At 71.4% G+C, this 81,067-nt stretch carries 79 protein-coding genes (1 of these 79 cut by a window edge); 31 read left to right on the top strand and 48 right to left on the bottom strand.

Translation table 11 applies throughout. The annotated features are described in order from the left end of the window. Positions 1–518 precede the first annotated feature (518 nt). Positions 519–1,547 carry a tryptophan--tRNA ligase gene (trpS, locus tag ABZ624_RS19635; protein ID WP_360090021.1) on the top strand — a complete coding sequence of 343 codons (1,029 nt, stop codon included), beginning with the start codon at positions 519–521 and terminating at the stop codon, positions 1,545–1,547. A gap of 75 nt (positions 1,548–1,622) precedes the next feature. On the opposite strand, the gene proC is transcribed toward trpS, so the two are convergent. From proC to ABZ624_RS19610, 5 genes are all read right to left on the bottom strand, one after another. Further along, positions 1,623–2,435 (bottom strand): pyrroline-5-carboxylate reductase, encoded by an 813-nt coding sequence (proC, locus tag ABZ624_RS19630; RefSeq protein WP_360090018.1) that lies wholly within the window; start codon positions 2,433–2,435, stop codon positions 1,623–1,625. A gap of 84 nt (positions 2,436–2,519) precedes the next feature. After that, on the bottom strand, positions 2,520–3,293 hold the full coding sequence (locus ABZ624_RS19625; protein WP_360090015.1) for an ABC transporter permease: 774 nt from the start codon (positions 3,291–3,293) through the stop codon (positions 2,520–2,522). Further along, the gene (locus tag ABZ624_RS19620; protein WP_360090012.1) at positions 3,290–4,072 is read right to left on the bottom strand and encodes an ABC transporter ATP-binding protein; all 783 of its coding nucleotides are present in this window, start codon (positions 4,070–4,072) and stop codon (positions 3,290–3,292) included. The genes ABZ624_RS19625 and ABZ624_RS19620 overlap by 4 nt, the downstream gene beginning before the upstream one ends. Positions 4,073–4,374: 302 nt before the next feature. Further along, positions 4,375–4,899, bottom strand: a complete 525-nt coding sequence (locus ABZ624_RS19615) for an EamA/RhaT family transporter (RefSeq protein WP_360090009.1) — start codon at positions 4,897–4,899, stop codon at positions 4,375–4,377. 184 nt (positions 4,900–5,083) lie between these two features. Then, positions 5,084–5,401, bottom strand: coding sequence for an SH3 domain-containing protein (locus ABZ624_RS19610; protein WP_360090006.1), 318 nt, complete (start codon positions 5,399–5,401; stop codon positions 5,084–5,086). A 131-nt stretch (positions 5,402–5,532) separates the two neighbouring features. Here ABZ624_RS19610 and ABZ624_RS19605 point away from each other — a divergent pair, with 131 nt between their 5' ends. Continuing rightward, positions 5,533–7,626, top strand: a complete 2,094-nt coding sequence (locus ABZ624_RS19605; RefSeq protein WP_360090003.1) for a serine/threonine-protein kinase — start codon at positions 5,533–5,535, stop codon at positions 7,624–7,626. Between the two features lie 52 nt (positions 7,627–7,678). Here ABZ624_RS19605 and ilvD read toward each other — a convergent pair whose 3' ends face one another. From ilvD to ABZ624_RS19585, 4 genes are all read right to left on the bottom strand, one after another. Next, positions 7,679–9,532, bottom strand: a complete 1,854-nt coding sequence (ilvD, locus tag ABZ624_RS19600; protein ID WP_360090001.1) for a dihydroxy-acid dehydratase — start codon at positions 9,530–9,532, stop codon at positions 7,679–7,681. 124 nt (positions 9,533–9,656) lie between these two features. Next, on the bottom strand, positions 9,657–10,280 hold the full coding sequence (locus ABZ624_RS19595) for a TetR family transcriptional regulator (RefSeq protein WP_360089998.1): 624 nt from the start codon (positions 10,278–10,280) through the stop codon (positions 9,657–9,659). A 14-nt stretch (positions 10,281–10,294) separates the two neighbouring features. After that, the gene (locus ABZ624_RS19590; RefSeq protein WP_360089996.1) at positions 10,295–11,107 is read right to left on the bottom strand and encodes a sugar phosphate isomerase/epimerase; all 813 of its coding nucleotides are present in this window, start codon (positions 11,105–11,107) and stop codon (positions 10,295–10,297) included. Between the two features lie 154 nt (positions 11,108–11,261). Further along, entirely contained in the window at positions 11,262–12,194 is a 933-nt protein-coding gene (locus ABZ624_RS19585; RefSeq protein ID WP_360089993.1) for a Ppx/GppA phosphatase family protein, read from the bottom strand. A gap of 161 nt (positions 12,195–12,355) precedes the next feature. Between ABZ624_RS19585 and ABZ624_RS19580 the strand changes: the two genes are divergently transcribed. Next, a complete protein-coding gene (locus ABZ624_RS19580; protein WP_360090063.1) occupies positions 12,356–13,150 on the top strand; it encodes a hypothetical protein in 795 nt (264 codons plus the stop codon). Positions 13,151–13,503: 353 nt separating this feature from the next. Here ABZ624_RS19580 and ABZ624_RS19575 read toward each other — a convergent pair whose 3' ends face one another. Further along, positions 13,504–15,204, bottom strand: a complete 1,701-nt coding sequence (locus tag ABZ624_RS19575; RefSeq protein ID WP_360089990.1) for a hypothetical protein — start codon at positions 15,202–15,204, stop codon at positions 13,504–13,506. Between the two features lie 219 nt (positions 15,205–15,423). Here ABZ624_RS19575 and radA point away from each other — a divergent pair, with 219 nt between their 5' ends. After that, a complete protein-coding gene (gene radA, locus ABZ624_RS19570) occupies positions 15,424–16,833 on the top strand; it encodes a DNA repair protein RadA (protein WP_360089988.1) in 1,410 nt (469 codons plus the stop codon). An 80-nt stretch (positions 16,834–16,913) separates the two neighbouring features. After that, positions 16,914–18,038, top strand: coding sequence for a DNA integrity scanning diadenylate cyclase DisA (gene disA, locus ABZ624_RS19565; RefSeq protein ID WP_360089985.1), 1,125 nt, complete (start codon positions 16,914–16,916; stop codon positions 18,036–18,038). Between the two features lie 46 nt (positions 18,039–18,084). On the opposite strand, the gene ABZ624_RS19560 is transcribed toward disA, so the two are convergent. Then, positions 18,085–18,900, bottom strand: coding sequence for a hypothetical protein (locus tag ABZ624_RS19560; protein WP_360089982.1), 816 nt, complete (start codon positions 18,898–18,900; stop codon positions 18,085–18,087). Positions 18,901–19,080: 180 nt separating this feature from the next. On the opposite strand from ABZ624_RS19560, the gene ABZ624_RS19555 reads away from it, so the two are divergent. The 6 genes from ABZ624_RS19555 to ABZ624_RS19530 all read left to right on the top strand — a co-directional run bounded on the left by ABZ624_RS19555 (position 19,081) and on the right by ABZ624_RS19530 (position 23,952). Continuing rightward, positions 19,081–19,956: an A/G-specific adenine glycosylase gene (locus ABZ624_RS19555; RefSeq protein WP_360089979.1), complete on the top strand. Its 876-nt coding sequence runs from the start codon at positions 19,081–19,083 to the stop codon at positions 19,954–19,956. A 274-nt stretch (positions 19,957–20,230) separates the two neighbouring features. After that, entirely contained in the window at positions 20,231–20,770 is a 540-nt protein-coding gene (locus ABZ624_RS19550) for a SigE family RNA polymerase sigma factor (RefSeq protein WP_031165128.1), read from the top strand. A 41-nt stretch (positions 20,771–20,811) separates the two neighbouring features. Beyond that, positions 20,812–21,414, top strand: a complete 603-nt coding sequence (locus ABZ624_RS19545) for a hypothetical protein (RefSeq protein WP_360089976.1) — start codon at positions 20,812–20,814, stop codon at positions 21,412–21,414. Positions 21,415–21,453: 39 nt separating this feature from the next. Next, positions 21,454–22,158: a two-component system response regulator CseB gene (cseB, locus tag ABZ624_RS19540; protein WP_360089973.1), complete on the top strand. Its 705-nt coding sequence runs from the start codon at positions 21,454–21,456 to the stop codon at positions 22,156–22,158. 11 nt (positions 22,159–22,169) lie between these two features. After that, positions 22,170–23,525, top strand: coding sequence for a two-component system sensor histidine kinase CseC (gene cseC / locus ABZ624_RS19535; protein ID WP_360089970.1), 1,356 nt, complete (start codon positions 22,170–22,172; stop codon positions 23,523–23,525). Positions 23,526–23,562: 37 nt separating this feature from the next. Continuing rightward, a complete protein-coding gene (locus ABZ624_RS19530) occupies positions 23,563–23,952 on the top strand; it encodes an SDR family oxidoreductase (protein ID WP_360089967.1) in 390 nt (129 codons plus the stop codon). 86 nt (positions 23,953–24,038) lie between these two features. On the opposite strand, the gene ABZ624_RS19525 is transcribed toward ABZ624_RS19530, so the two are convergent. Continuing rightward, on the bottom strand, positions 24,039–25,607 hold the full coding sequence (locus tag ABZ624_RS19525; protein ID WP_360089964.1) for an MDR family MFS transporter: 1,569 nt from the start codon (positions 25,605–25,607) through the stop codon (positions 24,039–24,041). A 125-nt stretch (positions 25,608–25,732) separates the two neighbouring features. On the opposite strand from ABZ624_RS19525, the gene ABZ624_RS19520 reads away from it, so the two are divergent. Then, entirely contained in the window at positions 25,733–26,332 is a 600-nt protein-coding gene (locus ABZ624_RS19520; RefSeq protein ID WP_360089961.1) for a TetR/AcrR family transcriptional regulator, read from the top strand. Position 26,333: 1 nt separating this feature from the next. On the opposite strand, the gene ABZ624_RS19515 is transcribed toward ABZ624_RS19520, so the two are convergent. Then, positions 26,334–26,885, bottom strand: a complete 552-nt coding sequence (locus ABZ624_RS19515) for a M23 family metallopeptidase (protein WP_360089958.1) — start codon at positions 26,883–26,885, stop codon at positions 26,334–26,336. A 394-nt stretch (positions 26,886–27,279) separates the two neighbouring features. Between ABZ624_RS19515 and ABZ624_RS19510 the strand changes: the two genes are divergently transcribed. Next, positions 27,280–27,894 carry an HAD family acid phosphatase gene (locus ABZ624_RS19510; RefSeq protein ID WP_360089955.1) on the top strand — a complete coding sequence of 205 codons (615 nt, stop codon included), beginning with the start codon at positions 27,280–27,282 and terminating at the stop codon, positions 27,892–27,894. 88 nt (positions 27,895–27,982) lie between these two features. Here ABZ624_RS19510 and ABZ624_RS19505 read toward each other — a convergent pair whose 3' ends face one another. Continuing rightward, positions 27,983–30,508, bottom strand: a complete 2,526-nt coding sequence (locus ABZ624_RS19505; protein ID WP_360089952.1) for an ATP-dependent Clp protease ATP-binding subunit — start codon at positions 30,506–30,508, stop codon at positions 27,983–27,985. A gap of 430 nt (positions 30,509–30,938) precedes the next feature. Here ABZ624_RS19505 and ABZ624_RS19500 point away from each other — a divergent pair, with 430 nt between their 5' ends. Beyond that, positions 30,939–31,691 carry an SCO3374 family protein gene (locus ABZ624_RS19500; RefSeq protein WP_360090060.1) on the top strand — a complete coding sequence of 251 codons (753 nt, stop codon included), beginning with the start codon at positions 30,939–30,941 and terminating at the stop codon, positions 31,689–31,691. On the opposite strand, the gene ABZ624_RS19495 is transcribed toward ABZ624_RS19500, so the two are convergent. The 10 genes from ABZ624_RS19495 to ABZ624_RS19450 form a co-directional block, all read right to left on the bottom strand. After that, positions 31,670–32,005 (bottom strand): Lsr2 family protein, encoded by a 336-nt coding sequence (locus ABZ624_RS19495; protein WP_360089949.1) that lies wholly within the window; start codon positions 32,003–32,005, stop codon positions 31,670–31,672. The two genes, ABZ624_RS19500 and ABZ624_RS19495, sit on opposite strands and share 22 nt — an antisense overlap. A gap of 213 nt (positions 32,006–32,218) precedes the next feature. After that, positions 32,219–32,752, bottom strand: coding sequence for an amino-acid N-acetyltransferase (locus tag ABZ624_RS19490; RefSeq protein ID WP_228624240.1), 534 nt, complete (start codon positions 32,750–32,752; stop codon positions 32,219–32,221). A 9-nt stretch (positions 32,753–32,761) separates the two neighbouring features. Next, positions 32,762–33,268 (bottom strand): BlaI/MecI/CopY family transcriptional regulator, encoded by a 507-nt coding sequence (locus ABZ624_RS19485; protein WP_360089946.1) that lies wholly within the window; start codon positions 33,266–33,268, stop codon positions 32,762–32,764. A 121-nt stretch (positions 33,269–33,389) separates the two neighbouring features. Next, positions 33,390–33,566, bottom strand: coding sequence for a hypothetical protein (locus ABZ624_RS19480; protein WP_360089943.1), 177 nt, complete (start codon positions 33,564–33,566; stop codon positions 33,390–33,392). 149 nt (positions 33,567–33,715) lie between these two features. Continuing rightward, a complete protein-coding gene (locus ABZ624_RS19475) occupies positions 33,716–34,387 on the bottom strand; it encodes a hypothetical protein (RefSeq protein WP_360090057.1) in 672 nt (223 codons plus the stop codon). A gap of 181 nt (positions 34,388–34,568) precedes the next feature. After that, positions 34,569–35,366 carry a type III pantothenate kinase gene (locus ABZ624_RS19470; RefSeq protein ID WP_030651508.1) on the bottom strand — a complete coding sequence of 266 codons (798 nt, stop codon included), beginning with the start codon at positions 35,364–35,366 and terminating at the stop codon, positions 34,569–34,571. A gap of 5 nt (positions 35,367–35,371) precedes the next feature. Continuing rightward, the gene (gene nadC / locus ABZ624_RS19465) at positions 35,372–36,349 is read right to left on the bottom strand and encodes a carboxylating nicotinate-nucleotide diphosphorylase (protein ID WP_360089940.1); all 978 of its coding nucleotides are present in this window, start codon (positions 36,347–36,349) and stop codon (positions 35,372–35,374) included. Between the two features lie 29 nt (positions 36,350–36,378). Further along, the gene (locus ABZ624_RS19460) at positions 36,379–38,088 is read right to left on the bottom strand and encodes an L-aspartate oxidase (protein WP_360089937.1); all 1,710 of its coding nucleotides are present in this window, start codon (positions 38,086–38,088) and stop codon (positions 36,379–36,381) included. Next, complete coding sequence (gene panC / locus ABZ624_RS19455; RefSeq protein ID WP_360089934.1) at positions 38,085–39,077, bottom strand: pantoate--beta-alanine ligase; 993 nt, start codon at positions 39,075–39,077, stop codon at positions 38,085–38,087. Before panC ends, ABZ624_RS19460 begins: the two co-directional genes overlap by 4 nt. Next, positions 39,074–40,021 (bottom strand): DUF2520 domain-containing protein, encoded by a 948-nt coding sequence (locus ABZ624_RS19450; protein WP_360089931.1) that lies wholly within the window; start codon positions 40,019–40,021, stop codon positions 39,074–39,076. The genes panC and ABZ624_RS19450 overlap by 4 nt, the downstream gene beginning before the upstream one ends. Positions 40,022–40,276: 255 nt before the next feature. On the opposite strand from ABZ624_RS19450, the gene ABZ624_RS19445 reads away from it, so the two are divergent. Then, positions 40,277–41,458, top strand: a complete 1,182-nt coding sequence (locus ABZ624_RS19445; RefSeq protein WP_360089928.1) for a beta-eliminating lyase-related protein — start codon at positions 40,277–40,279, stop codon at positions 41,456–41,458. A gap of 30 nt (positions 41,459–41,488) precedes the next feature. Here the strand turns inward: ABZ624_RS19445 and ABZ624_RS19440 are convergent, their stop codons facing one another. Continuing rightward, positions 41,489–41,695: a hypothetical protein gene (locus tag ABZ624_RS19440; RefSeq protein WP_360089925.1), complete on the bottom strand. Its 207-nt coding sequence runs from the start codon at positions 41,693–41,695 to the stop codon at positions 41,489–41,491. Between the two features lie 203 nt (positions 41,696–41,898). Here ABZ624_RS19440 and ABZ624_RS19435 point away from each other — a divergent pair, with 203 nt between their 5' ends. Beyond that, entirely contained in the window at positions 41,899–43,002 is a 1,104-nt protein-coding gene (locus ABZ624_RS19435; RefSeq protein WP_360089922.1) for a DUF5937 family protein, read from the top strand. 163 nt (positions 43,003–43,165) lie between these two features. Here the strand turns inward: ABZ624_RS19435 and ABZ624_RS19430 are convergent, their stop codons facing one another. Together ABZ624_RS19430 and ABZ624_RS19425 are read right to left on the bottom strand one after the other, a co-directional pair. Beyond that, entirely contained in the window at positions 43,166–43,837 is a 672-nt protein-coding gene (locus tag ABZ624_RS19430) for a response regulator transcription factor (RefSeq protein WP_351244045.1), read from the bottom strand. Positions 43,838–43,916: 79 nt separating this feature from the next. Further along, a complete protein-coding gene (locus ABZ624_RS19425; RefSeq protein WP_360089919.1) occupies positions 43,917–45,125 on the bottom strand; it encodes a sensor histidine kinase in 1,209 nt (402 codons plus the stop codon). Positions 45,126–45,306: 181 nt separating this feature from the next. Here ABZ624_RS19425 and ABZ624_RS19420 point away from each other — a divergent pair, with 181 nt between their 5' ends. Beyond that, positions 45,307–46,527, top strand: a complete 1,221-nt coding sequence (locus tag ABZ624_RS19420) for an SAM-dependent methyltransferase (protein WP_360090054.1) — start codon at positions 45,307–45,309, stop codon at positions 46,525–46,527. A gap of 28 nt (positions 46,528–46,555) precedes the next feature. Here the strand turns inward: ABZ624_RS19420 and ABZ624_RS19415 are convergent, their stop codons facing one another. Continuing rightward, positions 46,556–47,707 (bottom strand): NADH-quinone oxidoreductase subunit D, encoded by a 1,152-nt coding sequence (locus ABZ624_RS19415; RefSeq protein ID WP_360089916.1) that lies wholly within the window; start codon positions 47,705–47,707, stop codon positions 46,556–46,558. Positions 47,708–47,738: 31 nt separating this feature from the next. Here ABZ624_RS19415 and ABZ624_RS19410 point away from each other — a divergent pair, with 31 nt between their 5' ends. Together ABZ624_RS19410 and ABZ624_RS19405 are read left to right on the top strand one after the other, a co-directional pair. Beyond that, entirely contained in the window at positions 47,739–48,242 is a 504-nt protein-coding gene (locus ABZ624_RS19410) for a PH domain-containing protein (RefSeq protein WP_360089913.1), read from the top strand. A gap of 134 nt (positions 48,243–48,376) precedes the next feature. Next, positions 48,377–49,660: a PH domain-containing protein gene (locus ABZ624_RS19405; protein ID WP_360090051.1), complete on the top strand. Its 1,284-nt coding sequence runs from the start codon at positions 48,377–48,379 to the stop codon at positions 49,658–49,660. 56 nt (positions 49,661–49,716) lie between these two features. Here ABZ624_RS19405 and ABZ624_RS19400 read toward each other — a convergent pair whose 3' ends face one another. Both ABZ624_RS19400 and ABZ624_RS19395 read right to left on the bottom strand, forming a co-directional pair. Next, positions 49,717–51,138 carry a hypothetical protein gene (locus ABZ624_RS19400; protein ID WP_360089910.1) on the bottom strand — a complete coding sequence of 474 codons (1,422 nt, stop codon included), beginning with the start codon at positions 51,136–51,138 and terminating at the stop codon, positions 49,717–49,719. A 97-nt stretch (positions 51,139–51,235) separates the two neighbouring features. Beyond that, positions 51,236–52,360, bottom strand: a complete 1,125-nt coding sequence (locus ABZ624_RS19395; RefSeq protein WP_360089907.1) for an alpha/beta hydrolase-fold protein — start codon at positions 52,358–52,360, stop codon at positions 51,236–51,238. Positions 52,361–52,587: 227 nt separating this feature from the next. Here ABZ624_RS19395 and ABZ624_RS19390 point away from each other — a divergent pair, with 227 nt between their 5' ends. From ABZ624_RS19390 to ABZ624_RS19365, 6 genes are all read left to right on the top strand, one after another. Continuing rightward, the gene (locus ABZ624_RS19390) at positions 52,588–54,402 is read left to right on the top strand and encodes a phosphatidylglycerol lysyltransferase domain-containing protein (protein ID WP_360089904.1); all 1,815 of its coding nucleotides are present in this window, start codon (positions 52,588–52,590) and stop codon (positions 54,400–54,402) included. A gap of 143 nt (positions 54,403–54,545) precedes the next feature. Continuing rightward, on the top strand, positions 54,546–55,595 hold the full coding sequence (gene folP / locus ABZ624_RS19385) for a dihydropteroate synthase (RefSeq protein ID WP_360089901.1): 1,050 nt from the start codon (positions 54,546–54,548) through the stop codon (positions 55,593–55,595). Then, positions 55,592–56,128, top strand: a complete 537-nt coding sequence (locus ABZ624_RS19380) for a nuclear transport factor 2 family protein (RefSeq protein WP_360089898.1) — start codon at positions 55,592–55,594, stop codon at positions 56,126–56,128. The genes folP and ABZ624_RS19380 overlap by 4 nt, the downstream gene beginning before the upstream one ends. A 249-nt stretch (positions 56,129–56,377) precedes the next feature. Then, positions 56,378–56,737, top strand: coding sequence for a dihydroneopterin aldolase (folB, locus tag ABZ624_RS19375; protein ID WP_360089894.1), 360 nt, complete (start codon positions 56,378–56,380; stop codon positions 56,735–56,737). Then, on the top strand, positions 56,734–57,345 hold the full coding sequence (gene folK, locus ABZ624_RS19370; RefSeq protein WP_360089892.1) for a 2-amino-4-hydroxy-6-hydroxymethyldihydropteridine diphosphokinase: 612 nt from the start codon (positions 56,734–56,736) through the stop codon (positions 57,343–57,345). The genes folB and folK overlap by 4 nt, the downstream gene beginning before the upstream one ends. Positions 57,346–57,417: 72 nt before the next feature. Next, on the top strand, positions 57,418–57,906 hold the full coding sequence (locus tag ABZ624_RS19365) for a DUF3180 domain-containing protein (RefSeq protein ID WP_360089887.1): 489 nt from the start codon (positions 57,418–57,420) through the stop codon (positions 57,904–57,906). Positions 57,907–57,930: 24 nt separating this feature from the next. Here ABZ624_RS19365 and folE read toward each other — a convergent pair whose 3' ends face one another. The 6 genes from folE to dacB form a co-directional block, all read right to left on the bottom strand. Next, positions 57,931–58,536: a GTP cyclohydrolase I FolE gene (gene folE / locus ABZ624_RS19360; protein ID WP_360089884.1), complete on the bottom strand. Its 606-nt coding sequence runs from the start codon at positions 58,534–58,536 to the stop codon at positions 57,931–57,933. A 134-nt stretch (positions 58,537–58,670) separates the two neighbouring features. Then, complete coding sequence (gene ftsH, locus ABZ624_RS19355) at positions 58,671–60,710, bottom strand: ATP-dependent zinc metalloprotease FtsH (RefSeq protein WP_360089881.1); 2,040 nt, start codon at positions 60,708–60,710, stop codon at positions 58,671–58,673. Positions 60,711–60,925: 215 nt separating this feature from the next. Next, positions 60,926–61,486 carry a hypoxanthine phosphoribosyltransferase gene (gene hpt / locus ABZ624_RS19350; RefSeq protein ID WP_360090048.1) on the bottom strand — a complete coding sequence of 187 codons (561 nt, stop codon included), beginning with the start codon at positions 61,484–61,486 and terminating at the stop codon, positions 60,926–60,928. Between the two features lie 48 nt (positions 61,487–61,534). Beyond that, complete coding sequence (gene tilS / locus ABZ624_RS19345) at positions 61,535–62,593, bottom strand: tRNA lysidine(34) synthetase TilS (protein ID WP_360089878.1); 1,059 nt, start codon at positions 62,591–62,593, stop codon at positions 61,535–61,537. Positions 62,594–62,784: 191 nt separating this feature from the next. Beyond that, positions 62,785–63,918, bottom strand: a complete 1,134-nt coding sequence (locus tag ABZ624_RS19340; RefSeq protein ID WP_360089875.1) for a zinc-dependent metalloprotease — start codon at positions 63,916–63,918, stop codon at positions 62,785–62,787. 100 nt (positions 63,919–64,018) lie between these two features. Beyond that, entirely contained in the window at positions 64,019–65,596 is a 1,578-nt protein-coding gene (dacB, locus tag ABZ624_RS19335) for a D-alanyl-D-alanine carboxypeptidase/D-alanyl-D-alanine-endopeptidase (RefSeq protein ID WP_360089872.1), read from the bottom strand. Between the two features lie 124 nt (positions 65,597–65,720). Between dacB and ABZ624_RS19330 the strand changes: the two genes are divergently transcribed. Both ABZ624_RS19330 and ABZ624_RS19325 read left to right on the top strand, forming a co-directional pair. Next, entirely contained in the window at positions 65,721–66,212 is a 492-nt protein-coding gene (locus ABZ624_RS19330) for an inorganic diphosphatase (protein ID WP_046730908.1), read from the top strand. Between the two features lie 130 nt (positions 66,213–66,342). Then, positions 66,343–67,998 carry a threonine/serine exporter family protein gene (locus tag ABZ624_RS19325; RefSeq protein WP_360089869.1) on the top strand — a complete coding sequence of 552 codons (1,656 nt, stop codon included), beginning with the start codon at positions 66,343–66,345 and terminating at the stop codon, positions 67,996–67,998. A 3-nt stretch (positions 67,999–68,001) separates the two neighbouring features. Here the strand turns inward: ABZ624_RS19325 and ABZ624_RS19320 are convergent, their stop codons facing one another. After that, a complete protein-coding gene (locus ABZ624_RS19320; protein WP_360089866.1) occupies positions 68,002–68,946 on the bottom strand; it encodes a VTT domain-containing protein in 945 nt (314 codons plus the stop codon). A gap of 142 nt (positions 68,947–69,088) precedes the next feature. Here ABZ624_RS19320 and ABZ624_RS19315 point away from each other — a divergent pair, with 142 nt between their 5' ends. Beyond that, positions 69,089–69,454: a YbjQ family protein gene (locus tag ABZ624_RS19315; RefSeq protein WP_360089863.1), complete on the top strand. Its 366-nt coding sequence runs from the start codon at positions 69,089–69,091 to the stop codon at positions 69,452–69,454. A gap of 27 nt (positions 69,455–69,481) precedes the next feature. On the opposite strand, the gene ABZ624_RS19310 is transcribed toward ABZ624_RS19315, so the two are convergent. Continuing rightward, complete coding sequence (locus tag ABZ624_RS19310; protein WP_360089860.1) at positions 69,482–70,261, bottom strand: MerR family transcriptional regulator; 780 nt, start codon at positions 70,259–70,261, stop codon at positions 69,482–69,484. Between the two features lie 132 nt (positions 70,262–70,393). Here ABZ624_RS19310 and ABZ624_RS19305 point away from each other — a divergent pair, with 132 nt between their 5' ends. Both ABZ624_RS19305 and ABZ624_RS19300 read left to right on the top strand, forming a co-directional pair. Next, positions 70,394–71,683 (top strand): ion channel protein, encoded by a 1,290-nt coding sequence (locus ABZ624_RS19305; protein WP_360089857.1) that lies wholly within the window; start codon positions 70,394–70,396, stop codon positions 71,681–71,683. A 25-nt stretch (positions 71,684–71,708) separates the two neighbouring features. Next, positions 71,709–73,118, top strand: a complete 1,410-nt coding sequence (locus ABZ624_RS19300; RefSeq protein WP_360089854.1) for a glutamate decarboxylase — start codon at positions 71,709–71,711, stop codon at positions 73,116–73,118. A gap of 18 nt (positions 73,119–73,136) precedes the next feature. Here the strand turns inward: ABZ624_RS19300 and ABZ624_RS19295 are convergent, their stop codons facing one another. The 6 genes from ABZ624_RS19295 to ABZ624_RS19270 form a co-directional block, all read right to left on the bottom strand. Further along, entirely contained in the window at positions 73,137–73,865 is a 729-nt protein-coding gene (locus ABZ624_RS19295; RefSeq protein WP_360090045.1) for an ABC transporter permease, read from the bottom strand. An 83-nt stretch (positions 73,866–73,948) separates the two neighbouring features. Continuing rightward, a complete protein-coding gene (locus tag ABZ624_RS19290) occupies positions 73,949–74,899 on the bottom strand; it encodes an ATP-binding cassette domain-containing protein (RefSeq protein ID WP_360089851.1) in 951 nt (316 codons plus the stop codon). 89 nt (positions 74,900–74,988) lie between these two features. Then, positions 74,989–75,630, bottom strand: coding sequence for a PadR family transcriptional regulator (locus ABZ624_RS19285; protein ID WP_360089848.1), 642 nt, complete (start codon positions 75,628–75,630; stop codon positions 74,989–74,991). 24 nt (positions 75,631–75,654) lie between these two features. Beyond that, positions 75,655–76,209: a DinB family protein gene (locus ABZ624_RS19280; protein ID WP_360089845.1), complete on the bottom strand. Its 555-nt coding sequence runs from the start codon at positions 76,207–76,209 to the stop codon at positions 75,655–75,657. 108 nt (positions 76,210–76,317) lie between these two features. After that, a complete protein-coding gene (locus tag ABZ624_RS19275) occupies positions 76,318–77,778 on the bottom strand; it encodes an aldehyde dehydrogenase family protein (RefSeq protein ID WP_360089842.1) in 1,461 nt (486 codons plus the stop codon). A 69-nt stretch (positions 77,779–77,847) separates the two neighbouring features. Then, positions 77,848–78,672, bottom strand: coding sequence for a helix-turn-helix transcriptional regulator (locus ABZ624_RS19270; RefSeq protein WP_360090042.1), 825 nt, complete (start codon positions 78,670–78,672; stop codon positions 77,848–77,850). 344 nt (positions 78,673–79,016) lie between these two features. Between ABZ624_RS19270 and ABZ624_RS19265 the strand changes: the two genes are divergently transcribed. After that, complete coding sequence (locus tag ABZ624_RS19265; RefSeq protein ID WP_360089839.1) at positions 79,017–79,511, top strand: ATP-binding protein; 495 nt, start codon at positions 79,017–79,019, stop codon at positions 79,509–79,511. An 89-nt stretch (positions 79,512–79,600) separates the two neighbouring features. On the opposite strand, the gene ABZ624_RS19260 is transcribed toward ABZ624_RS19265, so the two are convergent. The 4 genes from ABZ624_RS19260 to ABZ624_RS19245 form a co-directional block, all read right to left on the bottom strand. Next, positions 79,601–79,870 carry a DUF397 domain-containing protein gene (locus ABZ624_RS19260; protein ID WP_351243994.1) on the bottom strand — a complete coding sequence of 90 codons (270 nt, stop codon included), beginning with the start codon at positions 79,868–79,870 and terminating at the stop codon, positions 79,601–79,603. Between the two features lie 145 nt (positions 79,871–80,015). Next, positions 80,016–80,489 carry an SRPBCC domain-containing protein gene (locus ABZ624_RS19255; RefSeq protein ID WP_360089836.1) on the bottom strand — a complete coding sequence of 158 codons (474 nt, stop codon included), beginning with the start codon at positions 80,487–80,489 and terminating at the stop codon, positions 80,016–80,018. Next, positions 80,486–80,833: a metalloregulator ArsR/SmtB family transcription factor gene (locus ABZ624_RS19250; protein ID WP_360089833.1), complete on the bottom strand. Its 348-nt coding sequence runs from the start codon at positions 80,831–80,833 to the stop codon at positions 80,486–80,488. Before ABZ624_RS19250 ends, ABZ624_RS19255 begins: the two co-directional genes overlap by 4 nt. A 7-nt stretch (positions 80,834–80,840) precedes the next feature. Beyond that, a protein-coding gene (locus ABZ624_RS19245; RefSeq protein WP_360089830.1) for a VOC family protein crosses the window boundary here: on the bottom strand, positions 80,841–81,067 show its 3' portion. Its footprint extends 148 nt past the window's final position; 227 of the gene's 375 nt are visible here — the last part of the coding sequence; its start codon lies off the right edge, out of view — the gene reads right to left on this strand; it ends in the stop codon at positions 80,841–80,843.

Here is an 81,067-nt window from a genome sequence, read left to right as displayed (position 1 = left end):
TTCCCTTTCCGGCGGTTCCGACTCTATCAGATCCTTTCGGCGTCTGACTCCCAGTCAGGGGGGTTTGTCTTCCCGGCCGCTGGGCCGTTCCGACGAGTGAGACTTTAGCGGATTCCGCGCTCCCGAGCTAATCGGGGGCTGCGTTCTTTCGAACGCGGATTCCTCATTTCGCAAATACGCACGCCAAAGCAGTCGGCGCCGAGGCGTCGAAGAGTGGCTGGTACTTGCGGAATGGCTGTCCGGGGACCGACCGGAGTCGGCGCTCACGTCGGACAACCCGGAGAACAGTACGTATGAGCGTGGGGCGTGTCAACTCCTGTCCTGGGAGCCCCCGGGAGGCGTACGCTGGCCGACATGACCACGCGTACGTGTACCCAGCTTTGGTGGGCCGCCTGACGGCGGCCGTACTCACGTATGCATCCAACGGCCGCCGCTTCGGCGGCCGTTCTTGTTTCCCCCACCAGGACTCCGGGGGCCGGCCGCGGGAGCGGCGGCTTCGACCAGGAGGTGGAGTGGAGATGACGCGGGTCTTCAGCGGGATTCAGCCGACCGGGCACCTGACGCTGGGCAACTACCTGGGAGCCATGCGGCGCTGGGTCGAGACGGACCAGCACCGGGCCGACTCGGTGTTCTGCGTCGTGGATCTGCACGCGCTGACCGTGGACCAGGATCCGGCGCGGTTGCTCAGGCTCAGTCGGCAGACGGCGACACTGATGCTGGCGGCCGGGCTCGATCCCGAGGTGTGCACGGTGTTCCTGCAGAGCCATGTCGACGAGCACACGAGGCTGTCGTACCTGCTGGAGTGCGTGGCGACCGACGGTGAGATGCGGCGGATGATCCAGTACAAGGAGAAGACCGCGCGCGTGCGAGAGCGCGGCGGGACTGTGCGGCTGTCGCTGCTGACGTATCCGGTGCTGATGGCGGCGGACATCCTGGGGTACGGCGCGGACGAGGTGCCCATCGGGGACGACCAGGTGCAGCATGTCGAGCTCGCGCGGGATCTGGCGGTGCGGTTCAACCAGCGGTACGGGCGCACGTTCGTGGTGCCGGAGGCGACGCGTCCGGGAGTCGCGGCGCGGGTGATGAATCTGCAGAAGCCCACGTCGAAGATGGGGAAGTCGGACGACTCGGGTCTTGGGGTCGTCTATCTGCTCGACGAGCCGGACGCGGTGCGGAAGAAGGTCATGCGGGCCGTCACCGACAGCGGGCGGGGCGTGGAGTACGACCGGGAGGGGCGGCCGGGACTCGCGAATCTGCTGGAGATTCTCGCTGCGTGCACGGGCGGGAACCCTGAGTCACTGGCAGGCGTTTACGACTCGTACGGCGCTTTGAAGAAGGACACCGCGGAGGCCGTGGTGGAGGTCCTCGGGCCCGTGCAGGCCAGGCACAGGGAGCTGTGTGCGGATCCTGCCCATGTGGAGGGGGTGCTGCGGGATGGTGCGGAGAAGGCGAGGGCGATGGCCCGGCCGACCGTCGATGCGGCTTACCGGGCGGTCGGGTTGTTGCCACCGGTGTCCGAGACGGCGTTGAGCACGGCCGGCCGTTAGGACGGTCAGGGCCTGCCTGTCCGGACTCGGGCGTGCGGGGGCAGCCGGCGGTGCGCCGTCGCCCCCGGCGCCGGGTCAGTCCTTCTTGCCGGAGGCGAGTTCGCGGCTGCGGTCGCGGGCGGCTTCGAGGGCGGCGATGAGGGCGGCCCGTACGCCGTGGTTCTCCAGTTCGCGGATGGCGTTGATCGTCGTGCCGGCCGGGGAGGTGACGTTCTCGCGGAGCTTGACGGGGTGTTCGCCGCTGTCGCGGAGCATCACGGCGGCGCCGATGGCGGACTGGACGATGAGGTCGTGGGCCTTGTCGCGGGGCAGGCCGAGCAGGATGCCGGCGTCGGTCATGGCCTCGACCAGATAGAAGAAGTACGCGGGGCCGGAGCCGGACAGGGCGGTGCAGGCGTCCTGCTGGCTCTCGGGGACGCGGAGGGTCTTGCCGACGCCGCCGAAGATCTCCTCGGCGTGGGCGAGGTGCTGTTCGGTGGCGTGGCTGCCGGCGGAGATGACCGACATGGCCTCGTCGACGAGAGCCGGAGTGTTGGTCATGACACGGACGACCGGGGTGCCTGCGGCCAGGCGCTCCTCGAAAAAGGAGGTGGGGATTCCGGCGGCGCCGCTGATGATGAGGCGGTCGGCGGGGACGTGCGGGGCCAGTTCGTCCAGGAGGGTGCCCATGTCCTGCGGCTTGACCGTGAGGATGAGGGTGTCGGCGGTCTTGGCGGCCTCGGTGTTGCTGACCGGGGTGACTCCGTAGCGGGCGCGGAGTTCTTCGGCGCGTTCGGGGCGGCGGGCGGTGACCAGGAGGTCGGCGGGGGCCCAGCCGGCCCGGATCATTCCGCTGAGCAGGGCTTCGCCGATCTTGCCGGTGCCGAGGACTGCGACTTTCTGGCTCATGGGGTTCAGTCTGGCACCGGTGAGGAGGGGTGCGGACCGGTTGTCCGGTGGGCGGACGAAGGCCGAGGAGCGGCTGTTTCGGGCTCACGCGGTCCGGCGTCGCAAGGTCGCCGCGCCCAGCCCCAGCACCAGCACCGCGCAGCCCGCCACGATCAGGACGTCCCTCACGAAGGTGCCCGTCATGTCGGTGTGGTGCAGGACCTGGTTCATGCCGTCGACGGCGTACGACATCGGCAGGACGTCGGAGAGGGCGGTGAGCGCGGGGTGCATGTCGGACCGGGGAGTGAACAGGCCGCAGAGGAGGAGCTGGGGAAAGATCACCGCGGGCATGAACTGGACCGCCTGGAACTCCGAGGCCGCGAAGGCCGAGACGAAGAGACCGAGGGCCGTGCCGAGCAGGGCGTCGAGGAGGGCGACGAGGAGGAGCAGCCAGGGTGAGCCGGTGACGTCGAGGCCGAGCAGCCACACGGCGAGTCCGGTGGCGAGGGCGGACTGGACGATGGCGAGGGCGCCGAAGGCGAGGGCGTAGCCGGCGATGAGGTCGGCCTTGCCGAGGGGCATGGCGAGGAGGCGTTCGAGGGTGCCGGAGGTGCGTTCGCGCAGGGTGGCGATGGAGGTGACCAGGAACATGGTGATCAGCGGGAAGATGCCGAGCAGGGAGGCGCCGATGTTGTCGAAGGTGCGGGGGCTGGCGTCGAAGACGTAGCGCAGCAGGATCAGCATCAGGCACGGGACGAGAAGCATCAGCGCGATGGTGCGCGGGTCGTGCCGGAGCTGGCGCAGGACCCGGGCGGCGGTGGCAGCGGTGCGTGAGGTGCTGAGCGCGCTGGTGGGAGCGGCGGGGGTGGTCGTACTCATCGGGTCGTCTCCTGGGTGCGGGGCGTCTGCCGGGTGCGGTGTGCGGTGGTGGCTTCGTCGACGAGGCGGAGGAATGCGGCCTCGACGGTGGCGGTGCCGGTGCGGGTTCGCAGGGCGTCGGGGGTGTCGTCGGCGAGGATCTCGCCCTCGCGCATGAGGAGGAGGCGGTGGCAGCGTTCGGCCTCGTCCATGACGTGGGAGGAGACGAGGAGGGTGGCGCCGCGGGTGGCGGCGATGTCGTGGAAGAGGGTCCACAGGTCGCGGCGCAGGACGGGGTCGAGGCCGACGGTGGGTTCGTCCAGGACGAGGAGTTCGGGGGTGCCGAGCAGGGCCACGGCCAGGGAGACCCGGCCTCGCTGTCCGCCGGAGAGGTTGCCGGCGAGGGCGTCGGCGTGGCTGGTGAGGTCGACGTCGGCGAGGACGCGATCGACTTCGTGGCGGCGTTCGGCGGCCGTGCGGCGGGGGTCGAGGATCGCGGCGAAGTACTCCAGGTTCTGGCGGACGGTCAGGTCGTCGTAGACGGAGGGTGCTTGGGTGACATAGCCGATGCGGCTGCGCAGGGTGGGGTGGCCGGCCGGGTGGCCGAGGACGTTCAGGGTGCCGGTGACCTTGGCCTGGGTGCCGACGATGGAGCGCATGAGGGTGGATTTGCCGCAACCGGAGGGGCCGAGGAGGCCGGTGATCTGGCCGCGGGGCACGGTGAAGCGGAGGTGGTGCAGGACGGTGCGTGGGCCGCGGACGACGGTGACGTCGTCGGCCTGGACGGCATAATTCATCATGCGATGAATAATTGGCCCGGCGCGCCCTGGCGTCAAGGGCGGCGGCCGGAAAAGCACGGGTGGTGGCAGGCGGAAGCGGCGGCCGGGGTGGCGGCTGGGATGCCGTACCCGCCCGACCGCCGCTGTCCTGTGCGTGCGGCAGCCCTGGGTCAGGGTTGGGTGGCGACGAGGAGGAGCACGTCGGAGTCTCCGCGCAGGGCGTGACGCGGCAGCCGGAGCTGGCCACGGAGATCATGAGCCGGTACTACTGACCGGGCCGGACCGGGCCGGACCGGACCGTCCGCGGTCGGCCGGCGGAGGCGTCAGCGGCGGCGCTTCTTCCTCGACGGGTTGCCGGTACGCCGGGAGGTGCGGCGCTCGTACTCCTCGCGGGCCTTGTCGTACTCCTCGCGGTGCAGCTTCTCGCCGGGCGCCTCGGTGAGGGAGCGGAAGAAGTAGGCGAGGAGGGAGCCGACGAAGCCGATGGCGAGCAGGCCGCGCAGGGACGCCTGGCGCTGCGGGTCGTGCCGCGTGCCAAAGCCCTCCCAGGTGTTGCGGAAGGCGAGCGCGCTGCAGATCGCGAACATGGCGATGATCAGCACGGTCACGAAGGAGCCGGTGTCGGCGATCCGGATGCCCTCGTAGGCGAAGCGGAGGACCAGGCAGGAGACGGCGGCCGTGGCGAGCGAGCCGACGGCGACGCCGGCGCGGCGGGCCCCGTAGCCGTTGCCGTGGTTCACCCAGGTGGTGCCGAAGAAGCGGAGGGGCTCGGGCCGCGGGCCGCCACTCGGGGCCGCGCCCTCCGTCGAGCCCGCCGGGGTGTCCGGGGTGCCGGTTTCGTCGCTCACGGAACGATTATGGCGCCGGACGGGGGCGGGCTCCCGGTGGGGTCAGCCGCAGCACGGGGCGGTGTTCGACGTCCCGTACGGGCCGCTCACCGTCTCCCCGGCGTCCGGCAGAAGACACGGACGCCCGGGGCGACGGAGTAGTAGCGGTGACCCGTAGTGGTGGCCGCCGGGGCCGGTGAGCCCGTCAGGCGCAGCGCGACGCGACGTAGCCGTCGCTGCCGGTCTGGACGTAGGCGTCGGACACGTACTCGCCGTTGTCGATGTTGTCCCAGATGTTCGTCGTCCCGTACGGGCCGCTCACCTTGGTCCCCGGTGTCTGGCAGAAGATCGGGACACGAGTCCCTTCGGGCAGGACACGCACGATGCCGTAGCTGGTGCCGGGGCCGTTGCGGACGTTCACGCGCACGCCCGGAGCGACCGCGTACGTACGGATGGTCGCCTCGGCCGTCATGGCCTCCGGCTCAGTGCCGGTCTCGGCCTCTTCGGCACGGTCAACAGACATGCGAAACCTTCCCCCTTGAATTCCTGTGTGTGACTCGCGCGCGCAGGCTAGCAAGCCGCCTCTGTCTCGCACGAGTCATCGACTAGGCTCCGTGCGTCGCGCGCGCGGTCGAACAGCACGGGGGTGGTCGCATGACGCCACACAGGAACACGGGAGCGGGCGCGGAAGCGGAACTTCCCGAGTACGCCGGTCACTACCGCCTGGAGTCACGCCTGGGGTCGGGTGGCATGGGAGTGGTCCACCTGGCTCGCAGTACCTCGGGGATGAAGCTCGCGGTGAAGGTCGTACATGCCGAGTTCGCCAGGAATCCCGAGTTCAGAGGCCGTTTCCGGCAGGAGGTGGCCGCCGCTCGCAAAGTGAGCGGGGCCTTCACCGCGCCTGTCGTCGACGCCGATCCGGATGCCGGACGGCCCTGGATGGCCACGCTGTTCATTCCCGGTCCGACCCTTTCCGACGAGGTGAAGCGGAACGGGTCGATGGCGCCGGACCAGCTGCGCCGGCTGATGGCGGGGCTCGCCGAGGCGCTGCGCGACATTCACCGGGTCGGGGTCGTGCACCGGGACCTGAAGCCGAGCAATGTCCTGCTCGCCGACGACGGACCGAAGGTCATCGACTTCGGTATTTCCCGGCCGAAGGACAGCGAACTGCGCACGGAGACCGGCAAGTTGATCGGCACGCCGCCCTTCATGGCGCCCGAGCAGTTCCGCCGGCCGCGGGAAGTGGGGCCCGCCGCCGACATCTTCGCGCTCGGGTCCGTGATGGTGCACGCGGCGACCGGGCGCGGGCCCTTCGACTCCGACAGTCCGTATGTCGTGGCGTACCAGGTCGTGCATGACGAGCCGGACCTCACCGGGGTACCGGAAAGCATCGCTTCGCTGGTGCGGCGGTGCCTCGCCAAGGAGCCGGAGGACCGGCCGACTCCCGATGAACTCATGCGGGAGCTGCGGTCGGTGGCGGCCTCGTACGACACGCAGGCGTTCATACCGGCGCAGCGGTCGGGCGGCGGACCGGCGCCGAAGCCCCGTGCCGCGCAGCCGGAGCCATCGGGCAGGAGGCGCCTCGGAAAGAAGGTGGCCACGGGCGCCGGGGCGCTCGGTCTCATCGTGGCCGCCGCGCTTGTCTCCGTGCACCTGGCGGGAGGCGATGACCCCGCTCCGGCCCGCCCGCAACCGTCCACCAAGGCTGCGGTGTTCAGCTCCTGGAAGGCCGAGCCGGTGCCCGGAGGGGCGGGGATGCCTCAGTGTTCGTACCGGAGCGGTACGTTGTGGTGCGCGCAGCCCGGCGCGGTTTTCGCTCTCTCCCCCGCCGACGGACGACCGCTGTGGCGCCACTCGATCGCCGCCGGGCCCATCAGCGGGCCGCCGGTTCTCTCGGGCCCTGTCGTGCAGCTCTGCACGAACGGCAGCTCGCTGCTGACGGGCTTCGACCTGCGCTCGGGCAACGAGGCGGGGAAGCGGCCGCTGCCCCACGGCACAACGGTCCGGTACGCCGGCGACACGACGTTGCTCATCCGCGCCGACGGAACGATCACCGGCGTGGACAGCCGTTCGGGCCACACGAAGTGGACCCGGCGGCTCCCTGGCTACGGCACACCCTCCGTTGCCTCGTTCGCCGGGGACCCGCTGGCATACGCGACGTCCACGTCCGAGGAAGGGACGCGCACACACGTCACCGCGGTGGATCCGGATACCGGGGCCGTGCGCTGGGAGGCCTCGCTGCACGGGGCGCTCAAGCCCGTCGGCAGCCGGGGCGGGTCCCTGGCCTTCCTGTCCTTCGACAAGGCCTCCGGGGCGACGAACGCCGTGCTCCGCTACGCGCCTGCCTCGAAGACGTCGCGCTGGGTGGCGCTGCCGGTCCCGCGCTTCAGCTCCCAGGCCACCGCGCACGGCGACATGGTCTACCTGCTGTCGGCGGGCGGCTCGCTGGAAGCCTTCGACCTGGCCGCCGGTAAGCGGCTGTGGCAGGTCGAGACGTCCGTCAGCCGCGGCTCGGCGCCGGTCGGCGACGGTGAGCACGTCTACTTCACCGCCGCCGACGGACGTCTGCTGGCATTCGGCGCGCACGATGGACGCCTCACGGGGCAGACCCGGCCGCGACTCGGCGACCGCCCGGACGAGGTGACCGCCGATATACCGGCACCTCTGCTCGCCGACGGCCACGTCTACGCCGCCGCCCCCGACGGAACCGTCTTCGCCATGACCACGCGCGATCCGTCCCGTTGGTGACGTACGAAGGGGCCGCCCCCGGTGGAGGCGGCCCCTGAGGTCGTACGGCTGCTCAGCCCAGCTTCGTCACGTCGCGCACCGCGCCCTTGTCGGCGCTGGTGGCCATCGCCGCGTAGGCGCGGAGGGCGGCGGAGACCTTGCGGTCGCGGTTCTTGGGGGCGTAGACGCCGTTCAGGGCCTGCTCGCGGCGGGACAGTTCCGCCTCGTCCACCAGCAGCTCGATCGTGCGGTTCGGGATGTCGATGCGGATGCGGTCGCCGTCCTGGACCAGGGCGATGGTGCCGCCGGAGGCCGCCTCCGGGGAGGCATGGCCGATGGAGAGGCCGGAGGTGCCGCCGGAGAAGCGGCCGTCGGTGATCAGCGCGCAGCTCTTGCCGAGGCCGCGGCCCTTCAGGTACGAGGTCGGGTAGAGCATCTCCTGCATGCCGGGGCCGCCCCTGGGGCCCTCGTAGCGGATGACGACGACGTCGCCGTCCTTGACCTCCTGGGTGAGGATCCGCTGGACGGCCTCCTCCTGGGACTCGCAGACCACGGCCGGGCCCTCGAAGGTCCAGATCGACTCGTCGACGCCGGCCGTCTTCACCACGCAGCCGTCGACGGCGAGATTGCCCTTCAGGACGGCGAGGCCGCCGTCCTTGGAGTAGGCGTGCTCGGCGCTGCGGATGCAGCCGCCCTCGGCGTCCTCGTCCAGGGCCTCCCAGCGCTCGGACTGGGAGAAGGCCTCGGCGGAGCGGACGCAGCCGGGAGCGGCGTGCCACAGTTCGACCGCCTCGGGGGACGGGGAGCCGCCGCGGACGTCCCAGGTCTTCAGCCAGTCGGCCAGGGACGGGCTGTGGACGGCGTGGACGTCCTCGTTGAGCAGGCCCGCGCGGTGCAGTTCGCCGAGCAGGGCGGGGATGCCGCCGGCGCGGTGCACGTCCTCCATGTAGTACGTGCGGTTCTTCGCCACGTTCGGGGCGACCTTCGCCAGGCACGGGACGCGGCGCGAGACGGCGTCGATCTGCTCCAGGCCGAAGGGGACGCCCGCCTCCTGGGCGGCGGCCAGCAGGTGCAGGATCGTGTTGGTGGAGCCGCCCATCGCGATGTCCAGGGCCATGGCGTTCTCGAAGGCCTGGAAGGTGGCGATGTTGAGCGGCAGGACCGACTCGTCGTCCTGCTCGTAGTAGCGCCGGGTGAGGTCCATGACCGTGCGGGCCGCGTCGACGTAGAGCTGCTTGCGCGCGGTGTGGGTGGCGAGGACCGAGCCGTTGCCGGGCAGGGACAGGCCGATCGCCTCGGTCAGGCAGTTCATCGAGTTGGCCGTGAACATGCCGGAACAGCTGCCGCAGGTCGGGCAGGCGTTCTCCTCGATACGGAGGATGTCCTCGTCGGAGATCTTGTCGTTGACGGCGTCGGAGATCGCATCGACCAGGTCGAGCGTGCGGACCGTGCCGTCGACCAGGGTGGCTCGGCCGGACTCCATGGGGCCGCCGGAGACGAACACCGTGGGGATGTTCAGGCGCAGGGCTGCCAGCAGCATGCCCGGGGTGATCTTGTCGCAGTTGGAGATGCAGACCAGGGCGTCGGCGCAGTGCGCCTCGACCATGTACTCCACCGAGTCCGCGATCAGGTCGCGGGAGGGGAGGCTGTACAGCATGCCGCCGTGGCCCATCGCGATGCCGTCGTCCACGGCGATCGTGTTGAACTCGCGCGGGATGCCGCCCGCCTCCTTGATCGCCTCGCTGACGATCCGGCCGACCGGCTGCAGATGGGTGTGGCCCGGCACGAACTCGGTGAAGGAGTTCGCGACCGCGATGACCGGCTTCCGGCCGATGTCCGCACCGGGTACACCGGAGGCGCGCATCAGGGCGCGGGCGCCCGCCATGTTGCGGCCGTGGGTGACTGTGCGGGACCTCAGCTCGGGCATCGTCGCTCGCTCCTTCGAAGAACTGCTGCCAGAGGGTTCTGACTGTCTCCGAGCGTACGCCGGTGCTCCAAACGCTGGACACGGTTGTCCGGAATGCGGGACACCTGTTTCACCTGCGCAGGCTTCAGGGAGCCGTCAGATGCCCCTGCACGACGGGGGCGACCCGGGCGATGAGCTGTTCCAGGTCCGCGGACGCCAGCGGCTCCAGCTTGATCACGTAGCGCATCATCGCCGTGCCCACCAGCTGCGCGGCCGCCAGCTCGGCCCGCAGCTCCGGGTCCGGCAGGTCCACCTGGGCGGCGATACGGCGCAGCAGCTGGGAGGCGACGAGGCGGCGGAACACGGCGGCGGCGGTCTCGTTGTTCACGGCGGACCGGAGGATCGCGAGGAGGGGCGTACGGGTCGTGGGGTTGTCCCAGACGCCGAAGACGAAGCGGGTCAGCCGCTCCCCCACCCCCTCCAGGGGACCGTCGGCCACCGCGTTCGGCGCGTTCAGCGCGGGCGCGAAAGCGACCTCGATGGCCGCCTCGAACACCTGCTCCTTGGTGCCGAAGTAGTGGTGGACGAGCGCCGAGTCGACCCCGGCCGCCTTGGCGATCCCGCGTACGGACGTCTTCTCGTAGCCGCGCTCGGAGAACTCCTCGCGGGCCGCGGCGAGGATGCGGTCGCGGGTGTCGGCGGACTCGGCGCGCGGCGGGCGGCCTCTCCTGCGGGCCGTCGGCTCACCGGTGGCAGGCGTCTCGCTCATGGCCGGAGTCTCGTTCATCGCCGGTGCATCCGTGCCGCCGACGCCAGGTGCTTGCGGGTGAAGTGCAGGGCCTCGGCGAGGTCGGCCTCGCGCTCGGCGCCGGACATCGCCCGCCGGGTGTTGACCTCGATGACGACGTGGCCGTCGAAACCGGACAGCGTCAGGCGTTCCAGCAGCTCGGCGCAGGGCTGGGTGCCGCGGCCGGGCACCAGGTGCTCGTCCTTGGCCGAGCCCCGGCCGTCGGCGAGGTGCACGTGCCCCAGCCGGCCGCCCATGCGGTCGATCATGTCCAGGGCGTTCGTGCGGGCCGTCGCCGTGTGGCTGAGGTCGATCGTGAAGTGCCGGTAGTCGTCGTTGGTGACGTCCCAGTCGGGGGCGTAGGCGAGCATCTCGCGGTCGCGGTAGCGCCACGGGTACATGTTCTCGACGGCGAACCGCACGTCCGTCTCGTTCGCCATCCGCCAGATCCCGTCGACGAAGTCGCGCGCGTACTGCCGCTGCCAGCGGAAGGGCGGGTGGACGACGACGGTGGAGGCACCCAGCTTCTCGGCGGCCGCCCGGGCCCGCTGCAGCTTGACCCAGGGGTCCGTCGACCAGACCCGCTGGGTGATCAGCAGGCAGGGGGCATGGACGGCCAGGATCGGGATGCCGTGGTAGTCCGACAGGCGGCGCAGCGCCTCGATGTCCTGGCTGACGGGGTCGGTCCACACCATGACCTCGACGCCGTCATACCCGAGGCGCGCGGCGATCTCGAAGGCCGTCGCCGTGGCCTCCGGGTATACGGAGGCCGTCGACAGGGCGACGGAGACGTCCCTTGGTTCAGCCACGTCCGTCACCTTACGGGGTGGAGTGGCCCGAGTGTGGGGCGCCTGTTCGCCGTTGTGATGTTCGCCATTTGCGCGGCTGCGGGTGCGGGGGCGCTTCTCGCACCCGCGCGGCGGAGCCGCATGTCGATACAGCCCCGCACCCCGTTTCGGGGCGCTAATCGGATCCCATGTGATCGAGGCGCCGGAGGATGACGCCCTCCCGCAGAGCCCACGGGCAGACCTCCAGGCTCTCCACGCCGAACAGGTCCATCGCGCCCTCGGCCACCAACGCACCCGCCAGCAGCTGGCCGGCCCTGCCGTCCGAGACGCCCGGCAGCTCGGCGCGCTGGTCGGCCGTCATGCCGGCCAGCCGCGGGACCCAGGCCTCCAGGGACTCCCGCTTGAGTTCACGCTGGACGTAGAGGCCCTCGGCGCTGCGGGCCGCGCCGGCGATGCGGGCGAGCTGCTTGAAGGTCTTCGACGTGGCGACGACGTGGTCGGGGGCGCCGAAGCGGCTGAATTCGCCGACCGTGCGGGCGATCTCGGTGCGGACATGGCGGCGCAGGGCGCGTACGGCCTCGGGGGCGGGCGGGTCGCCGGGCAGCCAGCCCGCGGTGAGCCGGCCGGCGCCGAGCGGCAGGGAGACGGCGGCGTCCGGCTCCTCGTCGATGCCGTAGGCGATCTCCAGGGAGCCGCCGCCGATGTCCAGGACCAGCAGTTTTCCGGCGGACCAGCCGAACCAGCGGCGGACCGCGAGGAAGGTCAGGCGGGCCTCCTCCGCGCCGCTGAGGACCTGGAGTCGTACGCCGGTCTCGTCGGCCACGCGCGCGAGGACGTCGTCGGCGTTGCTGGCCTCCCGGACGGCGGAGGTCGCGAACGGCACCAGGTCCTCGACGCCCTTGTCCTCGGCGGCCTGGAGCGCGTCCCGCACGACGTCGACCAGCTTGTGGATGCCGGCGTCACCGATGGCACCGCTGTCGTCGAGGAGCTGGGTGAGCCGAAGTTCGGCCTTGTGCGAATGCGCGGGCAGCGGGCGCGCGCCGGGGTGGGCGTCCACCACCAGCAGATGCACCGTGTTCGAACCCACGTCCAGGACACCGAGTCTCATATACGGAACGCTACTGCCAGATCCTCCGTCCACGGCCCCCGGTCCGGGCCTGGGCCACTTACCCTTGACTCGTGCCAAAGACGAAAAAGGCGAAGAACGACAAATCCTCCAAGGGAGTGAAGGGTTCTTCGCAGGCGGAGGCGTCCGTGTCCCAGAAGTCCCTGAAATCCCCGAAATCCACGAAGTCCCGGAAGGCTCCGCAGGTGAGCGACGAGAAGGGGCTCGACTTCGCGCGCGCCTGGGTGGAGTTTCCCGATCCTGCGGACGACGAACAGGTCTTCCGCTGTGATCTGACATGGCTGACCTCTCGCTGGAACTGCATCTTCGGCAGCGGCTGCCAGGGCATCCAGGCCGGCCGCGCGGACGACGGGTGCTGCTCGCTGGGCGCGCACTTCTCGGACGAGGACGACGAGAAGCGGGTCGCCGGGCATGTGGCACGGCTCACGCCGGAGATCTGGCAGCACCACGCCGAGGGCACCCGGAACGGCTGGGTCTCCGAGGACGACGAGGGCTCCCGCCAGACCCGCCCGTTCCAGGGCTCGTGCATCTTCCAGAACCGCCCGGGGTTCGCGGGCGGCGCGGGCTGCTCCCTGCACATCCTCGCGCTGCGGGAGGGCCGGGAGCCGCTGGAGACCAAGCCGGACGTGTGCTGGCAGCTGCCGATCCGGCGGACGTACGACTGGATCGACCGCCCCGACGACACACGGGTCCTCCAGGTGTCGATCGGCGAGTACGACCGCCGGGGCTGGGGTCCGGGCGGCCACGACCTGCACTGGTGGTGCACCTCGGCGACCTCGGCGCACGGCGCGGGCGAGCCGGTGTACGTCTCCTACCGGGCCGAACTGACGGAACTGATGGGCAAGGCCGGCTACGACCGCCTGGCCGAGCTCTGCGAACAGCGACTGGCCTCGCAGCTCCCCCTGGTCGCCCCACACCCGGCCGACCCGGCTCCGTAACCCCAGCGATCCCGCCTGACTGTCTGGGCCGGGGTGACCGTGGCGCCAAGCCGTACGCGTCCAGCACGATCCCCGGCCGCCCGCCCCCCGGAGCCTGACCACGGGCGCCCAACGCCCGCAAGCCGACCGGAGCGCGCCCCGCGACCGCCCGGAGCGTGCCCCGCGACCGGCCGGAGCGTGCCCCGCGACCGGCCGGAGCGTGCCCCGCGACCGGCCGGCGCAGTCCGCCGACCCGCTCCCTCCGCACAGCCCCCGAACCACGACCGGTCAATCCACCCCCGCACCAACCCAGCCAAGCCACCCACCGCCCGCACCACGGCCGGCTCCACTCTCCGCGCCCGCACACCCCACCCCTACCCCCCGGAAGGACTCGGCATCTCGCTCCCCGGCTGGGACGGTGTCGGGGTCGGCGAGTCGGAGGGGGACGGCGGGTCTGTGGGGGTGGGAGTGGGGGTGGGGGGCGGTGAGGGCGGGGACTGGGTGGGCGAAGAGCCGGTGGGGGGTGTGCTGGGCGGGGGCGGGGTGGAGGCGGAAGACGGCGGCGGTGCGGGGCGGCGGGTGGGTGCCGTGCCGTAGCCGTCGACGGAGACCACCGCGCCGGCCGGGGAGATCGCCAGCTGTGCGTGCCAGTGGCCGGAGGGCTCGCGCAGATGGTCGACGTACACCTTGATCGTCAACGTCTCGCCGGGCCGGAGGGTTCCCGAGGACCGGCTGAGGTAGAGCCAGTCCGCCGAGGCGGACGCGGACCAGGCGACCGGCCCGGAACCCGACGCGCTGAGGGTGATCAGCGTGGTGTCGCCGTTGCCGGCGGCGCTGACGTCGAGCTGTCCGGAGCGCGCGCCGCCCGTGCCGTGGACGCTGACGACCTCCACGGAGACGTCCGCCTCGCCGTCCTCGCCGAGCCGGGTGCCGGGCTTCACGCTGACGTTCCCTGCGTTCTCGTAACCGCCGGCCGTGTCACTGCCGAGTGCGTCGGGGCCCTGCGCCTCGCGCGCGGTGGCCGAAGGGCCCTCCCCCTCCGCCGTCGGGGCGCCCCGGTAGGCGGCCCACAGGGCCAGGACGGGGGCGGCCACCACCGTGGCGACGACCGTCGTCGTCACCGCACGCGCGCGCAGCCGGTCGCGGCGGGCCGCGCGGTCCTTGGGGTCCATCGGGAAGCCACGCCGGTCGAAGCGGGGTGCCGCCACGCCACGCGCGCGTGCCGGGTGGGCCAGGGCGACATGCAGGGCCGCGCGGGGGGCCTCCAGGACGGGCAGCTCGGCCGGGGTGACCGTGACGCCGGGCCAGCGGCCGGGGACGGCGCGCTCGGCGGTGCGGCGGCAGCGCGGGCAGTCGTCGACGTGGCGGACCAGTTCGCGGCGCAGGGCCGTGCTGAGGACCAGTCCGCTGTCTTCCGTGAGGTGGGCCACGCTCGGACAGCCGCCGGTCTCGACGACCGCGAGGGCCGCGCGGGTGCGCTCGACCTCGCAGGCGGCCGTGGCGAGCAGTTCCCGCGCGGCGGCCGCTTCCCTGCCGAGGACGGCGGCGACCTCGTGCGCGGCCAGGTGGTGGCGGACGGCCAGTTCGAGGGCCTCGCGCTGCTCGGGGGTCGTACCGGCCGCCTCCGGCCAGGCGAGCAGGGCCAGTTCGCGCCGCCGACGCTCCTGGACCTCGGGGGCGACCGGCGGGTCGGGCACCTGGGGCCCGGCTGGTTTCCCGGCGCCGGAACGGCCGGCCGCGTGGGTGGCCTGACGTTTCTGCTTGGCCTCGGCCAGCTTGCGCAGGCACGCCCAGCGGGCCAGCGCGTACAGCCACGCCCTGCGGTCGGCGGCGGCCTGCGGGACGCGGTGGCCGCGCCGCTCGGCCAGGGCGAGGGTGTCACCCAGGGCGGCGGTGGCCGCGTCGTGGTCGCACAGCACCGACAGACAGTAGGTGAACAGTCCGTCCAGGTACGGTTCGTAGCGCGCCGGCGGCCGCTGGGCGAGGGTGCGCGCGGCGGTGCGATCACGTGCCTCGCGCTGCACGCGGTGCGCTCCGGTGCTGCGGGTGGTGGTCTCCGGACTGCTGCTCGTCACCCGTGCGACCGTAGGCGGCGGTGGAGTGCCCCTTCTCGAAGCTTGAGCACTTTTAACCCGCACGGGTGAAACGATCCCTCATAAGGGGACAGGGACCCTTTGTTCCGTGGCGCGATCCCGACGGGTGGTGGCCGATACCGGTTCCCCCGCTGGGCAGCCCGGGAACGCGTTCGGACGGCCCGGGGACCCGTTGTCAGTGCCGCGGGCTACGGTTTCCGCATGGCTGCCCGTACCAAGACCACCAAGGACCGCCCGTCCTACCGCTGCACCGAGTGCGGCTGGCAGACGGCCAAGTGGCTCGGCCGCTGCCCCGAGTGCCAGGCCTGGGGCACGGTCGAGGAGTACGGCACGCCCGCGGTGCGTACGACGGCACCGGGCCGGGTCAGCACCTCCGCGCTGCCCATCGGCCAGGTCGACGGCCGGCAGGCCACCGCCCGCCCGACCGGCGTGCCCGAGCTGGACCGGGTGCTCGGCGGCGGCCTGGTGCCCGGCGCGGTCGTGCTCCTCGCGGGCGAACCCGGCGTCGGCAAGTCCACGCTGCTGCTGGACGTGGCCGCCAAGTCCGCGAGCGCGGAGCACCGCACCCTCTATGTCACCGGTGAGGAGTCGGCGAGCCAGGTGCGGCTGCGCGCCGACCGCATCGGCGCCCTGCACGACGAGCTGTATCTGGCCGCCGAGACCGATCTGTCCGCCGTCCTCGGCCACTTGGACGAGGTGAAGCCGTCCCTGCTGATCCTCGACTCGGTGCAGACGGTCGCCTCCCCGGAGATCGAGGGGGCGCCCGGCGGCATGGCCCAGGTGAGGGAGGTGGCGGGCGCGCTGATCCGCGCGTCCAAGGAGCGTGGCATGTCCACCCTCCTGGTGGGCCACGTCACCAAGGACGGCGCGATCGCGGGCCCCCGCCTCCTCGAACACCTGGTGGATGTCGTCCTGCACTTCGAGGGCGACCGGCACGCGCGCCTGCGTCTGGTGCGCGGCGTGAAGAACCGCTACGGCGCCACGGACGAGGTCGGCTGCTTCGAACTGCACGACGAGGGCATCACCGGCCTCGCCGACCCCAGCGGCCTGTTCCTGACCCGCCGGGCCGAGCCGGTCCCCGGCACGTGCCTGACCGTCACCCTGGAGGGCCGCCGCCCGCTGGTGGCCGAGGTGCAGGCCCTGACCGTCGACTCCCAGATCCCCTCCCCGCGCCGGACGACCTCCGGCCTGGAGACCTCCCGCGTGTCGATGATGCTGGCCGTCCTGGAGCAGCGCGGCCGGATCAGCGCGCTCGGCAAGCGGGACATCTACTCCGCGACGGTGGGCGGGGTGAAGCTGTCGGAACCGGCCGCCGACCTCGCGATCGCGCTCGCGCTCGCCTCCGCCGCCAGCGACACCCCACTGCCGAAGAACCTGGTGGCCATCGGGGAGGTCGGCCTCGCGGGCGAGGTGAGACGGGTCACGGGCGTGCAGCGCAGGCTCGCCGAGGCGCACCGGCTGGGCTTCACGCACGCGCTCGTGCCGACCGATCCGGGCAAGGTGCCGTCCGGCATGAAGGTCCTGGAAGTCGCCGACATGGGGGACGCGCTGCGGGTGCTGCCGCGCTCCCGTCGCCGAGAGGCCCCCCGGGAGGCGGAGGAGCGCCGGTAGACTTTGCCCAGGTCTCGCCCGTCCGTACGAACCGCGTACGGGTAAGGGAGCGCGTCAGAACCTGCGACCGGAGGAGTGCAGTGGCAGCCAACGACCGGGCAGCAGCTCCCGGAAAGTCCGGTGGGAGTGCCGGTACCGATGGCCTGATGCGCGCCTCGCTGAGCGCCGTGGCTCCCGGTACGGCCCTGCGCGACGGCCTTGAGCGCGTGCTGCGCGGCAACACCGGCGGGCTGATCGTCCTCGGCTCCGACAAGACGGTCGAGGCGATGTGCACGGGCGGGTTCGTCCTGGACGTGGAGTTCACCGCGACCCGGCTGCGGGAGCTGTGCAAGCTGGACGGCGGCATCGTGCTGTCCTCGGACCTGTCGAAGATCCTCCGGGCCGGTGTGCAGCTGGTCCCGGACCCGACCATCCCCACGGAGGAGACGGGCACCCGGCACCGCACGGCGGACCGGGTGAGCAAGCAGGTCGGCTTCCCCGTGGTCTCCGTCTCCCAGTCGATGCGCCTGATCGCCCTCTATGTCGACGGGCAGCGGCGCGTCCTGGAGGACTCGGCGGCGATCCTGTCCCGCGCGAACCAGGCCCTGGCCACGCTGGAGCGGTACAAGCTGCGGCTGGACGAGGTGGCGGGCACGCTGTCGGCGCTGGAGATCGAGGACCTGGTGACGGTGCGGGACGTGTCCGCCGTCGCACAGCGGCTGGAGATGGTCCGGCGCATCGCCACCGAGATCGCCGAGTACGTCGTCGAACTGGGCACGGACGGGCGTCTGCTCGCGCTCCAGCTGGAGGAGTTGATCGCCGGCGTCGAGCCCGACCGTGAGCTGGTCGTCCGGGACTACGTCCCCGAGCCGACGGCGAAGCGGTCCCGCACGGTCGAGGAGGCGTTGTCCGAGCTGGACGCGCTGAGCCACGCGGAGCTGCTGGAGATGGGCACGGTGGCGCGTGCGCTGGGCTACACCGGTTCTCCCGAGACGCTCGACTCGGCGGTGTCCCCACGGGGCTTCCGGCTGCTGGCCAAGGTTCCGCGTCTTCCGGGCGCGATCATCGACCGGCTGGTGGAGCACTTCGGGGGCCTGCAGAAACTGCTCGCCGCCAGCGTGGATGACTTGCAGACGGTGGACGGTGTGGGCGAGGCCCGGGCGCGGAGCGTGCGCGAGGGTCTGTCGCGTTTGGCCGAGTCGTCCATCTTGGAGCGGTACGTCTGAGTTTCGGCCGGGCGCCCCCTGGCTCGTGGGCGTGTGTCCCCACCCCTCAGTCGGCCGACAGCACGAACGACGCCCGCACCTTCCCGAACCCCGGCGCCTTCGCCTCCAACAGGTAGGTGCCGGTACCGGCCGAACCGCCGGAGGCCTTCGCGCAGTGCGGGGCGCTCGGCTTGCGGTCCCATGTCACGGTGTACGTGATGCTCTTCCCCGCCGGCACCCGGAACACCAGGCTCCCCCCGTCCTTGGGACAGTCGGCCGAGGACCAGAACGCGTCGTTCCCGGCCGCCGGCGTGATCGTCAACACCGTGCTCTTCGGCCCGAGATCGATCTTGCAGTCGGCGGACGAGCCGTTCTTCGCGGTGAGTTCGAAGGTCGGTGTCTGGTCGGGCGAGTAGGAGTTGTGCAGGCTCCGCAGGCTCAACGCCACCGCGCCGGACGTGCAGTCGGGCAGCGGGGAGGACGCCGGAAGCGCGTCGCCCGTACCGACGTTGGCGCCGCCGGAAGCCGAACCCGAGCCGCCGGCCGAGCCGTTGCCGGACCCGGAGGAGCCTGTGGAGCCGCCGTCCGAACCGCTGCCGCCGCCGGAACCGGAGTCGCTCCCGCTGGAGCCCCCGCCCGATTCGTCGCGCCCGCCCGGGTGTTGGCTGATCGCAGGCCCGGACGAGGACGGTCCCGGGGTGATCGTGGGTGCGGGGTTCTTGTCGTTGGATCCGCCGGCGCTCTTCTTGCCGCTCCCTCCGCCGGCGGTGACGATCCACGCGATCAGCAGCGCCAACACCGCGCACACCGACAGCAGTACGACCCTCCTTCGCCAGTAGATGGAGGAGGGAAGCGGCCCGACCGGATTGCGCAGAGATCCCACGGCGCAAACTGTACGAGAGATCCCCGTGCCCGCTTGCGCCACCCGCCGCACGAGCGCCAACTTTTCCCGATCATCATCCCGGCAACTGCCGTCGGCCGCGAGGCCCTTCCTTCACCGCGACGGTGCGTGACCGTGCCGTCACCCGCCAGGCGGGCCGAGCCGTGGCAGGATCGGAAGGCCATGACTGAGAAGCTGCACACCCCCGTGATCGCCTGGTTCGACGCCCATGCCCGCGACCTCCCCTGGCGCCGCCCGGAGGCGGGCCCGTGGGGTGTGATGGTCAGCGAGTTCATGCTCCAGCAGACCCCGGTCAGCCGGGTCCTGCCCGTCTACGAGGAGTGGCTGACCCGCTGGCCGCGCCCCGCCGACCTGGCGAAGGAGGCGCCGGGCGAGGCGGTGCGCGCCTGGGGCCGGCTCGGCTACCCGCGCCGGGCCCTCAGGCTGCACGGCGCGGCGGTCGCCATAACGGAACGGCACGGCGGGGACGTACCGACGGATCACGCGCAGCTGCTGGCACTGCCCGGCATCGGCGAGTACACGGCCGCCGCGGTGGCCTCGTTCGCGTACGGGCAGCGGCATCCGGTGCTGGACACGAATGTGCGCCGGGTCCTCGCGCGCGCGGTGACGGGGATGCAGTACCCGCCCAACGCGACGACGGCCGCCGAGCGCAGGCTCGCCCGTGAGCTGCTGCCGGAGGACGAGAAGACCGCCGCGCGCTGGGCGGCGGCCTCGATGGAGCTGGGCGCGCTGGTGTGCACGGCGAAGAACGAGGGGTGCGGGCGGTGCCCGATCGCCGCGCAGTGCGCCTGGCGGCTGGCCGGCAAGCCGGAGCACGCGGGCCCGCCGCGCCGCGGACAGACGTACGCCGGTACGGACCGGCAGGTGCGCGGCAAGCTGCTGGCGGTACTGCGGGAGGCGCACGCGCCGGTGCCGCAGCCGGTGCTGGACCGGGTGTGGCACGAGCCGGTGCAGCGCGCCCGCGCGCTCGACGGGCTCGTCGCGGACGGCCTGGTGGAGCCGCTGCCGGGCGGCCTGTATCGGCTGCCGCTGAGCTGACGGACAACCAAGTCACAGCTTCAGCGGCTCTGTTACGGACCCATTCGCTCGACAAAGGCCCACATAAAGGGACGTAACGGTCGACCTGCTTACCCCGTTCCCACGGCCGTTACACAACCGACGGACAGCCGATTGCTAGCCGCAGGCTGGTTCGGACAACGCCGTGACAACCACTCCGTAGTTTCTTTTCCGTGCCCGGCAGACCACCGGGCACGGGGACGCAGGTACTTCAGGCAACGGGCCGGAGTGAACGGGGAACGGGAGGCGGTTGATCATGGCGCAGGGCGAGGTGCTCGAGTTCGAGGAGTACGTCCGCACCCGGCAGGACGCGCTGCTGCGCAGTGCGCGCCGACTGGTGCCGGACCCCGTCGACGCCCAGGACCTGCTGCAGACGGCGCTGGTGCGGACGTACGGCCGCTGGGAGGGCATCGCGGACAAGCGGCTCGCCGACGCCTACCTGCGCCGCGTCATGATCAACACCCGTACGGAGTGGTGGCGGGCACGCAAGCTGGAGGAGGTCCCGACCGAGCAGCTGCCGGACGCGTCCGTGGACGACGCCACCGAGCAGCACGCCGACCGGGCCCTGCTGATGGATGTCATGAAAGTGCTCGCACCGAAGCAGCGGAGCGTCGTGGTGCTGCGACACTGGGAGCAGATGTCCACGGAGGAGACCGCCGCGGCCCTCGGCATGTCGGCCGGTACGGTCAAGAGCACGCTGCACCGGGCGCTCGCCCGGCTCCGTGAGGAGCTGGAGGCCCGCGATCTGGACGCACGCGCGCTGGAGCGTGAGGAGCGGGAGCGTTGCGCGGCCTGACCGGGGCCGGGTCCGTCGGGACCCGAGGGAGTACACAGGCGGTGATCGCGGTGGGGGCCGCGCTCGCCGCCCTTGCCCTTTTCGTCGCCGCGTGCGGCACGGGGGGCACCGGCACCCGGGACGAGGGCCCGGCACACGCGTCGGCGGCCACGGGAACCGTCGCCTCACCCAGCCCGAGCCCGAGCCCGGCCAGCCGCTACCGGCGAGTGGACCCGGTCTCCCTGCTCAAGAAGGACCCGGCGGTCTCCACGGCGGTGAAGCGGGAACTGAAGCCGTGCAGCGGCGACGACTACCCGGTCGAGGCCACCTACGGCGACCTGACCGGCGGGTCCGTCAACGACGTCCTGGTGAACGTGTGGGCCTGCGGTGACTGGGTGGGCATCGGCACGTACGTGTACCGGGACGTCGGGGGAACGTACGAGAATGTGTTCAAGGCGGAGGACTCGCCGGTCTTCTCGGAGATCGACGGCACCGAGCTGACCGTGACCAAGCAGGTGTACGACACGGACGACCCGGCGGCCAACCCGTCCCGGGAAACCGTGATCACCTACCACTGGAGGGCGGGCCGGTTCACCGAGCGGACCCGGCACGAGACCTACTACAGCAGAACCGGCGGCGACGCGGCGCCCCCGCAGGACAGCTGACCCCCACACGCACCCACCACGAGGACTGAGAGCACCGGGATGGCAGACCAGACCCACGTCCTGTTCGTCGAGGACGACGATGTCATCCGCGAGGCCACCCAGCTCGCCCTGGAGCGGGACGGCTTCGCGGTCACCGCCATGCCCGACGGGCTGTCGGGCCTGGAGGCGTTCCGGGCGAACCGCCCCGACATCGCCCTGCTGGACGTCATGGTCCCCGGTCTGGACGGGGTCAGCCTGTGCCGTCGTATCCGGGACGAGTCGACCGTGCCGGTGATCATGCTGTCGGCGCGCGCCGACTCCATCGACGTCGTCCTCGGTCTGGAGGCGGGCGCCGACGACTATGTGACCAAGCCGTTCGACGGCGCCGTGCTGGTCGCGCGGATCCGGGCGGTGCTGCGCCGCTTCGGGCACGCGGGCGGCAGCGGCCAGGCCGAGTCCGGCGCGGACGCGATGACCGGCGGGGTGCTCAGCTTCGGGGACCTGGAGATCGACACCGAGGGCATGGAGGTACGCCGGGCCGGGCAGCCGGTCGCGCTCACCCCGACCGAGATGCGGCTGCTGCTGGAGTTCTCCTCCGCGCCGGGCACGGTGCTCTCCCGCGACAAGCTGCTGGAGCGGGTCTGGGACTACGGCTGGGGCGGGGACACCCGGGTCGTCGACGTGCATGTGCAGCGGCTGCGCCAGAAGATCGGCCAGGACCGGATCGAGACCGTCCGCGGCTTCGGCTACAAGCTGAAGGCCTGAGCGGGGCGGCGATGCGGGGGATCCTGCGACACCCGGTCCGGCGCGTGGAGCGCGCGGGCCTGCACACCGGACTGAGATGGAAGCTCAGCGCGGCGATCGCGCTGGTGGCCGGGCTGGTGGCGATCGCGCTGAGCCTGGTCGTGCACAACGCGGCCCGGGTCTCGATGCTCGACAACGCACGCGACCTGGCCAACCAGCGCCTCCAGTTCGCGCAGCACAACTACGACCAGAACCGGCGGCCGAACTTCCCGAACATCAAGATCGACGACCCCGAGCTGCCGGCCGCGCTGCGCGAGAAGGTCGCGGACGGCCGCAAGGCCAGCGACGTCATCGACCGGGGCGGGGTGCCGGACATCTGGGCGGCCGTGCCCACCAAGGACGGGCGTGTGCTGTCCCTGCACAGCCATATGCCGGACCGTTCCACCGATGTGATGAAGGACCTCGACCAGGCTCTGGTCATCGGTTCCGTCGCGGTCGTGTTCGGCGGCAGCGCGCTCGGCGTGCTGATCGGCGGGCAGCTGTCCGGGCGGCTGCGCAAGGCGGCGGCCGCGGCGAACCAGGTGGCCAAGGGCGAGACCGACGTCCGGGTCCGGGAGGCCATCGGCGGGGTCGTACGGGACGAGACCGACGATCTCGCGCGCGCCGTGGACGCCATGGCGGACGCGCTGCGGCAGCGGCTGGAGGCCGAGCGGCGGGTCACCGCCGACATCGCGCACGAACTGCGCACCCCGGTGACGGGCCTGCTGACGGCCGCCGAACTGCTGCCGCCGGGCCGGCCGACGGAGCTGGTCCTGGACCGGGCGAAGGCGATGCGCACGCTCGTCGAGGACGTCCTGGAGGTGGCCCGGCTCGACGGCGCCTCGGAGCGGGCCGAGCTGCAGGACATCATGCTCGGCGAGTTCGTCGCCCGGCGGGTGGCCGCCAAGGACCCGGACATCGCCGTACGAGTGGTGCACGAGTCGCAGGTCACCACCGATCCGCGGCGGCTGGAGCGGGTGCTGTTCAACCTGCTCGCCAACGCGGCACGGCACGGCAGACCGCCGATCGAGGTGACTGTCGAGGGCCGGGTCATCCGGGTCCGCGACCACGGTCCCGGCTTCCCCGAGGAACTGCTCGCCGAAGGACCGAGCCGCTTCCGCACCGGCAGCAAGGACCGCGCCGGTACGGGCCACGGGCTGGGCCTGACCATCGCGGCGGGCCAGGCCCGGGTACTCGGCGCCCGCCTGACCTTCCGCAACGTACGCCCCGTCGGCGCCCCCGACGGCATCCCCGCCGAGGGCGCGGTAGCGGTGCTGTGGCTGCCGGAGCACGCGCCGACGGCAACGGGCAGCTACCCGACGCTGCCGTTGTCGGGCGGCGCCGGCTGAAGCGCCGCGGACGGCTTCGCCGGCAAGTTCTGTCCATGTGCTCCAGGCCGCCCTGCCCGCCCTGCGCCGCGACGGCTCGGTGACCCTGGTGACCGCCGCCTCCGCCCGCGCCGCCCTGCCCGGCACCGCCGGCCTGGCCGCGATCAACGGCGCCCTGGAGGCGATGGTCCCGCCCCTCGCCGTGGAACTGGCACCGCTCCGCGTCAACGCCGTCTCCCCGGGCGTCGTCGACACTCCCTGGTGGGACGGCGTGCCGGCCGGGCAGCGCCGGGCCCTCTTCGACGGCTTCGCCGCGATCACGCCCGTCGGCCGCATCGGCCGCCCCGGGGACATCGCCCGCGCGATCCACCTGCTCGCGGCCAACGACTTCATGACGGGCGTGGTGCTGGAGGCCACCGGCGGGGCAACTCTGGCTACGGGACGCTGAAAGCGCCCCGAGCCCGCCCCGACCGGCACACACACAGAAGACCCCGGGGGCGGACACCACCCCGGGGCCTTCAGCTCAGGCACACCTCACACGGCTTCGACGACCTGCACCGGAGCCACCTCGTCACCGCTGTCCGCCGAAGGCTTCCCGCTCCTCAGCGGGACTTCCTTCACGAACAGGGCCGCGATCAGCACGAGCACCGCGACCACCGCGCCCAGCAGAAACGCCGAGTGCGTACCGGCGGACACCGCGTGCTGGTACGCGCCCCGGATCGGCGCCGGCAGCTTCTTCAGGCGGTCCGGGGTCAGCTGCGCGGACCTCTCGGTGACGCCCTTGCCCAGCGCACCGGCCCGCTCGGCCATGACGTGCTGGACCCGGTTGTTGAACAGCGCGCCCATGATGGCCACACCGAAGGAGGAGCCGAGCGTACGGAACAGCGTCGAGGACGACGAGGCCACGCCCATGTCCTTCATCTCCACGCTGTTCTGCGCCACCAGCATGGTGACCTGCATCAGGCAGCCCATGCCCAGGCCCAGGACGGCCATGTAGACGCCGGAGGTCAGCCGGGTCGTACCGGTGCCCATCAGGGACAGCAGGTACAGCCCGACGATCATCAGCGCGCCACCGGCGATCGGGAAGATCTTGTAGCGGCCGCTGTTGGTGGTCACCCGGCCCGCGACCATCGAGGTCACCAGCATCGCGCCGAGCATCGGCAGGAGCAGCAGACCGGAGTTGGTCGCGGAGGCACCCTGCACGGCCTGCTGGTACAGCGGCAGATAGAGCGTGGCGCCGAACATCACGAAGCCGGTGATGAAGCCGATGAGGGACATCAGGGTGAAGTTGCGGCTCCGGAACATGTGCAGCGGCACGACCGGCTCGGCGGCCTTCGTCTGCCAGAACACGAACCCGATCAGCGTGGCGACGCCGATGCCGATCAGTTCCATGATCCGCGCGGAAGTCCAGGCGTACTCGGCGCCGCCCCAGGTGGTGACCAGCACGATCGAGGTGATGCCGACGGTCAGCAGCGCGACGCCCAGGTAGTCGATGCGCGCCTGCGTCCGCTTCTTGGGCAGGTGCAGCACGGCGCTGACCAGTACCAGGGCCACGGCACCCAGCGGCAGGTTGATGTAGAAGGCCCAGCGCCAGCCCCAGTTGTCGGTGATGGTGCCGCCGACCAGCGGGCCGCCGATCATCGCCAGCGCCATGACGCCGGCCATCATGCCGGTGTACTTGCCGCGCTCCCGCGGCGGGATCAGATCGCCGATGATCGCCATGACGCCGACCATCAGCCCGCCGGCGCCGAGGCCCTGCAGGGCACGGAAGCCGATCAGCTCGCCCATGTTCTGGGCCATGCCGCTGAGCGCCGAACCGATCAGGAAGATCACGATCGAGCCGAGGAAGGCGCCCTTGCGCCCGTACATGTCCCCGACCTTGCCCCAGACCGGGGTCGAGGCCGCGGTGGCCAGGGTGTAACCGGTGACCACCCAGGACAGGTGCTCCAGGCCGCCCAGGTCGCTCACGATCGTCAGCATGGCCGTGCCCACGATCATGTTGTCGAGCATCGCGAGCATCATCGCGATCATGAGCGCGAGCAGGACCACCCGCACACTCCTGGGCCGTTTGCCCTCCGTGCCGCTTTCGACCGCGTCCGCCATCTCTTCCCACTCCCCGTACGGCGGCTACTTACTTGCCGCCCGGCTAGCTCAGTACACTAGGGAAAGTAGCCGCGTAACTAGCCGGTCGTCAAGTAAGTTTCCGCGGGAGCGCGAGGAGTACGAGGATGGGCGTCACCATGGACGGCACCAAGCAGCAGCGCCGCGGCAACACCCGCCAGCGCATCCAGGACGTCGCGCTCGAACTCTTCGCGGAGCAGGGCTACGAGAAGACCTCTCTGCGCGAGATCGCCGAGCGTCTCGACGTCACGAAGGCGGCCCTGTACTACCACTTCAAGACCAAGGAAGAGATCATCGTCAGCCTCTTCGAGGATCTGACGAAACCGATCGAGGATCTGATCGAGTGGGGCCGCAGCCAGCCGCACACCCTGGAGACCAAGCAGGACCTCGTACGGCGCTACAGCGAGGCCCTGTCCGGCGCCGAGCCGCTGTTCCGCTTCATGCAGGAGAACCAGGCGACCGTACGGGAACTGCGCATCGGCGACGCCTTCAAGGACCGCATGCGGGGCCTCCGGGACATCCTGATCGACCCCGAGGCCGACCTCGTGGACCAGGTGCGCTCCGTCAGCGCGATGTTCACGCTGCACGCGGGGATGTTCGTGATGCAGGACCTGGAAGGCGACCCCGGGAAGAAGCGCGAGGCCGTCCTCGAGGTCGCCCTGGGCCTGATCGCACAGGCACACGAACACGCCCGTGAGAAGGACTGACTCAGACGCTGGCGCCGTTGGCGCGCAGGAACGCGACCGGGTCGACGGCGGAGCCGTAGTTCGGGGTCGTACGGATCTCGAAGTGCAGGTGGGGGCCGGTGGAGTTGCCGGTGGAGCCCGAGAGGGCGATGTGCTGGCCGGTCCCGACGACCTGGCCGGCCTTGACGTCGATCCGGGACAGGTGCGCGTACTGCGAGTAGGTGCCGTTGCCGTGCCTGATCACGACGGCGTTGCCGTACGCGGGACCGTCACCGGCGCCGTTCGGGCCGGCCTTGACGACGGTGCCGCCGTGCGCGGCGACGACCTCGGTGCCGGTCGGCACAGCGAAGTCCTGCCCGCTGTGCTTGGCGACCCAGTGGCTGCCGGCCTGCATGAAGCCGGCGGAGAGCGTGTACGTCTTCACCGGGTCGACCCAGGAGGCGGCCGACGGGGCGGCGGCGCTCGCGACCCCGGTCCCCAGCACGGCCGTGGCACCGGCACCGGCGGCCAGGACGGCCACGCGGGTGCGGAGCGAGGACGTACGGGAAGAACGGGACGTGACGCGCTGGGACATCGAAACCTCGTGGACTCGGGGACAGAACCGCCACCCCGCGAACAGACGTCCGGCGAAGTGGCCATCCCTTGGTAGCCGAGGACCCCATCCAGCCCAAAACGCGCTGCCTACGACACCTGGCAGTAGACGACCGTGAAACCACCGCCCGCTTCCGCGATGAAAGTCCTTTTCTTGCGGGGCGACCGATCCCACTATCCAGGCTAGTAAGGGATATTTCGCCTGTGCCGGTTATCACCGGCCACCCCAACCGACGATCACAGAAATGTGATGCACACCTCTGGCCACCTACCGTCCGGTAACCCTACGGTTCCCCTCGCGCCACCCTCGCCGCAGATCATGCACCTGACACTTCAGGCACGCGTACGGACGTACGGACGTGAGAGGACCCCCACCGATGACCAGACGCCCCTGGGCGCGCCGCATCTCCGCCACCGCGGTCTCCGTGGCCGCCCTGGCCGCGATGGCCGCCCCGGCCCACGCCGCGACCACGGCCGGCCCCTCCGCCCCTTCGGCGAAGGTCGACTACGCCACCTGGCAGAAGGACTGCCAGGCGGTGATGGACCAGGCCCTGCCCTACCTGAAGGAGCGCATCGCCGCCGCCGGGCCGGGCGAGAAGCAGGCGATCGTCTTCGACATCGACAACACCACGCTGGAGACCGACTTCGGTTTCAGCTACCCGCAGCCGGCCAACAAGCCCGTGCTGAACGTCGCGAAGTACGCCCAGGAGCACGGCGTCTCGCTGTTCTTCGTCACGGCCCGCCCGGGCATCATCTATCTGCCCACCGAGTACAACCTCGAACACGACGGCTACGACGTCTCCGGTCTCTACGTCCGCGGGCTGTTCGACCTCTTCAAGGATGTCGCCGCCTACAAGACCGCTCAGCGCGCCGAGATCGAGAACAAGGGCTACACGATCATCGCGAACATCGGCAACAGCGCCACCGACCTGTCCGGCGGCCACGCCGACAAGACCTTCAAGCTGCCGGACTACAACGGCCAGTTGTCGTAACCGGCGTTTGCCGGGCATGGACAAGGGGCCGGTGCCCGAAAGCACCGGCCCCTTTTGCCCGGCTTTGCCCGGCCGATTCGCCGGAGGCTTACGCGTCCTTGCTGAGGTTCGGCCCGGCACCGCCGGCCGCCTGCTCGATCGGCGGGACGTCGGGCAGTGCCGACTTCTCCTCACCCCGGAAGGTGAAGGTCTGGGCGTCGCCCTCGCCCTCGGTGTCCACGACCACGATGTGACCGGGGCGCAGCTCGCCGAAGAGGATCTTCTCCGACAGCGTGTCCTCGACCTCGCGCTGGATCGTGCGACGCAGCGGACGCGCGCCCAGCACCGGGTCGTAACCCTTCTTGGACAGCAGCTCCTTGGCGGACTGGGAGAGCTCGATGCCCATGTCCCGGTCCTTCAGGCGCTCGTCCACCTTGCCGATCATCAGGTCGACGATCCGCAGGATGTCGGACTGGGTCAGCTGCGGGAAGACGACCACGTCGTCGACGCGGTTGAGGAACTCGGGGCGGAAGTGCTGCTTGAGCTCGTCCGACACCTTGTTCTTCATGCGCTCGTAGTTGGTCTTCGTGTCGCCCGAGGCGGCGAAGCCCAGGTTGAAGCCCTTGGAGATGTCCCGGGTGCCGAGGTTGGTCGTCATGATGATGACCGTGTTCTTGAAGTCCACGACCCGGCCCTGGGAGTCGGTCAGGCGACCGTCCTCCAGGATCTGCAGCAGCGAGTTGAAGATGTCCGGGTGGGCCTTCTCGACCTCGTCGAAGAGGACGACGGAGAACGGCTTACGGCGGACCTTCTCGGTCAGCTGGCCGCCCTCTTCGTAGCCCACGTAACCGGGGGGCGAACCGAAGAGACGCGACACCGTGTGCTTCTCGCTGAACTCCGACATGTCGAGGGAGATCAGCGCGTCCTCGTCACCGAAGAGGAACTCGGCGAGCGCCTTGGACAGTTCGGTCTTACCGACACCGGACGGGCCGGCGAAGATGAACGAACCACCCGGACGCTTCGGGTCCTTCAGACCGGCACGCGTACGGCGGATCGCCTTCGACAGCGCCTTGACGGCGTCGACCTGGCCGATGACCCGCTTGTGCAGCTCCTCCTCCATGCGGAGCAGGCGGCTGGACTCCTCCTCGGTCAGCTTGAAGACCGGGATGCCGGTGGCCGTGGCGAGGACCTCGGCGATCAGCTCGCCGTCGACCTCGGCGACGACGTCCATGTCGCCGGCCTTCCACTCCTTCTCCCGCTTGGCCTTGGCGGCCAGGAGCTGCTTCTCCTTGTCGCGGAGGGATGCGGCCTTCTCGAAGTCCTGCGAGTCGATCGCGGACTCCTTGTCCCGGCGGACGGCGGCGATCTTCTCGTCGAACTCGCGCAGGTCCGGCGGAGCGGTCATCCGGCGGATGCGCATCCGGGAGCCCGCCTCGTCGATCAGGTCGATCGCCTTGTCGGGGAGGAAGCGGTCCGAGATGTAGCGGTCGGCCAGGGTGGCCGCCTGCACCAGGGCCTCGTCCGTGATGGAGACGCGGTGGTGCGCCTCGTAGCGGTCGCGCAGTCCCTTGAGGATCTCGATCGTGTGCGGCAGGGACGGCTCGGCGACCTGGATGGGCTGGAAACGGCGCTCCAGGGCCGCGTCCTTCTCCAGGTGCTTGCGGTACTCGTCCAGCGTGGTCGCACCGATGGTCTGCAGCTCACCGCGGGCCAGCATCGGCTTGAGGATGCTCGCCGCGTCGATGGCGCCCTCGGCGGCACCCGCACCGACCAACGTGTGCAGCTCGTCGATGAACAGGATGATGTCGCCGCGGGTACGGATCTCCTTGAGCACCTTCTTCAGGCGCTCCTCGAAGTCACCGCGGTAGCGGGAGCCGGCGACCAGGGCGCCGAGGTCCAGCGTGTACAGGTGCTTGTCCTTGAGCGTCTCGGGCACCTCGCCCTTGACGATGGCCTGGGCGAGACCCTCGACGACGGCGGTCTTGCCGACGCCGGGCTCACCGATCAGCACCGGGTTGTTCTTCGTACGGCGGGACAGCACCTGCATGACCCGCTCGATCTCCTTCTCGCGCCCGATGACCGGGTCGAGCTTGGACTCACGAGCGGCCTGGGTGAGGTTCCGGCCGAACTGGTCCAGGACGAGAGAGGTCGAAGGCGTGCCCTCGGCCGGGCCGCCCGCGGTGGCGGTCTCCTTGCCCTGGTAACCGGAGAGCAGCTGGATGACCTGCTGCCGCACCCGGTTGAGGTCTGCGCCCAGCTTGACCAGGACCTGGGCGGCGACGCCCTCGCCCTCGCGGATCAGGCCGAGCAGGATGTGCTCCGTGCCGATGTAGTTGTGGCCCAGCTGAAGGGCCTCGCGGAGCGACAGCTCCAGGACCTTCTTGGCACGGGGGGTGAAGGGGATGTGCCCGGACGGGGCCTGCTGGCCCTGGCCGATGATCTCCTCCACCTGCTGGCGGACCGCCTCAAGCGAAATGCCGAGGCTCTCCAGGGCCTTAGCGGCGACACCTTCGCCCTCGTGGATGAGACCCAGGAGGATGTGCTCGGTGCCGATGTAGTTGTGGTTGAGCATCCGGGCTTCTTCCTGAGCCAGGACGACAACCCGCCGCGCGCGGTCGGTGAACCTCTCGAACATCGTTAATCGCTCCTCAGAGCGGTCAGGCAGTGGGGGGAACTTCCCCTCCCTGTCCTTCCGCAGCTTAGTCCCGCAAGCGGGGACCGCTCATTCCAACTGCCGACACCGTCGATGGCCTCCTGACCCCGAACGCCGACATCTGCTCCAACCCGATGGTGCGAGACGATGTTCCCGCAGGCCAGGCAGATATCCCACTCGCCAGTACGCCGATGGCGAACGTGAGACGGCCCGTTCTGCGTGTCGCCCCCTCCCACTAGGCATGTCTTACCCGCTGGGACTGACACTCCATGCCGCGCGCACCGGTTCCCTCCGCTATGGGCGAACAACCTTGCGCCTCCCCACACCTCCGCGCGCCCCCCTTTTCGGCACTTTGCGCGATCGTCAGAGCACCCAGCGTAACTTGCCGGTCGCTTCGGCGGTTGCGGTGGGCATGGTCGGCTCGGTCCCCGCGCTCTCAACGGTCCCCCTTCCCCGTCGCCCCTCGGATCCGGGCGTAGCGGACGCTGGTGGTCTTCCGGCCTGCCCGGATGTCCGGGCACGTCACTGGTACGAGAACGATCTGGGGTGGGCGACAGTGCCCGGACGGCCGCTGCGGCTGCTCACCGGGGTGCGGTTCGACGTCCTGGACGTGCCGGCCGAGGCGGGCGCGGGCGCGCTCCGGCATCTCGCGCCGGGCTCTCCGGTGGCGCTTCGGGGCGAGCGGATGGAGCTGCTGCTGGCCGCGGGCAGCGCCGAGGAGCTGCCGGGGCTGCTGGACTGGCTGGAGTGGGGCGCCGTGACCCTCGATCTGCGGGTGCTGGGCGCGGGGGCCGCAATGGAGGCACCGGCCCCACCGGCGGGCGTCGCCGCGGGCGGCGGGCCACGCGCGGCCGTCCACGCGCGGGCCGGGGCGGCGGCGCGCGTCGCCGCTGGAGTCGTTCCGCCCGTGACGGTCCTCGACGGAGCCGTTCCGGCGGGGGGATCCGTACAGGGGGCCGCGGTATGGCTGCGGCCCCCTGGGCGTGGAGGCGAGGTCGAGGCCTCGCTGCCGGCCATGCCGGCTCTGGGGCGCGAGGGGAGCGCCCCCGATCTCGTACGGCTGGTGGACACGGTGGCAGCGCACTGTCACCGGGTCCGGCTGCGGCGCCTGTGCGCCGGACTGCCGACCGCCTGCCGGCGGGATCAGCCGTTGGCCTTCTCGTAGGCCTCGCGAATGGTCGCGGGAACACGGCCGCGGTCGTTGACCTCGTAACCGTTCTCCTTCGCCCAGGCGCGGATCGCCGCGGTGTCCTGGTTGCCACCGGAAGCGGCACGCGCCTTTCCGCGTCCGCCCGACGCACGGCCTCCGGTACGCCGACCGCCCTTCACATAGGGGTCGAGAAGGCCGCGCAGCTTGTCCGCATTGGCGGTCGTGAGATCGATCTCGTATGTCTTGCCGTCCAGCGCGAACGTCACGGTCTCGTCCGCCTCGCCGCCGTCGAGGTCGTCGACAAGAAGGACCTGAACCTTCTGTGCCACCGGATTTCCTTTCATCGATAACGTTGAGGGCCGGGGGTTGCGGCGTCCGCCGTTTCGCCGCCCCTGTTATATGCAGTACTGCAGTACGTCGGAAAGCAAACCGCTTTTGCCGGAAAAACACAAACCCCTGGGAGAGGACCGGTAGAGCACCGGCGGACCGTCTCCGTCCGGAAACATGCGCGTTTCGGACATAGGGAACCGGGGCAATGACGATCACAGATGCAGAAGCATCCGGCTGTTGCCCAAGGTGTTCGGTTTCACTCGTTCGAGACCCAGGAACTCCGCGACGCCCTCGTCATAGGAACGCAAGAGCTCCGCGTACACATCGGTGTCGACCGGTGTCTCCCCGATCTCCACGAAGCCGTGCTTCCCGAAGAAGTCCACTTCGAAGGTCAGGCAGAAAACCCGGCGAACGCCGAGCCAGCGCGCGGTCTGCAGCAACTTCTCCAGCAACTGGTGGCCGACCCCGGCGCCCTTGAGACCGGGCTTCACCGCGAGAGTGCGGACTTCCGCGAGGTCCTCCCACATGACGTGCAGCGCGCCGCAGCCGACCACGTCGGCGTTGTCGTCGCGTTCCGCGACCCAGAACTCCTGGATGTCCTCGTAAAGCGTGACCGTGGCTTTGTCGAGCAGGATGCGGTCACGGACGTAGGCGTCGAGGAGGCGGCGCACGGCCGGGACATCGCTGGTCCGGGCACGCCGGACGGTGATGGCTTTTGCGGAGACTTCAGGACGCTCTGCTGACATGAGCGGACGCTATCGCCCGTCCGCGGCCCCGGCCGAGCCGGGGTTCTCCTCTTGCCGGGCTTCGGGCGCTTGCTGTTGCCGGGCTTCGGTCGCCCCCTGTTGCGCGGCCTCTTGTGCGGCTTCCTGTTGCCGCGGTTCGGTGGCTTGAACGGTTTCCGGGCCCTGGACGATGCGTACGGCGTCGCTGAGGGCCTGGCGCTGTTCCTCGCTCATCATCCCGAAGAAGGCGACGAGTGCGGCGGCCGGGTTGTCGCTCTGTGACCAGGCGTCGTTCATGAGGGCGGCGGCGTACGCGGCCCGTGTCGAGACGGCCTCATATCGATAGGCCCGCCCTTCCGCCTCGCGGCGGACCCAGCCCTTCTGATGGAGATTGTCCAAAACGGTCATCACGGTGGTGTACGCGATGGAGCGTTCCTGCTGGAGGTCTTCCAGGACTTCTCGAACGGTCACCGGGCGGTTCCACTTCCACACCCGCGTCATGACCGCGTCTTCGAGTTCTCCCAATGGGCGAGGCACAACTCAGAACAATAGTGGGAGATCCCGGCAATGGCGTGCCGGACGTGCACTAAGCCTGCGAATAGGAACAAAAAGGGCGTCCTCGAAGCCGCATCGGGACGCGCCTGCCCGGCGCACCGGCTCAGGCGTCGCCGGCGGAGGCCTGACGCGCACCCTCCGCGCGCGCGAGGGCGGCGTCGACGGCGGCGTCCTCCTTGGCCTTGGCGGCCCCGCCCTGGGTCTTCACGATGACCCTGACCACACCGATGAAGAACAGGGCCATCACGACCGGAGGCACGAGCGCGGAGACGTAGTCCATGCGTCCAGAGTAGCCACGGGGCAGCGGGCGAAAGGTACGGGGTACGCCGAACCGCCCCGGCTTTCATCCCAAAGCCACCCGCGCCCGACGACGATGCCCGCACCGGGGGTGCGGGCGGGAAGGCCGACCCGGCGGGAGGCCGGTGCTGCTCAGCCGGCGGCCAGCTGGCGGTTCTCGGCCGGGTCCGCCGGAGGCGCCGGCTTGCGGCGCGGGAAGACCTCCCCCGGCGTCGGGATGGGCCGCTTCGGCGTGGCCGGCTCCGTGGCGGGCCGCTCCGCAGGCGCCGGCCCAGGCTTGGGCGCCGGCTTCGTCACAGGGCTCTGTGCGGGCTTCTGCGCCGGTTTCTGCGGCTCCTCGGCCTGCCAGGGTCCGCAGTCCGTCCCGCCGCCCGAAAGGGCCAGCAGGCGGGTGCGTGAGGGCGGTACGGCGGGCGCGGGCACCTTGCGCGCACCCTGCGCGAACCGGGCCCGTACGTCCTGCTCGGCCAGCGCCTGACAGCGGTCCAGCAGCGCGGCCGCCACCGGGTTGCCGCGCAGCGCCCGCAGCGCGGCGAGATCGTCCGGCGTCGGCCGGTGCCCGGCTCCCAGCGCCTCCTCCAGAAGGGTGAGATACCCGGCGGCGGTACCCGGGAGTGCGGCCCGGTACCGGCCGAGGTCGGCCACCAGGAAAGCGCGCAGTCTCGCCCCCTCGCACATCGCCTCGTCGAGCGACTCCGCGAGCCGGAAACAGTCCTTGACGTCCTCGGCGGACGCTTGGCCGGGGTGAAGGGCGAGGGCGAGGGCGCGGCGGAGCACACGCAGCTCCTCCACGCCGAACGCCATGCCGCCGCGGGATCCGTATGGCGTGGGCATGCGGCGACGCTACCGCTAATCGGACAAAAGTGACGGATCGGGACGTTTTTTCGACGCGTGTCGCTCTCGGTTTCCCCCGACCGGGGCCACGGACACGACCCACGCGCGCGTGAAACGAGAGAACCGGCGCTCCAGGAGGGCGCCGGTCACCTCACAACCGCGACACGTTCCGCTCGTACACCAGGCGCAGCCCGATCAGCGTCAGCCACGGCTGGTGCTCGTCGATCACGGAGGACTCGCCCAGCACCATCGGCGCGAGCCCGCCGGTGGCGATCACCGTGACGTCGTCCGGGTCGTCGGCCAGCTCCCGCGCCATCCGGCTGACGACCCCGTCGACCTGCCCTGCGAAGCCGTACACGATGCCGGCCTGCATGGCCTCGACGGTGTTCTTGCCGATCACGCTGCGCGGCCGGGCCACCTCGATCTTCCGCAGCTGGGCGCCCTTCACACCGAGCGCCTCCACCGAGATCTCGATGCCGGGCGCGATGACGCCGCCGACGTACTCCCCGCGCGCGGAGACCGCGTCGAACGTGGTCGCCGTACCGAAGTCGACGACGATCGCCGGGCCGCCGTACAGCTCGACGGCCGCGACCGCGTTGATGATCCGGTCGGCGCCGACCTCCTTGGGGTTGTCCGTGAGGATCGGCACGCCGGTCTTCACGCCCGGCTCGACCAGGACCGCGGGGACGTCGCCGTAGTAGCGCCGGGTGACCTCGCGCAGCTCGTGCAGCACCGACGGGACCGTCGCGCAGATCGCGATGCCGTCGATGCCGTCGCCCAGCTCCTCGCCGAGCAGCGGGTGCATGCCCATCAGGCCCTGCAGCAGCACCGCCAGCTCGTCCGCCGTGCGGCGCGCGTCCGTGGAGATGCGCCAGTGCTCGACGATGTCCTCGCCGTCGAACAGTCCGAGGACGGTGTGCGTGTTGCCGACGTCGATCGTGAGCAGCATGGCCGTTACTCCGCCTCGCGCAGGTCCAGGCCGATGTCCAGGATCGGCGACGAGTGGGTGAGCGCGCCGACGGCCAGGAAGTCCACGCCCGTGTCGGCGTACACGCGCGCGATGTCGAGCGTCAGCCGGCCGGAGGCCTCCAGCAGCGCCCGGCCGCGGACGATCCCGACGGCCTCCGCGCACTCGTGGGGCGTGAAGTTGTCCAGCAGGATCAGGTCCGCGCCCGCGTCGACCACCTCGCGCAGCTGGTGCAGGGTGTCGACCTCGACCTCGATCGGCACCTCCGGGAACTGCTCCCGGACAGCCTTGAAAGCCTGCGCGACGCCACCGGCGGCCACCACGTGGTTGTCCTTCACCAGGGCCGCGTCGGACAGCGACATGCGGTGGTTGACACCGCCGCCGCAGCGGACGGCGAACTTCTCCAGCGAACGCAGCCCGGGGGTCGTCTTGCGGGTGTCCCGCACCCGCGTCTTGGTGCCCTCCAGCGCGTCCGCCCACGCGCGCGTGGCGGTCGCGATGCCGGACAGGCGGCACAGGATGTTCAGCGCGCTGCGCTCGGCGGTCAGCAGGTCACGCGTGCGGGTGGTGACCGACAGCAGCTTCTGTCCGGCCTCGACCCGGTCGCCGTCCTCGACGTGCCGCTCGACCTCGAACTCGGCGGTGCAGACCACGGAGAGCACGGCCTCGGCGACCCTGAGGCCCGCCACGACGCCCGCCTCGCGCGCGGTGAAGTCACCGGTGGCGACGGCCTCCTCGGGGATGGTCGCGACGGTCGTCACGTCCACGCCGCCGTCCAGGTCCTCCTGGATGGCCACATTGGCGATGTCCTCGACCTCTACGGGATCGAGCCCGGCGGCGGCCAGCAGCTCGGCGAGCGCGGGGTCGAGCCCGCTCTCCAGGTACTCCTCGTCGCCCTCGGCGCCGCAGGCGCAGCCGTCGCCGCAGCCGCCGGTGGGGGCGAGGGGAAGGTCGTCGGTGCTCACGTTCGTCACTGCTCCTGGGGCGCTGGGTGTTACCGGGTAGGGGGGAAGTCTGCGGTGTCGGTGGTGTGCACGGCCAGCGACCGGTCGGGGTTCAGCCGTACGACGATGTGGCGCCGCCAGTGGGTGTCGTCGCGCTCGGGGCTGTCCTCGCGCCAGTGGCAGCCGCGGGTCTCCTCGCGCAGCCGCGCGGCGGCGACCAGGACGCGGGCGACGCACAGGAGGTTGGTGGCCTCCCAGGTGTCGACGCCGGGCTCGGCGGTCTTGCCGTTCTCGTCGAGGGCGTCCCGGGCCTCGCTGTGCAGCTGCTGGAGCTGCCCGGCAGCCTTCGCGAGGGAATCCTCCGAGCGCAGCACGCCCGCGCCCTCGGTCATGATCCGCTGGATGGCGAACCGGGTCTCGGGGGCGAGCAGCGGGTGCGCCGGCCTCTCGGGCTCCGGGACGGTCTGGGGCACGCGCGCGTGGAGGGCGTTCTCCGCTCGCACGGCGGCGATGTCGGCGGCGATCCGCTCGGCGTAGACGAGACCTTCGAGGAGGGAGTTGGAGGCGAGCCGGTTCGCGCCGTGCACGCCGGTGCAGGCGACCTCGCCGCACGCGTACAGGCCGGGCACGGTCGTACGCCCCTGCGCGTCGGTGCGGACGCCTCCGGAGGCGTAGTGGGCGGCCGGGGCGATCGGGATGGGCTCGGTGACCGGGTCGATGCCGTTGGCGCGGCAGGCGGCCAGGATGGTCGGGAAGCGGTGCTCCCACATCTCGGCGCCGAAGTGCCGGGCGTCGAGGAACATGTGCTCGGCGTCCTGCTCCAGCATCCGCCGCAGGATGCCCTTGGCGACGATGTCCCGGGGCGCCAGCTCGGCCAGCTCGTGCTGCCCGACCATGAAGCGCACCCCGTCGGCGTCGACCAGGTGGGCGCCCTCGCCGCGCACCGCCTCGGACACCAGCGGCTGCTGGCCCTCGGCCTCCGGGCCGAGGAACAGCACGGTCGGGTGGAACTGCACGAACTCCAGGTCGCTGACCTCGGCGCCCGCGCGCAGCGCCAGCGCCACGCCGTCACCGGTCGACACGGACGGGTTGGTGGTCGCGGAGAACACCTGGCCCATGCCGCCGGTCGCGAGGACCACCGCGGGGGCGTGCACGGCGCCCACGCCGTCGTGCTGGCCCTCGCCCATCACGTGCAGTGTCACACCGGCCGTACGGCCCTCGGCGTCGGTGAGCAGGTCCAGCACGAGCGCGTTCTCGACGGTGCGCAGCCCACGCGCGCGTACCGCCTCCACGAGCGCCCGGGAGACCTCCGCGCCGGTCGCGTCGCCGCCCGCGTGGGCGATCCGGCGCCGGTGGTGGCCGCCCTCACGGGTGAGGTGGATGTCGCCCTCGTCGTCGGTGTCGAAGTGGGCACCGGTGGAGATCAGCCGCCGCACCGCGTCGGGGCCCTCGGTGACGAGGATCCGTACGGCCTCCTCGTCGCACAGGCCCGCGCCGGCCACCAGCGTGTCCCCGAGGTGCTGTTCGGGCGTGTCGCCCTCGCCGAGCGCCGCGGCGATGCCGCCCTGCGCCCAGCGCGTGGAGCCGTCATCCAGACGGGCCTTGGTGACGACGACGGTCGTCAGACCCGCGGCCTCACAGCGCAGGGCCGCCGTCAGACCGGCCACCCCGGAGCCGACGACGACCACGTCCGCCGGGATGGACCACCCGGGGGCGGGCGCGTGCAGTCGTATGCCTGTGCTGGTGCCTGTGCTGGTCACGAGGCGGCTCCGAAGGTGAGAGGGAGGTTGTCGATCAGCCGGGTCGTGCCGACCCGGGCGGCGACGGCGAGGACGGCCTCGCCGGTGAAGTCGTCACCGATCTCGGCGAAGTCGGACGGGTCGACGAGGGCCAGGTAGTCCAGTTCGAGCGGCGGGGAGAGACGCGCGGCCTCCTCCAGCACCTGCCGTGCGGCCGCGCGGACGGCCGCCGGGCCGCCGGGGGACGCCGTGGCGACCGCGTGCGCGTCGGCGGCCGCGCGGGACTCCCCGAGGGCGCTCAGCGCCTCGGCACGCGCGTGCGTGGAGGGAACTTCACGGGCACGCGCGCGCAGCGCCTCCTGCGCGGCGTGCCGGTCGCGGCCCGCGAACAGCGCCCGGGACAGCGCGAGCGCGGTACGGCGCTCCTCCGCCGAGAGGTAGCGGTTGCGGCTGGACAGGGCGAGCCCGTCCTCCTCGCGCACGGTCGGTACGCCGACGATCTCGACGCCGAAGTTCAGGTCCCGCACCATGCGCCGGATCAGGGCCAGCTGCTGGGCGTCCTTCTGGCCGTACAGGGCCACGTCGGGGCGGGTGAGGTGCAGCAGCTTGGCGACGACGGTGAGCATGCCGTCGAAGTGGCCGGGCCGCGAGGCGCCCTCCAGGCGTTCGCCCATGGGGCCCGCGGTGATCCGGACCTGGGGGGCGCCGCCGGGGTAGACCTCGTCCACGGACGGCGCGAACACCGCGTCCGCACCGGCCTGCTCGGCGATCTTCAGGTCGGCGTCCAGGGTGCGGGGGTAGCGGTCCAGGTCCTCGCCCGCGCCGAACTGCAGCGGGTTGACGAAGACGGTGACGACGACCTCGCCGTCCGGTCCCGCGATCTCGCGTGCCGTGCGGATCAGGGTGGCGTGGCCCTCGTGCAGGGCGCCCATGGTCATCACGACGGCGCGGCGGCCGTGGCGCACACGCGCGTGCAGTTCGCCGGCGGTGCTCAGCAGGACGGTGGTCATCGGTCGTTCCCCTCGGTGCCGTGAGTGCCGTTCGTGCCGCCGGCGCCGTCGGCCAGCACGCCGAGCAGGTCCTCGGCGAGTTCGGGCTTCAGCAGGCCGTGTGCGAGCGCCCGGTCGGCGGTCGCGCGGGCCATCGCGACGTAGCCCGCGACGGTCTGCGGGGCGTGCTTGCGCAGCTCGGTGATGTGCGCGGCGACCGTGCCGGCGTCCCCGCGCGCGACGGGCCCGGTGAGCGCCAGGTCACCGGAGCGCAGCGCGTTGTCCAGGGCGGCGCCGAGCAGCGGGCCGAGCATCCGGTCGGGCGCCCCGACGCCCGCGGTGCGCAGCAGCTCCATCGACTGGGCGACCAGGGTCACCAGGTGGTTGGCGCCGAGCGCGAGGGCCGCGTGGTACAGCGGGCGGTTCTGCTCGCTGATCCACTCGGGCTCGCCGCCCATCTCGATCACGAGGGCCTCGGCGGCCAGCCGCAGCTCCTCGGGCGCGGTGACGCCGAAGGAGCAGCCGGCCAGGCGCTGGACGTCCACGGGGGTGCCGGTGAAGGTCATCGCCGGGTGCAGGGCCAGCGGCAGCGCGCCCGCGCGCAGGGCCGGGTCGAGGACCCCCGCGCCGTACCGGCCGGAGGTGTGCACGAGCAGCTGCCCCGGCCGAACCGCGCCGGTCTCGGCGAGGCCGGTGACCAGGCCGGGCAGGACGTCGTCGGGGACGGTGAGCAGCACCAGGTCGGCGCGCCTGAGGACTTCGGCTGGCGGCACCAGCGGCACGTCCGGGAGCATGGTCTCGGCGCGCCGCCGGGAGGCGTCGGAGACGCCCGAGACGGCCACCGGGCGGTGCCCGGCGAGCTGGAGGGACGCGGCGAGCGCGGGGCCCACGCGGCCGGCGCCGACGACACCGACGGTGAGCCGCGCGGGGCGGTCCTTGAGGTCTGGCTGGTGGACTGTACTCACGCGACGGCGGCCTTCCCGTTCCAGTCCGCTCTGGGTACCGGACGATTTCTCGTCATGTTAACGCTATCTCGGTCCGGCGCCGACTGGTTGTCCACAGGCTGTGGGTTACGCCACGTGTACGCCGCGCAGCCGCGTGTTCGACCATTCCCTGACCGCGGCCTCACGGCGCCCGGCCTCAGGGCGTCAGGCCTCAGGGCGCCGGCGCGCGCCGGATTCCGGCTGCCCGCCCAGGCTCCCGCGCGGCATGATCCGCGCATGACTGATACGGCGGAGCGGGACGAAGAGCGGCAGGCGGAGCAGTCCGCGCGGGAGCGGATGCGGGAGCGGCGCCGGGTCGCCTTCGCCAAGGCGGAGCGCGTGCTGTCGCGTCCGGGCCTGCGGCGCACGATCCGGGAGCGGCTGGCAGCCCTCCAGGAAGCGGCACCCGAGGTGTACGACCTGGACCGGCCCGCGGACATGTACGGCGACGGGATCGTGGCGGACCTGGAGGAGCGGGTCGCGGCCCTGCTCGGCACGGAGGCCGCCGCGTTCTTCCCGACCGGCACGATGGCCCAGCAGGTGGCCCTGCGCTGCTGGGCGGGCCGCACCGGCGACCGCGCGGTCGCCCTGCACGCCCTGGCCCACCCGGAGGTGCACGAACGGCATGCGTTCAGCGAGGTCAGCGGGTTGCGGCCGGTGCGCGTGACCAGTGAGCCCCGGCTGCCGACCGCCGCCGAGATACGCGACTTCGAGGAGCCCTTCGGCACGCTGATGCTGGAACTGCCCCTCCGGGACGCCGGTTTCGTGCTGCCCACCTGGGAGGAACTGACCGAGGTCGTCGAGGCCGCGCGGGAGCGCGACGCGGTGGTGCACTTCGACGGCGCGCGCCTGTGGGAGTGCACGGTCCACTTCGGCCGCCGCCTGGAGGAGATCGCGGGCCTGGCGGACAGCGTCTACGTGTCGTTCTACAAGTCCCTCGACGGCTTCGGCGGCGCCGCGCTGGCCGGACCGAGGACGCTGGTGGAGGAGGCGAAGACCTGGCGGCACCGGTACGGCGGCATGGTCTTCCAGCAGTTCCCCACCGCGCTGTCGGCGCTCGCCGGCCTGGAGCGCGAGCTGCCCCGGCTGCCGGACTACGTGCGGCACGCGCGCGTGGTCGCCGCCGCGCTGCGCGAGGGTTTCGCCGCGGCGGGCGTCCCGTGGGCGCGCGTGCACCCCGGGGAACCGCACACCCACGACTTCCAGGTCTGGCTGCCCTACGACCCGGAGGTCGTGACGGAGGCGGCGGTGCGCCAGGCCGAGGAGACGGGGACGTTCCTCTTCGCCAGTCCCTGGGACCGCGGCGGGCCCGGGCTGTCCTTCAGCGAGGTCGCCGTGCGCGCGCCGGGCCTGGAGTGGACGGCGGACGACGTACGGGCGGCCGTGGCCGACTTCGTGCGCCGGCTGCCCGCAGGGTGATCGCGCGATGGTGCATGCCCGCGCCCGTGATCACAGCGCACGCGGGCGCAGCCACCGGCGCAGGGCGTACCGCACGCGCCCCCGCGCCGGGCGCCCGGCGATGACCGCGTGGAAGCGCCGGTGGTCGCGTATTTCACGCACCAGGTCGACGTCGTGCCGGCCGGGCGCGGGCGGCTCCGGTTCGCCGAGCACGCGGGCGCGGTAACTGTCCAGGAGGTACTGCTGGGTGATGCTCATGGCGGATCGCCTTCTCGGAGGTTCTCGGGTCTCTCGGGACTCTCGGGTCAGGGACTGGTCACCGGCTGCTCGGTGACCGTTCGGGCTCCGCGGCTGCCCCGGTGCCCTCCAGGCTGCCCCCGGCCAGGGCGGGTGTCCCGTGGATTGACGGCTGTCGTCAATCCACGGCGGCGCTGTCAGTGGCCGGGTGCACGATGGAGGGCATGAGCGTGACCATCGACATCACCGGACTGCCACCGGACCGGGTCTCCGTCGTGCCCTCTCCGCTGGCGGAGCTGGGGATGGCCCTGCACGCCCTCAGCGAGCCCGGCCACCACCCCGGCCTCCAGGGCTGGGCGACGGCCGTCTCGTCCCGGCTGGATCCCTGCCTGGCCGACCGGCTGTACGAGGCGGAGTTCCTGTGGCGCACGACGTTCTCGGACGTCTTCGCCCCGTTCGCGGGCATCCCCGGCGGCCACGCGCTCCCCGGTGCCACGCTCGCCGAGGAACTGGACCAGCTGGACAAACTGACGGATGATCAGTTCGTGACCGCAGCGCTGGAGTTCACCTGCCAGCTGCGTTACGACTCCCAGCAGCCCAGCCCGCTGGAGGACCCGGATCTGCGCCGTCGCTCCCTGGAGCTGGCCGCCGCGCGCGGTGCCGTACAGGAGCGGTTCACGCGTCGGCTGCTGGAGGATCCGCCGGCCGTCCGCGCCTGGTTCCGGGAGCTGATGCTCGACTGCGAAGAGGCGTTCTTCGCCGATGTCTGGGCCCGCGTCCAGCCCCAGCTCGCCGCGGACGCCCGGCACAAGACCGAGCTGCTGCGCCGCAAGGGCCTCGCCGAGGCCCTGTCGTCCCTTTCGGGAGCCGTCTCGCTGGACCAGGAGGCCGCACTCATCACCGTCGACAAGCTCCTGGTGGGCCACACCGCCACGGGGGACGGCGGCCTGGTCCTCGTTCCGACGAGCCTGGGCTGGCCGCACGTGATGGTGCTGCACCGGTACGGCTGGCAGCCCGCGATCACCTATCCCGCGAGCGGCGCGCGACCGCAGACCCCGTCCGTCGAACAGCTCACGCGCCGCCTGGAGGCGCTGGCCCACCCGGTACGGATGCAGCTGTGCCGGCATCTCGCGAGGTCCGCGCACACCACGGGCGAACTGGCCGACGCCCACGGCATGTCGGCCCCGGAGATATCCCGGCACCTCGCGGTGCTGAAGAAGGCGGGCCTGATCACCGGCTGCCGCCGAGGCAGGTACGTCCAGCATCAGCTGGACCTGGCGGCGGTCGCCCGGCTGGGCAGCGACTTCATCGAGGGCGTCCTGCGCTGAATCCGCGCCTGCGCGGCTCCCGCGTCAGCCCGTGCCCGCGGGGGCTGACGCGGGGCCGGTCTCAGCCGTGGCCGTGGAGTCAGCCGGCAGGCTCCCGGCCTCCGGGGACACGCCGACGCCCGCCGCCCCAGCCGTGACCACGCAGGCACCGGCAGGGGAGGGCTCAGCCGTGCCCGCCCGCGCGCACCAGCCCCGTCTCGTAGGCCAGCACCACGACCTGGACCCGGTCGCGCAGCCCGAGCTTGGTCAGGATGCGGCCCACATGGGTCTTCACCGTCGCCTCGCTCAGCACCAGCCGGGCCGCGATCTCACCGTTGGACAGACCCTGCGCGACCAGCACCATCACCTCGCGCTCCCGGTCGGTGAGCCGCTCCAGTTCCTTGTGCTGCGGCTCCTTGCCGGCGGAGGGCAGCATCGGCGCGAAGCGGTCCAGCAGGCGCCGGGTGGTGGAGGGCGCCACGACCGCGTCGCCGCTGTGCACGGCACGGATCGCGGCCAGCAGATCACCCGGCGGTACGTCCTTGAGCATGAAGCCGGAGGCGCCCGCCTTCAGCCCGGAGAAGGCGTACTCGTCCAGGTCGAACGTGGTCAGGATCAGCACCTTGGGCGGGTTGGGCTCGGCGCAGATCCGCCGGGTGGCCTCCACGCCGTCCAGCTTCGGCATGCGGACGTCCATCAGGACGACGTCGACGGCCGTGGACCGCAGCACCTGCAGGGCCTCGACGCCGTCGCCCGCCTCCGCGACGACCTCCATGTCCGGCTGGGCGGCGAGCACCATCCGGAATCCGGTGCGCAGCAGCACCTGGTCGTCGACGAGCATCACGCGGATCGTCATCGGGCCTCTTTCGTTCGGGGCGGTGAGTGTTGCTTCAGGGAGCGGGTGTCACGTGTGTCAACGGGGGCGTGCGGCTGCGTCAGTGCGCCGGTTTGAGCGGCAGCAGGGCGCTGATGCGGAATCCTCCGCCCGGGCGCGGGCCTGCGTCCAGGGTGCCGCCGACCATGCCGACCCGCTCGCGCATGCCGATCAGGCCGTGCCCCCGGCCGTCGACGCCGCCCTCCTCGTACAGCTCGTGCGGGGCGCCCTTGCCGTCGTCCTCGACGAGCAGGCCGAGCCCGTCGTCGAAGTACACCAGCCGCACGCTCGCGCCGGCGTTGGGCCCGCCGTGCTTGCGCGTGTTGGTGAGCGCCTCCTGCACGATCCGGTAAGCGGTCAGCTCCACCCCGCTGGGCAGCGGGCGCGGGGTGCCCTCGACCTTGAAGTCGACCGGGAGGCCCGAGCTGCGGCATTGCTCGATCAGGTCGTCGATCTGCTCGACGTCCGGCTGGGGGACGTACTCCCCGCCCTCCTGGTGCTCCCCGGTGCGCAGCACGCCCAGCAGGCGGCGCATCTCGGCGAGGGCCTGACGGCCGGTGGAGGAGATCGTCTCCAGGGCGTTCTTGGCCTGGTCGGGGGCGGTGTCGAGGACATACGCGGCGCCGTCCGCCTGCACCACCATCACCGACACGTTGTGCGCGACGACGTCGTGCAGCTCACGCGCGATACGGGCGCGCTCGGCGGCCACCGCGACCTTCGACTGCGCCTCGCGCTCCTTCTCCAGGCGGGCCGCGCGCTCCTCCAGCTGGGCGAAGTACGCGCGCCGGGTGCGCATGGAGTCACCGAGCACCCAGGCCAGCGCGAACGGCACGGTCTGGAAGACAGCGATGGCGACCTGCCCGGCGAAGCTGGAGTGCTCGGCCGGCCAGCGGATCTGCGCGAGGACCGCCGCGCAGAGACTGACCGCGAGGGCGAGCCGGGAGGCCCAGCGCGCACCGATCGCCGCCACCGTGTAGGTGATCACCAGCAGCGCGAAGTCGGCGGCGGTCGTCTCGATGTCCAGCACCAGCTGGGCCAGCCCGGTCGCGAGGGCGACCAGCAGCATCGGCTCGGGGAAACGGCGGCGCAGCGCGACCACGACGCACAGGATGGTGGACACCGCCAGCCCGGCCGCGAGCGGCATGTGGTGCTGGCCGGGCCCCCCGCTCACGCTCGCCACGACCATTCCGGACAGCCCGAACAGGACGACGGCCCAGAAGGTGTCGACCCCGGTCGGGTGGCGGCGGAGAAAGTCGTAGAGGCGCTGCACGTAACCCAGAGTAGGGAAACCGGACGCGTGCAGGGGTCAACCGGAGGGCCGATCCGCGCCGGTCGCGCGTACTCCGCAAGGTGGAGGAAGTGATCATCTGTGCGCCTAGTCTGTTGCGGTGACGGATGAGACGGCACGGCAAGCGGAACGGTCCCCCGGCGACGGGCACGACGCCAGCGGCCTGCGCGGCTGGCGTACGGCGACCGAGGCGGCGCTGTACGGCCCCGGCGGCTTCTACCGCCGTCCGGAGGGCCCTGCCGGGCATTTCCGTACGTCCGTGCACGCGTCCCCGTTGTTCGCGCAGGCCGTGGCCCGGCTGCTGTGCCGCCTCGACGAGGCGCTGGAACGGCCTCCGGTGCTGGACTTCGTCGACATGGGGGCGGGGCGGGGCGAGCTGGTCACCGGCGTGCTCGCGGCTCTGCCGGCCGATGTGACCGCACGCGTGCGTGCGTACGCCGTCGAGCTCGCCGACCGCCCGGCCGGACTGGACGAACGGATCACCTGGCGGGACACACCCCCGGTCGCCGTCACGGGGCTGCTGTTCGCCAACGAGTGGCTGGACAACGTGCCCGTGGACGTCGCCGAGGTCGACCCCGCGGGAGTCCCCCGGCTGGTGCTCGTCGCCGACGACGGCAGCGAGCGGCTCGGGGAGCCCGTGACCGGCGCGGACGCGGACTGGCTCGCGCGCTGGTGGCCCCTGCCCGCGGAGGAAGGGCTGCGCGCGGAGATCGGGCTGCCCCGGGACCTGGCGTGGACGTCGGTGGTGGACCGGGTGGTGCGCGGGCTCGCGGTCGCCGTGGACTACGCGCACACCGTCGACGCGCGTCCCCCGTTCGGGACCCTCACCGGCTTCCGGGAAGGGCGTGAGACGGCGCCCGTGCCGGACGGGTCATGCGACATCACGGCGCACGTCGCCCTGGACGCGTGTGCGGCGGCTCCCACGGCGCACACACCCTCGGACACGCCCGGGGAGGCGGCGTGCACGACGTGCGACCCGGCGCGGACGATCGCGGGAGCGCCGCGCCCGCCCGAACACACGCCCCACGGCTCCTCGGACCCGCCCGACGCGCCTCCGGGCACGGCTCGCACACCCAAGACCACGGCGCGCACGCCCGCGGACGTCCCGCAGGGTCCGGCGCGCACGCCCTGGAACACGGCGCAGGAACCCTCTGGTGCGCCGCGCGCACTGCCGGCCGCGCGCCTGCTCACGCAGCGCGCCGCTCTGCACGCCCTGGACATCACCGGCGCACGCCCCCCGCTCGCGCTGGCCTCCACGGACCCCACCGCCTACGTGCGTGCCCTGGCGAGCGCCGGAGAGGCCGCCGAACTCACCGCCCCCGGCGGTCTCGGCGACTTCGGCTGGCTGGTCCAGCCGGTTGGCATTCCGGACCCACTCGCCTGAGCCGGCCGGCCCCTTGTCCGTGGCCGGCCTACTTGTCGATGTCGCCGACCACGAAGAACATCGAGCCCAGGATCGCCACCATGTCCGCCACCAGCGTCCCCGGCAGCAGCTCGGTCAGCGCCTGGATGTTGTTGTACGACGCCGAGCGCAGCTTCAGCCGGTACGGCGTCTTCTCGCCCTTGCTGACCAGGTAGTAGCCGTTGATGCCGAGCGGGTTCTCGGTCCACGCGTACGTATGCCCCTCGGGCGCCTTCAGCACCTTCGGCAGCCGCTGGTTGATGGGCCCGGGCGGCAGCTCGGCGATCCGGTCCAGACAGGCGTCGGCCAGGTCCAGCGCGTTGTGCGTCTGCTCCAGCAGGACCTCGAAACGGGCAAGGCAGTCGCCCTCGCGCCGGGTGACGACCCTCAGCACGTCCTGGAGGGAGCCGTACGCCAGGTACGGCTCGTCGCGGCGCAGGTCGAAGTCGACGCCCGAGGCGCGCGCGATGGGCCCGCTCACTCCGTAGGCGTGCACGATTTCCGGCGTCATCGCGCCGACCCCGCGCGTGCGCCCCCGGAAGATCTCGTTGCCGAGCACCAGGTCGTCGAAGACGTCCATGCGCGAGCGCACGTCGGCGACGGCGGCACGCGCGCGTGCCGTCCAGCCGGCCGGCAGATCCTCCTTGAGGCCGCCGACGCGGTTGAACATGTAGTGCATGCGCCCGCCGGAGACCTCCTCCATGACGTTCTGCAACACCTCGCGCTCGCGGAAGGCGTAGAACACCGGGGTGATGCCGCCCAGCTCCAGCGGGTAGGACCCGAGGAACATCAGGTGGTTCAGCACCCGGTTCAGCTCGGCGAGCAGCGTGCGCGTCCACACCGCCCGCTCGGGCACCTCCATGCCGAGCATCCGCTCCACGGCGAGGACGACGCCCAGCTCGTTCGAGAACGCCGACAGCCAGTCGTGGCGGTTGGCGAGCATGATGATCTGGCGGTAGTCGCGGGCCTCGAAGAGCTTCTCGGCGCCCCTGTGCATATAGCCGATCACCGGTTCCGCGCGCACGATGCGCTCCCCGTCCAGCACGAGCCTGAGCCGCAGCACGCCGTGCGTGGACGGGTGCTGGGGCCCGATGTTGAGCACCATGTCGGTGCTCTCCGCGGCGCCGCCGATTCCGACCGTGGTCTCCGTCGTAGGAGTCATGGCCCCAGTTTCCCCTACGTACGCTGGGCCCATGGAAACGGGGAGCCCGGAGGAGACCGGGATACCAGGGGCCGAGCCGGCGTGGCGGGGGCTGCATCCCGCTCTGGTGCGGGTGCGGCGGCTGCTCGTGGTCGTGTGGGCGGCGGTGCTCACAGTGGCCGTCGGGTTGCTGCTGGGCCTGCTCGTGGGGCCCGCGTGGGCCGCCTTCGCGCTGCTGCCGCCGGCCGTCGCCGCGTGGTGCTGGCCGCTGGTGGAGCGCAACTGGCGCTCATGGCGCTACGCCGAGCGCGGGGACGACCTGCTGATCAGCCGCGGTGTCCTGTGGCACGAGGAGACGGTGGTGCCGTACGGGCGGATGCAGCTGGTGGAGGTCACCTCCGGGCCCGTGGAGCGGCGCTTCGGGCTGGCCACCGTGCAGCTGCACACGGCGGCCGCCGCGACGGACGCCACCATCCCCGGCCTGTCCCCGGCCGAGGCGGAGCGGCTGCGCGACCGGCTCACCGAGCTGGGCGAAGCGCGAACGGCGGGCCTGTGACGACCCCTGGCCACGACGACACCGCGGACGGCATAGCCGCCACAGACCACGACTTGGCCGCCCCGGACCGCACAGGCGGCGCAGACGGCGCTGCCGACGCCGGGAGCGCCCAGGGCGCTGAGGGGCGCGCGGCCGTGATCGAGCGCCGGCTGCACCCCGTCACACCCTTCCGGCGGGCGTGGGCGCCGATCGCCGTACTCGCCGGATGGGCGGTGCACGACCCGGACACGACGCAGCGGCAGCTGGACCGGCTGACCACCACCGTGCTGCTGCTGGGGCTCGCCGTGCTGGTGCCGGTCGCCGGCCTCTACGGCTTCCTGTCCTGGTGGTTCACGCACTTCGCGGTCACCGACACCGAACTGCGCATCCGCACCGGCCTGTTGTTCCGGCGCACGGCGCACATCCGGCTGGAGCGCATCCAGGCCGTGGACGTCTCCCGTCCCCTCCTCGCGCGCGTGGCGGGCGTCGCCAAGCTGCGGATCGACGTCGTGGGCGCCGACGACAAGGACGACCTGGCCTTCCTGGGTGAGCAGGAGGCGCGCGCCCTGCGCGCGGAACTGCTCGCGCGCGCGGCGGGTTTCGCCCCCGAGACGGCGCGCGAAGTCGGCGAGGCACCGGCGCACGAGCTGCTGCGCGTACCCCCGCGCGCGCTGGCGCTCTCCCTGGCGCTGACGGGCGCCACCTGGGGCTCGTTGTGCGCCGCGGTCGTCGTACCGACCGTGCTGTGGCTCACCACCGACAACCTGTGGACGGTCCTCGCGACCACCCTGCCGCTGCTCGGCGCGGCCGGCGCGAGCAGCGCGAGGCGGTTCGCCGGCGAGTTCGACTGGAAGGTGAGCGAGTCACCGGACGGGCTGCGCATCGACCACGGGCTGCTCGACCGTACGCACGAGACGGTCCCGCCCGGCCGGGTGCAGACCGTGCGGATCGTGGAACCGCTGCTGTGGCGGCGGCTCGGCTGGGTGCGGGTGGAGCTGGACGTGGCCGGGTCCGACAACTCGGTGCTGGTGCCGGTCGCCCCGCGCCCGGTCGCCGAGTCGGTCATCGCGCGCGTGCTGCACGGCGTGACGGTGCCTCAGGCGCTGAAGCGTCCCCCGGACCGGGCCCGCTGGTGCCTGCCGGTGTGGTGGCGCGGCCACCGGCTCGCGGTCACCGACACCGTGTTCGCCGCCCGGCACGGTCTGCTGGGCCGTCGGCTCTCGCTGGTCCCGCATGCCAAGGTGCAGAGCGTACGGCTGAGTCAGGGGCCGTGGGGGCGGCTCTGGCGGCTCGCCGACGTCCATGTGGACACGGGGGCCGACAAGACCGTGGCGGCCCGTCTGCGGGGCGCCGAGGAGGCCGCGCGGCTGCTGCACGCCCAGGCGGAGAGGTCCCGCACGGGCCGCCGGGACGCCCGCCCGGACCGCTGGATGACATGAGGCCCGGCTCCCTGAGCGGGAAGCCGGGCCCCGTCGTCCTCGTGGCCGGTGGGAACTCAGGAAGCCGCGCTGCGCAGCCTCTGCACGTCGATCTGCTCGGTCTCGTCGTGCGCGGTCAGGTCGATGACCTGGCCGACGCCCTGTGACTGTGCGTCGGCCTGCTTGAACACGGCCTCGGACTCGGCCTTGTGCACGGCGAGGGCCTCCTCGCCGACGACGTCGGCGAGATCCTCGTTCTGCACGGAGTCCAGCGCGGCCTTCGGTGTGCCCTTCTGGGTGCCGAAGAAGTCGAAACCGCCCTCGACCGCCGGGCGCCGCGCGGGTGTGGCCGGTACGACGGCCACCGCGGTCGGCACCGTGAAGTGCCCGGCGGGCGCCCGCGTCCCGGCCTTGGCGGGCTCGGCCGGTGCCGTGGGGGTGGCGGCCGCGCGCGCATGCCCGCCGGCCGCCTCGAGCTGCCCCTGCGCCTCGTCCTCCTGGGCGGCCGGCGCACCGGTCTCGCTCCGAGAGGCACCGGCGCGGTCCGTCACTGCGCCTTCCGCCGTACTGTCGACCGCACCTTCGCGGGCGTCCGCCGCGGCGGCTCCCGCTGCGGTGACGGCATCGGCCGCGCCCGCGTCGGACCTGCGCCCTTCGGGCTTGCCCGCCGGGACGGCATCGGCAACGGCGCCGGCGCCGGACTCGTCGGCGTCGGCTTCGCGGGCCTCGGGTGCGGCCGGCGTCCCAGCCGTGTCCCCGGCAGCCGCGGCCTCGGAGACCGCGGGTGTCGACGCTTCCGCGGCTTCCGTCACGGCGTCGGCCGAGGCGTCCGCGTCGAACCGGGCCAGGGCCGTCAGTGCCTGCCGGTACAGCCCGGCGCCCTCGGGCGAGAACACGGCGCAGGCCGTCGGCTCGTCCCCCGGGTCCTCCTCGGCGTCAGAGGCGAGCGCAGCGGCCTCGGCGGCCTCGGCGGCTTCCTCCACCGCGGCCGGCTCCGGCTCGGCACGGCGCGCGGGCGGCAACGCCGGCGCGGACGACGGCACGGCGGCCTCGATCTCCAGCAGCCGGCGTCCTTCCAGGGCGCTCGCGCGCTCGGTCTCCGCCGTGGCGTACCGGCGCAGCAGGGCCGCGTGCTCGTTGCGCAGGCCGGCCAGCTCGGCGCGCTTGGCGCGCAGCCGTTGCTCCAGCTTGGCGCGCAGCTCGCGCGACTCCTCCAGGTCGGTCTCCAGTTCGGCGACCCGTTCCTCGTACCGCCATTCGTCGCCGGCACGCGCGCGTGTCAGCTCGGCGACCCGCTTGCCCGCCTGCGCGTCCCAGCGGCGCATCACGACCGCGCCGACAACCGCCGTCACGGCGGCGGCAGCGGCCAGTGCGCGCAACACCATGGCCTCGGAGAACACCCAGGGACCCAGCGCGCAGACGACGGAGACACCGGCGATCGCCGACGAAGGCAACAGCCGGTGCAGGGGTGGTGAATGGCGGTGGCGTCCACGTGGCATGGCCAGAAACTTACCGCGCGTAGGCGAATCGTGGACCCCCGCCCCGTAAAAACGCGGCTACGGCACCGGCTTCACGGGGCGTCAGGCGTATGTCGGCTCAGCGGTCGGTGAGCCGCCCGCTGAGCCACTGCAGCGTCGGGGGGATCTCGCGCCGCCAGGTGTTGAAGTTGTGCCCGCCGCTTTCGAGGATGATCGACGATATCCGGGTCACGTTCGTGGCCTGCACGCCCGCGATGAACTTCAGCGTGGCCTTGTAGTTGTGCTCGCCGACCTTGCTGCTGGTGACGAGCAGCGAGGTGTCCGGTGCACGCTCGTGCTTGAGCAGCCACGACAGGTCGGCGCGGTTCCGCAGGTTCTTGTCACCATGGAAGAGGTCGCCGGTGGTGGGGTCGATCGGCGCCTTGTAGTAGGGCGACAGGCCCGCGGCGGCCGCGTACGCGTCGGGGTGGTGCATGGCGAGCTTGAGCGCGCAGTAGCCGCCCGTGGAATCGCCGATGACGCCCCAGCTGCCGGGCCGCTTGCCGACCCGGTAGTGCGTGAGGACCGCCTCCGGCAGGTCCTTCGCAAAAAACGTTTCTGTCTGTGGCCCGCCCGGTACGTCCACGCACTCGGTGTCCCGCGGCGGCGCCACGGTCGGCCGCAGCATCACCAGGATCATCGGCTGCATCTTCCCGTCCTTGGCCAGCTGCTCCGCCGTGCGCGGGTAGCGCAGCTTGTCCACGAGTGCCTGCGCCGTACCCGGGTAGCCGGTCAGGACGACCGCCGCCGGGAACGTGCGGGTGCGGTACTGCGGCTGGAAGTACTCCGGCGGCAGGTAGACGAACGCCGGCGTGGCGATGTGGCTCCGCCGGCCGGCGATGTCGATCTTCTGGACCTGACCGGTCGTCTGCGGACCGCTGCCGCGCACGCCCGGGACGCCGTACGACGAGAGCACCTGGACCGGGCCGCTGCCGCCGCCCGCCGCGTGGTCGACGACGACGCCCTGATCCGTCTCCTGGCCGAACAGGTCGGCCCAGCTGGCGTAGAAGCCGAAGGCCTGGTTGGCGTAGAGGCCCACAGAGGCGAAGAGCGCCAGCTGTGTGCCGAGGAGCAGTCCGACCCGTCCGCTGACGGCCCGCCAGCTCTGCCGGGCCAGCCGCGGCCACAGCCACACCGTGCCGACGAACAGCACGACGGCGAGGACGATCGCCAGCACCAGCACTTTGTTGCTCGTGAGACCCATGGGGTGTTTCCTGCCTGCGCTCTCCGCCCGGCACCCGCCCATGCTTCATCGCGAGGGCTTGCCCGGGGCTTTCCTTGGCCTTTGACCCGACTTTCCGATGGAGAGTGAACCTCTCTCCCCGAGACACCGTCCTAGAGGGCGCAATGTCGCCGGATGCCCGATCGGGCCCGGGTCCAAGGTCTCTCGCAGAACTACGGGATGCGATGTCTGTCAGGATAGATGGGGAAATGTCGGGCGGGGTTCCGAGCCGATCAAGCCGGGCGCGGCGCATACTGCGCGGCCCGCGCCCCGAGGCCGTTCCCGCCCTGGTCGGCTGGGCGGCGGCCCTCGTGGGCGTCCTGGACATCGCCGCAGGCGTGTTCCCCCGCTTCCGGCACAGCCGCATGCACGCCCTCGCCGAGGTGCTGCCGGGGTCGTTCGGCCCCTTCGCCGCAGCGCTCTCGCTGAGCAGCGGCGTGCTGTTGCTGCTGCTCGCGCACGGGCTCAAGCGGCGCAAACGCCGAGCATGGCGCGCCGCGGTCGCGCTGCTCCCGGCGGGTGCGGTGGCCCAGTTCGCCTACCGCCACTCGGTCGTCGGCGTGCTCATCGCAGTGGCGCTGCTCGTACCGCTGCTGCTGCACCGGAACGAGTTCGCCGCCTTGCCCGACCCGCGCAGCAGGTGGCGCGCGCTCGCCAACTTTATCCTGATGAGCGCCGGTTCACTCTTCCTCGGCCTCGTCATCGTCAGCGTCCACCCGCACCGGACGGTCGGCGACCCGAGCCTCGCCGACCGGCTCACGCACGTCATCTACGGCCTGTTCGGCTTCGAGGGCCCGGTCGACTACCAGGGCAACACGTCCTGGACCGTCGCCTTCTCCCTCGGCGCCCTCGGCTGGATCACCGCCGCCACCACCATCTACCTGGCGTTCCGCCCCGAGCACCCGGCCGCCCGCCTCACCGAGGAGGACGAGGCCCAGCTGCGGGCCCTGCTGGAGAAGCACGGCAGGCGCGACTCCCTCGGCCACTTCGCGCTGCGCCGCGACAAGGCGGTCGTCTTCTCCCCCAGCGGCAAGGCCGCCGTCACCTACCGTGTCATCTCCGGCGTGATGCTCGCCAGCGGCGACCCGATCGGCGACGTCGAGGCCTGGCCCGGCGCCATCGAGCGCTTCATGGACGAGGCCAAGGCGCACTCCTGGACCCCGGCCGTCATGGGCTGCTCGGAGACGGGCGGCGAGGTGTGGACCCGCGAGACCGGCCTGGACGCCCTGGAGCTGGGCGACGAGGCGGTGGTGGAGGTCGCGGATTTCTCCCTCGCCGGACGCGCGATGCGCAACGTGCGGCAAATGGTCAAGCGCATCGAGCGAGCCGGCTACGAAACGCGGGTACGGCGTATCCGTGACCTCGGCGACGCCGAGCTGGAGCGCATCCGCCGGGCGGCGGAGGACTGGCGCGGCACCGACACCGAGCGCGGCTTCTCCATGGCGCTCGGCCGTATCGGCGACCCCGCCGACGGCGACTGCCTGATAGCCACCGCCCACAAGCAGGACGACGAACCCGGCGAGTACGGCGACCTGAAGGCGGTCCTGCACTTCGTGCCCTGGGGCAACGACGGCGCCTCGCTCGACCTCATGCGCCGCGACCGCAGCGCGGACCCCGGCATGAACGAGCTGCTGATCGTGGCCGCCCTGCAGGCCGCCCCGAAGTTCGGCATCGCCCGCGTCTCACTGAACTTCGCGATGTTCCGCTCCGCCCTCGCGCGCGGCGAGAAGATCGGCGCCGGTCCGGTGCTGCGCGCCTGGCGCGGGCTGCTCGTGTTCCTCTCGCGCTGGTTCCAGATCGAGTCGCTGTACAAGTTCAACGCCAAGTTCCAGCCGCGCTGGGAGCCCCGCTTCGTGGTCTACCGGCACTCCGCCGACCTGCCCCGCATCGGCTTCGCCGCCATGCAGGCGGAGGGCTTCGTGAATCTCGCGCTGCCGCTCCCGCGCTTTCTGCGCCGGCGCAGGGCGGCTGCCGAGCGCCCCTGCGCGCACGCCGTGGCGGAACGGGACGTCCGCGCGGCCTGACGCACCGTAGGACGCACTGAGCGCCGCATGACCGTACGGCGCGGCCAGGACGGGCCCGGGCGGGCACCCCACCCCTCCAGCACAGGGGCTCCCGCCCGGGCCGCCGCGCGTTTGCGGCACCCTCCTGGGCCTACGCTGAACGTATGAACAACCTCAGCGGGCGCGGCCAGGTGGCGGGCCTTCCGGCATGGGACCGGTGCGCGGTCATGGGTGTCGTCAACGTGACCCCCGATTCCTTCTCCGACGGCGGCCGCTGGTTCGACACGACCGTCGCCGTCAAACACGGCCTGGACCTCGTCTCCGAGGGCGCGGACCTGGTCGACGTCGGCGGCGAGTCCACCCGTCCCGGCGCCACCCGGGTGGACGAGGCCGAGGAACTCAGGCGCGTCATCCCGGTCGTCCGCGGCCTCGCCTCCGAAGGCGTCGTCGTCTCCGTCGACACCATGCGCGCCTGTGTCGCCGAGCAGTCCCTCGCGGCCGGCGCCGCCCTCGTCAACGACGTCAGCGGCGGCCTCGCCGACCCCGCGATGATCCCGGTCGTCGCCGACGCGGGCGCCCCGTTCGTCGTCATGCACTGGCGCGGCTTCCTCCAGGGCGGCAACGTCAAGGGCGTCTACGACGACGTCGTCGCCGAGGTCGTGGACGAGCTGCACGCGCGCGTGGAGGCCGTCCTCGCCGGCGGCATCGCCCCCGACCGCATCGTCGTGGACCCCGGCCTCGGCTTCTCCAAGGAGGCCGAGCACGACCTCACGCTCCTCGCCCACCTCGACCGCCTGCGCGCCCTCGGCCACCCCCTGCTCGTGGCCGCCTCCCGCAAGCGGTTCCTCGGCCGTGTCCTCGCCGGCCCGGAGGCCGCACCCCCGCCGGCCCGGGAGCGCGACGCCGCCACGGCCGCCGTCTCCGCGCTCGCGGCGCACTCCGGCGCGTGGGCAGTACGCGTACACGAAGTTCGCGCCACCGCGGACGCGGTACGGGTCGCGCGCGCCGTGGAGAAGGCGCGGATGGCCGGGTCTGCGCCGAGCGCACCAGGTGCAGGCAGGGCACGTGAAGCAGGGCGCGCGCCGGGCACGGAGGGTGAGCGGGGGGCGTACGGGACAGTGGACGCGCCGGGAGACGGGAGCGAGAGCGCGGGGCGCGGTAGTGGGCGTGCGCCCGGCGCCGCTGACGAGCGTGGGGCGGAAGGAGCCCGGTGAGCGCCCCTCATACCGACGTCGAGCAGGTGGAGGCCGCCAACACCGCCTTCTACGAGGCGATGGAACGCGGCGACTTCGAGGAGCTGTCCTCGCTCTGGCTCACCCCGGCCGACCTGGGGGTGGACGAGGAGTACCACGACCCTGCGGACACCGGCGTGATCTCCTGCGTACACCCCGGCTGGCCGGTGCTCACCGGCCGCGGCGAGGTCCTCAGGTCATACGCCCTGATCATGGCCAACACCGACTACATCCAGTTCTTCCTCACCGACGTGCACGTCTCCGTCACCGGCGACACCGCCCTCGTGACCTGCACCGAGAACATCCTCAGCGGCGGCCCCGCGCCCGAGGGCGGCGGGGAACTGGGGCCGCTGGTCGGCCAGCTCGTCGTCGCCACGAATGTGTTCCGGCGCACCCCCTCCGGCTGGAAGCTCTGGTCGCACCATGCCTCTCCCGTCCTGGCGGAGAGCGACGACGAGGACGGCGAGACCGGCGGCGTCAATGGCGTGAATCCGGACGACGGACCCCTCGCCTGAGCGGGTGGACGCCCCCAGAGGACCAAGAAGTGGTTGGAATCACCTACCCCGGGGTAGGAGCCGCTACCAACCCATGGCAAGGCCGTGTTTCCCCGGGGAAACACGAGATGAACGCTCGTGGTCCCGGCCCGGGCCCGCGTCCCTGCAGCCCGGCTTTGTCAGTGCCCGCAGGTAGATTCGTCTGAGGCCGGTGTACCGCCCGCACGCGGTACGGACCGGTCCTTCCCGACGATTGCAGGAGTGATTCGCGTGGATCGTGTCGCGCTGCGCGGCCTCAAGGCCCGCGGGCACCACGGTGTGTTCCCCAGGGAGCGCGAGGAGGGCCAGACCTTCATCGTCGACCTCGTCCTGGGGCTGGACACCCGGCCGGCCGCGGCCGACGACGACCTGGCGAAGACCGTGCACTACGGCATCGTGGCCGAGGAGGTCGTGGCCGTGGTCGAGGGCGAGCCGGTGGACCTCATCGAGACCCTCGCCGAGCGGATCGCCCGGACCTGCCTCAAGCACGAAGGGGTACAGGAGGTGGAGGTCTGCGTCCACAAGCCGGACGCGCCGATCACTGTTCCCTTCGACGACGTGACCGTCACCATCACCCGGAGCCGAGTATGACCCGACCTTTCCTCCAGGGTCACAGCGACCCGACCGTCCAGCCGGTGCCCGCCTCGGTCGTCGAAAAGGTCGACGCCGCCGACACGACCCTGCACAACCCCCAGTGGGCCGTCATCTCCATCGGCTCCAACCTCGGCAACCGCCTGGAGACACTCCAGGGCGCCGTCGACGCCCTCGAGGACACCCCCGGTGTCCGCGTGAAGGGCGTCTCCCCGGTTTACGAGACCGAGCCCTGGGGCGTCGAGCCCGGCAGCCAGCCGTCGTACTTCAACGCGGTCGTGGTCCTCAAGACGACCCTGCCCCCGGCCTCCCTGCTGGAGCGGGCGCACGCCATCGAGGAGGCGTACAAACGCGTCCGCGACGAGCACTGGGGCCCGCGCACCCTGGATGTGGACATCGTCGCCTACGCCGGTGTCACCTCCGACGACCCGCACCTCACCCTGCCCCACCCGCGCGCCCATGAGCGCGCTTTCGTGCTCGCGCCCTGGTACGACGTGGACCCGCAGGCCCAGTTGCCCGGCCGTGGCACGGTGGCTGATTTGCTGTCGGCCCTCACCCGTGCGGGCGTCGAGCCCCGCGAGGACCTGGAACTCCGACTGCCCGAGTAGTCGTTAAGGTCAAGGCGACAAGGTCGTGAGCGACCGCCGTCCGGGCCGGTCCGGGGGAACTGAAGGGACACCGTGAGAGAGCTGCGCATCAGGTTGCTGGCAGGCGTGTTCGTCGTCGCCGGCGTCCTGTCCTGGGCGGGCGCCCGCCTCTGGAACTCGATCGGGACCCTTCCCAGCGTCCCCCTGGCCGCCCCCATCGTGCTCGCCCTGATCGCCGTGGTCCTGCTCTCCACGGCGCTCTCCCTGCGCTCCCGCCTCAAGGCCCAGCGTGAGCGCCGCCCCGGCGCGAAGGGCGTCGATCCCCTGATGGCCGCCCGCGCGGTCGTCTTCGGCCAGGCCAGCGCCCTGGTCGCCGCCCTGGTTGCCGGCTTGTACGGCGGCACGGGCGTTTTCCTCCTGGAACTCCTCGACATCCCCGCCCGCCGCGACCAGGCCTTCTACGCCGGCTTCTCGGTCCTGGCGGGCGTCGGGGTCATAGCGGCGGCCCTGTTCCTGGAGCGGGTGTGCAAACTCCCGGAGGACGAGGACCAGAACCACCCGGGAGCCGAACCGGCGGCCTGACCGCCGGTTTCCCAAAGGCCCGGTTCAGCGCGCCATGATCAGGCTCATGGCCTCGTTCCGCGTCGCCGCGTCCCGCAGCTGTCCGCGCACGGCGGACGTTATGGTCTTCGCGCCCGGCTTGCGGATGCCGCGCATGGACATGCACATGTGCTCGCACTCGACGACCACGATGACGCCCCGCGGCTCCAGGATCTCCATCAACGAGTCCGCGATCTGCGTGGTGAGTCGTTCCTGCACCTGCGGTCGGCGGGCATAGACGTCCACCAGACGAGCCAGCTTGGACAGGCCGGTGATCTTCCCGGTGACGGACGGGATGTAGCCGACGTGGGCGACGCCCCTGAACGGGACCAGATGGTGCTCACAGGTGCTGTACACCTCGATGTCCTTCACGAGCACCATCTCGTCGTGCCCCAGGTCGAACGTCGTCGTCAGCACGTCCTCGGGCTTCTGCCACAGGCCCGCGAAGATCTCCTTGTACGCCCGCGCCACCCGTGCCGGTGTCTCCCTGAGGCCCTCCCGGTCCGGGTCCTCGCCGACCGCGATCAGCAGCTCCCGTACGGCGTTCTCGGCGCGCTTCTCGTCGAACTCGCCGATCTGGCCCTCGCCGTCCAGCGTCACGGGGTCGGTCATCTGGTTCCTCGTTCCTGTGCCTCTGTCGCGTGGCGGCGGCCACGCGTCTGTGTGCGGACATACGAACGCCGCGCCCTCCAGGCTAAAACCTGGCGGGCGCGGCGTTCATTCCAGGCCGGTTGGCCGGAACGCGATCAGCTCTCCGGACGCTCCTCCGGAGTCTGGTCCGTGACCGGAGCGGACTCCGTGGCGGTGGACTTGACCGTGCTGATGGCGGCCGTCGCGCCGTTCGCGCCGTTGGTGAGGGCCAGCTCCTTGGGGGAGAGCACCGGCGGGCGGGTGGACGGGGTGCGCCGGGAGGAGCCGGTCCAGGCGGGCCGCGGCGGGCGCTTGTGGATCGGGGCGAAGATCTCGGCGATCTCCTCCTTGCCCAGGGTCTCCTTCTCCAGCAGGTGGAGGACGAGCTGGTCGAGCACGTCGCGGTTCTCGACCAGGATCTCCCAGGCCTCGTTGTGCGCGGTCTCGATCAGCTTCTTGACTTCCTCGTCCACCAGGGCGGCGACTTCCTCGGAGTAGTCGCGCTGGTGAGCCATCTCACGGCCGAGGAACGGCTCGCTGTTGTCGCCGCCGAACTTGATGGCGCCGAGCCGCTCGGTCATGCCGTACTGGGTGACCATCGCGCGGGCCAGGTTGGTGGCCTTCTCGATGTCGTTCGCGGCGCCGGTGGTCGGGTCGTGGAAGACCAGTTCCTCGGCGGCGCGGCCGCCCAGCATGTAGGCGAGCTGGTCGAGCATCTCGTTACGCGTGGTCGAGTACTTGTCCTCGTCCGGCAGGACCATCGTGTAGCCGAGGGCGCGGCCGCGGGACAGGATCGTGATCTTGTGCACCGGGTCGGCGTTCGGGGAGGCCGCCGCGACCAGGGCGTGGCCGCCCTCGTGGTACGCGGTGATCTTCTTCTCCTTGTCCGACATGATCCGGGTCCGCTTCTGCGGGCCCGCGACCACACGGTCGATCGCCTCGTCCAGCGCCCTGTTGTCGATCAGCTTCTGGTCGCCACGGGCGGTCAGCAGGGCCGCCTCGTTGAGGACGTTCGCCAGGTCGGCACCCGTCATGCCGGGGGTGCGCCGGGCGACGGCGGCCAGGTCGACGTCGGGCGCGACCGGCTTGCCCTTCTGATGGACCTTGAGGATCTCCAGGCGGCCCTGCAGGTCCGGCGGGTCGACCGCGATCTGGCGGTCGAAGCGGCCGGGGCGGAGCAGCGCCGGGTCGAGGATGTCGGGACGGTTCGTCGCGGCGATGAGGATCACGCCGCCCTTGACGTCGAAGCCGTCCATCTCGACGAGCAGCTGGTTCAGGGTCTGCTCGCGCTCGTCGTGACCGCCGCCGAGGCCGGCGCCGCGGTGGCGGCCGACCGCGTCGATCTCGTCGACGAAGACGATCGCCGGAGCGTTCGCCTTGGCCTGCTCGAACAGGTCACGGACCCGGGAGGCACCGACACCGACGAACATCTCGACGAAGTCGGAACCGGAGATCGAGTAGAAGGGGACGCCCGCCTCGCCGGCCACGGCACGCGCGAGCAGCGTCTTACCGGTACCGGGACGGCCGTAGAGCAGCACGCCCTTGGGGATCTTGGCGCCGACGGCCTGGAACTTGGCCGGCTCCTGCAGGAACTCCTTGATCTCGTGGAGCTCCTCGACGGCCTCGTCGCAGCCGGCGACGTCCGAGAAGGTCGTCTTCGGGGTGTCCTTGGTGATGAGCTTGGCCTTGGACTTGCCGAAGTTCATGACCCGGGAGCCGCCGCCCTGCATCTGGTTCATCAGGAACAGGAAGACGACCACGATCAGGACGAAGGGCAGCAGGGAGAGCAGGACGCCGACGAACGGGTTCTGCTTGGACGGCGAAACCGTGTAGCCGTCCGGGATCTGCTTGTCCTGGTACTTGGTCTGCAGCGAGCCGGCGAGCTGGGCGCCCTGGTCACCGATGTAGCTTGCCTGGATCTTCGAGCTGCCGTCGACCTTCTGGCCGTCCTTGAGGGTGGCCTTGATGGTCTGCTCGTCGCCTGTGGTCAGCTTGGCCGACTGGACCCTGTTGTCATTGATCGCGGCAATGACCTGGCCGGTGTCCACCGTCTTGTAGCCGCCGGACGAGCCGACGACCTGCATCAACACGACCACGGCAAGGACGGCCAGCACGATCCACATGACCGGCCCACGGAAGTATCGCTTCACGTCCATCCATACGGAGCGGTGCCGCCCCGTCCCTCCTGCCATAGTGAGTTTGATAAGACAGTTCTTCTGACGGTACCCCAGCGTGGTGGTCCGAAGCCGCACGAAGTTTGCTTCGAAGGCCGGGAAACCCGTCTCTGCATGCTTCAACGGCCTGGAACCCGCCGGGGTTCCCGATCGTCCTACAAGGCTTGAGCCGAGTGGCTCACACCACCCGGTCCGGCTCAGCCGCCGTAGACGTGAGGCGCGAGCGTACCGACGAACGGCAGGTTGCGGTACTTCTCGGCGTAGTCGAGGCCGTAGCCGACGACGAACTCGTTCGGAATGTCGAAGCCGACCCACTCGACGTCGATGGCGACCTTCGCCGCATCCGGCTTGCGCAGCAGCGTGCACACCTTCAGGGAGGCGGGCTCGCGGGAGCCGAGGTTGTTGATCAGCCAGGACAGGGTCAGGCCCGAGTCGATGATGTCCTCGACGATGAGGACGTGCTTGCCCTTGATGTCGGTGTCGAGGTCCTTGAGGATCCGCACGACGCCGGAGGACTGGGTACCCGCGCCGTAGGAGGACACGGCCATCCAGTCCATGGTGACGGGGGTGGACAGCGCCCGGGCGAGGTCGGCCATGACCATCACCGCGCCCTTGAGGACGCCGACGATGAGCAGGTCCTTGTCCGTGTATTCCGCGTCGATCTTCGCGGCCAGCTCGGCCAGCTTCGCGTCGATCTCTTCTTTGGTGATGAGCACCTGTTGGAGGTCGGCACCCATGTCTTTCGCGTCCACCCGCATCACTTTCGGTCGTCCCACCGGCTGCTCACCCCCTCGGGGGGTAAGGATTCAGCCTTGCCGAATCACCAGTCTGCCACCCTGCCGGCGGGCGACGACTTTGCCCGGGAGATTGATGGCTCCCTGGCCGCGCCAGCCGGTGATCAGGCGGTCGACTTCCTCGATGTGGCGGGCGAACAGCGAACCGGCCGGGGCACCGGCCTCGATGGCGGCGCGGCGCAGGATGCGGCGGCGTACGGCGGGCGGGAGGGCGTAGAGCTTGGCGCACTCCAGCATGCCCGCGGCATCCCGTACGGCGGCCTCGGCCTGGCTGGCCCAGGCGTCGAGGGCGTCGGCGTCGTCCCGGGAGAGCTGGGCGGTGCGGGCGAGCGCCTCCACGACCCCTTTGCCGAGGGCCTTCTCCAGGGCGGGCAGGCCTTCGTGCCGCAGCCGGGAGCGGGTGTAGGCGGGGTCGGCGTTGTGAGGATCGTCCCAGACGGGGAGGGACTGGACCATGCAGGCCTTGCGGGCGGTCTGCCGGTCGAGTTCCAGGAAGGGGCGCCGGTAACGGCCGGCGGCCCCCGAGACCGCCGCCATGCCGGACAGGGAGCGGATGCCGGAGCCGCGGGCGAGGCCGAGAAGGACGGTTTCGGCCTGGTCGTCGCGGGTGTGGCCGAGCAGGACCGCGGTGGCGCCGTGGCGTTCGGCGACGGCGTCGAGGGCGGCGTAGCGGGCGTCTCGGGCGGCGGCTTCCGGTCCGCCTTCGCGGCCGACGGTCACGGCGACGGACTCGACCGGCGCGAGGCCGAGTTCACGCAGACGCAGGACGACCTCGTCGGCGCGGAGGTCGGAGCCGGGCTGGAGGCCGTGGTCGACGGTGACGCCGCCGGCACGGACGCCGAGCTTGGGCGCCTCGAAGGCGAGGGCGGAGGCGAGGGCCATGGAGTCGGCGCCGCCGGAGCACGCGACGAGCACGAGCGGGGAGGGGGGCCGCTCGGCCGGCCGGTCCGGGCGCGGGCCGAAGGCCTGCCGGGCGCCGGCACCGGCGAGGCTGTGGTGGTCGTTGAGGATGTCGTGGAGGACGCGGCGGACCGCCAGGCGTATCGCCGCGACCGCAGGATGGGGACCCATGTCCGGTTCCCTTCATGAAGTTTTTCGGGGGTGAGTCCGAGTCGGTCACTCAGAGTGTGTAGATGGTGACAGAAGCGGGCCGTTCCCCGAGCATTGCACGCCTACGCATGGCTCACGGTCCCTCGGACGGGTGATTGGAGGGGCGTTCGCCTGCCGTCGGCCGAATTCCATTCACGACGTGTCCATGCCGTTCAGGATTCGGCCTTGCGGTGCACCCGCGCGACCCAGTCCGCCGGTTTGGCGATCTCCGCTTTGGTGGGGAGGGTGTTGGGCGAGGTCCACACGCGGTTGAAGCCGTCGGTGCCGACCTGCTCGACGACGGCTCGTACGAACCGCTCGCCGTCCCGGTACTGCCTCAGTTTGGCATCCAGACCCAGCAGCTTGCGCAGGGCGAGGTCGAGGCGGGAGGCGCCCTTGGCGCGACGCTGCTGGAACTTCTCGCGGATCTCCGCGACGGTCGGTACGACGCTGGGTCCGACGCCGTCCATGACGTAGTCGGCGTGCCCCTCCAGCAGGGACATCACCGCGGTGAGACGGCCGAGGATCTCGCGCTGGGCGGGGGTCTGCACCAGCTCCACGAAGGACCGGCCGCCGTCCTCCTCCTCGCCCTCGGGGCGGCCTCCGGCGAGGGACTGCGCGGCTTCCCTGATGCGCTCCAGGAAGGTCATCGGGTCGACGTCGGTCTCGGCCAAGAACGACTGGATTTCGCCCTCCAGGTGGTCGCGCAGCCAGGGCACGGCCGTGAACTGGGTGCGGTGGGTCTCCTCGTGCAGGCACACCCACAGGCGGAAGTCGTGCGGGTCGACGTCGAGTTCGCGCTCGACGTGGACGATGTTGGGGGCGACGAGCAGGAGTCGGCCGCCGCCGTTCTCGCCGGCCGGGAGGTCGCGGGTGGCGGGGGCGAAGGTCTCGTACTGGCCGAGGACGCGGGAGGACAGGAACGACAGCAGCATGCCGAGTTCCACGCCGGTGACCTTGCCGCCGACGGTGCCGAGGACCGCGCTGCCCGGGTTGCCCGCGCGCCGCTCCTGCATCTTCTCCAGGAGCGGTTTGAGGATCTCGCGGAAGCCGGCGACATTGGCGCGGACCCAGCCGGGGCGGTCGACCACGAGGACGGGGGTGTCACGGGTGTCCTCGGTGCCCATACGCGTGAAGCCCCGGACGTGCCCCTCCGAGGCCTTGGCGTGCCGGCGCAGCTCCGCGACGACGGCGCGGGCCTCGTCGCGACTGACGTCCGGGCCCGGTCGTACGAGCCGTGTCGCGGTCGCCACCGCGAGGTTCCAGTCGACCATCCCGGGAGATGCGGTGCCACCGAAGCCAGTCATGTTGACAACCGTACGTGAGCGTTCCCGCTCGGGGCAGGCCGTGTGGGGGTGGCGGGGGTCGGGGGTGTTGCCCTGACACCCGGCACGACCCGTGCAGCGGCTACCGGCAACCGCAGCCCGCCAGTGCGGTCGCCGTTGTGTCCAGGGCCGACTGGGCCTGCAGGGGGTCGGTGGTGCCGGAGGCCAGGAAGGCGAAGGCCAGGAGGCGGCCATCGGTGTCCACCACCGTGCCGGCCAGGGTGTTGACGCCGGTCAGGGTGCCGGTCTTGGCGCGGATGACGCCGGCGGCGCCGTCGGTGTAGCGGTGGGTGAGGGTGCCGGTGAAGCCGGCCACGGGCAGGCCGGTGAGGACGGGGCGCAGACCGGGGCGGCCGGGGTCGCCGGCCGTGACCAGGAGGGCGGTGAGGAGGTCGGCGGTGAGCCTGTCGTCGCGGTTGAGGCCGCTGCCGTCGTGGAAGGAGGCGCCGGACATCGGCAGGCCCAGCTTGGTCAGCCGCGCGGAGATCGCCTTGGCGCCGCCGTCGAAGCTGCCGGGTTCGCCGCTGGTGAGGGCCGTCTGGCGGGCCAGGTGTTCGGCGATGTCGTTGTCGCTGTTGGTCAGCATGCGCTCGACCAGGGCGGACAGCGGGGGCGAGGAGACCGTGGCGAGGGTCTGCGCGCGCGTGGTGGCCTTGGAGGGGCCGGGGGGCGTGGTGGTGATCCCGGCGTCCTTGAGGAGGACCGCGAACTTGCCGGCCGCGTCCTTCGCCGGGTCGGTCACGCGGTGCGCCGGACCGCGGGTGGAGTCGTCGGTGCGGCCTTCGTCGACGGTCAGGGCGCTGACGGGCGCGAGGTTGTCGTTGACGCCGATGGTGTGCAGGGCGGGGCCGGTGTAGAGGGTGGTGTCGTAGGAGAGCGTGACCTTGCGGATCCCGCGCTTGCGGAGCGCCTTGGCGGTGTCGGTCGCCAGCGCGCGCAGGCTGGCCCAGTCCTCCCCGCCGCCGGCTTCCCCGGTCGTGTCGTGGGCGGTGAGGGTGGGGTCGCCGCCGCCGACGAGGACGAGTTCGCCGGTGTCGGGTTCGAGGGCGGCACGGGTGGTGAGGCGGTGGTCGGGGCCCAGGGCGGACAGGGCGGCGACAGCGGTGGCGATCTTGGTGGTGGAGGCGGGGGCGAACCCCTTGCCGGAGCCGGTGCCGTACAGGCGCCTGCCGGTGACCACGTCGACGACGGCCGCCGCATGGTCGCCGCCCAGCGCGGAGGCGTCCAGGAGGGGCCCCAGGACGTCCGAGAGGGGCTTTGCGCCCGGCGCGGCCTTCTTGGTGTCGAGGGCGCCCACGGGGCCGTCCAGGGCCGCCAGGACGGGCGCGGCGCTCGGCGCGGGCCGGGGTGCCGCCGTCGACGACGTGCCGGAGCGGCCGTGATCTGCGCCACCTGGTCGCTCCAGGGCCGCGGCGTGGTCCCGCTCGGCCGTACGCTGACCGTTGGCGTCCCAGGGGCCCGCCGCGGTCACCACACCGGCGGCGAGCGCGAGGCCGACGGTGGCGGCGCCCGCGGTGTACTGCCAGGTTCTGACCGCCTGCCGACGGGGCAGGCGGGCGGGCTGGGGCCGCAGGGCCCGTGTCAACCGCGCGACCTGCGGCTTCGCGGCCGCCCGGGCCCGCGCCAGACGCGGTCGTACGGCGTTCGCGATCCGCTCCACCTGCGGTCTCGCAGCCCGCCAAGGCCTCAGCTCTGGCACGACCACCAGCCCCTTTCGCGATCACACACCTGCGTGAGGGACACTTAACCACCAGAACTATGTGCTGATCATGGAGGAGCCACCGGTGGAGTTCGACGTCACGATCGAGATCCCGAAGGGTTCGCGCAACAAGTACGAGGTGGACCACGAGACCGGTCGGATCCGCCTGGACCGTCGCCTCTTCACCTCGACCGCCTACCCGACCGACTACGGCTTCGTCGAGAACACCCTCGGCGAGGACGGCGACCCGCTGGACGCGCTGGTCATCCTGGACGAGCCGACCTTCCCGGGCTGCCTGATCAAGTGCCGCGCGATCGGTATGTTCCGCATGACGGACGAGGCGGGCGGCGACGACAAGCTGCTGTGCGTGCCGGCCACCGACCCGCGAGTGGAGCACCTGCGCGACATCCACCACGTGTCGGAGTTCGACCGCCTGGAGATCCAGCACTTCTTCGAGGTGTACAAGGACCTGGAGCCCGGCAAGTCGGTCGAGGGCGCCAACTGGGTGGGCCGCACGGACGCCGAGGTGGAGATCGAGCGGTCGTACAAGCGCTTCAAGGAGCAGGGCGGCCACTGAGCCCCGCGCGCCGGAACGGGCCGTACGCGTGCGTGCGGCCCGTTTGGCATGCACGTACGCGTACGGACCGTTCGGGTACGTGTGCGCATACTGAGCCGTACGGAAGGTGTCGTTCAGGGAGCGGTGCGAGGTGACGGAGGCGGAGGACCGCAAGCCCCGGTCGGACGAGGCGCGGTACGACCCGGAGATCACGTCCGAGTTCGCCATTCCGCAGGGCATCGAGGCCCCCGACGGCGTCGGTGAGCCGGAGACCACGTCCGAGTTCGCGGTCCCGCGGGGACTTCCGGCGCCGCAGCCGCCGAGTGCCGAGCCGGAGGGGTCGGCGTTCAGCCTGCCGAGCACCTACAGCGCCAAGGAGGCCCCGTCGGCGTTCACTCCGGCCGCCGGAGTCCCGCTGGTCAGCCTGGTCAAGGACGCGCCCTGGCAGGACCGGATGCGCACGATGCTGCGCATGCCGGTGACCGAGCGGCCCGCGCCGGAGCCGGTACAGCGCGAGGAGGAGGACGGCCCGGCCGTACCCCGCGTGCTCGACCTGACCCTGCGCATCGGCGAGCTGCTGCTGGCCGGCGGCGAGGGCGCGGAGGACGTGGAGGCCGCGATGTTCGCGGTGTGCCGCTCCTACGGCCTGGACCGCTGTGAGCCGAACGTCACCTTCACGCTGCTGTCGATCTCGCACCAGCCGTCGCTGGTGGAGGACCCGGTGACGGCGTCGCGGACGGTACGGCGGCGGGGCACCGACTACACGCGGCTCGCGGCCGTGTTCCGGCTGGTGGACGACCTGACCGACCCGGAGACCCATGTCTCCCTGGAGGAGGCCTACCGGCGGCTGGCGGAGATCCGCCGCAACCGGCACCCCTACCCCGGCTGGGCGCTGAGCCTGGCAAGCGGACTGCTCGCGGGAGCCGCCTCCATCCTGGTCGGCGGTGATCTGATCGTGTTCGTCGCGGCGGCCGTCGGCGCGATGCTGGGCGACCGGCTGGCCTGGCTGTGCGCGGGACGCGGGCTGCCGGAGTTCTACCAGTTCACGGTGGCCGCGATGCCGCCCGCGGCGATCGGGGTGGCGTTCGCGCTGGCGCACGTCGACGTGAAGGCGTCCGCCGTCGTCACCGGTGGACTGTTCGCGCTGCTGCCCGGGCGGGCGCTGGTGGCAGGCGTGCAGGACGGCCTGACGGGCTTCTACATCACCGCCTCCGCGCGTCTGCTGGAGGTCATGTACTTCTTCGTCGGCATCGTCACCGGCGTGCTGGTCGTCCTGTACTTCGGTGTGAAGGTCGGCGGCAAGCTGAACCCGGACGCGGCGCTCATCATCAACGAACGGCCGCTGGTGCAGATCGCGGCGTCCATGCTGCTGTCTCTGACGTTCGCGGTGCTGCTGCAGCAGGAACGTTCGACCGTGCTGTGGGTGACGCTCAACGGGGGTGTCGCCTGGTCGGTGTACGGCGCGATGCACTACGTGGCCGACATCTCGCCGGTGGCGTCCACGGCCGTTGCGGCGGGGCTGGTGGGCCTTTTCGGGCAGCTGCTGTCGCGGTACCGGTTCGCTTCGGCCCTGCCGTACACGACGGCGGCGATCGGGCCCCTGCTGCCTGGCTCCGCCACGTACTTCGGGCTGCTCAACATGGCCCAGAACGAGGTGAACAAGGGGCTGGTGTCGCTGGCCAACGCGGCGTCGCTGGCCATCGCCATCGCCATCGGGGTCAACCTGGGGTCGGAGGTCTTCCGGCTGTTCCTGAGGATCGGCTCCGCCGGCAAGCGGCGGGCCGCCAAGAGGACCAGGGGCTTCTGAGGACTACGGGGCGCGGTGGTTGCCCTGGTTGTAGTCGTACGGGTACTGGTGCTGGTCGTACTGCCGCTGGTCGTACTGCTGCTGCTCACCGTACGGCTGCTGCTGCGGGTACTGCTGCCGGCCGTAGTACGGGTCGTACTGGTTGTCGTGGCCGCCCTGGTTGTCGTAGCCGCCCGGGTTGTCGTAGCCGCCCTGGTTCCAGTACTGCTGCTCCTGCTGCTGGTACTCGTACGGCTGGTCCGGCTCGACGCGGCGCAGCTGGGTGGTCTCGGTGTCCATGACCGGGGGTGCCGGGCGGGACGGCTCCGGTGCCGTCCGCGGAGCCTTCTTCTGCTTGCCGCGGGCGCGGAGGACCTCGATGGCGACCGGAATCACCGAGACGAGGACGATCAGGATCAGGATCGCCTCGATGTTGTTGTTGACGAAGCCGATGTTGCCGAGCCAGGAGCCGAGCAGGGTGACGCCCGCGCCCCACAGGACACCGCCGATGACGTTGAAGATCAGGAACGAGCGGTACTTCATGCCGCTGACGCCGGCGATGATCGGCGTGAACGTGCGCACGATGGGCACGAAGCGGGCCAGGACCAGGGACTTCGGGCCGTACTTCTCGAAGAACTCGTGCGCCTTGGTGACGTTCTCCTGCTTGAACAGGCGCGAGTCGGGGCGGTTGAACAGGGACGGGCCGACCTTCTTGCCGAACATGTAGCCCGCCTGGTCGCCGAGTATCGCGGCGAGGCAGATCAGGGCGATCGCACCCCACAGCGGGAAGTGCATCTTGTGGGAGGTGATCAGCAGACCGCAGGTGAACAACAGCGAGTCACCGGGCAGGAAGAAACCGATGAGCAGGCCGGACTCGGCGAAGACGACGAGCAGCAGGCCCCAGATGCTGTAGGTGTTGAGCAGGTAGTTGGGGTCCATCCAGCTCGGGCCGAGGGCGAGTGTCATCACGGGTCCGGGCTCCAGGGGGTCAAGGCGGCTACGGCATCCGGGTACGGCCGCCGCACAAAGCTATCAACGCGATGCGACCGCTCCAGGTTCCACCGGTGTCTCCAGGATGCGCTGGGGGATGACTGGGAGAAAGCTGTGACGCATGGGACTCGATGACTACGGCGGCGGCCAGGTTCCCCAGTCGGACGTGCTGGTCGTGACCTCGAACGACGTGCCCGGATACCGGGTGCAGCAGGTGATCGGCGAGGTGTTCGGGCTCACCGTGCGGTCGCGGCACCTCGGCAGCCAGATCGGCGCCGGGCTGAAGTCGATGATCGGCGGCGAGCTGAAGGGGATGACCAAGACGCTCGTCCAGACCCGCAACCAGGCCATGGAACGCCTGGTGGAACAGGCACGCGCGCGTGGCGCCAACGGAGTGCTGGCGTTCCGGTTCGACGTGACCGAGGCCGCGGACGTGGGCACCGAGGTGTGCGCCTACGGCACGGCGGTGGTCCTGGCCCGGGAGTGAACCCGGGCACTCCCGGGCCAGGACCGCTCAGGAGGCGGTGCGCCGGTCGGCGTTGGCGAGGATCGCGTCGCGCAGGTGCTCGGCGAGGCCGGGCCCCATGGCGTCGTAGTACGCCTTGAAGCGCTCGTCGGAGACGTACATGTCGCCGAAGCACCGGTGCATCTCGTAGGGGACCTCGAAGAACCACCTGTTCATGTGCTGCCGGTGTTCCTCGGCCATGTCCATGGCCGCCTCACCGGACGGCTGCGCGCCCGCGGCCACCAGGGCGGCGTACCGCTCCTGCCAGTCGTCGACCTCGGCCTTGATCCGCTTCCAGTCCTCCTTGGTGTAGCGCGAGGCGCGGCGCCGGGACTCGGCCCAGGCCTCGGTGCTGCCCCAGCGCTGCTCGGCCTCCTCGGCGTACTCCTCGTTGAAGGGGTCCTTGTCCCCGAACACCTCGAACCGCTCCTCCGGGGTGAGGTTGATGCCCATCTTGCGTGCCTCCATGGCGTGCTCCACGGCCGCGGCCATCTTCTGCAGCTTCTCGATCCGGGCGGTCAGCAGTTCGTGCTGGCGGCGCAGGTGTGCGCACGGGTCACCTCTGCCGGTGGCCAGGTCGTCGAGCAGGGCCGCGACCTCGTCGAGCGGGAAGCCGAGCTCCCGGTAGAACAGGATCTGCTGGAGCCGGTCGAGGTCGGCGTCGTTGTAGCGCCGGTGGCCGGCGTACGTGCGCTCGCTGGGCACGAGCAGACCGATCTCGTCGTAGTGGTGCAGGGTGCGCACCGTCACTCCGGCGAACCCCGCGACCTGTCCCACGGAGTAGCTCACTTTTCCGCTCCTTGTCGTCGGTACGCCGTCCACGCTGAGGCCTCACGTCACGTGAGGTGCAAGCCGGTTTCCGTGCGAGACGGCCGGGATGTTCGGGATGTTGTGTGCATTTTGTCCGCTTATGGTGAGCCCGTGGCCCAGGAAACCGACGCGCAGGAGGCGCCCGCCACCTCGCCCACGGCCCCGGCACGGGCTCTGCTGCCCCACATCCTGCCCGCCGTGGTCGTGGGCGTGGTCGCGAGCCTGGTCTTCGTCGGGGTCAGCGCGGCGGCGGAGAGGTTCGAGCGCGTGCTGTGGGGGCCGTTGCCGGACGCGCTCGGGGTGGGGCGCTACTCGGTGCCGTGGATGTTCGTCATGCTCGTGGCGACCGGGATCGCCGTCGGGCTGGTGGTCTGGAAGGTGCCGGGCCACGCCGGGCCCGATCCGGCGACCCTCGGGCTCAACGCCCCGGTCATGGCGCCGGTCGTACTGCCCGGACTGGTGCTGGCGACCGGGCTGATGCTGGCCGGCGGGCCGAGTCTCGGCCCGGAGAACCCGATCATCGCCGTGAACGTGGGCCTCGCGGCCTGGCTCGGCGCGCGTCTGATGCCGCGGACGCCGGGCAGCCTGTGGCCCGTGCTGGCCGAGTCGGCGACGATCGGCGCGCTGTTCGGCACGCCGGTGGCGGCGGCGCTGGTCATCTCGGAGGCGCTGGCCGGGCGTCCGATGCGCGGACGGCTGTGGGACAACCTGTTCGCGCCGCTGACCGCCGGCGCGTGCGGGGCCGTCACGACCACCCTGGTGTCCCATCCGACCTTCGACCTGGGGCTCCCGCCCCTGGGCCACCCGGACGGGAAGGACGTCCTGGCGGCCCTCGTGATCGCCCCGGCCGCCGCGCTGCTCGGCATGTGCGCCGTCTACGCCTTCCCGTACGTCCACGCGGCCTTCCGGCGGCTGCGGCACCCCATGCTGATGCTTCCGGCCGGCGGGGTCGTGCTGGGCGCTCTGGGGGCGCTGGGCGGCCATCTGACGCTGTTCAAGGGGCTGTCGGAGATCGGGGAGCTGGCCCGCCGTCCGGACGGCTGGTCGGCGGGGCAGTTCGCCGGGATGGCGGTGGTGAAGCTGGCCGCGCTGCTCGTCGCCGCGTCCTGCGGTTTCCGGGGCGGCCGGATCTTCCCGGCGGTCTTCATCGGCAGCGCCCTCGGCCTGTGCGCCCATGCGCTCGTTCCGGCCGTGCATCCCGCGGTGGGCGTCGCGACGGCCGTCCTGGGCATGCTCCTGGCGGTCACCCGGCAGGGCTGGGTGAGCCTGTTCACCGCCGCGGTACTCGTCGCCTCGCCCGGCATCCTCGCCCTGCTGTGCATCGCCTCGCTGCCGGCCTGGCTGCTGGTGACGGGGCGCCCGCAGATGCAGTTGCGCGGGGACGGCACCCCGGTCCGCTGAAAGAACCTTCCCTGGAGGCACGTTCATGGCCCTGCACAAAGGACCCGCGAAGCACGATGAGCGGACGATGGCGGTCAACCCGTTCTTCGGAGAGGCCAATCCGGTCGGCGGCATGACCGAGGCCCCGCCCACGCACCGGCTCCCGGACGCGCCGCTGGCCCCGTCCACGGCGTACCAGCTGGTGCACGACGAGCTGATGCTGGACGGCAACTCCCGGCTGAATCTGGCCACGTTCGTCACCACCTGGATGGAGCCGCAGGCCGGGGTGCTGATGGCGGAGTGCCGGGACAAGAACATGATCGACAAGGATGAGTACCCGCGCACGGCCGAACTGGAGCGGCGCTGTGTGGCGATGCTCGCCGACCTGTGGAACGCGCCGGACCCGTCGGCGGCCGTCGGCTGTTCCACGACCGGGTCGAGCGAGGCGTGCATGCTCGCCGGGATGGCGCTGAAGCGGCGCTGGACGAGGCGCAACGAAGGCCGCTATCAGGGCGGGGCGCGGCCCAATCTGGTCATGGGCGTCAACGTCCAGGTGTGCTGGGACAAGTTCTGCAACTTCTGGGAGGTGGAGGCCCGGCAGGTGCCCATGGAGGGCGACCGGTTCCATCTGGACCCGCAGGCCGCCGCCGAGCTGTGCGACGAGAACACCATCGGGGTGGTCGGCATCCTCGGCTCGACGTTCGACGGCTCCTACGAGCCGATCGCCGAGCTGTGCGCGGCCCTGGACGCCCTGCAGGAGCGGACGGGGCTCGACGTCCCGGTGCATGTGGACGGCGCGTCCGGCGGCATGGTGGCGCCCTTCCTGGACCCGGGTCTGGTGTGGGACTTCCGGCTGCCGCGCGTGGCCTCGATCAACGCCTCGGGGCACAAGTACGGGCTGGTGTACCCGGGGGTCGGCTGGGCGCTGTGGCGGGACCGGGAGGCACTGCCCGAGGAGCTGGTCTTCCGGGTCAACTACCTGGGCGGGGACATGCCGACGTTCGCGCTCAACTTCTCCCGGCCCGGCGCCCAGGTGGTGGCCCAGTACTACACGTTCCTGCGCCTGGGCCGCGAGGGCTACCGCGCGGTGCAGCAGTCGACGCGGGACGTGGCGACCTCGCTCGCCGGGAAGATCGCGGCGCTCGGCGACTTCCGGCTGCTCACGCACGGCGACGAGCTGCCGGTGTTCGCGCTGACCACGGCCGACGACGTCACGGCGTACGACGTCTTCGACGTCTCCCGGCGGCTGCGCGAGAGCGGCTGGCTGGTGCCCGCGTACACCTTCCCGCCGCACCGCGAGGACCTCTCCGTGCTGCGGATCGTGTGCCGCAACGGCTTCTCGCACGACCTGGCCGACCTGTTCCTGGACGACCTGACCCGCCTGCTGCCCGAGCTGCGCCGGCAGCCGCATCCGCTCACCCGGGACAAGCAGTCGGCCACCGGCTTCCACCACTAGACAGGGCCTGGCCCTGGGCTACCGCCCGAGGCGGGCGAACCTCCGTACCGCCAGTGGGAGGAACACCGCCAGCAGGGCGAGGGGCCACAGGACGGCCGGCCAGACGTGGCCCGCCTCGCCGCCGGGGCTGCCCAGGAGGTCGCGTACGGCCGTCGCCGTCTGGGACAGGGGGTTGAACTGGACGGCCGTGCCGAGCCAGTGCGGCATGGAGTCGCGGGCGGCGATGGCGTTGGAGAGGAACCCGACCGGCCAGACGAGGATCTGCACGGCCTGGACCATCTCCGGGCGGCCGGCGACCAGGGCGAGATGGATGCCGATCCAGAGCATGGCGAAGCGGAACAGCAGAAGCAGTCCTGCGGCGGCCAGGAAGGCGCCGGGGCCGCCGTGCGCCCGCCAGCCGAGCGCGTACGCCACACCGGTCACCAGGGCCAGCGCGGCAGCCGACTGGAGCATGTCGGCGGCCGAACGGCCCACCAGGACCGCCCCGTCCGCCATGGGCAGGGAACGGAACCGGTCGATGACGCCCCTGGTGAGGTCCTGGGTGACCGCCGTCATGGTGCCCTCCAGGCCGAAGGCCATGGTGAGCGCGAGCATGCCGGGCACCAGGAAGTCGACGTAGTCACCGGTGACGCCCCGGCCGCCGCCGATCAGGTAGCCGAACATCAGCAGGAGCATCACCGGGAAGGCCAGCGCGACCAGCGGCTGTCCGGGCTGCCGGCCCCAGCGGGCCAGTTCGCGCCGGGTCATGGTCCAGGAGTCGGTCAGCGCGTACGCCGGCGCACCGCCCGCCTTCGCACCGCCCGCCTTCGCCCCGCTCACTCGCGTCGCGCTCACGCGGCCTCCCTCCCTCGGTTCCGGCCCCCGGTGAGGTGCAAGAACACCTCGTCCAGCGTGGGACGGCGCAGGGCGACGTCCGCCGCCTCGATGCCGGCGGCCTCCAGGGCGCGTACGACAGCGGACAGTGCGCTCATGCGGTCGGTGACCGGGGCGCTGAGCAGCCGGCGGTCGGTGTCCACGGAAACCCCCTCCAGGGGGAGCAGGGCGACGGCGGCACCGAGTCGGCCGGCGTCGCGCAGGACGATGTCGACGCGGTCGCCGCCGGTGAGGGTCTTCAGCTCGTCGGGGGTGCCGTCGGCGACGACCCGGCCGTGGTCCACGAAGGCGACGCGGTCGGCGAGCTGGTCGGCCTCCTCCAGGTACTGGGTGGTGAGCAGGACCGTCGTACCGGCGCCGGCCAAAGACCGTACGGCGGCCCAGACCTCGGTACGGCCGCGCGGGTCGAGGCCGGTCGTGGGCTCGTCGAGGAACAGCACCTCGGGGTCGGTGATCAGGGACGCGGCGAGGTCGAGGCGGCGGCGCATCCCGCCGCTGTAGCGGGCGACCGGGGTGCGGCCGGTGCCGGTGAGGTCGAAGCGCTCCAGGAGTTCGGTGGCGCGTACGCGCGCGTGGCGGGCGCCGAGGTGGTGCAGCCGGGCGAACATCTCCAGGTTCTGCCGGCCGTCCAGTTGCTCGTCCAGGGCCGCGTACTGGCCGAGCAGGCCGATGCGGCGGCGCACCGCGCGGGCCTCGGCGCGCACGTCGTGCCCGGCGACCCGGATGCGGCCGCCGTCCGGCCTGAGCAGGGTGGACAGGATCCGGACCAGGGTGGTCTTGCCCGCGCCGTTGGGGCCGAGCACGGCGTGCACCGTGCCCCGTGCGACGCTCAGGTCGAGCCCGTTCAGGGCGTGTTCGGTGCCATAGGTCTTGTGTGCGTCCTCGACGGTGATCACCGGGTCGGCCATGCCGCTCCTCTGCTAGTCAAGTTTGACTACATGCTCGAACGTAACGCCGGACCCGGCATTGGTCAAACTTGATCAGTCGTCGGACACGGTCAGCGGTCGTCCTCCGGATGCCGCTCCCCCGTCGCGTACGGGTTCGCCTCGCCCTCGGCGAGCACGCCGACGAACGGTTCGCCCTCACCGGCGAAGGTGTACGCGCCGTTCTCGATGCGCGCGACAAGGCCATGGGTCCACTCGGCCTCGGAGTCGGCCGTGTGCACCCACATGTTCATGATCTCGCCGATGTGGCCGAGCTGCCCCGGTCCCCCCTCGGGCACGTAGTGCTCGGTGACCGAGGAGCGCCAGGCCTCGATCCGGCGGGTGCGCTCCTTCAGCAGCGCCACCGCCTCGGGCCTCGGCAGGTCGACCATGAAGCCGATCGCCGCCGCCTTCACGTCGCCGCGCTGGTCGTAGGTGACCAGCGCGGCGCGCAGCAGGGCGAAGTACTCCTCGGTGCCCGTGCTGGTCAGCTCGTACTCGGTGCGGGGCGGGCCGCCGGCCGTGGACGGCGCGATCTCGTGCGCGTGCAGCAGCCCTTGCCTGGCCATCTGCTTCAGGGCGTGGTAGATCGAACCCGGCTTGGCGTGGGACCACTCGTGCGCGCCCCAGTACTCCAGGTCGTTGCGGACCTGGTAGCCGTGGGCCCGCCCGTGCTGGCGGACCGCGCCCAGCACGAGAAGTCGGATCGCTGACATGGGGTCCAGGTTAGGGCCCCGCGATCACCCCCAGGCGCCCTGGCCCTGGGCTTCCTGGGCCACCAGCTCGAAGGCCGTCTTTCCGTCCAGGGATTCCCGGATGATGTCGGCGTGGCCGGCGTGCCGGGCCGTCTCGCGGATCAGCTGCAGACACAGCCAGCGCAGCGAGACCCGGGCCTGCGGCGGGAACCAGGGGTCCGGCGGGAGCGGGAAGGTATCGTCCAGGCTCGGCGCGGAGCGGATGAACTTCTCCGTCTCGGCGGCGACCTCCTCCCAGTACGCCAGTTGCCCGGCGACCGTCTCGTCGTCGGTCAGCTGGAAGCACTCGTGCCAGTTCGACTCGTCACGCCGGACCGCCGGCGGCTCCTGCCTGGCCCGGGCGACCCAGCCCTGCTCGACCTCGGCGACGTGCTTGAGCAGGCCGCCCAGGGACAGCTCACTGGCGCTGGGGCGGGTGCGGGCCTGTTCCTCGGTCAGACCGAGCAGGGCCCGGCGGATCCCGCCGCGCTGTTCCTCGATGAACGCCAGCAGCGCTCCTCGCTCGTCGCCCTTCGCCTCCGCAGGCACGTGCTTGACCATGACGGCCGCCTTTCATCGGTCCACCGGGACTCTCGCCCTGACACCGATGACGTTACGGGCCCTTGCGGTCAGGTTCTGTCCGCAAGTACCGGTCGTGGCGAGAATTCGTCAGAACGGAAAGGCGCTGCGGCCGTGCTGCACCGAGATCCACTTGACGGTCGTGAACGCCTCCAGCGTCGTCTCGCCGTTCAGTCGGCCGATCCCGGACTGCTTCTCGCCACCGAACGGCACGATCGGCTCGTCGTGGACCGTGCCGTCGTTCACGTGGAACATGCCGGTGTCGATCTGCTTGGCGAAGGCGACGCCCCGCTCGATGTCACCGGTGTGGACGGCGCCGCTGAGGCCGTACGGCGTGTCGTTGACGATGCGGAGCGCCTCCTCCTCACCGTCGAACGGGACGAGGAAGACGACCGGGCCGAAGATCTCCTGGCGCAGCAGCGCGGAGTCGGCGGGGACGTCGGTGAGCACGCTGGGCTCGACCAGGTTGCCCGACGTGCCGCCGCGGAGGAGGGCGGTGGCGCCCTCGGCGACGGCCTGCTCGACGGCTCCGGAAATGGCGTTCGCCTGCTGGGAGTTGATCACCGGGCCGATAACGGTCTGCGGGTCGCGCGGGTCGCCGACCTTCAGCGACCTCACCTTGGCGACGAACTTCTCGGTGAACTCGCCGGCGATCGAGCGGTCCACGAGCACGCGGTTCGCGGCCATGCAGACCTGGCCCTGGTGGACGAACCGGCTGAAGACCGCCGCGTCCACCGCGTAGTCGAGGTCGGCGTCGTCCAGGACCACCAGCGCGCTGTTGCCGCCCAGTTCGAGCACCGAGCGCTTGAAGTTCGCGGCGCAGACGGTGGCCACATGCCGGCCGACCTTGTCGGAGCCGGTGAAGGAGATGACCTTCGGGACCGGGTGCTCGATGAACGCGTCGCCGATCTCGGCGATGTCGGTGACCACGACGTTGAGCAGGCCGCCGGGCAGCCCGGCTTCCTCGAAGATCTTCGCGATCAGGGTGCCGCCCGCGATCGGGGTGTTCTGGTGCGGCTTGAGGACCACTCCGTTGCCGAGCGTGAGCGCCGGGGCGACCGACTTGATCGACAGCAGAAAGGGGAAGTTGAAGGGGCTGATCACACCCACGACCCCGACCGGTACCCGGTAGACACGGTTCTCCTTGCCGTCGACCGGGGAGGGCAGGATCCTGCCCTCGGGGCGCAGCGCCAGGTGGATCGACTCGCGCAGGAACTCCTTGGCCAGGTGCAGCTCGAAACCGGCCTTCACGCGCGTGCCGCCCAGTTCCGCGATGATCAGGTCGGCTATCTCCTGCTCGCGGTCCTCTATGAGTCTGAGCGCCCGCTCGAAGACCGCACGGCGGGCGTAGGGGTTGGTCGCGGCCCACTGCTTCTGGGCGCGGGCCGCGGCCCGGTAGGCCTGGTCCACCTCGCCGGCCGTGGCCACCGTGATCGAGGCCAGCTTCTCGTCGTCGTAGGGGTTGAAGTCGATGACGTCCCAGGAGCCGGTGCCCGGACGCCACTCGCCGTCGATGTACTGCTGGGCCAGGTCGGTGAAGTAGGACGACATGTGATCCCTCAATCACTAGCGGACGCAGATCCTGGTCAAGGTCTGATCACACGTCATCGTACTTAGCTGTCAAGAGAGTTGAAGGAGACCTCGGAGTAGGTCCCGGCTCTCGTCGGGGCCCGGACTGTCCTGCTGCAGCTCCTTGAGCGCCTGCTCGTACTGGGCGACGTCCTCGCGCTTGTCCAGGTAGAGGGCGCTGGTCAGCTGCTCCACGTAGACGACGTCGGACAGGTCGGCGTCGGGGAAGCTGAGGATGGTGAAGGCGCCGCTCTCGCCGGAGTGCCCGCCGAAGCTGAACGGCATGACCTGCAGCCGTACGTTGGGCCGCTCGGAGAGGTCGATGAGGTGCTGCAGCTGGCCGCGCATGACCTGGCGGTCGCCGTAGGGGCGGCGCAGGGAGGCCTCGTCGAGGACGATGTGGAACTCGGGGGCGTTGTCCGCCAGCAGATGCTTCTGCCGCTCCATGCGCAGGGCGACCCGGCGCTCGACGTCCGCCGGGCTCGCGCCCTTCATGCCGCGCCGGACCACGGCGCGGGCGTACTCCTCGGTCTGGAGCAGGCCGTGGACGAACTGCACCTCGTAGACGCGGATGAGGGACGCGGCGCCCTCCAGGCCCACATAGGTGGGGAACCAGCTGGGCAGGACGTCGGTGTAGCTGTGCCACCAGCCGGCCACGTTGGCCTCGCGGGCGAGGGAGAGCAGTGACTCGCGTTCCGCCTCGCCCGTGATGCCGTACAGGGTCAGCAGGTCTTCCACGTCTCTGGTCTTGAAGCTCACCCGGCCCAGCTCCATACGGCTGATCTTCGACTCGGAGGCGCGGATGGAGTATCCCGCCGCCTCGCGCGTGATACCCCGAGCTTCACGCAGTCGCCTGAGTTGCGAGCCGAGCAGCATCCGCCGCACCACCGATCCGGGCTCTCCCGCGCTCACCTTCGTCAGCCTCCCCAACCGTCTTCAGGGCCCGCAGTCTGCCACTAAAACACTTCGAGCAGTACTCGCCCGGTTACGGAAACGGAAAGACCGGGGCCGTTCCTGTCTGCCGGTTTCGGTAAGAGGTCAGGACCACTGGCGACAATCGCCGGGAAGATGGCGGAAAAAATGGCCAAGAAGCGGTACGGGCAGTGTCATTTCGGTCGCGTGCACGTGCATCTGCCCTTGCATCTGCTGTGCGCATCCGAAACCATGGTGCCGCACCACCGCCGCATCGCAACGACCGCGAACTCCCGGGAGTGCCTCGCATGGGGACGAATGGATCGACCATGCTCAAGCCGTTACGGCAGGGCCTTCCGCCGCTGGATCCCGCGGCCGTGTCCGACGCCGCCTCCTGCGCCCTGCCCGCCCGGTACGACGCGGTGCGCGAGGCCCGGCGCTTCACCCGCGCCACCCTCGACCAGTGGGACGCGGGCGACCGCTTCGACGACATATGTCTCGTCGTCTCGGAACTCGTCACCAACGCCCTGCGCCATGCCCTCCCGGGGGACGCGGGCTGCTCCGAACACGCCCCGTCCGTGCGGCTGCACCTGATGCGCTGGAGCGAGCGGCTGGTGTGCGCGGTGCGCGACCCGAGTCACGAGACGCCGGTCCCGCGCGACTCGGACGACTTCTCCGCCGAGTCCGGGCGCGGGCTGTTCCTGGTCGACTCCTTCGCCGACAGCTGGGGCTGGCACCCGCTCGCCGGCACCCTCCACGGCAAGGTCGTCTGGGCGCTGTTCCGGCTCCGCCGGGCCGGCTGACGTTGCGGCGCACCGACGGACGCGCGGTTTCTACGCGCGTCACTCCGACATCGTTGCCAACGGTGCGCCCCGGGCCCGGTTCCGGGGCGTCAGCTCACGATGAGGTGGTCGAACTCGCCGTCCTTGATGCCGAGCAGCATGGCCTCGATCTCCGCGCGCGTGTAGACGAGCGCCGGGCCGTCGGGGAAACGCGAGTTGCGGACGGCGACCTCGCCGCCCGGCAGCCGCGCGAACTCCACACAGGAACCCTGCGAGTTGCTGTGCCTGCTCTTCTGCCAGGCCACGCCGACCAACTGCTCGGCAGCCATGCCGTTGTACACGTCGTACCCCCCGTACACGCCGTCAACGTCGCGGTCCACAGGTCGCTCCCCGGTGGTGCACTGGCTGGTGTGGCCATAGATGCTCTGGTCAACTGAACCGGATCATAACCCGTTCATGTGCAGGTGCATGAGCAAATGCACGTGCACGCGCGGTGCTCCCACGGTTACAGGTTTGACGTCCGCTTTACCGAAGCTGGTCCAGCGTCTGCCCCAGTGCGGGCAGGACATGCCCGCGCCATCCCCCGTCCATGATCTTCCGCGCCATCAGCTGAGCCGGGTCGTCCGGATCGAAACCGTCGTGCACTAGGAAGAGACGCGTACCGCGCCCTTCGTGTTCCAGGATCCAGGTGATGGTCCAGTCCGCTGGATTGGCCGGATCGGCGTCGTCCCAGCGGACGGACAGCATCCGCTCGATGTCGTAGGCGAGGACGCACACCTCCACGACCCCGGAGAAGCGGGAGCTGGGACGCGGGACGGAGGTCATCCGGTACCGGTGGCCGACCTCCAGCCGGAAGTCCTCGGCGCCGGGCATCTGCCAGCGGGCGAGCAGGTCCGGGTCGGTCAGGGCGCGCCAGACCTTGGCGGGCGGATGCGGGAAGAACTGGTCGACGCGGAGGGTGGTCAGGTCGTCCGCGTCATCGCCGGGTGCGGTGCTCATGAGGGCTGATCGTCGGGCATGCTGTCGAGCAGATCGCCGAGACCCTTCAGCCGCTCGCGCCAGAACCGCTCGTACGGGTGGAGCCAGTCCTGCACCTCGGCGAGCGGGGCCGCCTCGAGACGGTAGATGCGCTGCCGCCCGGAGCGCTGTTCGGAGACGAGGCCGGCCTCCCGGAGCACCCTGAGGTGTTCGGAGAGGCTCGGGCGGCGCATGTCGAAGTGGTCGGCCAGGGCCTGGACGGGCTGGGGTCCGCGCTCGCGCAGCAGCCGCAGCACCTCGCGGCGGGTGGCGTTGGCGAGCGCGGCGAAGACGCGGTCCTCGGCGGCGGTACCCGTCCCGTTCATGGAGCGGTCAGAAGCCTTCCTTCTCCGTCAGCAGCATCAGACCGTTGCCGTCGGGGTCCGTGAAGGAGGCCACGCGCCCCCACGGGAGTTCGTCCGGTCCCTGTACGGGGGTCCCGGCCGCGGCGAGCCGGGCGCAGTCCGCGTCGACGTCGGTCGTGACCAACATGATCCCCCGCGCGGAGCCGGGCTCGAAACCGCCCATGCCGGGCCCGGAGAGCGTGAAGACGGTCCGAG

The sequence above is a fragment of the Streptomyces sp. NPDC007205 genome, assembly GCF_040634095.1.
Classification (GTDB): Bacteria; Actinomycetota; Actinomycetes; order Streptomycetales; family Streptomycetaceae; genus Streptomyces.
This window is presented reverse-complemented; position numbering and strand designations above follow the sequence as displayed.

Bases quoted from the DNA above. Each gene is read 5' to 3' on its own strand.
- trpS (WP_360090021.1), top strand. From the start codon at position 519: ATGACGCGGGTCTTCAGCGGGATTCAGCCGACCGGGCACCTGACGCTG.
- proC (WP_360090018.1), bottom strand. From the start codon at position 2,435: ATGAGCCAGAAAGTCGCAGTCCTCGGCACCGGCAAGATCGGCGAAGCC.
- ABZ624_RS19625 (WP_360090015.1), bottom strand. From the start codon at position 3,293: ATGAGTACGACCACCCCCGCCGCTCCCACCAGCGCGCTCAGCACCTCA.
- ABZ624_RS19620 (WP_360090012.1), bottom strand. From the start codon at position 4,072: ATGATGAATTATGCCGTCCAGGCCGACGACGTCACCGTCGTCCGCGGC.
- ABZ624_RS19610 (WP_360090006.1), bottom strand. From the start codon at position 5,401: ATGTCTGTTGACCGTGCCGAAGAGGCCGAGACCGGCACTGAGCCGGAG.
- ABZ624_RS19605 (WP_360090003.1), top strand. From the start codon at position 5,533: ATGACGCCACACAGGAACACGGGAGCGGGCGCGGAAGCGGAACTTCCC.
- ilvD (WP_360090001.1), bottom strand. From the start codon at position 9,532: ATGCCCGAGCTGAGGTCCCGCACAGTCACCCACGGCCGCAACATGGCG.
- ABZ624_RS19595 (WP_360089998.1), bottom strand. From the start codon at position 10,280: ATGAGCGAGACGCCTGCCACCGGTGAGCCGACGGCCCGCAGGAGAGGC.
- ABZ624_RS19585 (WP_360089993.1), bottom strand. From the start codon at position 12,194: ATGAGACTCGGTGTCCTGGACGTGGGTTCGAACACGGTGCATCTGCTG.
- radA (WP_360089988.1), top strand. From the start codon at position 15,424: ATGGCTGCCCGTACCAAGACCACCAAGGACCGCCCGTCCTACCGCTGC.
- ABZ624_RS19555 (WP_360089979.1), top strand. From the start codon at position 19,081: ATGACTGAGAAGCTGCACACCCCCGTGATCGCCTGGTTCGACGCCCAT.
- ABZ624_RS19550 (WP_031165128.1), top strand. From the start codon at position 20,231: ATGGCGCAGGGCGAGGTGCTCGAGTTCGAGGAGTACGTCCGCACCCGG.
- cseB (WP_360089973.1), top strand. From the start codon at position 21,454: ATGGCAGACCAGACCCACGTCCTGTTCGTCGAGGACGACGATGTCATC.
- cseC (WP_360089970.1), top strand. From the start codon at position 22,170: ATGCGGGGGATCCTGCGACACCCGGTCCGGCGCGTGGAGCGCGCGGGC.
- ABZ624_RS19525 (WP_360089964.1), bottom strand. From the start codon at position 25,607: ATGGCGGACGCGGTCGAAAGCGGCACGGAGGGCAAACGGCCCAGGAGT.
- ABZ624_RS19520 (WP_360089961.1), top strand. From the start codon at position 25,733: ATGGGCGTCACCATGGACGGCACCAAGCAGCAGCGCCGCGGCAACACC.
- ABZ624_RS19515 (WP_360089958.1), bottom strand. From the start codon at position 26,885: ATGTCCCAGCGCGTCACGTCCCGTTCTTCCCGTACGTCCTCGCTCCGC.
- ABZ624_RS19510 (WP_360089955.1), top strand. From the start codon at position 27,280: ATGACCAGACGCCCCTGGGCGCGCCGCATCTCCGCCACCGCGGTCTCC.
- ABZ624_RS19505 (WP_360089952.1), bottom strand. From the start codon at position 30,508: ATGTTCGAGAGGTTCACCGACCGCGCGCGGCGGGTTGTCGTCCTGGCT.
- ABZ624_RS19500 (WP_360090060.1), top strand. From the start codon at position 30,939: ATGGTCGGCTCGGTCCCCGCGCTCTCAACGGTCCCCCTTCCCCGTCGC.
- ABZ624_RS19490 (WP_228624240.1), bottom strand. From the start codon at position 32,752: ATGTCAGCAGAGCGTCCTGAAGTCTCCGCAAAAGCCATCACCGTCCGG.
- ABZ624_RS19480 (WP_360089943.1), bottom strand. From the start codon at position 33,566: ATGGACTACGTCTCCGCGCTCGTGCCTCCGGTCGTGATGGCCCTGTTC.
- ABZ624_RS19475 (WP_360090057.1), bottom strand. From the start codon at position 34,387: ATGGCGTTCGGCGTGGAGGAGCTGCGTGTGCTCCGCCGCGCCCTCGCC.
- ABZ624_RS19470 (WP_030651508.1), bottom strand. From the start codon at position 35,366: ATGCTGCTCACGATCGACGTCGGCAACACGCACACCGTCCTCGGACTG.
- panC (WP_360089934.1), bottom strand. From the start codon at position 39,077: ATGACCACCGTCCTGCTGAGCACCGCCGGCGAACTGCACGCGCGTGTG.
- ABZ624_RS19445 (WP_360089928.1), top strand. From the start codon at position 40,277: ATGACTGATACGGCGGAGCGGGACGAAGAGCGGCAGGCGGAGCAGTCC.
- ABZ624_RS19440 (WP_360089925.1), bottom strand. From the start codon at position 41,695: ATGAGCATCACCCAGCAGTACCTCCTGGACAGTTACCGCGCCCGCGTG.
- ABZ624_RS19435 (WP_360089922.1), top strand. From the start codon at position 41,899: ATGAGCGTGACCATCGACATCACCGGACTGCCACCGGACCGGGTCTCC.
- ABZ624_RS19430 (WP_351244045.1), bottom strand. From the start codon at position 43,837: ATGACGATCCGCGTGATGCTCGTCGACGACCAGGTGCTGCTGCGCACC.
- ABZ624_RS19415 (WP_360089916.1), bottom strand. From the start codon at position 47,707: ATGACTCCTACGACGGAGACCACGGTCGGAATCGGCGGCGCCGCGGAG.
- ABZ624_RS19410 (WP_360089913.1), top strand. From the start codon at position 47,739: ATGGAAACGGGGAGCCCGGAGGAGACCGGGATACCAGGGGCCGAGCCG.
- ABZ624_RS19400 (WP_360089910.1), bottom strand. From the start codon at position 51,138: ATGCCACGTGGACGCCACCGCCATTCACCACCCCTGCACCGGCTGTTG.
- ABZ624_RS19395 (WP_360089907.1), bottom strand. From the start codon at position 52,360: ATGGGTCTCACGAGCAACAAAGTGCTGGTGCTGGCGATCGTCCTCGCC.
- ABZ624_RS19390 (WP_360089904.1), top strand. From the start codon at position 52,588: ATGTCGGGCGGGGTTCCGAGCCGATCAAGCCGGGCGCGGCGCATACTG.
- folP (WP_360089901.1), top strand. From the start codon at position 54,546: ATGAACAACCTCAGCGGGCGCGGCCAGGTGGCGGGCCTTCCGGCATGG.
- folK (WP_360089892.1), top strand. From the start codon at position 56,734: ATGACCCGACCTTTCCTCCAGGGTCACAGCGACCCGACCGTCCAGCCG.
- folE (WP_360089884.1), bottom strand. From the start codon at position 58,536: ATGACCGACCCCGTGACGCTGGACGGCGAGGGCCAGATCGGCGAGTTC.
- ftsH (WP_360089881.1), bottom strand. From the start codon at position 60,710: ATGGACGTGAAGCGATACTTCCGTGGGCCGGTCATGTGGATCGTGCTG.
- hpt (WP_360090048.1), bottom strand. From the start codon at position 61,486: ATGCGGGTGGACGCGAAAGACATGGGTGCCGACCTCCAACAGGTGCTC.
- tilS (WP_360089878.1), bottom strand. From the start codon at position 62,593: ATGGGTCCCCATCCTGCGGTCGCGGCGATACGCCTGGCGGTCCGCCGC.
- ABZ624_RS19340 (WP_360089875.1), bottom strand. From the start codon at position 63,918: ATGACTGGCTTCGGTGGCACCGCATCTCCCGGGATGGTCGACTGGAAC.
- ABZ624_RS19315 (WP_360089863.1), top strand. From the start codon at position 69,089: ATGGGACTCGATGACTACGGCGGCGGCCAGGTTCCCCAGTCGGACGTG.
- ABZ624_RS19300 (WP_360089854.1), top strand. From the start codon at position 71,709: ATGGCCCTGCACAAAGGACCCGCGAAGCACGATGAGCGGACGATGGCG.
- ABZ624_RS19295 (WP_360090045.1), bottom strand. From the start codon at position 73,865: ATGACCCGGCGCGAACTGGCCCGCTGGGGCCGGCAGCCCGGACAGCCG.
- ABZ624_RS19290 (WP_360089851.1), bottom strand. From the start codon at position 74,899: ATGGCCGACCCGGTGATCACCGTCGAGGACGCACACAAGACCTATGGC.
- ABZ624_RS19285 (WP_360089848.1), bottom strand. From the start codon at position 75,630: ATGTCAGCGATCCGACTTCTCGTGCTGGGCGCGGTCCGCCAGCACGGG.
- ABZ624_RS19280 (WP_360089845.1), bottom strand. From the start codon at position 76,209: ATGGTCAAGCACGTGCCTGCGGAGGCGAAGGGCGACGAGCGAGGAGCG.
- ABZ624_RS19275 (WP_360089842.1), bottom strand. From the start codon at position 77,778: ATGTCGTCCTACTTCACCGACCTGGCCCAGCAGTACATCGACGGCGAG.
- ABZ624_RS19270 (WP_360090042.1), bottom strand. From the start codon at position 78,672: ATGCTGCTCGGCTCGCAACTCAGGCGACTGCGTGAAGCTCGGGGTATC.
- ABZ624_RS19265 (WP_360089839.1), top strand. From the start codon at position 79,017: ATGGGGACGAATGGATCGACCATGCTCAAGCCGTTACGGCAGGGCCTT.
- ABZ624_RS19255 (WP_360089836.1), bottom strand. From the start codon at position 80,489: ATGAGCACCGCACCCGGCGATGACGCGGACGACCTGACCACCCTCCGC.
- ABZ624_RS19250 (WP_360089833.1), bottom strand. From the start codon at position 80,833: ATGAACGGGACGGGTACCGCCGCCGAGGACCGCGTCTTCGCCGCGCTC.